This is a genomic window from Bradyrhizobium sp. WYCCWR 12699 (assembly GCF_032144035.1).
GTDB lineage: Bacteria > Pseudomonadota > Alphaproteobacteria > Rhizobiales > Xanthobacteraceae > Bradyrhizobium.
The window spans coordinates 319880-434538 of sequence record NZ_JAVTJN010000039.1 but is presented as its reverse complement, the minus strand read 5'-3'; the positions used below and the strand labels follow the sequence as shown (position 1 = coordinate 434538).

Sequence of the window (114659 nt, the reverse complement as noted above, 5' to 3'; positions counted from 1 at the left end):
ATTTCACGAGCAGCGCAAGATCGACGCGCGGCGCGCGTTGCAGCGCTATCACCATTTGCTGGCTAAGCCGGACCAACCATTGCTCTTGAACGACGTCATTTCGGTCAGCAGGAAAGAGGATATTTCAGGAAATGCCCACGGATCTGATGCGCGCGGGCGCCCCGCCGGCCAGCCGGCCCTCGAGCGCGCGTAATTTCAACATCGTCGCGGTCGTTCTGACCGCGGCGCTCGTCGCTCTTCAACTGATCGGTCTCGCAATCCTGGAGCGGTCCCACGCCCACGCGATGCAAACGCCGTTTCCGCACGAGACGGCCGTCTGCTCCGAGGGGCTGGATGCCGAGGCTTCGCAGATTCCAACCGACTGATCGGAGGACGGTCCGTGCCTGATGTCACGACTCTGATTCTGTTGAGCGTTGCCGTATTCGCGGGGGCCTTCGTTTCGGGACTCTCCGGCTTCGCGTTCTCGGCGGTCGCCGGCGCGATCCTGCTGCGGGTGTTTCAGCCGCTCGAAGCCGTGCCGCTGATGATGGCGTGCAGCATCGGCGTGCAGGCGACCAATCTGTGGGCGCTCCGGCGCAACATCCGCTGGGAGGGCAGCCTGATGCTGATCGTCGGCGGATTGATCGGCGTTCCCATAGCAGTGTCGCTGCTGCAGTCTACGGACACGCACCTGCTCAGGCGCGGATTCGGCATCATCGTCTCGCTCTATGCCGCCTACATGCTGCTGCGGCCGACGCTGGTGACGGCCGGTGAGGCCGTCGGCCGGCACTGGGTCGCGCTGATCGGCTTCGGGGGAGGGCTGGTCGGTGGCCTCACGGCGATGCCCGGTGCGATCCCGACGATATGGTGCGACATGCGCGGCATGCCCAAAAGCGAGCAACGCGGCCTGGTGCAGCCGTTCATTGCGGCGATGCAGGTCTTTGCCATCGCACTGCTGGTCGGGCACCAGGACCTGTCGTCAAAGGTCTTCGTCGATCTCGCCATCAGCCTGCCGGCATTGTTTGCCGGCTCGGCGCTCGGCGTGATCGCCTTCCATCGCGTCAACGAGACGGTCTTTCGCAAGACCGTGCTCGTTCTATTGCTGATATCAGGAGTTTCCCTGGTTTAGTGACCCGCCGTCTGAACCGGCGCGGCGCTGATGTCGCTGCCGTGATGCACCAGCGGCTTGTTGCCGGTGATGGTCCGCAGCAGCACATAGAACACCGGCGTCAGGAACAGGCCGAACACGGTGACGCCGATCATGCCGGAGAACACGGCAACGCCCATGGCCCGCCGCATCTCCGAGCCGGCGCCGGTCGAGAGCACCAAGGGCAGCACGCCCATGATGAAGGCCATCGACGTCATCAGGATCGGGCGAAGCCGCAAGCGGCTCGCCTCGATCGCGGCCCGGATCGGCGTCCGCCCGGCGAATTCGAGCTCGCGCGCGAATTCGACGATCAGGATCGCGTTCTTGGCCGAGAGGCCCACGAGCACGATCAAGCCGATCTGGGTGAAGACGTTGTTGTCGCCCTTGGAGATCCACACGCCGAACATGGCAGCCAGAAGCCCCATCGGCACGATCATGATGATCGAGAGCGGCAGCGTCAGGCTCTCATAGAGCGCGGCCAGCACCAGGAACACCAGGAGGATCGCCAGCGGGAACACCCAGAGGCCGGAATTGCCGGCGATGAACTCCTGATAGGTCAGGTCGGTCCATTCGAAGGCAAAGCCCTGCGGCAGCACTTCCGCCGCGATCCGCGTCGCGGCTTCCTGCGCCTGGCCCGAGGAGAAGCCGGGCGCAGCCGCCGCGTTGATGTCGGACGACAGGAATCCGTTGTAGCGGATTGCGCGCTCCGGCCCCGCGCTCTGGCGGATCTTGAGCAGGGCCGACAACGGCACCATGTCGCCCGAGGACGAGCGCACCTTCAACTGCCTGATGTCGTCGGCACGCGCGCGGAACGGCGCGTCGGCCTGCACGCGGACGGAATAGGTGCGTCCGAACTTGTTGAAGTCGTTGACGTAGTAAGAGCCGAGGTAGATCTGCAGCGTGTTGAAGACCTCCGTCACGGGCACGCCGAGCTGTAGTGCCTTGGTGCGGTCGATGTCGGCGAACAGCTGGGGCACGTTGACGTGGAAGCTCGAGAACACGCCGGCGATCTCCGGCGCCTTCTGCATCGCCGTCATGAACGCCTTGGTCGCTTCGTTCAGCGCGTCATAGCCGAGGCCGGCGCGGTCCTCGATCTGCAGCTTGAAGCCGCCGATGGTGCCGAGGCCGTTGACCGGCGGCGGCGGGAACATGGCGATGAAGGCTTCCTGGATACCGGCATATTTCTTGTTCAGCTCGGCCGCGATGGCATTGCCGCTCAGGGCCGCATCCTTGCGCTCGTCGAACGGTTTGAGCGTCGAGAACACGATGCCGGCGTTCGACGAGTTGGTGAAGCCGGAGATCGACAGGCCGGGAAAGGCCACCGAGCTCTCGACACCGGGCTGGGTCAGCGCGATGTCGCTCATCTTGCGGATCACCTCTTCGCTGCGGTCGAGGGTCGCGCCGTCGGGCAGGCGGGCGAAGCCGACGAGATATTGCTTGTCCTGGCCCGGCACGAAGCCGCTCGGCACTTGCTGGAACAACAGAGCTGTCAGTCCGACCAGCAGGACATAGAGGCCCATCACGGCGGCTTTGCCCGAGATCACTTTGGTGACGGTGCCGCTGTAATTCTCCGAGGAGCGTGTGAAGGCCTTGTTGAAGCCGCGGAAGAACCAGCCGAGGCCCTTCTCCATGATCAACGTCAGCCGGTCCTTCGGCTCGTTGTGGCCCTTGAGCAGCAGCGCCGACAGCGCTGGCGACAGCGTCAGCGAATTGACGGCGGAGATCACGGTCGAGATCGCGATCGTCAGCGCGAACTGCTTGTAGAACTGCCCGGTGAGGCCGGAGATGAAGGCGAGCGGCACGAACACTGCGATCAGCACCATGGCGATGGCGATGATCGGCCCCGAGACCTCGCGCATCGCCTGATAGGTGGCATCGCGCGGCGACAGCCCGGCCTCGATGTTGCGCTCGACATTCTCGACCACGACGATGGCGTCGTCGACGACGATGCCGATCGCGAGCACGAGGCCGAACAGGCTGAGCGCGTTGATGGAGAAGCCGAACACATGCATCACGGCAAATGTGCCGACGATCGACACCGGCACAGCCAGAAGCGGGATGATCGAGGCGCGCCAGGTCTGCAGGAACAGGATCACGACCAGCACCACCAGCGCGATCGCTTCCAGCAGCGTGTGGATCACCGCTTCGATCGACGAGCGCACGAACTGTGTGGGGTCGTAGACGATCTGGTAGGACACGCCCTCGGGCATGTTCTTCTTGATCTCGGCCATGGTGGCGCGGACATTGTCGGAGATCTGCAGCGCGTTGGAGCCAGGCGCCTGGAAGATCGGGATCGCCACTGCCTGCTTGTTGTCGAGCAGCGAGCGCAGGCCGTATTCGGAGGCCCCGAGCTCGATGCGCGCGACATCTCGCAGCCGTACGACTTCGCCGCGTGTGCCGGTCTTGACCACGATGTCCCCGAACTGGTCCTCGTTGGCGAGCCGGCCTTCCGCGTTGACGGAGAGCTGGAGATCGATGCCCTTCACGTTCGGGGAGGAGCCCACCACGCCGGCGGCGGCCTCGACGTTCTGCGCCTGGATCGCCCTCACGATATCGCTCGCGGTCAGCCCGTGCTCGGCGGCCTTTTGCGGATCGACCCAGACCCGCATCGAATAGTCGCCGGCGCCATAGAGCTGGACGTCGCCGACGCCGTCGATCCGCGCCAGCCGGTCTTTGACGTTGAGCACGGCGTAGTTGCGCAAATACGTCATGTCGTAGCGGCCGTTGGGCGACAAGAGATGCACGACCATGGTGAGGTCGGGCGAGGATTTCTTGGTGATGATGCCGAGCTGGCGCACCACGGCCGGCAGGCGCGGCTCGGCCTGCTGCACGCGGTTCTGCACCAGCTGCGTCGCCTTGTCGGGGTCGGTACCGAGGCGGAACGTCACCGTCAGCGTCATCGCGCCGTCGGTGGTCGCCTGGCTCGACATGTACAGCATGTTCTCGACGCCGTTGATCTGCTCCTCGATCGGCGTCGCCACCGTTTCCGCGATCACCTTGGGGTTGGCGCCGGGATAGGTCGCGCGCACCACGACGGAGGGCGGCACGACATCGGGATATTCCGAGATCGGCATCGCGAACAGCGAAATCAGGCCGGCAAGGAAGATCACGACCGACAGCACGCCGGCGAAGATCGGACGATCGATGAAGAATTTTGAGAGATTCATGGCCTTGCCCCTGGGCAATATCGTTCGGTTCTCCGGCAACTCCCCCGTCATTCCGGGGCGCGTAGCACGCGCGAACCCGGAATCCAGAGGTGAGGTGATCGGAGCTTTGTAATTTCTAGATTCTCAGGTGCGCAATTGCGCACCGTAGTTCGCGCTTGCGTGCGCCCGGAATGACGTCAGCGTTGCACCACGTCTTGGTTGCTGTGATTGGAAGCTTGCTGCCCCCGCGCACCCATTGCCGCCACCTCGGTCTTGAGCAGCGCACCAGGCCGCACGCGCTGCAGGCCGTTGACGACGATGCGATCACCGGGCTTCAGGCCCTCGGTGACGACGCGCAATCCGTCGACGGCGCCGCCGAGCGTGATCGGCCGGTACACCGCGCGGCTGTCGTCGCCGACCGCCATCACGAACTTCTTGTCCTGATCGGTGCCGATCGCGCGCTCGTCGATCATCACCAGCGTCTGCTGCTTCGGCTGGCCCATGCGCACGCGGGCGAACTGCCCGGGGATGAGACGCCCGTCATCGTTCTGGAACACCGCGCGGACACGGATCGTGCCGCTCTGGCCGTTGACCTGGTTGTCGATCAGCTGGATATGGCCTTTCGCCGCCAGACCGCCGGAGGTCGTCATCTCCACCGGAATCTGGTCGAGCTTGCCGCGCTGGCCGGAGCTGTCCGCAATGGAATTCAGCGCGTGCAGCACGATCTCTTCATCCGCATCGAACGAGGCGTAGATCGGATTGACCGAGACCAGCGAGGTCAGCACCGGGGAGGCGGTGCCCGCGGCGACGAGGTTGCCGACGGTGACCTCGATCTTGCCGACGCGGCCGTCTACGGGCGCGCGCACCTCGGTGTAGTCGAGATTGAGCTTTGCGGTCTGCAGCGTTGCCTCGGCCGCCTTCACGTTGGCGATCGCTTCGCGGTTGGCGTTCTCGCGCTGATCGAAATCGCGCCGCGTCACGACGGCGTTGCCGACGAGCTGCGCGCCACGCTCGACCTCGCTGGTGGTGAACACCACGCGCGCCTTGGCCGCCTCGAGCTGGGCGTTGGCCTTGTCGACCTCGGCCGCGTAGGGCGCCGGGTCGATCTTGAACAGGACGTCGCCGGCCTTCACCAGCGCACCCTCGGTGAAATTCGCCGACAAGATTGCTCCGGCGACCCGCGGGCGCAGCTCGACCCGCTGGATTGCCTCGAGCCGACCGGAAAAATCGTCCCACAGCGCGGTCTGCTTGGGTTCGATCAGTGCAACCGTGACGGGGACGGCTTGTTCGGCCGCGGCGGCCGTTGCCGTCGCTTGGGCGGCGTGGAAGTAGTGACCGGTCGCAATCGAGCCGGCGGCGGCGAGGGCGCCGACGATAGCGACACCGCCGAGAAGACGGCGAAAACGGCCGGCGGAAGATGTTTCTTGGGAGGGGGGCATTTGCGCGCTCCAGATATGTAGTGTTCACTACAGATGTGGAGCTGGATACCGCAGCGCAAGATACTTATGTATCAGTCGCTAAGAAAATTGTACGCCGATACCGCGACGATTGGAAGACACAAGAAAAAGAAAGTCAGAACAAATAGATAGGGACTGGCGTTAGGCTCACGAGGCCCGCCGATTCCGAGGAGACAAGCACATGCGCATGGGACGCCCCCGCGAATTCGACGCCGAAACGGCGTTGGACCAGGCGATGGAAGTGTTTTGGCGCCATGGCTATGAGGGCGCCACGATCGCCCAGCTCACCGAGGCCATGGGCATCAACCCACCGAGTCTCTATGCCTGCTTCGGCAACAAGGAAGGCCTGCTCAAGGCCGCCCTCGATCGCTACAGCAAATTGCGCGGCGCGTGGATGGACGAGGTGGTCGCGGCCCCCACCGCGCGCGCCGTCGCCGAGCGGATGCTGATGGGCATCGCCGACAAACAGACCGATCCCGCCAATCCGCCCGGCTGCCTGCTTGTGCAAGGCGGCATCGCCTGCGGCACCGGGTCCGAGAACGTCCCCTTCGAGCTCGCCGCCCGCCGCGCCCAGAACGAAGACCAGCTCCGCGCTCGCTTCGTCCGCGCCAAGGCCGAAGGTGATCTCAAGGACAGCGCCGATCCCGCGGCGCTCGCGCGCTATGTTTCGGCGGTGTCGGTCGGCATGGGCGTGATGGCGTCCTCCGGCGCCGATCGTGAAGCGCTGCGACAGGTCGCTGATGTCGCGGTGCAGGCGGTCGAGGCGCAGTCGGGGGAGAGATAGTCATGGTCGTGTCGCGACGAGAATACTCGCGGCAAGCGGCGCGTTTGGGCGAGCCTTCCTCTTAATCCTTGGCCCGCTTTGCGATTGCCGCAGCCGGCCTTGGCAAACCGATCAGTTCGTCGGCCATGGAAGCCCTGATCAATCAACCGGGACCGATCGCGGTCAGGACTGTCGCGAGTTCGGATTGGAAAGCCGATCTATCGGGACTGATCAATTTGAAAGATCCGAAAGCCGTTCAGGCGGGCCTCACAGATCACGAGGAGCCTATCCAGATCCATGCGCATCTCGTGCGGCACCCAACGCAGGGCTTCTTCATGATCGATACGGGTGTTTCAAAGCAGTTTGCCGAGGACCCCAAGAGCGTCGGTGTGCCATGGGTGCTGAAAAGTCTTGCGAAAATGGATAAGCTTCAAGTTCGGGAAGATGCATTGTCGGCCATCGGATCGGAGGGGGTTCCGCTCAAAGGCGTCCTCATGACCCATCTCCATTTCGATCATATCTCCGGAATGCCAGACGTTCCGAAAGACGTTCCGTTCTACACAGGCCCCGGTGAGGCTGAGGAGAAGAAGTTCGAAAACGTCGTCGTTCAGGGGATGGAGGATCGCTTCTCTGAAGGTAGACCCGCAATCCAGGAGTTTCAGTTCACGAAGGACCCCGATGGGAAACTGGAAGGCGTGATCAATGTCTTTGGCGATGGTTCACTGTTTGCGATCCTGACCCCCGGACATACGGCCGGCCATCTCTCCTATCTCGCCCGCACCCCAACGGGGCCGGTGCTGTTTACCGGCGATGCTTGCCATACCCGCTGGGGGTGGGAGCATGGTGTCGAGCCCGGAAGCTTCACCTTCGAGCGGGAAAGCGAACGAAAGAGCCTGCTCCAACTGAAAGCCTTGAGTGAACGTCACCCCAACATGATCGTGAGGTTAGGTCATCAGCCTTGAGTCCGGCGGAGCTGAATGTCCATGGCGCGTCGTGACATGTCGCGACCGCACGACTTGGTCGCCGCTGTCAACGCTGCCGGCCTCGATCATCGCGCAGATTACTTGCAGCCAGCCCCGGCGGCGCCACGAACCCGCCGAATTCGCGTTCGATCAGACCGGCGAGCGCGATCGTCGTGCGGTCCTCCAGATACGGCCCGATGATCTGGACGCCGATCGGCAGGCCCGACGGCGCGCGCTCGATCGGGATGGCGGTTGCAGGCAGTCCGCAGGTCGAAGCCGGGTCGGCCCAGATGAAGCAGGCATCGGCGTAGTTGTAGAGCTTGCCGTCGATGTCGAGCTGCCGCGCGTCGAACGGCTCGGACTGGTCTTGCGGAAAGGCCGGCACGGCCGCGGCCGGATAGATTACCGCGTCGAACTCGCGGAAGAACTGATACCACTTCTGTTGCAGCTGTAACCGCGCCGCGTCGGCCGCCAGCCAGTCGCGGTGGCTCATGCCCCAGCCGCGGGCGCGCTCGGCCTGCAGGCTGCGGTCGTCTGGCGAAAGTGTCGCGGCAGCTGCTTGCGCTTCGGCGAGCGCGGCCGCCGTCAGGCGCGGACTTCTCGCTCCGTTCAACAGCCTCATGTAGAGCCGCGCGGACTCGGCGAGATCGGGCAGGGCCGCGCTTGAACGAGCAACGCGCGCGCCGGTTCGTTCGAGCCGCTCGGCCAATCGCCCGATGGCAGAACGCACCGCATTGCTCGTCGGCATCAGTGGATGGGTATCGACCACGAGAATCCTGAAATCCTCGAGCTGATCGTGGCGCGCGGGAGGCAGTGCAAGCCGATAGCCGACCCCGTCGCGCGTCTCATCGGGACCGGCAATCACGTCGAGCGACAGCGCGAGGTCGGAGGCGGTGCGCGCCATCGGCCCGACGACGGCGAGATCGCCTTGACCGGGAACGGGCGGGGCCGGCGGCAGGCTGTAGCCGCGCAGCGGCACCAGGCCGAGGCTCGGCTTGTGTCCGAACACGCCGCAGAAATGCGCGGGCACCCGGATCGAGCCGCCGATATCCGACCCGATCGAGAGCGGACCGAAGCCCGCCGCGAGGGCGGCTCCGCATCCGCCTGAGGAGCCGCCGGGTGAGCGGCCGAGGTCCCACGGATTGTTGGTCGTCCCGTAAATCTCGTTGTAGCTCTGGAAATCCCTGAGGCCGATCGGGATGTTGGTCTTGCCGATGATGACGGCGCCCGCCGCCTTCAGGCGCGAGACGATGAGAGCATCTTCCGCCGGCTTGAAATCCCTGAAATGCGGAAAGCCCCATGTCGTCGGCCGGCCGGCGACGTTGAACGGCTCCTTCAAGGTCACGGGAATGCCGAGCAACGGCAGCCGCTCGCCGCGGCCAAGCGCAGCATCGGCGGCGCGCGCAGCCGATCTCGCGCGATCGAAATCGCGAACGATGATCGCGTTGATCTGTCCGTCCAGCGCCTCGATGCGCGTGATCGTATGTTCGAGCAGTTCCGACGCAGATATTTTGCTGGCGTGCAGGGCGCTCAGCAATGTGCTGATCGAGCCAAAGCTCAAGTCGCCGGCATCTGCGTTCAATTCCTTCTGCATCATGAACTCCGTTGTATCGCAGCTTGGGCTCCGTCATCCGAATCGAGCGCACTTCGACGCGGATGGGCCGCGAGTTGGTCGCCGTTGCTCATGCCTTCCGACAGGTTAATGGGTCGGTTCAATGGCGAGTTGATCCTGGGCTGATGATGTAACCGTGCGCCTGTTTTGCCCGACGTGTCAAATCTGCGCGCGCGCAGAGTGAGAGCTACCCGCGAGCGAGATTCTCCAACGATTTGTACTTTGCATGGGGTTGTTTTCGCATTTTTGTTTTGGAGGACGACGGCCAGGGCATCAGCCGGTACGTCCTAAGAATTTCTACACACAGTTCTGGCACGTTCCGCGCGTCAATGTCCGCAACCCGCATCGTCGCCTCTCATTGCGCGCACGAAAAGACGGGCCCGCGGGAATCGAGGGGGCGTAATTCATGACTGCACTCGCTTCGGACGCCGGTCGCGCCAGGAGCGGGATCGTGCCGATCCTGCTGTGCGTCGTGCCGTTCAGCCAGATCCCGCTCGATGCCTATACGCCCGGCCTGCCGCAGATGGTGGTGGATCTCGCCACCGACGCGGCCTCGATGCAGAACACCGTCACCGCCTACATGCTCGGCATGTCTCTCGCGCTGGTGCCGGTCGGCATCGCCTCCGACACGCTCGGTCGCCGCAAAGTTCTGCTCGCGGGTCTGTCGGTACTCGTCGCGATGAGCATCGCCTGCGCGCTCGCCACCAGCGCCTCGCTGCTGCTCGGCTTGCGCTTCCTGCAAGGCATCGGGGGCTGCACCTGCCTCGTCGTCGCCTATGCCGTCGCGGCCGACTGCTTTCGCGGCCGTGAGCTCATGGCGATCTCCGGTCTGCTTGGCGCGGCCTGGGGGCTTGCGCCTGTGCTGGCGCCAGCGGCCGGCGGCTTCATCGTCGAGCTGACCTCATGGCGCGGCGTCTTCGTCATCATCGCCATCGCCGCGGCGATCGTAGCCGGGATCGTCGCATTCCTTCTCCCAGAGACGCTGCCCGCTGACCGGCGGGCACCGTTCGATCCGCGCCGCACGGCCGGCATCCTGCGCAATGCGCTGCTGCGTCCGGGCTTCCTGGCTTTCGTCCTTGTTTTTGCCGCGGCGGCCAGCGCGCAGCTCGCCTTCGGCGTCGTCGCGCCGTTCTTCTATCAGACCGGTCTCGGCTACTCGGCGGCGATCTACGGCCTCGTCGCGCTCGGCCTCGGCGGCGTCAATCTCGCCGGCGAGCTCGGCTGCGCGCATTTCGCGCGCTTCATGCCGGCGCGCGTCCTCGGCTTCGGCGCCTTCGCGCTGTTTCTTGCCGGTTCGGCGGTGCTGACCGCGACAGGCATGACGGTCGGTCTCGACTTCGTGTCGATCACGATCGGCGGCGCGCTGGTGCTCGGCGGCTGCGGCGTGCTGTGCCCGATGATGTACGGCATGGCGCTCGGCCTGTTCGAACGCGACCACGGCCTGATCGGCGGCCTGATCAGCGCGCTCTGCTACCTCGCCGTCAGCGGCGCCATGGCGATCGCGGCGGTGTTGCCTGAAGCCACGCAGGCGCCGATCGGATGGCTCTATCTCGGCCTCTGCGCAATTGCGGGCGCGCTGCTTGCGATCTCGCTGCCGTCAGTGCGCCACGCCACACAGACCTAAGGGAGGAACCCATTCATGACCAGCGTCGGTATTCGCGGCACGTTCTTCGATTTCGTCGATGATCCCTGGAAGCACGTCGGCAACGAGCAGGCCGCCGCGCGCTTTCACCAGGACGGCCTCATGGTCGTCACGGATGGCGTCATCAAGGCGTTCGGTCCTTACGACATGATCTCTGCTGCGCATCCGGGCGTGCAGGTCACTCATATCAAGGACCGCATCATCGTCCCTGGCTTCATCGACGGTCATATCCATCTGCCGCAGACCCGCGTGCTCGGGGCCTATGGCGAGCAGCTGCTGCCGTGGCTGCAGAAATGGGTCTATCCGGAAGAGCTCAAATACCGCGATCGCAACTATGCGCGCGAGGGCGTGAAGCGTTTCCTCGACGCGCTGCTGGCGTCCGGCACCACCACCTGCCAGGCCTTCACGAGCTCCTCGCCGGTTTCGACCGAGGAATTGTTCGAGGAGGCCGCCCGCCGCAACATGCGCGTCATCGCGGGCCTCACCGGCATCGATCGCAACGCGCCGGCCGATTTCATCGATACGCCTGAGAATTTCTATCGCGACAGCAAGCGGCTCATCGCGGAATATCACAACAAGGGCCGCAACCTCTACGCCATCACACCGCGCTTCGCCTTCGGCGCCTCGCCGGAATTGCTCAAGGCGTGCCAGCGGCTCAAGCACGAGCATCCCGATTGCTGGGTCAACACCCACATCTCCGAGAATCCGGCCGAGTGCAGTGGCGTGCTGGTCGAGCACCCGGACTGCCAGGATTATCTCGGCGTCTACGAGAAGTTCGACCTGGTCGGGCCGAAATTCTCCGGCGGCCATGGCGTCTATCTCTCCAACAACGAATTCCGCCGCATGTCGAAGAAGGGCGCCGCGGTGGTGTTCTGCCCGTGCTCGAACCTGTTCCTCGGCAGCGGCCTGTTCCGCCTCGGCCGCGCCACGGATCCGGAGCACCGCGTGAAGATGTCGTTCGGCACCGACGTCGGCGGCGGCAACCGCTTCTCGATGATTTCCGTGCTCGACGACGCCTACAAGGTCGGCATGTGCAACAACACGCTGCTCGACGGCAGCATCGATCCAACGCGCAAGGATCTTGCCGAGGCCGAGCGCAACAAGCTCTCGCCTTATCGCGGCTTCTGGTCGATCACGCTCGGCGGCGCCGAAGGCCTCTACATCGACGACAAGCTCGGTAATTTCGAGCCCGGCAAGGAGGCCGATTTCGTCGCGCTCGATCCGAACGGCGGGCAGGCCGCGCAAACCTGGCACCAGTCGCTGATTGCCGACGGCGCCGGCCCGCGCACGATGGACGAGGCCGCGAGCATGCTGTTCGCCGTCATGATGGTCGGTGACGACCGCTGCGTCGACGAGACCTGGGTGATGGGCAAGCGCCTCTACAAGAAGAGCTGAGCGGCGGCAAGCCCATGAGCGCATCGTCAGACACCGCCGGTCAGCCGGTCGCCCTCGTCATCCAGCGCCGCATCGTCGATGACGGCTTCGCCGCGTTTGCGCGGTGGAACGGCGAGGTCGGCGAGGCGCTCAAGGCCTGGCCCGGATTCCTGGGGCAGGAGGTGGTGCCGCCGCGGCCGCCGGCCCACGTCGATTGGGTAACGATCCTGCGTTTTGCCAGTCCCGCCGCGGCGCGCGCCTGGCTTCAGAGCGAGGTGCGGGCGAAGCTGATTGCGGAGGTGCAGCGCTATTTCGTCGGCTCGGAGGACGTTCACATCCTGCCCGATACCGGCGTTCAGCGCGACAACGCGGTGTCCGCGGTGATCTCCTTCAGGGTCCCGGCCGAGCTGGAAGATTCGTTCCTCAAATGGCAGCAGCGCATCCAGGCCGCGGAGGCCGAGTTCAAGGGATTTTTGCGCCACAAGATCGAGCGGCCGATTCCGGGACTGCACGAGGAATGGATCGTCATCCTGTCGTTCGACTCTGATGCCAACCTCGATGCATGGCTCGGCTCGCCCGTGCGGAAGACGCTGCTGAAGGAAGGCGAGCGCTTCAACGCCGGCCTGAACGTCAAGCGTGCGAGCTACGGCTTCAATTTCTGGTTCCCGGCCGGCAAGGAGCGGGCGCCGGAGCAAGGGCCGGGCTTCATCTGGAAGAGCAACCTCATCGTCCTTCTCGTGCTCTACCCCGTGGTCTACCTCTGGGGCACGTTCATCAGCGCACCGCTGATCGACAGCCACGGCGTGCCGGTCTGGCTGTCGCTGTTCGTCGGAAATCTCGTCAGCACCCAGTTGCTCGGCTGGTGGCTGGTGCCCGCCGCCTTCAGGGCGCTCGACTGGTGGGTGGCGCCGAAGGCGGCTATCAGTCGCCAGATCGCAGGTTACACACTGCTTGCCGCGCTCTATGCGGCGTCGATGGGTCTGTACGCGCTGCTGCTCGCGTGGCATTGGGGGCGGTGAGACCGTCCACAGCTGGCACGCGACGACCATGTTTGCCCTGACATTCCTTGGCACTTCGGCGAGCGTTCCCTCGGCGGAACGCAACCATCCGGCCTTGCTGGTCGAGGCGGCCGGTCAGCGCATGCTGGTCGATTGCGGCGAGGGCACGCAGCGCCAGCTGCTGCGCAGTGGCGCCGGCTTCCGGCGGCTCGACCGCATCCTGCTCACGCACGCGCATCTGGATCACGTGCTCGGCATCCCCGGCCTGTTCTCGACGCTGCGCTTGCGGCAGAGCGCCGAGGTGATGACGGTTCATGGTGGCCCAGTCACGCTCGAGATCGTCATCCAGATGCTGGCAGGGATCTGGGGCGCGGGCAGGGCGCCGCTTCCAGTGGGGTTCGCAGCCTTGGCCGCGGGCCAATTTCTCGACGCCAGTGATTTCACCATCGCCTGCTTTCCGGTCCGTCACCGCGACACCGACAGTTTTGGTTTCGTGTTCCAGAGTCCATCGCGTCGCCACCTTCGGCCCGATCGCCTCGCGGCGCTTGGCGTCCCGGATGGTCCCATGCGCGGCGAACTGGCTGCAGGACGGCCGGTCGTGATCGACGGTCGAACGATTGATCCGGAAGAGGTTCTGGGCCCGCCCAGCGGCGGCAAGAAGCTCGTGGTGATCGGCGACACCGAGACCACCGACGGGCTGTCCGGCTACGTCGCTGACGCCGATCTGCTGGTGATCGAGGCGACTTTCCTCGATCGCGATGCCGCGACCGCGCGGGATTACGGCCATCTGACCGCGGCGGAAGCGGCCGCCTTTGCGGCCGCCAGCAACGTCCGCCGGCTCGTGCTGACCCACATGTCGGGACGGTACGAGGACGATGAGATCTTGGCCGAGGCGGCGAGGATCTTTCCCAATACCGGGATCGCCGCCGATTTCGATCATATCGAGATCTAGTTACCCCGCCCCGTGATCAGCTCGTCAGTCCCGACTTGATCGCGAGATCCTGCACCTGGGCCGTCAGTTGCATCAACTTCGGCAGCGCCTGGTCGCGGAAGGCTGCCATGTCCATGCGCATCGCATCGACCGTGACGCTCAATCCTCCGATCACCTGGTCCTGCGCGTCGAAGATCGGCGTTGCCAGCGTGCGCAAGCCGTAGGCGTTCTCGCCGTCGGAGACGGCGTGGCCCTTTTTCTTCACCTGGTCGAGCCGGGCGAGCAGGGCATCGAGATCGGTCAGCGTCCGCTCTGACAGCTTGACGCGTGGGCGCGCTTCCAGCCGCGCAATCTGTTCCTCGCGCGCCAGATGCGCCAGCATGACATGGCCGAGCGCGGCGCTGTAGGCGGGAATGCGCGTGCCGGGCCGGCGGTCCATCTTGTGGCGGTCGAGGCCGGCGCCGACGCGCGCGAGATAGACGACGTCGCCGCCGTCGAGGATGCCGAGGGAAGCCGCGTCGCCAACATCAGGCACGAGGCCGCGCAGCAGCGGCTCGACCATCGGCCGCAACGATCCATGCGAGAGCACGGTGTAGCCGAGGTCGAGACACGCAATCCCGAGGCGGAACCGCCGGCTCGGTGGAACAGCCTGGAGATAGCCGAGCTCGACCAAGGTCTGGATCAGGCGAAACGCCGTTCCGCGATCGAGATCGGCCCGTGCGGCAATCTCACTCAGGGTCAGCTCGAAAGCCTCGCTGCTGAAGCTCTGGAGCACGGCAAAGGCCTTGCCGACGGAAGCAACGTAGTTCTTTGGATTTTTCGGGAGCGATTCCGCTTTGCGCTTCGTGGCCTTTTTCTCGACCTTGGCCATGCCCGAATGCCTTGCCATGACGCACCGCCCTTGACGTGGCGGCCAGCTGATTTTACGACAGGTCACAATAACAAATGTTCGCATTCCGAACAATATCGATTTGACGATCGGAGGAAGTTTGTCGACATCATCGCTACACCCTCATGGCGTGTTCTCCGCCGCGCTGACGCCGCTCGACGCCGGACTTGCCCCCGATCATGCGCGCTTCGTCGCGCATTGCCGCTATTTGCTGGAGGAGGGCTGCGACGGCATCGCGCTGCTCGGCACCACAGGCGAGGCAAACTCCTTCTCCGCGGCCGAGCGCATGGCACTGCTCGAAGCGGCGGTGGCCGCGGGCATCGCGCCGCAGCGGCTTCTTCCGGGAACGGGCGTCGCCGCGCTCACCGAGACCATTGCGCTGACGCGTCATGCGCTCTCGGTCGGCGTCGAGACCGTGGTGATGCTGCCGCCGTTCTATTACAAGGGCGTCAGCGACGACGGCATCTTTGCCTCCTACAGCGAGGTCGTGCAGCGCATCGGCGATGCCAGGTTGAAGATCGTGCTCTATCACATTCCGCAGATGTCGGCGCAGCCGATCTCGCATGCGCTGATCGAGCGGCTGCGCAAGGCCTATCCGACGACCTTCACAGGCATCAAGGATTCCTCGGGCGACTTCGCCAACATGAGTGCCATGGTCGAGCGTTTCCCGGGCTTCTCAGTTCTGGTCGGGGCTGATCCCTTGCTCCTGCCGCTGCTGCGCAAGGGCGGCGCCGGCTGCATCACCGCGACCTCCAACCTCGTCGCGCGCGACCTGGCCTATGTCTACAAGCACTTTCGCGACAGCGACGACGACGCACCCCTCAAGGCGGCGCAGGCGCGCATCGTGAAGGCGCGCGAGCTGGTCTCGCGCTTTCCGCAGATGGCCTCGCTGAAGGCGCTGGTGGCCGAGCGCACCGGGCATACCGGATGGCAGCGCCTGCGGCCGCCGCTGGAATCCTTGCCGCCAGCTCAGGTGAAAGAGCTGCTCGCGAATGCGGCGGCGTTCGCCGCGGACGTCTAGCGCCATGTCCTGCTCATTCCAGGATGCGTTGACCGGGCTCGCCGCGATCGTCGGCGACAAGCACGTCATTGCGTCCGGGACCGACCAGGAGCCCTATGTGGTGGACTGGCGCGGGCGCTATCACGGTCGCGCCGTCGCAGTCGTGAAGCCCGGCTCGACGGCCGAGGTCGCCGCAATCGTGAAGTTCTGCGCGGCAAGGCGGCTCGCGATCGTGCCGCAGGGTGGCAACACCGGCATGTGCGGGGCGGCGACGCCCGACGATCACGCGGGCAATGTCGTGATCCGGCTCGACCGGATGCGGGCCGTGCGCGACGTCAGCCCGCTTGCCAACACCATCACGGTCGAGGCCGGTTGCATTCTCGCGGAGGTGCAGAACGCGGCGCGGGACGTCGATCGCTATTTTCCCTTGAGCCTCGGCGCCGAGGGCTCCTGCCAGATCGGCGGCAACATCTCGACCAATGCGGGCGGCACCGCCGTGCTGCGTTACGGTCCGACGCGCGATCTCGTGCTCGGCCTGGAGGTCGTGCTGCCTGACGGACGCGTCTTCAATGGCCTGCGCGCCTTGCGCAAGGACAACACCGGCTACGCCCTCAAGCAGCTCTTCATCGGGGCAGAGGGGACGCTCGGCATCGTCACCGCGGCGGTGCTGAAACTGTTCGCGCCGCCGCGCAGCTCAGCGCTGGCGCTGTTGAAGTTGCAGGGCGTCGAGCAGGCACTCGAGATCATGCAGCGCCTGCGCGGCACGGTCGGGGACCGGCTCGGCAGCCTCGAGATCATGTCGCGGTCGCAGATCGAGGCGATCGCCGCCACCGTGCCGCATGTCACCATTCCCTTCGAGCTGACGACGCTATGGTATCTGATTGTCGAGCTGACCGACACGCTTCCGGGCGTCGATCTCGACGAGCCGCTGGCCACGGTGCTAGCGGACGCGATGGAGGTCGGTCTGGCTGAAGACGTGATCCTCGCGTCCAATCTCGCGCAGGCCAAGGCGATCTGGGCCGTCAGGCACAGTGTGTCCGAAGGCAACAAGCGCAGCGGCTATGTGGTGTCGCATGACAGCGTGATTCCGCTGGAGCGTCAGGCGGCCTTCGTGACCAATGTCGAAGCCCGGATCAAGGCGGCCGTCTCGCATGCGAACGTGGTGATGCACGGCCATATCGGCGACGGCAACATCCACGTCGTGGCCCTGATCGACCGGCTGCATTGCCAGGACCCGGATGCTACTGCCAAGCTGGTCGCCAAGATCAACGAGATCGTCGATGACGAGACCGCTGCGCAGGGCGGAGCGATCAGCGCCGAGCATGGTATCGGCATCACCAATCGTGGCCGTCTCGCCCGCGTCGCCGATCCCTTCGACATCGAGCTGATGCGCGACATCAAACGGCTGCTCGACCCGAACGGCCTGATGAATCCGGGCAAGATTTTCGCCGCAGGAGGCGTGCAGCGATGACCAGCGTCCGCCTGCTCGCCGACGATCTCACCGGCGCGCTCGACACCGCGGCGGAGTTCGTCGGCCCATGCGGGCCGTTCGACGTCATCTGGTCGGAAACATTTGCGCCGCCGGGCTCCGGCAGCCTGGCAATCGACAGCGGCACCCGTGAGCGGTCGAAGGCGGAGAGCGTCGGGATCGTCGGCCGACTGGCGCCGTACCTTCAGGGTGGGACGATCGCCTACAAGAAGGTCGACAGCCTTCTTCGGGGCGCGTGGGCGGCCGAGCTTGGCGCCTGCCTGCGCACTGGCCATTGGGCCTCCTGCGTGGTCGCGCCCGCCTTCGAATATCAGGGGCGCCGCACCGTTGGCGGCCAGCACTTCGCGCGCACGGTGCATGGCGATTGGCATCGGGTCGGCGACAATCTGCTGGATCAATTGAGGCAAGACGGCATCGATGCACGGCCGGGCACACCCGACACGCTCTCGCAAGGCGGCGTTCAGGTGTTCGATGCCGAGAACGACCTCGACCTCGATCGTGTCGTCGACATGGCGCGGCGCATGCCGGGGCCCGTGCTGTGGTGTGGCAGCGGCGGCCTGGCCGGTGCGCTGGCCCGCAGCCATCGTGCCGACGCGCCGAGCCAATTGAAGCCGCCGGTGCTGGGGCTGTTCGGCTCCGACCAGGCTGCCACCGCAGCCCAACTCGCGGCATGCGGCGAAGCCACCATCGCGGTGACGGAGGGCGAGGGCGGCGCGGGCGTTCGACGCAAGCTGGCCGACGAGGGCGTGGCGCTGGTCAAGTTCTCGCTTGTCGACGGTCTGTCGCGCGTCGAGGCGGCGCAGCGGATCGCGCGCGAAATTGCAGCACTGACCGCGGCACTCGAACCGCCGGGCACGCTGATCGTTGCCGGTGGAGAAACACTGAAGGCCGCATGCGTCGCCCTCGGCGCGCATGCGCTCGAGGTGACAGGGCGCGTTGTTCCGGGACTGCCGCGCTCGATCCTGCAGGGCGGCCGCTGGGCCGGCGTCGAAATCATCTCGAAATCCGGTGCATTCGGTCCCAGCGAGCTGTGGCGAGATCTGCTGCGGGACAATCATCTACTCAGAATGGAGAGTCCGACATGACCTCTCGTCATCTTGCCATCACCATGGGCGACCCGGCCGGGATCGGCCCGGAGATCATCGTCAAGGCCTGCGTCGGGCTGAAGGACCGGATCGCGACCGGCGATCTGCGCTTGCTGATTATCGGCAGCGGCGCGGCGCTCGATGGCGCGAAGGCGGCTCTCGGAGCCAATGTTGCGATCCCCCAAGTCTCCGCGGAGGATCGTGAGTGGCCGAACCTCTGCTACCTGCAGGCGGATGCTGAGGGAGACCCGATCAAGCCCGGCGTGCTCAGCGCCGATGGCGGCCGCTTTGCCTACAAGGCGATCGAGCAGGGCGTGCGTTTGACGCAGGCGGGACGGACCGGGGCCATCGTCACCGCGCCGCTCAACAAGGAAGCGCTCAACAAGGCCGGCTATCATTTTCCCGGTCATACCGAGATGCTGGCGCATCTAACCGGCGTGCGCGGCTCGGTGATGCTGCTCGCCCACGGCAACATGCGTGTCAGCCACGTCTCGACCCATGTGGCGCTGGAGGACGTGCCGAAGCGTCTGACGCCGGAGCGCCTGCGCATGGTGATTGACCTCACCAATGATGCCTTGCTGCGGCTCGGCATCGCCAAGCCGAAGATCGCGATCGCCGCGCTCAATCCGCATGCCGGCGAGGGCGGCCTGTTCGGCCGGCAGGATATCGACGTCTCCGCGCCGACGATCGCGAAAGCGGTTGCGGATGGTCTCGACGTCGTCGGCCCTGTGCCCGGCGACACCATCTTCGTCAAGCTGCGCGCCGGCCAGTACGATGCGGCGGTCGCGATGTACCACGACCAGGGGCATATCCCGGTCAAGCTGCTCGGCTTCCAGGTCGATCCCGCGACCGGCCGCTGGCAGGAGCTCTCGGGCGTCAACATCACGTTGGGGCTGCCGATCATCCGCACCTCCGTCGATCACGGCACCGCCTTCGACATCGCCGGCAAGGGCATCGCCAATGAGCGCAGCCTGATCGAGGCCATCGACTATGCCGAACGGCTGTCCGCCGGCGCCTCCGCATCCAAATCATGAGATCGAACGCAAGATGACCAACGCCTTCACGCCTATCGAGATCCAGCGCCCCACCATCCTGGAGTTCGGCAACGGCACCATCATCGCCGCGGCGCGCTTCGCCGCGCGGATCGGCGCCAAGCGGCCGCTGGTGATCTCCGATCCGTTCAACGCACGCCGCGTCGACACGTTGGCGCTGCCGGGCGCCGTCAAGGTGTTCGGCGATGTCAAGCCCGAGCCGGACCTGCCCAATCTCGAGAAGGCGGTGGCAATGGCGAAGGACGTCAAGCCCGATCTCGTGGTCGGTTTCGGTGGCGGCAGCGCAATGGATCTCGCCAAGCTGGTCGCGGTGATGTGCACGTCCGACGTGCCCTTTGCCGACATCGTCGGGCCGGAGAAGGTGGCCGGCCGCAGCGTTGCGCTGATGCAGATCCCGACGACATCAGGCACCGGCAGCGAGGCTGGCACGCGCGCGCTCGTCACCGACCCCGTCAGCCAGAACAAGCAGGCGGTGCAAAGCCGCTTCATGCTGGCTGACATCGCCATCGTCGATCCGGACCTGACGATGACCGTGCCGAAGGAGGTCACCGCGGCGACCGGCGTCGATGCGCTGGCGCATTGCGTCGAGGCCTATACCAGTCGCAAGGCGCATCCGACGATCGATCTCTACGCGCTCGAGGGCGCGCGGCTGGTCGGACGCTATCTCAAGCGCGCGGTGGCCGATGGCGGTGATCGCGAGGCGCGCGCGGGTCTGTCGCTGGCCTCGCTCTATGGCGGCTATTGCCTCGGGCCGGTGAACACGACCGCCGGTCATGCGGTGGCCTATCCGCTCGGCACGCGTCACCACGTGGCGCATGGGCTGGCCTGTGCGGTGATCTTCCCGCACACGCTCGCCTTCAACATGCCGGCGGTGGAGGCGAAGACGGTCGCGGTGCTGGGCGCACTGGGCTTGCAGGAACGCAACGATCCGAAGCTCGCATTCGACGCGACCTATGGGTTCTGCAAGGAGCTCGGCATCGAGATGCGGCTCGCCGCTCTCGGCGTGCCCAGAAACGATCTCGGCGTGATGGCCGATGAGGCGCACGCCATTCGCCGCCTGCTCGACAACAATCCGCGCGACCTCGGCCGGGACTCGATCCTGAGCATGTACGAGACCGCGTTCTAGCTCTCTCCGCCGCTCCGCGCGGCGGCCAATCTACAACACGGACAACGGAGGAAAACTTTGATGAGATCGATGTGGGCTGCTCTTGCCTCAGTCATGCTGCTGGCGACGTCACCGGCGAAGGCGCAGGATGCCTATCCGTCCAAGCAGGTGACGGTGATCGTTCCCTTTGCCGCCGGCGGCACCGCGGACATTTTCGCGCGCATGGTCTCCAACCATCTGCAGGTGAAGTTCGGCAAGCCCTTCGTGGTCGAGAATGTCGGCGGCGCCGGCTCGATCCTCGGCGTGACGCGGCTCGCGAAATCCGCGCCTGACGGCATCACGCTCGGCGTTGCCAGCACGTCCGCGCTTGCGATCAACCCATCGCTCTACGGGCCGAAGCTCAGCTACCAGCCGGACAAGGACCTGATGCCGGTCGCCCAGATCAGCGTCGTGCCCAACGTGCTCGTCGTCAACCCCAACAAGATCAAGGCGCGCACCGTGCCCGAGCTGATCGCCTATCTGAAGGCGAATCCGGACAAGGTCTCGTTCGGCTCGGCCGGTGTCGGCACCTCGCAGCACCTTGCCGGCGAGCTGTTCCAGCAGATGACCGGCACCAAGATGGTGCACGTGCCCTACAAGGGCTCGAGCCAGATGCTGACGGATCTGCTGAGCGGGCAGATCGATCTCGCGTTCGATAACGTGCCGCTGCTGCTGCCGCAGGTGAAGACCGGCCAGCTCGCGCTGCTCGCGACCGCAACGCCCAAGCGCGCAGACTTCGATCCGCAGGCGCCGGCCGTCGCCGAGTTCCTGCCCGGCTTCGAGGCGGTGGCCTGGCACGGCTTCTTCGTTCCTGCCGGGACGCCGAAGCCGATCGTCGAAAAGCTCTCGGCCGAGATCCGTGCCTTCATGCAGCAGCCGGAGACGGTGCAGAAATTGGCTGAGCTCGGCGCCACCGCGGTCGCCGTGGATTCCGAACCGTTCGCGGCCTACATCGCCGCCGAGACGGCGCGCTGGAAGAAGGTGATCGAGGCCGCGAACATCAAGCTGGACTAAAGCGCGATGCGATGAGGATGGAATCGCCATCGCGCTCGAGGTTATTGTTTAAAGCGTGATCTTTTCGGAAAACCGCTGCGCACTTTTCCGGGTCATGCTTTAGGCGGCGATCCATCCACCGCGGCGCTTGCCAGCCCGGAAACGAGCGGGTAGAACCCTGCCACGCCCGAGCCGTGATTTGCGCCAAACGCGCTGCCGGTGACAGTCGAACGAATCAGCAAGTGTTTGAATTTGTTCGATTATTCCGTTGGGGAATGGTGTAACGGTAGCACAACAGACTCTGACTCTGTTTGTCTTGGTTCGAATCCAGGTTCCCCAGCCAGTTCCGGGCGTTCTCGACGATCCAGGTTTCGTTCGGATAGCCGCGCTGCTCGCGACGGTTTGCCTCAGCTGAAAATCGCATCTCGCCGTCGGATCGCCGCGCTCTGCATCGTCCTTGGGGCCATACAACCCTTGGGAGATCCGTTATGCCCTATGTCGATGGTTTCGTTCTGGCCGTGCCGAAGGACAAGATCGAGGCTTACAAGACGCTGACGGCGACTGCCTGCGCGCTCTGGATGGAGCACGGTGCGCTCGATTACGTCGAATGCATCGGTGACGACGTCCCCTATGGCGAGCTGACCTCGTTCCCGCGCGCCGTGATGGCGAAAGAAGACGAAGTCGTGGTGTTCTCCTGGATCGTCTACCGCGACCGGGAGACCCGCGATGCCGTCAACAAGAAGGTGATGGCGGACCCGCGGCTGAAGATGGAGGGCATGCCGTTCGACGGCAAGCGCATGATCTATGGCGGCTTCACGACGCTGATGCAGGCGAGCGACGTCGTCGGCTGACAGAGAAGACCTATCTCGGAGACGCGCGGCCGCATTCGGCCTGGAGCAGCAGCAACAGGCAGTCGGCGAGCCGCGTCTCCATCTCCTTCGACGAGAGCGACAGCGGTCCGGGATCGTTGAGGATCGCGTTCACCAGCGTGCCCAGCACGATCTGGAAGCCGAAGGCGATGGCGCGGGTCTTTGCCGCCTTGCGGCCCTTGCCCATGGCCGGCAACAGGAGAGGGGTCGCGCGCGTGGTGGTCGCCCGGGCGAGGGCCTTGAACGGCGTCCATTGGTCCGGGCGAGTGTCGTCGTGCTGAAGTGCGGCGCGCAGCACGCCCTCGTGGCTGCGCATCCAGACGATGATGCCGCTGACGACGACATGGCAGAGCTCGTCGAGGCCCATGCCGGGGGAGGGCGGGCGGATGTCGCCGAGCCGCTGCTCCGCGTCGCGTGTGGCCAGTGCCATCAGCGCGTTGAAATAGCTCTCCTTGCTTTCGAAACGACTGTAAAAGGCGCCGACGGTGGCTCCGACTTCGGTGCACAGCGCCTCGATCGAGAGCTCTCCAAGGCTGCGCGTCCTCAGCATCGCGGCGCCGGCGCGCAGCAGCGCCAGCGTCGTTTCCCGGCTGCGCTTCTGCCGCGACGGAGCCACCCCCGGCAGGTCGAAATCGGGAAGCTCAGGCTGGTCTGACCGTGGGCGCATCCGGGCTTGCATCCGCCAAAAATAATAATCATAATTCTGATTATAATTTAGGCCGATACGAGCCGCGGGTCAACCGCGGGCGCGCAAAGACAACGGGCTCAAGACAACGAAATACGGCCCAGCAGGGAGGATCAGATGAGCGCAGGCAGCGGTACGCCGTTCCGCGGCAGCGTCGGCAAGACGGTTGCGGAGTCAAAACCCTGGTGGCCGGACGCTGTGAAGCCGCCCGAGGGCGCGCCGAACATCCTCGTGGTGCTGTTCGACGACGTCGGCTTCTCCGATTTCGGCTGCTACGGTTCGGCGATCAGGACGCCGACCATCGACAGGCTCGCCGCGGAAGGCTTGCGCTACAGCGGTTTCCACACCACTGCGATGTGCTCGACGACGCGCGCCGCGCTGCTCACCGGGCGCAACCATCATTCGGTCGGGGTCGGGTGCCTCGCCAATTTCGATTCCGGCTATCCCGGCTATCGCGGCAAGATCGCGCGCGAGGCGGGGACGCTGGCCGAGATGCTGCGCGGGCACGGCTATCGCAACTACATGGTCGGCAAATGGCACGTCACGCCGCTGACCGAGAGCGGGGCCACCGGCCCGTTCGACGGCTGGCCGCTCGGGCGCGGCTTCGATCGCTTCTACGGCTTCCTCGATGCCGAGACTGACCAGTACGCGCCGGAGCTCGTCTCCGACAACACGCATGTCGATCCGCCGGGCAGCTACGCCGACGGCTATCATCTGACCGAAGACCTGATCGACCAGTCGATCCGCTTCATCGGCGATCACCTCGCCGATCGGCCCGAAATTCCCTGGCTGACCTGGGTCGCGCTCGGAGCCTGCCATGCGCCGCATCAGGCGCCGGCCGAGATCATCAAGAGCTATGACGCCACCTTCGCCCATGGCTGGGACGTCGAGCGCGAGCAGCGTCTCGCGCGCCAGAAGGCGATGGGCCTGGTGCCCGCGGCTACGAAGATGCCCGCGCGCAATGACGGCGTGAAGGCCTGGGAGGAGCATTCGGCCGACGAGCGGCGCGTCTTCACCAGACTGCAGGCGGCCTTCGCCGGCATGCTCGACCATTCCGACCGCCATCTGGCGCGGCTGGTCGCATTCCTCGACACGGCCGGCATCCGCGACAACACCGTGATCATCGTGATGTCCGACAATGGCGCGAGCCAGGAGGGCGGGCCGCTCGGATTCGTCAATGCGATGGGGCCGTTCAACTTCAAGCCGGAGCCGATCGCCGAAAAGCTCGCCCGCATCGACGATATCGGCGGGCCCGACACCCACAGCAACTTCCCGCATGGCTGGGCGATGGCATCCAACACGCCGCTGCGCCGTTACAAGCAGAACACCCATGGCGGCGGCATCCGCGATCCCTTCGTCATCAACTGGCCAAAGAGGATTGTGGCCAAAGGCGAGCTGCGTCACCAGTTCGTCCACGCCTGCGACCTCACGCCGACGCTGCTGGAGCTGATCGGTATCGACGCTCCCGCGGATATCGCAGGCTGCCGGCAGATGCCGCTCGAAGGCGAGAGCTTTGCGCGGTCGATCGCGAATGCATCCGCGCCGTCGAAGAGCTCGCCGCAATATTTCGAGATGTTCGGCCATCGCGGTCTCTGGCACGCCGGGTGGAAGGCGGTCGCCTTTCATCCGTCGGGCACGCCGTTCGAGAACGACAAATGGGAGCTGTTCCATCTGGATGCGGATTTCTCCGAGACCAACGACCTTGCGGCAACCGAGCCGGAGCGTCTCGGCCGGATGATCGCGATGTGGTGGGACGAGGCCGAGAAGCACAACGTGCTGCCGCTCGACGACCGCTTCGGGCCGCGCTTTGCGGAGAATGCCAAGCGTTTCCACGGTGCGCGCCACCACTTCGTCTTTCACGCCGGCATGGGCCACGTGCCGACCGACGTCGCGCCCGACGTGCGCAGCCGTAGCTACACGATCGAGGCACATGTCGAGACCGGCGAGCAGGGCGCTGACGGCGTGCTGATCTCGCACGGCGATGCGACGTCGGGCTACAGCCTCTATGTCAGCGACGGCTATCTCGTGCACGATCTCAACATCGGCGGCAGCCACCAGATCGTGCGGTCGGACCGCAAGGTACCGTCAGGCGCGCGGCGGCTCGGCGTGCATGTCGAGCGTCTGGTGCGCAAGGAGCCGCCGGCGAAGGGCGCGCGCACCGGCGTCAGCGCGTACACGCTGCTGATCGACGGCGAGCCGGCGGGGTCGCTGCAGACCCAGCTTGGCTTCCACACGCTGATATCGTGGTCAGGCCTCGACATCGGCCGCGACCGCGGCAGCCCGGTCTCGCATTACGCGGCGCCGTTCGCGTACGGGGGACGGCTGCTGCGCGTCACTGTCACCATGCATGACGACCAGAAGCTCGACGGCGAAGCCGTCGGCAACGCGCAGATGGCGCGGCAGTGACGGAGAAACCCCTTACTTGATCTTGTCGTAGGCGGCCGCGAAATCGCCCAGCGGCATCTGGATCGCGATTGTCTCCTTGGCCATGTTCTGGAACGAGACCTTCAATTGCTTGCCCGCCCGCAAGGCGGCGAGGAGGTCCGCCGCGACCGGCGTCGAGGCGTAGCAGCCGCGGTTTTCGCAGGTCTGGATCTGCAGGTCGAACGTCTTGCCTTCGTCGACCTGGAGCTTGGCGCCGACGGGGAGGTTGAGGCCGAGCGGCAATTGCAGCAGCGCCACCGGCGTGCGGGCGTCGGGCGCGATGCGGATGTTGATCAGGACGACGGTCTGGCCGGTCTTGGTCAGCACCGCGTTCTGCTCCATCGCGCATTCGAGCGGCGCATCGCGGCTGGCGCTGGTGCAGCGGACGATCCAGCCAGGCTGCCCGGGCGCACCGTCAGCCTGTGCTTGTGTCGGCGCGGGCGAGGGGTGTGCGGCCGGGGCAGGTGCTGCGTTCTTCTTCGCGCCCTGCTGGGCATGCGCGGCGCCCAAGGACCACAGGATAAATGCGGCGAGGGCGACAAGTCTGGATTGCATGAGCATGACGAAACCGCGTTGGCGTGAACCGAGGGCCTCGCTGTAGCGTCGCGGGAGGCGCGGCGCAAGCTTACTCGGCCGCTTGCTTGACGGTGCCGTGCGCGGTCGCCTCGTCGCCTTCGTCGTCGTCCGAACGGCCCCAGGTGGAGAACCAGTTGTTGAGCTTGTCGAGATAGAGATAGACGACGGGCGTCGTGAACAGCGTCAGCGCCTGGCTGACGATGAGGCCGCCGACCATGGCGTAGCCGAGCGGCTGGCGGATCTCGGCGCCGGTGCCGTGACCGAGCATCAGGGGCACGCCGCCGAGCAGCGCGGCCATCGTCGTCATCATGATCGGGCGGAAGCGCAGCAATGCGGCCTGGCGTATCGATTCCTCCGGCGTCTTGTGCTCGTCGCGCTCGGCCGCGATCGCAAAATCGACCATCATGATGCCGTTCTTCTTCACGATGCCGATCAAAAGGATGATGCCGATCAGCGCAATCAGGCTGAAATCGAAGCCGGCCGCCATCAGGATCGCGAGCGCGCCGACGCCGGCTGAGGGCAGCGTCGACAGAATCGTGATCGGATGGATGTAGCTCTCGTAGAGAATGCCGAGGATCAGGTAGACGACGACGAGCGCGGCGAGGATCAGCAGCGGCACGGTGCCGAGCGATTGCTGGAACGCCTGCGCGGTGCCCTGGAAGCTCGAGTTGAGCGTCGGCGGCGCGCCGAGATCGGCCATCGCCTTCTGGACGGCTTCGGTTGCCTGGCCGAGCGCGACGCCTTGCGCGAGGTTGAAGCTGATCGTGATCGCCGGGAACTGGCCCTGATGGCTGATCGAGAGCGGGCGGACCGGATCGGTGGTCCAGGTCGCGAATGTCGACAGCGGGACCTGATCGCCGGTCAGCGGCGATTTGAGATAGAGCTTGTTGAGGCTGTCGAGATTGCCCTGCATCTCCGGCAAGATCTCCAGGATCACCTTGTAGGTGTTGAGCTGGGTGAAATATTGCGTGACCTGCCGCTGTCCGAAGGCGTCATACAGCGTGTCGTCGATCAGCTGCGGCTGGATGCCGTAGCGTGAGGCGGTGTCGCGGTTGATCTTGAGCTGGACGGTGGTGCCCTGCGTCTGCTGGTCGGTCGCGACGTCGCGCAGCTCCGGCAGCGTCTGCATCTTGGCGAGGATCTTGGGCGCCCATTCGTTGAGCTCCTCCAGATTGGCGTCCTGCAGCGTGAATTCGAACTGCGTACGCGTCGGCCGGCCGCCGAGCCGGACGTCCTGGGACGCCTGCATGTAGAGGCGGGCGCCGGGCACCTTGTCGAGCTGGGGACGGAGGCGTGCGATGATCTCCTGCGCCGACGCGTCGCGCTGATTGCGCGGTTTCAACGTGATGAACAGGCCGCCGTTGTTGCCGGCTCTGCCGCTGCCGCCGATCGCCATGGCGACGCTGGCGACGCCTGGATCCGCCTGCACGACCTTGGCGAGCGCCTCTTGCCGCTCCTTCATGGCCGCGAAGGAAATGTCCTGCGAGGCTTCGGAGGTCGAGGTGATCAGGCCGTTGTCCTGCTGCGGGAAGAAGCCCTTGGGGATCAGCACGAAGAGATAGACCGACAAAGCGAGAGTCGCAAAGAAGATGGCGAGCGTGGTGCGCCTCCAGCTCAGGGCGATGTCGAGAACATGCTCATAGCCGCGCAGCATCGCGTCGAAGGCGCCTTCGCTCCACTGATAGAAGCGGCCGTGCTTGACTTCGCCATGGGCGCGCAGGAAGCGCGAGGCCATCATCGGGGTCAGCGTCAGGGAGACGACCATCGAGACGAAGATGGTCATCGCCAGCACGACGGCGAACTCGCGGAACAGGCGGCCGATGATGCCGCCCATCAGCAGCAGCGGGATCAGCACCGCGACCAGCGAAATGCTGATGGAAACGATGGTGAAACCGATTTCCTTCGCGCCCCTGTAGGCGGCGGCCATCGGCGCTTCGCCCTCCTCGACGTAGCGGGAGATGTTTTCGAGCATGACGATGGCGTCATCGACCACGAAGCCGACCGCGATCGTCAGCGCCATCAGGGAGAGGTTGTCCAGGGTGTAGCCGGCCACCCACATCAGCGAGCAGGCGCCAAGCAGCGCCAGAGGGACGGTAATCGTGGGAATGACCGTCGCCCAGAAGCTGCGCAGGAAGATGAAGATGACCATGACCACAAGGAAGATGGTCAGGAGCAGGGTGAACTGGACGTCTTCGACCGCGGCCCGGATCGTCTGGGTTCGGTCGCTCATCAGCTCGATCTTGATCGCCGGCGGGATCGCCGCAACGAGGCGTGGCAGGGCCGCCTTGATCTTGTCCACGGTCTCGATGACGTTGGCACCGGGCTGCTTGAACACGACGAGGAAAACGCCGCGTTTGCCGTTCGCCCAGGCCGCCTGCTTGGCATCTTCCGGACCGGTGACGGCCTGCCCGATGTCGCGGATGCGCAGCGGCCCGCCGTTGCGGTAGGCGATGATGACGTCGTTCCAGTCCTTGGAATGGGTGAGCTGATCGTTGGCGTAGATCGTGTAGGCGCGGTTGGGGCCGTCAATGTTGCCCTTGGGGCTGTCGACCGTCGTGATCGCGATCTGGCTGCGCACGTCCTCCAGCGACAGGCCCTTGGCGACGAGCTTGGCCGGATCGATCTGGATACGGATCGCCGGTTTCTGCTGGCCGCCGATGATGACTTGCGCGACGCCGGAGATCTGGCTGATCTGCTGCGCCAGCTGCGCATCGACGGAGTCGCTCACGGTGGTCAGCGGCAGGGTGTCCGACGTGGCGGACATGATGAGGATCGGCGAGTCCGCCGGATTGACCTTGCGGTAGGTCGGTGGCGACGGCAGATTCTTCGGCAACTGGCCGGAGGCCGCGTTGATGGCTGCCTGAACGTCGTTGGCAGCACCGTCGATGCTGCGATTGAGGTCGAACTGAATGGTGACCGACGCGGTGCCCAGATAACTCGTCGAGGTCATCTGCGCGATGCCGGGGATCTGGGCGAACTGGCGCTCCAGCGGCTGGGCCACGGACGAGGCCATCGTCTCGGGGCTGCCGCCCGGCAGGTTGGCAGTGATCTGGATGGTCGGGAAGTCGACCTGCGGCAGCGGTGCGACCGGAAGCAGGGGATAGGCGACGAGACCGATGAAGAGAATACCGGCCATCAGCAGCGAGGTGCCGATGGGATAACGGATGAAAGGTGCCGAAATCCCGCCCTCAGTCATTCCCGTCGTACCTTACTCTGGGCCGGATCCGAGCTCGCCACCGCCGTCGAGACGAGGCTCCCGGGCTGGACCTTGAACTGACCGCCGACAATCACCTGCTGACCGGGGCTCAAGCCTTCTTCGATGACCGAATGGCCGTCGATGGCATAGCTGACCTTGACCTTGTGCACCTCGGCCTTGTTGTCCTGATTGACCGTATAGGCATAGAGGCCGTTGGTGGAATGCTGGACCGCGTCATCCGGAACCACGGTCGCGTCCTTCAGCGTCCGCACCAGAAGCCGCGTCGAGACCGATTGGCCCGGCCACAGCGCGTGGTCCTTGTTGTCGAACACCGCCTTGAGCCGGATCGTCCCGCTGGTCGTGTCGACCTGGTTGTTGATGACCGCAAGCTTGCCCTCGGCCAGCGTCTTCTTGCCGTCGGTGCTGAAAGCGATGACCTTGAGCGCGCCGCTCTTCTGGCCCTCGCTGATATAGGGAAGCTGGTCTTCCGGCGCGGTGAAGATCACGGAAATCGGCTCGACCTGCGAGATCGTGACGATGCCCGTCTGCGTCGAGGCGTTGACGATGTTGCCGATGTCGACCTGGCGCAGGCCTGCGACGCCGGTGATCGGCGCCTTGACCTGGGTGTAGTCGAGCTGGGTCTGGGCGTTGGCGATCGCGGCTTCGTCGGCGGCGATCTGGGCAGTGAGCTGGGCGACGGTCGAGCGCTGGGTGTCGACCCGCTGCGCGGTCGCGAATTCGCCGAGCTTCATGGCGCGTTGAAGTTCGAGATTGGCGTTGGCGAGGCTGGCCTCGTCCTGCGCCTTCTTGGCCTTGGCCTGGTCGAGCGTGGCCTGATAGGGACGGGGGTCGATCGAGACCAGAAGCTCGCCCTCCTGGACGATCTGGCCTTCCCTAAAGGTGAGTTTGTCGATCTGGCCATCCACCCGGCTGCGGACCTGGACGGTGTTGAAGCCCTGAACCGTGCCGAGACCGGTCAAGTAGACCGGGAAGTCGACTTTCTGGACCGGAGCAACGCTCACAGGGACGGCGGGCGGGCGGGGTGGACCCTTCTGGGCGGTCTGGGTTTTTCCGGCTCCAGATCCGAATTTCTGCCAACCATAGTAACCCGCGGAGGCCACGGCCGCGATGATCAGAAGCCAGAGGATCGGCCGGGACTTTTTCATGTCGTCTCGTGTCGGCTCGTATGCCCTCAGCTAACGAATGACAGGGCAATCGCAGGGTTCCAGCGGGTTTGTATAATACACGCCAAGTTCCAGTGTAAACAGCACTATCGGTTGAGAATCCTAAACAATTGGAAAGCTTTGCACCGTCTGGGCAGTGCTCTGGCGCGGCGGTGTGCAGGGCTGCATTTGCTTGGTCGGCTCGAGCGGCGGGCAAGTCTTGTGCGGCACCCGCAGACAGTGTGCTCGATCCGAATGGCGCCGCGCCGGGTCGCCGCTCGGCGCTGCTCGCAAGAATGGTTCTAAATCGTGTGGCAGCCGTTTTGGTTGTCAGCAATTCGTGCATCGGTCATATCCGGCGCCGCCACCTATGGAGCGCAGAATGGATGAATTGAACGGCAAGCTGATCGCGTGTCAGATTCTGATCACGGGATTGATCGCGCGGGTGGCCAACGAGCAGCGCGATCCCTTGCGCTTCCTCACCGACTTCCGGGACGAGATCAAAGCCGTCGTGAACGGCGTCAACATCGCCGGCATGGACTCAACCGATCGCGTGCGCGCCGTCGCGCAGAAGACCGTCGACGAGTTGTTTTCGCTGATGAAGCCGCCGAGCAGCGATTGATGTCGTGCGGAAGATTGATGATGTGAAGGAGGCTGCGCTTATGCCGGCAAATGGCGCAGCTTTTTAGAATGAGTCCAGTCTTGGTTTAGAACGGTTTCAAACTGCAGTTTAGAATTGTTTTGATCTGGATCGATTCAAGGGTTCTTGCGAGCCGCTCGCATTGACCCGCTATTTTGCCGCCGATACCAACAACTCATCGTTCGTCGAAGTGAATGAGCGAACAGGAAGATGGGGCGTTTGGTAATGGGGCAGGTGGTCGCACCGAAATCGTTGCGTTCGGTCGCAGCATTCGATCTGTTGGATGAAAAATCCGCGGGCGTTTCTGGCAAGAAGGCCTCCGCGGTTGCGAGCTTGATCGCGGTGGCGTCGGTATCGAGCGGCGCGCAGGCGCAGCAGTCGAACCTGCCGCCGGTGACGGTCGACGCGCCCGTCGAGCGGCCGCGTCCGACGGCATCGAAGCCCTCGCCGGAGCAGGTCCGCGCCCGCAACGCGATTCGTCGCGCCGCGCAACGCGAGCAGGCGACGCAGCAGGCAGCCCCGACCACGCCGTCAGGCGCTGTCGACGGCAATCCCTATGCCGATCCCGCCGCGCCCTACAAGGTCGACCACGTCCAGGCCTCGGGCAAGTTTCCCGAGAAGATGCTGAATACGCCCAAGAGCATCACGGTGCTCAGCAAGGAAGTTCTCGAGGACAAGAACGCGACGACCCTGAAGGAGATCGGGCGCTCGACCGCGGGCGTGACGCTTGGCTCGGGTGAGGGCGGCAACGCGTTTGGCGACCGCTTCTTCATTCGCGGCTTCGATGCGCGCAACGACGTGTTCATCGACGGCATCCGCGATCCCGCCGTTTCCATCCGCGAGAACTTCTTCACCGAGCAGATCGAGATCCTGCGCGGCCCTGCATCGTCCTACGCCGGCCGCGGAACCGCGGGCGGTGCCATCAACATCGTCACCAAGCAAGCCGGTGACCGCAACTTCCAGCGCATGGACACCGAGTTCGGCACCGACCGGACCAAGCGCGTCACGCTCGACGTCAACCAGGTCATCGACCCGACCTTCTCGGTGCGCACCGGTGGCCTGTTCCAGGACGCCAACGTCGCCGGCCGCGACTACGTGACCGACAATCGCTGGGGCACCTTCATCTCGACCAAGTACACCCCGACCAGCGACCTCAAGATCACGACCAACTACGTCCACACCGACCTCAGCGGCTACCCCGATTTCGGCGTGCCCTATTACAAGCAGGGCAACGTGCCGGTGACCTCGGCCGGCATTCCGCGCGGCAACTGGTACGGCTTCCTCAACCGCGACTTCCAGACGGCGCGGCAGGATTTCGGCACCGGCACGGTCGAGTACAAGGTCAACGACGCCATCACGCTGACCAGCAAGGTGCGTGGCGAGCACTCGCTGCTCAACTACATCGGCACGCTGCCGCAGAACCCGATTACGACCAGCCCCAACCCGCTGCTCTGGACCACGACGGCGAGCGCGCAGAGCCGCTACCAGACCGTGGACGTGTGGGCCAACCAGAACGAGGCTACGTTCAAGCTCGACACCGGCGGGGTCAAGCACACCGCGGTGTTCGGCGTCGAATATGCGAACGAGAACATCTCGATCGACCGTTACTCCGGCCTTGCGGCTGAGCTGGCCGGCTCGCCGTTCACGAGCACCGGCGCCATCTCGGGTGTCAATCTCTATGCGCCCCAGTACACCTATCTCTCCGGCTTCGGCATTCCGTCACTCATCGGAAATCCGACACGCTACGGCGTCAACACCAGCAGCGTGTATGTGATGGACACCGCGAACTGGCAGGACACGATCATCGTGAACGGTGGCGTTCGCTACGACGGTTATAGCCAGAGCGCGTCGAACAATACCAATTATGTGAAGCAGAACTCCGATCTGGTGAACTACAACGTCGGTTTGGTCTACAAGCCGATGTCGATCGGCAGCGTCTATGCAGCCTACGCCACCTCGGCCAATCCGTTCGGTTCGGAGCTCGACGCGACCGGCACCGACTACGGCGGCGTTCCCGCCAACTCGACCATCTTGCTTGGGCCCGAGCGCAACAAGGCGATTGAGGTCGGCACCAAATGGGAGCTTGCGGATCGCCACCTGCTGGTGACCGGTGCGCTGTTCCAGACCACCAAGGACAACGCGCGCGAGACCGTCAACGGCCTGCTGACGTCGGGTGCTGCCTACAGGATCCAGGGCATCGACATCGAAGCCGAGGGCAAGATCACCGATCGCTGGAGCATCTTCGGCGGCCTGGTGCTGATGCAGTCCAAGGTCACGCAGAGCGGCGTCGCCTCCAATCTCGGCCTGCAGCTTGCCAACGTGGCCCATCAGTCGTTCAGCATGCTGACCAAGTACAAGTTCGACGACGGCTGGGAGCTCGGCGGGCAGGCGGTGTACCGCTCGAAGGTCTATGGCGGCACGTTTGCGGCCAACACCAACGAGCTGCCGAGCTATTGGCGCTTCGACGCGTTCGTCGAGAAGAAGATCGACAAGAACTGGACCATGAAGTTCTACGCGCAGAACCTGACCAACAAGCTCTATTACGACTCGTTCTATCGCAGCAACGTACCGTTCGTTGCGGTCGCGCCGGGGCGGGCGTTCTACCTCGTGACGACGGCGAAGTTCTGAACATGTTGACATGCCTGCCTGGCGTTCTCAGCAAGGATGATGTGGCGGATTTCCGCCGCATCATGGACGCCAGCACATGGGAAGACGGCCGTTCCACCGCCGGCGCGCAGTCGGCGATGGTCAAACGCAACGAGCAACTACCGCCTGACAGCGAGGTCGCGCGAAAACTCGGCAACCGCATCATCTCGGCTTTGACGTCGAATCCGCGCTTCATCGCGGCCGCGATCCCGCTGCAGATCTTCCCGCCGCTGTTCAACCGCTATGCGGCCGATAGCGGCCACCATTTCGGCCTGCATGTCGACAATGCGATCCGCGGCGACCGCCTGACCGGCCTTCGCATCCGCACAGACCTGTCGGTCACGCTGTTCCTCGCCGAGCCGGAAGAGTACGATGGTGGCCAACTTGTGATCGAGGACACCTACGGCTCGCACGAGGTCAAATTGCCGGCCGGCGACTGCGTGCTCTATCCTTCGACCAGCCTGCATCTGGTCACGCCGGTGACGAAGGGAACGCGGGTTGCGTCTTTCTTCTGGCTTCAGAGCATGATACGGGACGATCAAGCCCGGAGCATGATCTTTGACCTCGACACCGCGATTCAGGCGCTGGTGGAACGGCTCGGGCGTGACGATCCCGAAACGGTCAAATTGACGGGTATCTATCACAACCTCATTCGCTACTGGGCCGAAGTATGAAGATCATGTCCCTCCAAGCAAGCCTTGCCGCAGCCGTCATGCTGACGGCCGCCTGGCTCGCATCTCCCGTTTCCGCCCAGACACAAACCCCTCTCTCGGCGGCCGCGCAGCAGGCGGCTCCGCCGCCCGTGGCCAGCCCGGCTCCGGCGGCTGCGCCCTCGGCAACGGCACCTGCGGCTTCGACGGCTCCGGCAACCCCGTCCGTGGTCGCAGTTCCAGCGCCTGCCAAGTCCGAGCCCGCATCCGGTATTGCGCCGGCGATGAAGGAATTGTCGCCCTGGGTCATGTTCATGTCGGCCGACGTCATCGTGAAGGCGGTGATGATCGGGCTCGCCTTCGCATCGCTGGTGACCTGGACCGTCTTCATCGCCAAGTCGATCGAGCTGTCGGTCGCCTCCACCAAGCTTCGCTCGGCCTTGAAGAAGGTTGCCGAGACGCGCTCGCTTGCCGAGGCGCAGATGGCGCTCGGCGCCAAGGAGGGCATCCTGCCGTCCTTCCTGGCGGCGGCCCTGCGCGAGGCGCGGATGTCGGCCGGCCTGTCCAGCGATGCCGGCATCAAGGAGCGCGCGGCCTCCAGCTTCCAGGAGATCGTGCGCGCCGAGGCGCGGCGCATCCGGATCGGCATGGGCGTGCTTGCGACCATCGGCTCGACGTCGCCCTTCGTCGGCCTGTTCGGCACGGTCTGGGGCATCATGAACAGCTTCATCGGCATCTCGAAGTCGCAGACCACGAACCTCGCCGTCGTCGCGCCCGGTATCGCCGAGGCGCTGCTCGCCACCGCGATCGGCCTCGTCGCCGCGATCCCCGCGGTCATCATCTACAACCACTTCTCGCGCGTGACGAAGGGCTATCTCGAGCTCGTCAGCCGCGCCTCGGGCGCCGCAGGAAGGCTGCTTTCGCGCGATCTCGATCGCAGCCACGGCAGCGTGCATTCGCGCGCAGCGGAGTGAACCATGGCCGTTTCGCTCGCAGACAATGATGACGACGACGATTTCTCGGAAACGCATGACATCAACGTCACGCCGTTCATCGACGTCATCCTGGTTCTGCTGATCATCTTCATGGTCGCAGCTCCGCTCTCCACGGTCGATCTGCCGATCGACCTGCCGACCTCGAGCGCGACCCCGCAGAAGAAGCCGGACAAGCCGACCTATCTCAGCATCAAGCCTGACCTGACGCTTGCGATCGGAGAAAATCCGGTCCAGCGGGCCGAGTTGATCGGGACCCTCGACGGCCTGTCCGACATGAGCAAGGACAAATACGTGTTCCTGCGTGCCGACAAGTCGGTACCGTATGGGGAGTTGATGGGCGTCATGGAGCTCCTGCGCTCAGGCGGCTATACCCGGGTGAAGCTGGTGGCGCTGGAAGGCGCTGCGGGGGCGCCTGCGGCCGGCGCCGCTCAGCCTTAAGAAGACCTGTTATGTCAGACGAACTCAGACCATCCCGAAAACTCTGGATCCTGGCGGCGGTAGCGGCGCTGGTGCTCCATCTGGGTGGTGCTGCGCTCGCGCTGGCTCATTTGCGCGCCGATGATGACGGCGACGGTCTGGGGGCCGCCGGCGCGGAGTTCGCGGTCGAGATGGCCTCGCCCAAGGCGCCCGAAGCCGACCTGCCGCCCGGGCCCGACAGCGAAGCGATGCAGGAGCAGCAGGCGCTTCCCGAGCAAAAGGCCGAGACCAAGGAGACGGAGCTGCCAAAGGATCAGCCGCAGCAGGTCGAGGATCCCGATCGCGTCGTGACCGAGAACAACGCGAAGAAGCCGACGGAAGAGGATCCGAAGATTCAGGCGGTCGAAACGCCGGCCGCCGAAGCGTCGCCGAAATCGGTGGCGACGGCACGGCAGACGCTCGACGAGGATGCGCGCGAGGCCGAGAAGGCACTGGCGCCCGTCATCGGGCTCGGCAAGGACATCCTGAAGATCACGGCCGACTGGAACCGCAAGATCAGCGCGCACCTTGCGACTCACAAGGTCAATCCGGAGGGCAAGCAGCCGAGCAACCAGAAGGTCAAGGTGAGCTTCGCGATCAATCGCAAGGGCAACGTGCTGTCGGTGGATGTCGTGGAATCGTCCGGGGATGCAGCCTATGACGCGGCCGCGGTCTCGATTGTCCGCAAGTCTGATCCCATCCCGCAGCCGCCTGCCGGGCTGACCGAGGACCGGTTCGAGCGCACCGTCGATATCATCTTCACGCCGCCGGACGCGAAAAAGAAGAAGACCGCTCAGCGCCAGTAGAGCCGGATTCCGACATAGACCACGACCAGGCAGGCGAAGATCAGCGCCACCGGGAGCGGTCGCTTCTGAGGGCCGGCGAACGCCGCCGCCCCGAAGGACGCCGACTTCTTCGGCGCCGGAGCCGGACGGCGGAAGGCGGTAACATTGTCCGCAGCCGGCTCGGCCGCGCGTGGGCGGACGTCGGGCGGGGTTCCCGCGCCGCCCATCTCCGCATAATAGGCCTTGTAGATCGCGCCGATGGTGGCCTCGGTGGCCTCGCCCTCGTTCATCTGCGCCAGCAGGTTCTGGTAGCTTGCGAGGAACTCCTGGGCTTCCGGCGGCAGCGCGGACGATCCGTTGAGCTTGGCCATCATCTTCCAGGTGGCGAAATCGGCGCGGGCGCGGGTATCGGCGCGTCGCGCGATGAGCATATCGGCAGCTTTGACCAAGTCGGCCTCTGGCCCTTCGGCTTGTGTTCGAATGTCGCTGTTCAACTACGCATTGCCGGTCAGGAAGAGAACAGCCTGAATCACATAACCGGTCAACGTCCGCAGTATTGCTGAAATAACATCAAGATTTAGACCGAACTGCGAGCCCGCGAGCGGTAGCAGGATCAGGAGACCGATCAGGATCAGCATCCCGAACGGCTCGAGCCGGGCCAGCGGCAAGGCGAGCGGCCTCGGCAATAGCCCGACCGCCACGCGCCCGCCGTCGAGCGGCGGGATCGGCATCATGTTGAAGACGGCCAGGATCGCGTTGATGATGAGGGCATTCTTGAGGTTGTCGGCCACCCATTTCGCCGAGCTCGCCGGCACCAAGGGCAGGGCATGGAAGGCGAGGGCGGCGGCCAGCGCCAGCAGGATGTTGGTGACGGGCCCGGCCAGCGCCACCCAGACCATGTCGAGCCTGGGGTTGTTCAGCTTGCGGAAGTTGACCGGCACCGGCTTGGCATAGCCGAACAGGAACGGCGAATGCGCGAACAGCAGCATCGCCGGCAGGATCAGCGTGCCGAAGGGGTCGATGTGCCTGATCGGATTGAAGCTGACACGGCCGAGCTGCGCGGCCGTGTTGTCCCCGAGCCGGTCCGCGACGAAGGCATGCGCGGCCTCATGGAAGGTAATGGCGAGCACTAGCGGCAGCACCCAGACCGAGAAGTCATAAATGGAAATGTTCACGGCTCGTTGATCCCGGTTTGCTTGCGGCCTTGCAGCCGTCCCAGCCAACCGGCGGTGCAGCAACGCTTCGGCTCAAGATAGGGGCGCCGGTTCCGAAATGCCACGCTGCAGATGACCCGCGAATAATGCCGCGCACGGCCGACCGTTGCCTGACGTCACGCCGGGATCGTCGTCTGATATTGGGTCAGGCCGTCGTCGAGCTTCAGCCATGCGAGCTTTTCCGACACCCAGATGTGCTCCGTCGGCGCAAAGGCATTGCGGTCGTCGAATGTCGCAAGCGCGGCGCCCGCGAGCGTGCCGTTACGCCGCCAGGCGAACAGCCGCGTGCCGCAGCGCTTGCAGAACACGCGATCGATGTTCTCCGAGGACGCGTAGCGCTCGGTCTCGCCCTCGACGGTCAGCGCGCGCTGGTCGAACTGTGCGCGGGCGAAGAAGGGCGAGCCCATCGCCTTCTGGCAGGTGCGGCAATGGCAGACGCGAACGTTGAGCGGCTCGCCCTCCGCCTTGAACCGCACCGCGCCGCACAGGCATCCGCCCTCGTGGATCATGCTGTCCTCAATAGGTTGCGCGCCCGCCGGAGATGTCGAACACGGCGCCGGTCGAGAATGCGCAATCCTCGGATGCCAGCCAGCTCACCATCGCGGCCAGCTCCTCGACCAGCACGAAACGCGCCTTCGGGATCTTCGACAGCATGAAGTCGATATGCTGCTGCGTCATCTGGTCGAAGATCGCGGTCTTGGCGGCCGCCGGGGTCACCGCGTTGACGAGAATGTCGTGCGCCGCGAGCTCCTTGCCGAGCGACTTCGTCAGCGCGATCAGGCCGGCCTTGGACGCCGAATAGTGCGAGGCGTTCGGATTGCCTTCCTTGCCGGCGATGGAGGCGATGTTGACGATGCGTCCGTACTTCTGCTTGAGCATCGCGGGCACGATCGCCTTGCAGACGATGAAGGGACCGTCGAGGTTGATGCGCAGCACCTTGCGCCATTCCTCGAGATCGGTCTCCCAGACCGGCTTGTTGACACCGGCGATGCCGGCATTGTTGACGAGGATGTCGATCTTGCCGAAGGCGGCAAGCGTCGCGTCGCGCGCCTGCTCGACACCTACGGTGTCGGTGACGTCGACCTTGAACACGCGGACGCCATCGCCGATCTCTTTCGCGGTTTTCTCGGCCAGCGCCGCATCGAAATCCCAGATCGCGACCTTGGCACCGGAGGCGACGAAGCGCTCGGTGATGGCGCGGCCAAAGCCCTGCGCGCCGCCGGTGACGACAGCGATGCGGCCGTTGAGATCGATCTTGTTCATGAGACTGATCCCTGCGCCGTCAGAGCATGTAGCCGCCGTCGACGACGAGGTCGACGCCGGTGGTGAAGGCGCTTTCGTCGCTGCCGAGATAGACCGCCATGGAGGCGATCTCGTCGGCGGTGCCGAGCCGGCCCATCTTCTGGCGGGAGATGAACATCTCCTTGCCCTGCGGTCCCTGCGCGGCGGCGCGGTCCAGCATCGAGGGCGTCTCGACGGTGCCGGGGCAGATCGAGTTGCAGCGGATGCCCTTGGTGATGAAGTCGAGCGCGACGGCACGCGACAGCAGCGACACCGCTGCCTTCGACGAGGAGTAGACGTAGCGGTTCGCCGGCGGCCGCAGAGCCGCGCAGGACGAGATGTTGACGATGCTGCCGCCGCCGCCCGCGATCATGTCGGGCAGGAATGCCCTGATGGTCCGGTGCATCGACTTGACGTTGAGGTCGAACGAGAAATCGAAGTCTTCCTCCGAGCATTCCAGGATGGTGCCGTGATGCACGAAGCCGGCCGCGTTGAGAAGGATGTCGATCTTGCCGACGCGCTTGGCAAAGGCGTTGACGTCGGCGGTGTTGCGGACGTCGAGCTTTGCGACCTCGGCGATGCCTTCCTTGGTGAGGCCAGCGATGCCGGCCTCGTTGATGTCGGTGGCGATGACGGTTGCGCCTTCACGCGCGAATGCGATGGCGCAGGCGCGGCCGATGCCGGCCGCTGCAGCCGTGACGACGGCGCGTTTGCCCTTGAGGCGGTTTGCCATGTTGTTCTTCTCCTTGTGGGTTCGTCATTCCGGGGCGCGCCTCTCGGCGCAAGCCCGGAATCCATTGTGCAGCGTGTTGTGAGGTTCGATCGATTCCGGGCTCGCGACTGCGTCGCGCCCCGGAATGACAGACGTCGTCAGTGATTATCCCGCGCCACACCGAACGTGCCGGCGACGTTCTGGTAGCGCGTGGCGAGCTCCATGCAGGCGCCGGTCGATTGCTGGCCGACGGTGTTGCGATAGATCTCCTGCCACGGCGTCTGGTTCGCCGGATGCTTGAAGCCGCCATCGGCCATCAGCTCGGCGTGGCGCTTCTTCACCTCGTCGTCCGAGATCAGGATGTTGGCGCTGCCCTTGTTGAGGTCGATGCGCACCTTGTCGCCGGTCCTGAGGATCGCAAGGCCGCCATTGGCCGCGGCTTCCGGCGAGGCGTTCAGGATCGAGGGCGAGCCCGAGGTGCCGGACTGGCGGCCGTCGCCGATGCAGGGCAGGGACAGGATGCCGCGTTTGATCAGGGCCGCCGGCGGCTGCATGTTCACGACCTCGGCGCCGCCGGGATAGCCGATCGGGCCGGTGCCGCGGATGAACAGCACGCAGCGCTCGTCGATCTCGAGCGCGGGATCGTCGATCCGCTCGTGATAATCCTCAGGCCCCTCGAACACGACGGCGCGGCCTTCGAAGGCGTTGAGGTCCTTGGGGTTGCTGAGATAGCGGTCGCGGAACTCCTTGGAGATCACGGAGGTCTTCATGATCGCGGAATCGAACAGATTGCCCTTCAGCACCAGGAAGCCGGCGTCCTTCACCAGCGGCTTGTCATAGGTCCAGATCACGTCGTTGTCGGGTTTTGGCGCATCCTTGCAGTTCTCGCCGATGCCGCGGCCGTTGACGGTGACGGCGTCCTCATGGATGCGCTTGTGCTTCATCAATTCGCGCACCACGGCGGGCACGCCGCCGGCGCGGTGGAATTCCTCGCCGAGATAGAAGCCGGCCGGCTGCATGTTGACCAGCAGCGGCACGTCGTGGCCGACTTTCTGCCAGTCCTCGATCGTGAGCTCGACGCCGATGTGGCGGGCCAGCGCGTTGATGTGGATCGGCGCGTTGGTCGAGCCGCCGATCGCCGAATTGATCACGATGCAGTTCTCGAACGCCTTGCGTGTCAGGATGTCCGAGGGCTTGAGGTCTTCCCAGACCATCTCGACGATGCGTTTTCCCGTCTCGTAGGCGATCTGGCCGCGCTCGCGATAGGGGGCGGGGATCGCCGCGCAGCCCGGCAGCGAGAAGCCGAGCGCTTCGGCGAGGCCATTCATGGTCGACGCCGTGCCCATGGTGTTGCAATGGCCGACCGAGGGCGCGGAGGAGGCGACGATCTCCATGAACTCTTCATAGTCGATCTCGCCCGCGGCGAGCCGCTCGCGCGACTTCCAGACGATGGTGCCGGAGCCGGTGCGCTCGCCATTGTGCCAGCCGTTCAGCATCGGGCCGCCCGACAGCACGATCGCGGGCAGGTTCACGGTCGCAGCCGCCATCATGCAGGCGGGCGTGGTCTTGTCGCAGCCGGTGGTGAGCACGACGCCGTCCAGCGGATAGCCGTAGAGGATCTCGACCAGGCCGAGATAGGCGAGGTTGCGGTCGAGCGCCGCGGTCGGGCGTTTGCCGGTCTCCTGGATCGGATGGGTCGGGAATTCCATCGCAATGCCGCCGGCCTCGCGGATGCCTTCGCGGACGCGGTGGGCCAGCTCGAGATGGTGACGGTTGCAGGGAGAGAGGTCGTTGCCGGTCTGGGCAATGCCGATGATCGGCTTGCCGGACTGCAGCTCGGCGCGGGTGAGGCCGTAGTTGAGGTAGCGCTCCATATAAAGCGCGGTCATGCCCGGATTATGCGGGTTGTTGAACCATTCCTGCGAGCGAAGGTGGCGGCGAGAGCCGTTGCCGGCGGGGGCATGCCCATTGGTTGGCTTTTTTGTCATTGGTTTCTCCTGCAATGCAAACGCACTGGCTTCCGTCCTTGGGCTGTCGGCTTGTGCGATGCCCAACGGCGCGAATGATGGATCGCTGGCCCGCTGGCGGGTCGTTTCCTCACAATTCCGATACTAGTCATGGCTACTTGGTAACGCTACCATTTTGTTCGCCGCACCCGCGCCCGAGCCGGCTGGCCTGCTGTCCGAATGGCGCGACGCCGAGCTTTGCCGCTCGATCACCTTGAAGCCGAGATCGAGCACCGGCTGCTCCGGACGCCGTCCGTCGATCGCCTCGATCAGCATGGTGGCGGCCGTGTTGCCCATCTCGTAGCGGTTGGTGCGCACGCTGGTGAGGGTGGGCACCGCGGAGGCCATGAATTCGAGATCGTTGAAGCCGACGATCGCGATCTGGTCGGGGACCGTGATCTCGCGGCGGCGGCATTCGAACAGCACGCCGAGTGCGAGGTCGTCATTGGCGCAGAACACCGCGTCGAGGTCGGGCTCCCGCGCCAGCAGATCGGTGAACAGGGCGCCGCCGAGCGTCACCGAGGTCGGCGTCGCGGTGGTGACGACGAGTCGCTGCTCGAACAAGGCCGCGTCCTTCATGGCCGAGACGTATCCGTCCAGTCGTCGCTGCACCCGCGGATCCATGCGCGCACCGACGAAGCCGATCTTGCGGCGGCCCTGTTCGAACAGGTGCGCAACCGCTGCGCGGGCTGCATCATAGTGTGAAAAGCCGATCATCATGTCGACCGGATCGGGGCCGATCTCCATGATCTGCACGATCGGACAATCGGCGGCATCCAGCATCGCACGCGATTCCGCGGTCTGGTCGATGCCGGTGACGATCAGCCCGGCCGGCTTCTGCGCGAGAAACAGGCGCAGCAGTTTCTCTTCCTGGAGAATGCTGTAGCGCGTGTTGGACAATTGGATCGAGTAACGGCTGCCTTCTGATGCGTCGTAGATGCCGCGCAGCACGTCCGAGAACACGTTGTTGGTGAGAGAGGGAATCAAGACACCGATGACCTCGGTGCGTTGCGAGGCCAGCGCGCGCGCCGCCAGGTTCGGCACATAGCCGAGCTCCTTGGCCGCGCTCTCGACCCGCGTCCGCTTGGCGACCGACAGGGCCTCCGGATTACGAAAGAAACGGGACGCCGTAATCGGGCTGACGCCGGCAAGCTCGGCGACTTCCGCCAGCCGGATTTTGCCTGACTTGGTGCGTTTTCGACCCATTTGCTGCTCTTAACACAGTCAGTCCCGCAAACAAAGGAACGTTGACAGCGCTACCAGCAACGACTAACCAAAGACAAATTGCCAAAACCGCACAAACTGCCGACAATGTTGCCCGCTACGGTCGGGCTTCGTTTGGCGAAGTCTGAAAAAACAAGACGGTCGCGGCGCGAGAGGCGCCGTGGACTTTCGAGGAGGGAGCTAGATGTCGTCTGTGCAAATCCGCGACGTGCGGAAATCGTTCGGCAATTTTGAAGTCCTGCACGGCGTGACTGTACCGATTGAGGATGGCCAATTCGTCGTTCTGGTCGGCCCCTCCGGCTGCGGCAAGTCGACGCTCCTGCGCATGCTCGCCGGTCTCGAGAACATCACCTCCGGCACGATCTCGATCGGCGACCGCGTCGTCAACAATGTCCAGCCCAAGGAGCGGGACATTGCCATGGTCTTCCAGAACTACGCGCTCTATCCGCACATGACCGTTGCCGACAACATGGGCTTCTCGCTGAAGCTGCGGAATGCCGGCTCCGACGAGATCAACAAGCGCGTCAAGCGGGCTGCCGAAATTCTCGCACTGACGCCGCTGCTCGATCGCTATCCGCGCCAGCTCTCGGGCGGTCAGCGTCAGCGCGTCGCGATGGGCCGCGCCATCGTGCGCGACCCCCAGGTCTTCCTGTTCGACGAGCCCTTGTCCAACCTCGACGCCAAGCTGCGCGTCGCCATGCGCACCGAGATCAAGGAGCTGCACCAGCGGCTGAAGACGACGACCGTCTACGTCACCCACGATCAGATCGAAGCCATGACCATGGCCGACAAGATCGTCGTCATGCATGACGGCATTGTCGAGCAGATGGGCACGCCGCTCGAGCTGTACGACAGGCCCGACAACCAATTCGTCGCCGGCTTCATCGGTTCGCCCGCGATGAACTTCCTGAAGGGACATGTGCGCACCAACGGCGTTGCGACGTTCGAGGGGCCGAACGGCGTCAAGCTGCCGCTCAAGACCGCGCCCGCGGCGTCCGACGGCCGTCCTGCGGTCTACGGCGTGCGGCCCGAGCATTTCACCATCGCCGACGACGGCGCCGAAGCCGAGATCATCGTGGTCGAGCCGACCGGCTCGGAAACGCAGGTGTTCGCCAAGATCGGCGGCGAGCAGGTCGTCGCGGTGTTCCGCGAGCGTCACCAGTTCAATCCGGGTGACAAGATCCGGCTGAAGCCCGACCCGTCACTGGTGCACTTGTTTGACGAGGCGACGGGAAAACGCCTGAACGCGTAGCGTGAGTTTTACTTAAGACAATAAAAAAGCATCACAGGGAGGACGACATGCAAGACTTTACCCGCCGGACTCTGCTTCAGGGCGGAACGGCACTGGCTGCAACCGGCATGCTCACCGGGCCGGCACTCTTCGAGTTCGCAAAGGCCTGGGCGCAGAGCTCGCCCTGGAAGGCGGAGCCCGGTGCAAAGCTGACCGTGATGCGCTGGAAGCGCTTCGTACCGGCTGAGGACGATGCGTTCAACGCGATGGTGGCGGCCTTCAAGGCTGCGACCGGCACCGAGATGAACGTGTTCAGCGAGTCGTTCGAGGACGTGCAGCCGAAGGCCTCTGTTGCGGCCAATACCGGCTCGGGGCTCGATCTTGCCTGGGGCTTGCACACGCTGCCGCAGCTGTTCCCGACCAAAGTGCTGAAGATGAACGACGTCGCCGACTACCTCGGCAAGAAGTACGGCGGCTGGACCGATGCGGCGGCCAAGACCTGCAAGCAGGGCAACGACTGGCTCGGCATTCCCGTCGCAACCAACGGCGGTTACATGACGTACCGCAAGTCGGCGCTTGAGAAGGCGGGCTTCAAGGAATTCCCAAAGGACTTCCCCGGCTTCCTCGAGATGTGCAAGGCACTGAAGAAGAACAACACCCCGGCCGGCTTCGCTCTCGGCCATGCCTCGGGCGACGGCAATTCGTGGCTGCATTGGGTGCTGTGGGGTCACGGCGCCTACACGGTCGACCAGAACGACAAGATCATCATCAATTCGCCGGAGACGGCGAAGGCGCTGGAATATTGCAAGGCGCTGTACGACAGCTTCATTCCCGGCACGGCGTCCTGGAACGATTCCTCCAACAACAAGGCGTTCCTCGCCGGCGAGCTCTATTGCACGGCGAACGGCATCTCGATCTACGTCGCCGCCAAGACCGATGCGAGCAAGAAGGAGCTCGCCGAGGACACCTATCACGCGCTCTGGCCAGTCGGACCGGTCGGCAAGCCGACCGAGCTGCAGCTTGCGCTGCCGATCCTCGCGTTCAACTTCACCAAATATCCGAACGCGGCGAAGGCCTTCGTCGCCTTCATGCTGGAGAAGGAGAACTACGAGAAGTGGCTGGATGGCGCGCAGGGCTATCTGACGCAGACCCTGAACGGCTATGAATCGGCACCGATCTGGAAGGCCGATCCCAAGAACGAGGTGTTCTCGCAGGCGTCCAAGCGCACGCTGCCGGCGTCCGGCATCGGCACGGTCGGCGAAAAGGCGGCAACGGCAATCGCCGACTTCATCGTCGTCGACATGTTCGCCAATTACTGCACCGGCACCAAGGATGCGAAGGGCGCGATGGCGGAAGCCGAGCGCCAGCTGAAGCGCATCTATCGCTGAGGATCACGGAGCGGGCGGCAGTCGTGCCGCCCGCTCGTCAACATTTCGATCAGGGATATCGGGCATGGCTGATGTCGCAATTCCCCGGGCCAAGCCTCAGATGAGCGAGGACAGCGCCTGGACCCAGCTCAAACACAACCGCAACTGGCTCGGCTTCTGGTTCATGGTGCCGGCCATGGCCTTCCTGATCTTCTTCCTGGCCTATCCGCTGGGGCTTGGCATCTGGCTGTCCTTCACCGACACCCGCATCGGCAGGGTCGGTCACTTCGTCGCCACCGAAAACTATGAATGGCTGTGGGACGATTCCATCTTCTGGCTGTCGGTGTTCAACACGCTGCTCTACACCTTCGTCGCTAGCGCCCTGAAATTCGCGATCGGGCTCTATCTCGCGCTGCTGCTGAACGAAAACATGCCGTTCAAGGCGATGCTGCGCGCGATGGTGCTGATCCCCTTCATCGTGCCGACGGTGCTTTCGGCATTGGCGTTCTGGTGGATATTCGACTCGCAATTCTCGATCATCTCCTGGTCGCTGAGGCATCTTGGTCTGATCGATCAAAACATCAACTTCCTCGGCGACACGACCTGGGCGCGCATTTGCGTGATCTTCGCCAATATCTGGCGCGGCGTGCCGTTCGTGGCGATCACGCTGCTCGCAGGCCTGCAGACGGTATCGCCGTCGCTCTACGAGGCCGCAACGCTCGACGGCGCCACGCGCTGGCAGAATTTCCGGTTCATCACCTATCCGCTGCTGACCCCGATCATCGCCGTCGTGATGACCTTCTCGGTGCTGTTCACCTTCACCGACTTCCAGCTGATCTGGGCGATGACCCGCGGCGGCCCGGTCAACGCCACCCATCTGATGGCGACGTTGTCCTACCAGCGCGCGATCATCGCCGGACAGCTCGGCGAGGGCGCGGCGATCTCCAGCGCCATGATTCCGTTCCTGCTCGCTGCGATCATGGTGTCATGGTTCGGCCTGCAGCGTCGCAAGTGGCAGCAGGGGGAGAACAATGACTGATCTCCGCATTGTGCCCGTATTTTTTGCGCGAACGCGGCAAGCCCCGCGCGCGCTGCCGCAACTGGCAACAGGGAGAGAACAATGACTGATCTTCCTGCCTCGAAAGTGGATCTCAAGACCGTCCTGGCGACGTCGGCGCGCGTCGATAACAGCGAGGGCATGAGTTATCTGCAGTCGGTGCCGCGCCGCATGGTGACGCTGTACCTGCCGCTCACGATCATCGTCGTGGTGCTGTTGTTTCCGTTCTACTGGATGGCGCTGACCTCGGTGAAGCCCGACGATCAGCTGCTCGATCTCGACAGGTTCAACCCGTTCTGGACCTGGAATCCGACCTTCAAGCATTTCCACAAGCTGTTGTTCGAGAGCTACTATCCGCACTGGCTCTGGAACACGATGTACGTGGCGATCTGCGCCACGATTCTCTCGATCGTCGCATCGGTGCTCGCGGCCTACGCCATCGTCCGCCTGCGCTACAAGGGTGCCAATCTCGTCGGCGGGCTGATCTTCCTCGCCTATCTGGTGCCGCCGTCAATCCTGTTCATCCCGCTGGCCACCGTCGTATTCCAGTACGGCCTGTTCGACTCGCCGCTGGCGCTGATCCTGACCTATCCGACCATCCTGATCCCGTTCTCGACCTGGCTCTTGATGGGCTATTTCAAGACCATCCCGTTCGAGCTCGAGGAATGCGCGCTGATCGACGGGGCGAGCCGTTGGCAGATCCTGATCAAGATCGTGCTGCCGCTCGCAATCCCCGGCCTGATATCGGCCTTCATCTTCTGCTTCACGCTGTGCTGGAACGAGTTCATCTACGCGTTGACGTTCCTGCAGTCGACCAGCAACAAGACGGTGCCGGTCGCGATCGTCAACGAGTTCGTGGACGGTGACATCTACCGCTGGGGTTCGCTGATGGCGGGAGCCCTGGCCGGCTCGCTGCCGCTCGTCATCCTTTACGCCTTCTTCGTGGAGCATTATGTGTCCGCGATGACCGGCGCCGTGAAGGAATGATCGCGGGGCTGCCTTAAGAGCGCGCCAGGAGCGGTGCGCTCCGGGCCAATAAGAAGGAGTTGAGCTCTTGCACATTCTGGTTCTCGGCGCCGCCGGCATGGTCGGCCGCAAACTCTGTGAACGGCTGCTGCGCGACGGCCGGCTCGGCAAGAGCGACATCACGAAACTGACCATGCATGACGTGGTCGAGCCGAAGAAGCCGGAGAAGGCTGGTTTCCCGGTCGAGACGGTGTCGGGCGATTTCGCAGTCCCCGGCGCGGCCGAAAAGCTGATCGCCGGCCGCCCGGATGTGATCTTCCATCTCGCCGCCATCGTCTCCGGCGAAGCCGAGCTTGATTTTGACAAGGGCTACCGTATCAATCTCGACGGCACGCGGATGCTGCTCGATGCCATCAGGCTGGTCGGCGGCGGCTACAAGCCGCGCGTGGTCTTCACGTCCTCGATCGCGGTGTTCGGCGCGCCGTTCCCGGATGCGATCGGCGACGAGTTCTTCCACACCCCGCTGCTGAGCTACGGCACGCAGAAAGCGATCGGCGAATTGCTGCTGGCCGACTATTCGCGCCGCGGCTTCCTCGATGGCATCGGCATCCGCCTGCCGACCATCTGCATCCGGCCCGGCCTGCCCAACAAGGCGGCGTCGGGCTTCTTCTCCAACATCCTGCGCGAGCCGCTGGCCGGCAAGGAAGCGGTGCTCCCGGTGTCCGAGGACGTTCGTCACTGGCACGCCACGCCGCGCTCGGCCGTCGGCTTCCTGCTCCACGCCGGCACCATGGATCTCGCTGCCGTCGGCCCGCGCCGCAATTTGACCATGCCGGGCCTGTCGGCCACGGTCGGCGAGCAGATCGCGGCGTTGAAGCGGGTTGCGGGCGACAAGGTCGCCGCGCGCATCAAGCGCGAGCCCGATCCCTTCATCGTCGGCATCGTCGGCGGCTGGCCGCGCAATTTCAACGCCAAGCGGTCGCTCGAGCTCGGCTTCACCACGGCCGAGAAGAATTTCGACGACATCATCCGCATTCACATCGAAGACGAGCTCGGCGGCAATTTCGTCGCCTGATCTCCGACAGAGCGGGCCCTGGTGATGGCGAGCGTTGCTTGCATCGGCGAATGCATGGTGGAGCTCAGGCAGGCGCAAGGCGGCGCGTCTGCCGGGCAGGGGGGCGGCCTTTACTCACGCGGCTTCGGCGGCGATACCCTCAACACCGCCGTCTATCTGGCGCGGCTCGAGGTCAAGGTCGACTATCTCACCGCGCTCGGCGACGATGCCCTCAGCGATGAGATGATCGCCGCCTGGAACGCGGAGAATGTCGGCACCAGGCGCGTCGTGCGGATCCCGGGCAAGCTGCCCGGCCTCTACATGATCCAGACGGATGCGAAGGGCGAGCGTCAGTTCTTTCACTGGCGCGACAGCGCGGCGGCGCGGCAGCTGATGAGCCTGCCGGAGACCGACGAGCTGCTCAATTCGCTGATGAGCTACGACATCGTCTATCTCTCCGCGATCACGCTCTCGATCTACGACGCTTCGGGGCGCGATCGCCTGTTCGCGGCGATCAAGCGCGCGCGCCTGCTCGGCACCCGCTTCGTGTTCGACACCAATTTCCGCGCGCGGGGCTGGCCGGACCGCGACGTCGCGCGCGAGGTTTTTGGCGCGGCCTTCGCGGCCGCCGACATCGTGCTGACCTCGACCGAGGATCTGCTTGCGCTCTATCCCGGCGAGAGCAATGACCAACTGATGGCGCGCATCCCGACGCCCGAACTGGTGTTCCGCCTCGCCGAGCCGGTCAGCCTGCTGCGCTTTCCCGGGGCTACGCACGAGGTCCGCGCCGAGCCCATGACCAAGCCCGTCGTCGACACCACGGCGGCCGGCGATAGCTTTGCCGCCGCCTACATTGCCGCCAGGCTCGCGGGTTCCGATCCGGTCGAGGCCGCCCAGGCCGGGCATCGCCTCGCCAGCCTCGTGATCTGCTATCCCGGCGCCATTATTCCAGGCTATGCCATGCCGCCGAAGAAGCGGCACCGGCCGGCGGCCACGCGCCAAGCGACCAAGTAGAGCGAAAAGATCCACGAGATGCCCACTGCTGCCCAACAGAACCACCTCGTCGCGCTGTTCAAGGCGGCGACCGTCATTCCCGTTCTCACCATCGAGCGCATCCAGGACGCCGTGCCGCTGGCGCGTGCGCTGGTCGCCGGTGGCGTCCGCACGCTGGAGGTGACGCTGCGCACCCCCGTTGCGATCGAGGCGGCGCGGGCGATGATGGCCGAAGTGCCCGAGGCTGTCGTCGGCATCGGCACGGTCCTCAATCCGGCCGACTTCACCCGTGTCGAGAAGCTCGGCGTCGCGTTCGCCATCAGCCCGGGCCTGACCCCCGAACTCCTCAAGGCCGCCGCCCATAGCTCCTTGCCGTTCGCGCCGGGCATTGCCACGGCGTCCGAGCTGATGATGGCGCTGTCCCACGGCTTCGACGTCGCAAAATTCTTCCCGGCCGAGCAGGCCGGCGGCATCAAGGGCCTGCGCTCCCTCGGCGGTCCGTTCCCGAACGTGCGGTTCTGCCCGACCGGCGGGGTCGGTGAGGCCAATGCGGCGAGCTGGCTGGCCGAGCCGAACGTGGTCTGCGTCGGCGGTTCCTGGCTGTGCCCGGCGGCCGAGGTCAGGGCCGGGAACTGGGCCGGCATAACTGCCATCTGCCAGCGCACCCTCGGGGCGCTTAAACCTGCGTGAAGTCTTGCCATCCCTGCGCTAAGACTTAGGTCAGCAAGAGACCGCCAGGGAGAAAAGACCATGACCGCCAGCATCGTCGGATGGGCGCATACGCCGTTCGGCAAGTTCGACACCGAAACCGTCGAAAGCCTCGTCACCCGCGTCGCCAATGAGGCGATGGCCGATGCCGGCATTTCGGCCTCCGATGTCGACGAGATCGTGCTCGGCCATTTCAACGCCGGCTTCTCGGCGCAGGATTTTACCGCCTCGCTGGTGCTCCAGGCCGACCCGAAGCTGCGCTTCAAGCCGGCCACCCGCGTCGAGAACGCCTGCGCGACCGGCTCGGCCGCCGTGCATCAGGGCCTGCGCGCGATCGCGGCAGGGGCGGCCAAGATCGTGCTCGTCGTCGGCGTCGAGCAGATGACCCGCACCCCGGGGCCGGAGATCGGCAAGAACCTGCTGAAAGCGTCCTATCTGCCCGAGGACGGCGACACCGTCGGCGGCTTTGCCGGCGTGTTCGGCAAGATCGCCAGCTCCTACTTCCAGAAATACGGCGACCAGTCCGACGCGCTGGCGCTGATCGCGGCCAAGAACCACAAGAACGGCGTCGCCAATCCCTTCGCCCAGATGCGCAAGGATTTCGGCTTCGACTTCTGTCGCGCCGAGAGCGAGAAGAACCCTTACGTCGCAGGTCCCCTGAAGCGCACCGACTGCTCGCTGGTTTCCGACGGCGCCGCGGCGCTGGTTCTGGCCGACGCCGAGACCGCCAAGAGCATGAGCAAGTCGATCGGCTTCCGCGCCACCGCGCACGCCCAGGATTTCCTGCCGATGTCCAAGCGCGACATCCTCCAGTTCGAGGGCTGCACCGTCGCCTGGCAGCGCGCTCTGGAGAAGGCCGGCGTGACGCTGTCCGATCTCTCCTTTGTCGAGACCCATGACTGCTTCACGGTCGCCGAGCTGATCGAATACGAAGCGATGGGCCTGACGCCGAAGGGGCAGGGCGCCCGCGCCATCAAGGAAGGCTGGACGCTCAAGGGCGGCAAGCTGCCGGTCAACCCGTCCGGCGGCCTGAAGGCCAAGGGCCATCCGATCGGCGCCACCGGCGTCTCCATGCATGTGATGACCGCGATGCAGCTCGCAGGGCAAGCGCCCGAGGGCATGCAGCTCAACAACGCCAAGCTCGGCGGCATCTTCAACATGGGCGGGGCCGCGGTCGCCAACTACGTCTCCATCCTGGAGCCGCTGAAATAGGCTCTTGTAGGGTGGGTTAGCCTGCGGCTGCGCGAAGCGCAGGTGCTGGCGTAACCCACCTCTTTCGTCTCCGCGGAGACAGAGTTGGTGGATCACGCCTGCGGCTAATCCACCCTACGACCTTTGCGCTAGATCATGGTGGGCCGGCCAGCAGCCCTTAAAGCTCCTGATTGATTTGCAGGGAATGCATCATGAGCAATGACTACGAAGACTCTCTCTCCCTCGACGCACTCAACGATCGCATCGCGATCCTCGAGGACAATATCCGCCAGCTCATCGAGCAGGCCGCGGCCGCCTCGGGCGAGCAGAACGAGTCGCGTATCGCCGACCGGATCAGCCAGCAGAACGACGAGCTCGACCGGCTGCTCAAGATCCGCGAATCCCGCCAGAAGAAATAGCGTCCGGTAACGCCGCGCGGCGCATGCGGCCATACGCCGGCCGCCCTTGTGCGCGCGGCCTCGCTGCCTTTAGCTGGACCCAATCGCGGGGCCGCGCCTTGGCTCCCGCGCAATCGGGAGCGAACGATGGGGCCGCTGAAGGGCGTCAAGGTCGTCGACATGACCACCGTGCTGATGGGGCCCTATGCGACCCAGATGCTCGGCGACTATGGCGCCGAAATCATCAAGGTGGAATCGCTCGACGGCGACGTCACCCGGCTGATCGGCCCGATGCGCCATGCCGGCATGGGCCCGGTGTTTCTCAACACCAATCGCAGCAAGCGCTCGATCTGTCTCGACCTGAAGAAGCCCGCGGGACGCGAGGTCGTGCTGCGGCTGCTGAAGGACGCCGACGTCCTCGTCTACAACGTCCGCCCGCAGGCGATGGCGCGGTTGCAGCTGGGCTACGACGTCGTCTCCGCCATCAACCCGCGCCTGGTCTATGCCGGCGTGTTCGGCTTCGGCCAGGACGGGCCGTACGCGGCAAAACCCGCCTATGACGATCTGATCCAGGGTGCCACGGCTCTGCCGGCGCTGATGGCGCAGACCGGCGACGGCGTGCCGCGCTACGTGCCGAATGCGCTGGTCGACCGCATCGTCGGCCTCACCGCCGTCGGCGCGATCTGCGCCAGCCTCGTCCATCGCGACCGCACCGGGCGCGGCCAGCGTCTGGACATCCCGATGTTCGAGACCATGGCCGGCTTCGTCATGGGCGACCATATGGGCGGCCTCACTTACGAGCCGCCGCTCGACAAGGGCGGCTATGCCCGCCACCTCTCGCGCGACCGCCGCCCTTACAAGACCTCGGACGGCTATCTCAGCGTCATCGTCTACAACGACAAGCAGTGGGAGAATTTCTTCAAGGCGACGGGACGCGACGACCTGCGCGCCGATCCGAAATTCGCGACCTTCGCCGGCCGCGCCGCCAACATCGACGTCGTCTATGCCGAGCTTGCCCGCATCTTCGAGACGCGCCCCACGGCCGAATGGATCGACCTGCTGACCAAGGCCGACGTCCCCGTCATGCCGATGCACGACCTCGGCTCGATCCTGCACGATCCGCATCTGGAGGCGACGAATTTCTTCCCGGTCGTGACCCACCCGACGGAGGGGCCAATCCGCAGCATGAAGGTGACGGCAAGCTGGTCGGAGACCGAGGCCGAGCCGGTGCGGCTGGCACCGCGACTGAATGAGCACGGCGCGGAGATCCTTCGCGAGATCGGATACTCGGCCGATGAGATCGCCGCCATGGTGCGCGACGGCGTCACGCGCGCGGCGCCGGAGTAGGGAATGACGATAAATCTCTCATCCGTCATTCCGGGGCGCGCCCACTTCGGCGCGAGCCCGGAATCCATCTGTCCTCCGCACACGCGGCGCGATGGATTCCGGGTTCGGCCCTTCGGGCCGCCCCGGAATGACAGCGGAGGGAGAGCATGAGCTTCATCACCGGCGTAGGCCTCACGCCCTTCGGCAAACACGAAGGCGCATCCTCGCTCGACCTGATGAGCAAGGCCGCGCAAGCCGCGCTCGACGATGCCGGGCTGAAGCGCAGCGAGATCGACGGCATCCTCTGCGGCTATTCCACGGTCTCGCCGCACATCATGCTCGCCACCGTCTTCGCCGAGCATTTCGGCATCCGCCCGTCTTACGCCCACGCCGTGCAAGTCGGCGGCGCCACCGGGCTCGCGATGACGATGCTGGCGCATCACCTCGTGGAAGCCGGCGTTGCGCGCCACGTACTCGTCGTCGCCGGCGAGAACCGTCTCACCGGGCAGAGCCGCGACGCCTCGATCCAGGCGCTGGCGCAGGTCGGTCATCCCGACTACGAGGTGCCGCTCGGGCCGACCATTCCCGCCTATTACGGCCTCGTCGCAAACCGCTACATGCACGAATACGGCGTGACCGAAGAAGATCTCGCCGAATTCGCCGTGCTGATGCGCGCGCATGCCTGCACCCATCCCGGCGCGCAATTCCACGATCCCATCACGATTGCCGACGTCATGGCCTCCAAGCCGGTGGCGATGCCGCTCAAGCTGCTCGACTGCTGCCCGGTGTCCGACGGGGGCGCGGCCTTCGTCATCAGCCGCGAGCGGACCGGGGACGCGGGCGTGCGCATCCGCGGTTGCGCCCAGGCGCATACGCATCAGCATGTCACGGCCGCGCCGGCTCTGAGTGAACTCGGTGCCGAGATTTCGATCGCGCGCGCCAAGCAGGCCACAGGCCTAGCGATCTCCGATGTCCGCTACGCCGCGATCTACGACAGTTTCACCATCACGCTCGCGATGCTGCTGGAAGACCTCGGCCTTGCCGGTCGGGGCGAGGCGGCGGCTCAGGTGCGTGCGGGTCATTTCGGCCGCGACGGTGCGATGCCGTTGAACACCCATGGCGGGCTGCTCAGCTATGGCCATTGCGGTGTCGGCGGCGCGATGGCGCATCTGGTCGAGGCGCATTTGCAGATGACGGGGCGGGCGGCGAATCGCCAGGTGCGCGATGCCTCGATCGCCCTGTTGCATGGCGATGGCGGTGTGCTGTCGTCGCACGTCAGCATGTTCCTGGAGCGCGTGCGATGAGTGAGCCTGTGGCAGACTGGACCGAGGGCGAGGAGGCCATCACCTACCAGGCCTGCACCTCATGCGGGCATGTGCAATATTTTCACCGCGCCTTCTGCGCGGCGTGCGGCGAATCGAAGCCGCGCGAGCTGCGCGCCAGCGGCAAGGGCAGAGTTTACGCCACCTCGCTGGTCTGCCGCGCCGCTACGCCCGAGACGCGGGCGCACGTGCCCTACAACATCCTGCTGGTCGACTGTGCCGAGGGATTTCGCATGATGGCGCATGGCGAGAATGACCTCGCCATCGGCGATTCGGTCGTTGCGAGCTTCAAGCCGTTCGCCGGAAAGCTCGTGCCCTTCTTCGCCAAACAGAAATAGTGAGATTGGGATTGCCGTAGCCCGGATGGAGCGAAGCGTAATCCGGGGTTCTCACCTCGCTGTTGGACTTTCCCGGATTGCGCTTCGCTTCATCCGGGCTACGGAGCAACGATGGGATTCGTCATTCGGGGGCGGTCCTGAGAGACCGAGCCTGGAACGGGAATTCTGGGCCTGGCCTGTGCGAGAGCCACCCCGGAATGACGAAAACTCTCACACAACGCTGACTAACGCCCGTAGAACAAGATGCTGGCGATGACCAGCATCGCCGTCACCGCCAGCATATGCGCGAGCGCTCCCGAGGCCGCCCCCTTGGTGGCTTCCTTCATGCCGTTTTCTCCCTAGACTTGGGCGTGACTCATCGTTGTGCGGCAAGCGCACCCGACGGCCAATTGTTTTACTCGGAACACCCCACTTCTCGAGTACTCACCGCGATGTGTCCCCACACGGCGAATATCGACTGTCTCAAGGTCGATCAGCAATGCGGCGGCATTTTGACTCGATGATGTTGCTCCCGCGTCGGTGCAAGAATAGAGTTTCAGGGAACTCTCGCCGGTACCTACAAAAAGCATCAAAAACTCAGGGAAAACTTCAGGAAAATCATGGCCCGCATTCCGTACAGCGACCCGTCCAAGGCATCAGACCGCACCCGCGAGATCCTCGACAAGAACCGCAATGCCAACATCTTCCGCATGATGTCGCACTCGCCGAGCTATTTCGAGCAGTATTGCCGGCTCGGGGGCGCGATCCGCCACAAGGGCGAGCTCGATCCTGTCGTCCGCGAGCTCGCGATCACCCGCACCGGCATCTTGTGCGAGGCGCCGTACGAGATCGTCGCGCACAAGCGCATCGGCAAGAATGTCGGCGTCACCGACGAGCAGAACGAGGCGCTCGAGAATTGGCAGGCCGCGACCTGCTTCAACGAGGTGCAGCGCGCCGCGCTCGCCTTCACCGACGAGATCGTGAAGCTGAAGAGGCCGACCGATGCGACCTTCAAGGCGATCGCGTCGAAGCTGACGCCGGCCGCGCTGGTCGAGCTGCAGCTCTCGGTCGGCTTCTACATCATGACCTCGAAATTCCTGGAGACTTTCGAGATCGACCTCCAGCCTGTTACCGAAGTGGTGGGCTGAGCCGACAGAAACGGCGAGGGATGCCGATGACGATCGACGAATATGCGGCCTGGGCTGCGACCATCGCGAAGGTCGATGAGCATCCGTCCAACGAGCGGTTGTCCTATCTCGGTCTCGGCCTCGCCGGTGAATCCGGCGAGGTCGCCGACCACATCAAGAAGCTGCTGCGCGACGACTGGCTCGACAAGGCGGGTCTGGTCGATGAGCTCGGCGATGTCATCTACTACTGGGCCTGCCTGTGCGCGGTCACCGGCCAGCAGCCATCCGAGCTGCTGGAAGCCAGCGCAAGGAAGATCAAGCGGCGGCTGAGCGAGGCGGCGAGCCGCTGAGCAAACGTGTACGTTCGCGGGCGACAGTCCCTCCGCAGGGACATGCCCGGGACAGGCCCGGGCATGACGACCTCTGGCGAATGAGGCCGCTCACGTCGACGTCAGAATATCCACCTTCGCATTGGCGACGATCAGGCGGTCGGCAAGCAGCTGCGCGAGGTTGCGCATGACGCGCTCGCTGGCGTGCGGGTGCTGCTTGCGGAAACGCTCAAAATCCTTCAGCGGGACCTCGAACGCGGTCGCCGCCATGTCGGCGAAGACGTCGGCCGAGCGCGTCGTCTCCAGTAGCGCCATCTCGCCGAAGGCCATGCCGGCGGTCAGCGTCGCCAGCCGCACGCCGTCGGGCAGCGTGACATGCACCGCGCCGCTGCGCAGGAAGAACAGGGAGGAGGCAGGATCGCCCGTGGTGATGATCTTCGTGCCGGCCTGAAAGGTCCGGATCGTGCAGATCGAGGCGAGATCCGTCAGCTCTTCTTCGTTGAGGCCTTCGAGCAGCGGCTGCTCGGCAAGCTCGGTGGTCTCGTGGAAATCGATCGAGCCGCCATAGCGGTAGACAATCTGGTCTTCCGCCCATTCGATCGCGGTATCTAGCAGGTAGAAGTCGCGGACGTTCTTCAGTTCGGCGGTCCATTCGCGCAAAGAGTCCCATTCCCTGGACGCGCGCCTGACGCCGGACAGCACGACCGTGACATTCAGTGCGGCAAGCTCCTCGAACGCTTCGGCAACGAGCCGCGCGCCGGCGCGGGTGGTCGAGGTGACGCGATGCAGGTCGAACACGACGATCTGCGGCCGCGGTTGCCCCGCCAGCCTGCGTGTCACGTAGTCGACCGCGGACAAGGACAGCACGCCGACCAGCTCGATCACGCGTACTGCCTGGTCGTGCGCGGCCAGGATCTCGCGCTCCTGCGCCCGGCGCACGCGGCGCGACGGGCTCTTGCCGATATCGTAATCGGCGATGACGGCGTTGCGGGCGTCGTCGCTGCGGTTGAGCATGTGCAGGTCGTAATGCGCCGACAGCGCCTCGCAGACCTTGATGCCGCGTACGCTGTTGCCGTGCTTGTCGAGCTTTGGCGAATAGCTGCCGAGGCCGAGGCGGGCAGGGAGCGCCGCCAGGATGCCGCCGCCGACGCCGCTCTTGGCGGGAATGCCGATCCGGTAGATCCATTCGCCGGCATAGTCGTACATGCCCGACGAGGTCATCACCGAGAGCGTGCGCGAGATCGCGTATGGCGTCAGCACCTGCTCGCCCGTGACCGGATTGACGCCGCGATTGGCCAGCGTTGCCGCCATCACCGCGATGTCGCGTGCGGTCACCAGCACGGCGCATTGCCGGAAATAGACGTCGAGCACCGCGGCGACGTTGTCTGAGATCACCGCGTTGGTCTTGAGCAGATACGCGATCGCGCGGTTGCGGTCGCCGGTCTGGCTTTCGGAGGCGTAGACGGCTTCGTCCACATCCAGGTCGCGTCCGGCAAAGCGGCCGAGGGCGAGCCGGATCTGCTCGAAGGCCTCCGCGCCCTTGCTGTCGTAGATCAGCCCGGTGCAGGCGATCGCGCCGGCATTGACCATCGGGTTGAACGGATGGTTCTCCGCATTGAGCCGGATCGAGTTGAAGGGATCGCCGGAGGGCTCGACACCGATCGCGCTCTCGACCTTGCCGGCGCCGAGCAGGTCTAGCGCCAGCGCGAACACGAACGGCTTTGACATCGACTGGATGGTGAAGGGCACCCTGGAATCGCCGACCTCATAGACATGGCCGTCCAGCGTCGCCAGGCTGATGCCAAAATAGGCAGGGTCGGCTTTGCTCAGCTCGGGAATGTAATCGGCGACACTGCCCGAGGTTTCGGCAGAGAATTCGTTGAGGCAATTGTCCAGAAACCGCAGCAAAGGCGGCTTCGAGCGGGTCCAGGCGGCGGCGAGAGGCGAGAGCGGTGTCATCGCCTCACTTGTGCAACGCAATCAAGGAGCGCGCAACCCGTGCGGCACCATGGTCTGCCGCCGGACCAGCAGCAGGGCGAGCAAAGCCGTCGGCGCCAGGATCGCAAGCCCCAGCAGCGTCACCTGCAGCTGCGACAGCGGCATGATCCCGCCGCCAGGCGTTGCCACCACGAAGCCGCCGATCACCAGCAGAACGCGGATCGGCCATTCCAGGCTGCCTGTCCCGCGCAAGTCACCGACGAAGGGCTGGTAGCCCTGAATGCCACCGCAGATGAACAGCGTCCCGAATGCCGCGAGCCCCATCAGGCCGAACCCGGCCAGATACGGGCTCGGCCCCTCCAGCACCAGCGCCGGATTGAGCACGAAGAAGAACGGCAGGAAATAGATGATGCTGCCGACCCACATCGATTCCCAGCCTGTCTTCATCGCCGGGGAGCCGGCGATGCCTGCGGCGGCGAAGGACGCGATCGCGACCGGCGGGGTGATCGACGACAGCATGCCCCAATAGAAGATGAACATGTGCACCGCCATCCTGTTCAGCCCGAGCTTCTCCAGCGCCGGCGCGACCAGGATGGCGAGGAAGATGTAGCAGGCCGTCGTCGTCAGCCCGAGGCCGAGGATCAGGCTGGTGAGGGCGCACATCGCCAGCAGCAGGAAGGGATTGTCGCCTGCAATATGCAAGAGGTCGTTGGCAAGGCTCGACACCACGCCGGTCATCGAGAACGCGCCGATCAGGAGGCCGCAGCCGGCGAGGATGCCGACCAGCTCGACGAAGGTGCGGCCGTTGACCTCGAGGAATTTGCCGATGGTCGCAAACGTCCAGCGGGTATCCTTCGAGAAGAACTGGTTGAGCACCAGCAGCAGCGCGGTGGCATAGAACGGCGCGTGGCTCTCACGCTTGAAGTAGAGCAGCATCACGATCAACAGCGCGATGACGAAGACGTAGTACCAGCCGTCCTTGATCGTATCCATGATGCGCGGCAGCTCAGCGCGCGGAATGCCCTTCAGCTTGTGGCGTGCGGCGTAGGCGTCAACCTGCATGAACAGGCCGACGTAATAAAGCACCGCCGGAATGATCGCGGCGAGCGCGACGTCGGCGTAGCTGACATTGAGGAACTGCGCGATCACGAAGGCGGTGGCGCCCATCACCGGGGGCGCCAGCACCGCGCCGGTCGAGGCGCAGGCCTCGATCGCGCCGGCATAGGAGGCGCGAAAGCCGCTCTTCTTCATCACGGGGATGGTCATGGTGCCGGCGGTCAGCACGTTGGAGATGATCGAGCCGGACATCATGCCGAGCAGGCCGCTGGCGAAGATGCAGACTTTTGCCGCGCCGCCGCGGAAGGTGCCGCACAGCGCGAAGGCGAGGTTGATGAAGAACTTTCCGGCGCCGGTCATCATCAGCGCGGTGCCGAACACGAGGAAGCCGATCACGGTGTCGGCAAAGGCCTGGATGGGAATTCCGAGCAGGCTCTCGCCCGAGAGCACGTGATAGGCGGTCGCCTGTTCGATCGTCGATTGCGTGCCGCGGAACGGTCCGAGCCAGCCGGACTCCGCAAACAACGGGTAGATCGTGAAGGGGAGAACGCTCAAGAGCAGGCTCCAGCCGCCGGTGCGGCGCAGCGCCTCCATCAGCATCACCCACATCACGAGCCCGGCAGCGATCACATTGTTCGGCGCACCGCCGAATTCCCAGCCGGCTTCCGCCGCCTTGCGCACGTTCGACATCAACAGCAGCGCCGCGGCGAAGGTCACGACGAACAGGACGAGGTCATACCAGGGAATGCGGTCGAGCGGCGCGCGCTCGGTACCGGGGAAGATCAGGAACGTGAACGGCAGCATCAGCGCGATCAGGAGATAGAAATACTCCGTGTTGAGCTGGGTATAGCCGACGAAGAATCGCAGCGAGAATTGCTGGTTGATGCAGAGCAGGATGGTCGCCGCGGTCGCGGCCACCAGCATCCAGCGCCAGGCGCCGCGAAGCGCGCGCACGCGCGTGACCTCCGCTTCCTGCATGTTGGCGGCGGCACCGTGCGGATCGTCGAACACAATCCGCTTGGGCGCGTCTTGCGGGGCGGTGGAGGTGGAAGCAGAAGGCATCATCGATCCCGCGCGTGGGCAGTTGAATGCAGATTAAGCGAACGGCCGTTGTTTGAATCGGTCGGGCCGCGGGCTCCTTAACCTTTCCCGCTTGCGGGAGAGGTCGGCGCGCAGCGCCGGGTGAGGGCTCTTGCCCCTTGGGGAATCGCAATGCGGAGAAACCCTCTCCCGCAGGCGGGAGAGGGAGCGCACTTCTCGCGGAGCCGCGATCGGGCGCAACACCATCGCGTTCTATTCCTCGAACCCGTTCGTCATGCCGGCCTTCGAGAGCGCCGCCGCGCGGGCCTTCATCCAGCTCTCGAGAAACGCCTTGTCGTCCGACGGCGGATTGGACTTGCCGTAATCAGCCCACGCCGCGCCGAGTACCTCCTGCCGCTTGATGAGCTTGTTGTTGTGCGCCTCCTGCGCATCGCTCCATTGCCCGGCTTCCTTCAGCGCCTTCACCGAGCCAGGATGCACCGGTACCACCCAGTTCTTGGTCTGGCGATCGGCGGCGAGGCCGCCGGCGCCCGGTGCGGAATCCTTGTAGGAATCGTAGTTCACGATCATGGCCTTGGTCATCGCATAGACCTGATCGGCCGGCTGCGACGCGTAGGTTACGAAGATCGGGTAGGGGTAGTTGCCGAGCTCGACGGGCTTCTCCGGCGAGATGCCGGCGCCGCAGGTCGCGACCTGCGGGAAGAAGAACGAGCCGACCTTCTGCATCCGCGCCCAACCCTCCTTGTCCTTGGCGGGCAGCGGCGGCCAGATCAGGCCGCGCGGCGAGGTCTCAGCCTCCTTGGCGGGGCCGGTGATGGTGGTGCCGAAGGCGGCATCGACGTCGTTGTTGATCAGGCCTTTCCACATCGCGCCGTAGCTTGCGAACTCGACAGCCTTGACGTCCTTCTGCGTCAGGCCTGCGAAGGCGAGCACGGCAAGCGAGTTCTGGTTCAACGCCGGCGAGCCGACCACGAAGCCGACACGCTTGCCTTTGAGGTCTTTCAGCTCCTTCACGCCGGTGTCGGCGGCGACACCGAGCGAGCCGCAATTGCAGTCGACCGTCGAGAGCAGGATCTGCAGCGGCTGCGGGCCCCATTCCTTCGCGCCGAACTCGAATACGCCCTCTTGCGCGAAGTACGTGCCCGATCCCATCGCCGCGGACGCCGCGCGCTTGGCGCGCAGCGGCGCAAGGCGCGCGACGTCGTTGCCTGCGGGGAGCACGCGCACGTCGGTGCCGTATTTGTCCTTCATCATCTTGCCGACGCCGACCGCGATGTTGAAGCCGGCTGTTCCGGTGTCGTAGGCGGTGAAGGTCAATGTCGCCGGCAGCTTGACGTCTTCGGCGAACGCGTAGCGTGTAGACGCAAAAGAAATGCCTGCCACCAAGGCAGGCGCGAGTATGAGCAGCCCACGAAGCATGTTTCCCTCCAATGATCCTCGCTTTGTTGCGAAGATTTTCTTTCTTTGTTTGAAACAACGTTTTGTTTGCAACAGATCATGTCACCGCCATCAAACGATGGCAACGCCGTACCGCGCATGCGGGGATGAAGCTGACAGATTGTCGCGCAATTGACAGAGAGAATGCTCAGCACGCGACGATCGCGATCGCCTGTCCCTCGGCAACGATGTCGTCGAGTTTCACCAGAAGTGACGTGATCGTGCCGTTCGCGGGCGAGGGCACCGGTATCTCCATCTTCATCGCTTCGACCACTACAATTTCATCGCCATCCGCAACGGTTCCTCCAACTTGCACGGGAGTTGCGCAGACACGTCCCGCGACCTCGGTGACGATCTTAATTTCTGGCATGCCATCGCCTTTTTGTTGTCGTCGCAAAATGCCTGAGGTAGCGTCGTCTGCAAGTGGAATTTAATTCCGCAGAGCGGAACAGACGGTAGGGAACATGGGACGACGATCCGAGCGGTTGAGTAGGCAAGGCGTGCTCGCTGGCGATGCCGGTGAGGGAGATGTCATCCAGGTGGTCTCGCGCGCGTTCGACGTGTTGCGATGCTTCGAGGGCCACGAGGCGAGACTCGGCAATCTCGAGATTTCAAATCGCTGCGGCCTGCCGCGCTCGACGGTGTCGCGGCTCACGCACACGCTGACGCGAATGGGGCAACTGGTTTACCTGCCGCGCGATCAGAAATATCGCATCGGCCCAAGCGCGGTCGCGATGAGCGCGACGATGATGAAGGGCGCGCAGCTGCGCAGCATGATCCGGCAGCGGCTGCAGGACGTCGCCGAGCAATTGCCGGGAACGGTCGGCTTCGTCGTTCCGGATCGCTTCCATCTCGTCTATCTCCTGTTCGCGCGCTCGGCGACCGCACTCGGTCTGCACGAGGGCACCGGCAGTCGCATCTCGATGGCCTCGACCGCCGCGGGCGCGGCCTACACCGCGGCCTTGTCGCCGGAAGTCGGCGATGCCTTCATCGCGGAGATGGAGCGCGAAGCGCCCGAGGCTGCGAAGATCCTCAAGCCCCGCATCGAGGCGAACAGGCAGTCGCTACGTGAGCGCGGCTATGTCACGGCCTGCGGCCTGTGGAGCCCGCACATCAACGGACTCGCGGTGCCGATCTGGTCGCCGCAGTACCAGACCTTCGTGGTCATCACGATCGGTCTTCTCTCGTCGATGTATGACGAGGAGCGGCTGCATGCCGAAGTCGCGCCATTGATGCTCGAACTCGGTCGCTCGCTCGGCAGTCTGGTGGAAGGCGCGGAAGGCGACGTCTTCAACAACCGCATCCCGCGTAAACCGGTCGCAATGGCCGTGCACAACAATAACAAGCCGATCCATTCGGAGGGAGTGAATGAACTGGAAGCCGGAACTCGACGAGCTCGCCCGGCGCGAAGCCTTCGCGCGGGAGATGGGCGGCGTTGACAAGGTCAAGCGACAGCATGACCAGGGCCGGCTGACTGTTCGGGAGCGTATCGACAAGCTGATCGACAAAGGCAGCTTTCACGAGATCGGTGCCGTCTCCGGCATCGGCGAATACGATAGCAGCGGCGAGTTGCAGAAATTGACGCCGGCGAACTGCGTGTTCGGCCGGGCGCGCGTCGACGGGCGCACCGTGGTGGTCGTCGGCGACGATTTCACCGTCCGCGGTGGTTCGGCTGATGCGTCGATCTCGGCAAAGCCGTTGATGGCGGAGGAGATGGCGCACGACTTCCGCCTGCCCATCGTCCGCATCATCGAAGGCTCCGGCGGCGGCGGCTCAGTCAAGACCATCGAGACCAAAGGCGCAGCCAATTTGCCTGGAGGCATCGGCGGCACGCGCTGGTACCGCTTCACGACGGAGAACCTGTCGCGTGTGCCGGTGGTCGCACTTGGCCTCGGCTCGGTGGCGGGCCTGGGGGCGGCGCGCCTTGCCGCCAGCCATTATTCGATCATGACCCGGAAGTCCGCGATGTTCGTCGCGGGTCCGCCTGTCGTGAAGGCGCTGGGGCAGGACCTCTCAAAGGAGGAGCTCGGCGGCGCCGACATCCAGACCCGCGCAGGCGCGGTCGATCATGCCGTCGATACCGAGGAAGAAGCGTTCGCCTGCGCGCGGCGTTTCCTCTCTTACTTGCCGTCGTCGGTCTACGAGCTCCCGCCGACCTTGCCCTGCGCTGACGATCCCGAACGCAGCGAAGACGCGCTGATGAACGCGGTGCCGCGCAACCGCAAGCAGGTCTACAAGATCCGGCCGATCGTCGAGGCTGTCGTGGACAAGGGCTCGTTCTTCGAGGTCGCGAAGAATTTCGGCAAGCCCATCATCGTCGGCCTGGCGCGGCTCGAGGGCAGGGCGGTGATGGTGCTGGCCAGCGACAGTTTTCACTATGGCGGCTCCTGGACGGCGGATGCCTGCCAGAAGGTGGTGCGCTGGGTCGATTTCGCCGAGACCTTCCACCTGCCGATTGTCTATCTCATGGACTGCCCCGGCTTCATGATCGGCCTCGATGCCGAGAAGGCGGCGACCATCCGCCACGGCGTGCGCGCCATGGCCGCGGTGAACCAGACCACCGTGCCCTGGTGCACCGTGATCCTGCGCAACGCGTTCGGTGTTGCCGGCGTCGTGCACCAGCCGGCCGACCGCTTCTCGATCCGCTACGCCTGGCCCTCGGCCTATTGGGGCTCGCTGCCGCTCGAGGGCGGCATCGAGGCCGCCTATCGCGCCGACATCGATGCGGCCGAGGACAAGGCGGGCAAGCTGGAGGAAATCCAGGAGCGCCTCAACAAGCTGCGCTCGCCGTTCCGCTCGGCCGAGAAATTCTGGGTCGAGGAGATCATCGATCCCCGCAAGACCCGCTCGCTGCTGTGCGAGTTCGCGCGGCTGGCGGAGCCGCTGCGAAAAGCGGGGCCGCCGGAGAACATGACGATCAGGCCGTGAGGTTCGGCTGCTGGTGCGGCTGCGCGGCATCTTGCCGGGCAGCTTGCATCGTGACCTCCAAATAAGAACGCGCTACGTTCCCCGGGCAAGAACAAGAGGAAGCGCCAATCGTGTATGACTTCATTATCGTGGGCGGCGGCTCGGCGGGGTCCGTGCTGGCCCACAGGCTCTCGGCGAAGAGTGCCAACAAGGTCCTGCTGTGCGAAGCCGGACAGGATACGCCGCCCGGCAACGAGCCGGCTGAAATTCGAGACAGCTATCCCGGCACAGCCTATTTCGATCCGCGCTTCCACTGGACCGAGCTGAAGGTCACGACCCAGGTCGTCAGCCACAACAATCCGAACGAGGCGCGTCCGCCGCTGCGCAAATACGAGCAGGCCCGCGTGCTCGGCGGTGGCTCCTCGATCAACGGCCAGATGGCCAACCGCGGCGCGCCGACCGATTACGACGAATGGGACGCGCGCGGCGCGGAGGGGTGGACGTGGAATGCCGTGCTGCCCTTCTTCAAGAAGGTCGAGCGCGACCTCGATTTCGACGGTCCCTATCACGGCAAGGACGGCAAGATTCCGGTCCGCCGGATTCCGAGGGAGCACTGGACGAAGCACTCGCAGGCCTTTGCCGAGGCGTTCCAGCAGGCCGGCCACCGATTCCTGCCCGACCAGAACGGCGAGTTCGTCGACGGCTTCTTCCCGGTGACGCACTCCAACCAGGCCGAGCAGCGCGTCTCGGCCGCCATGGGTTATCTCGACCGCGACACCCGCAAACGCGCCAATCTCACCATCTCCACCAATACGCAGGTGAAGGAGCTGCTGTTCGAAGGCACGCGATGCGTGGGCGTGAAGGCCGTTGTCGGCGGACGCGAGCAGGAATTCCGGGGACGCGAGATCATCCTCTCCAGCGGCGCCATCCATTCGCCCGCGCATCTGCTCCGCGCCGGCATCGGGCCGGTCGGCCACCTCAAGGATCTCGGCATTCCCGTGCTGATGGGTCTGCCGGGCGTCGGCCAGCGCCTGATGGACCATCCCTCGATCTCGCTGTCGTCCTTTGTCCGCCGCGGCGCGCGCATGAACGAGCACACCAGGCGCCACATGCAGCTGGGGCTGCGCTACTCGTCGGGGCTGCCTGATGTGCCGAAGGGCGACATGTTCGTCGTGCTGCTCTCCAAGTCGGCCTGGCATGCGGTCGGCGAGCAGATCGGCTCGCTGCTGACCTTCGTCAACAAGACCTATTCCGAGACCGGGCAGGTCAAGCTTGCCTCGCGCGATCCGTCCGCGGAGCCGATCGTCGAGTTCAATTTGTTGTCCGACCGGCGCGATCTCGATCGGCTGATGAGCGGCTTCCGCAAGATGGCTGCGGTCCAGATGAGCGACATCGTCAGGACAGTGACTGACAAGCCGTTCCCGGCCGCCTATACCGACAAGGTCCGCAAGATCGGGGTGGTCAATACCAAGAACAAGATCCTGACCAAGATCGCCGCGGCCTTGATGGACGGGCCGGCCGCGCTGCGCCATTACATGATCGACAATTTCGTGGTCGAGGGTTTTACCTTCGATCAGGTCATGAACGACGACGATGCGCTGGAGGCCTTCGTGCGCAAGGCCACCATCGGCGTGTGGCACGCCTCCTGTTCATGCCGGATGGGCCGCGCTGACGATCCGATGGCGGTGGTCGACAACCAGGGCCGCGTCAAGGGCATCCAGGGCCTGCGCGTCGTCGATGCCTCGATCTTCCCGGTGGTGCCGTGCGCCAACACCAATTTTCCGGTGCTGATGTCGGCGGAGAAGATCGCGGCCGCGATCATGCAATAAAACCCCTACACCCGCAGCACTTTGCCGGGATTCATGATGTTCTGCGGATCGAGCGCGCGCTTGATGGTGCGCATGATGTCCAGCTCGGTCTTGGAACGGTAGTGGCTGAGCTCGTCGAGCTTGTCGATGCCGATGCCGTGCTCGGCCGAGATCGAGCCGTCCATGGATGTGACGAGATCGTTCACCGCCCGCGTGATGGCGGCCTTGTATTGCGTCAGCGTCTGCTGATCCATGCCGGCGGGCGCCATGAACGAAAAGTGCAGATTGCCGTCGCCGATATGCCCCAGCGGATAGGGCCGGATGGTCGGGAGAATCTCGAGCGCCGCCTTGAGCCCGAGGTCGATGAAATCGGGAATCCTGGAGATGGCCACCGAGATGTCGTAGCTGAGCCCCGGCCCCTCGGCGCGCGAGGCCTCCGCGACGCTTTCCCGGATCCGCCACATGTTGCGCGACTGGTTTCCGGTCTGGGCGATCACCGCGTCGAGCACGCGTCCGGCCTCGAGCTGCTGGCTAAGAAATTGCTCCAGCTTCTCGGACATGCCCTCGGCGCCATCCCGGCGTGCGCGCGCCGACGACCATTCCATCAGGAGATACCATGGCGTCTCCGCCCTCAGCGGATCCTGCACGCCGGGTATGTGACGGAGCACCATGTCGATCGCGCTGCGGCTCATCAGCTCGCAGGAGCCGACATTGTCCTCGGATGCGCTATGGGCTTCCGACAGAATCTCCAGCGCCGCGCGCGGATCGCGGATCGCCAGCCACGCTGTGCAGACGTCCTTCGGCGCGGGCCAGAGCTTGAGCACAGCCTTTGTGATGATGCCGAGCGTTCCCTCCGCGCCCATGAAGAGGTGCTTGAGGTCGTAGCCGGTATTGTCCTTCTTCAGCGCACGCAATCCGTTCCAGACCTCGCCATTGGCCAAGACGACTTCGAGTCCCAGGACGAGATTGCGGGCATTGCCGTAGCGGAGCACCTGCACGCCGCCGGCATTGGTCGACAGATTGCCGCCGATCATGCATGAGCCCTGGGCGCCGAGGCTGAGGGGCAGGAACCTGTCGTGCCGGCTTGCTGCCTCCTGCAGGGTCTGCAGCACGCAGCCGGCCTCGACCGTCATGGTGTAGCCGGTGGCATCGACCTCCAGCACGCGGTTCATGCGGCCGAGCGACAACACGATGCCGGTGTGCGCGGGCCAGGGCGTTGCGCCGCCCATCAGGCCGGTGTTGCCACCCTGCGGCACGATCGCGATCCCATGCTCATGGCAGAGCCTGACCACCTGCGCGACTTCCTCGGTGCTGCCGGGGCGGACGACGGCGCCGGCACCTCCCACCAGCAATCCGCGCCAATCCGTCACGAAGGGCTGCTTGCCGTGCTCGTCCTCGATGAGGTCCTTCTCGCCCACGATCGCGCGCAGTGAATCGCGGATCTGGGCGGTGAGCGGAATGGTTGGAATGGTGGGTTCGGACGACGGTCCGGCAGCCGGCATTTGTTTCCCTTCTTGTTTCCCCTGGCGCATCTTGATGTGCACTGCGCACGCTGGCGTGCGTCAGGGCATTGTCCACGTTTGCGCCGTGGAGTCTAACGGCAATGTGTCTCTTCCCCGGAGCGCCAGGCGGGCAGGCGCGGCTCGCGCTGACGATCGTGTGTGGGGATGTTTCGGGTTTTCCGCTTGAGAGGCCGGGCGCCTGAGGCGCGTTCTGTCGGCAGGCGCATGGGTCATCCGGAGTTTTACGGTGTTCCCTAGGGTTTAGCGCCAATCGCTGCGATCGCATTTAAGCGACATTAATGATGCCTTCTCGATATGAGACATCTGCCTCCCGTGAGGTTCCGGTTTGCGGAGTGCCCGTAAGTGTTGATTAAGAGACCGATCGCCATATTCCGCCCGTGATGGGCGAGTGCCGGGATCGAACCCGACAGTCTCTTCCGTCGATTTCAAAGGGAAAGGACCGTTGCCGCAACGACGGCAGCCAGGATGAACCTCATGCTCCGCCGCGCAATGCTCTGCTTCGCGACAGACCGGAAGGCCAACGTCGCCATCATCTTCGCGCTGACGATGGTTCCTATCATCTTTCTCCTGGGGATGACGCTCGACTACACGCTGGCCCTGCGCAAGCGCGAGCAATTGAACGCAGCCGCCGACGCGGCCGCGATCGCGGCCGTGCGGCCCGCGATGCTGACGCAGACCACCAAGTCCGTCATCGAGAACACGGCGGCTGCCGTCTTTGCCGCGAAGGCGAACCTTCCCGGGCTGGCGGCCGTGCCGACGCCGACGATCACCGTCACCGATTCCGGTCTCTCGCGGACCATCACGGTCTCCTACACCGCAGAGTCCGTCAACAATTTCCCCGGCGTCCTCGGCAAGTCGACCTGGCAGGTGGCCGGTTCGGCAACGGCGAAGGCGTCCAGCGCCCCCAACATGAATTTCTATTTGCTGCTGGATGATTCCCCGTCGATGGCGTTGGCGGCGACCCAGAGCGACATCGACGCGATGGTTCTCGCCACGAAGAACCAGCCCAACTACGCGAAGAACTGTGCCTTCGCCTGCCACGAGGCGCATCCCAACAACGCAGCCCCGAGCTCGACGAACAAGGACAATCTCACGGTCGCGCGTGCGAACAACATCACGCTGCGGATCGATCTCGTGACGAATGCCGTCAAGCAATTGATGGTCGGACCCTGGTCGTGCCCGCAGTCGGGCACGTCGGGCGGGGTCATGCAGTGCATGTCGGCGCTCAACAACACGACCTACAAGGCCGCCATCTACACCTTCGACTACGCCCTGAATACGATCCAGACGCTGACCACCCCGACCACGGCCGGCACGCAGATCGGCAACATTCAGCTCCTGACGGTCGACCACCAGAACTGCCCGGTTCTCGACAGCAAGGGCGCCTGCACCTACACCACCGACTACGGCACCGACATCTCGAAGGGGCTGACCGACCTCAACGCCATCATGCCCAATCCCGGCGACGGTACCGCGGCCGGTACGCCGCAGGAGGTGGTCTTCCTCGTCACTGACGGCGTCGAGGACAAGTTGATCTCGAAGACGGGCAGCTGCGATCCCAATGCCACCTATGCGCTGCCGGCGGCCAACTCGACGACTTTGCGATGCCAGCAACCGCTTAACACGGCGATCTGCGATACCATCAAGACTCGGAACATCCGGATCGCGATTCTCTACACCGAGTATCTGCAACTGCCGAGCGACAGCTGGTACACCAGCCGTATCTCGCAATTCAACAACCCGTCCTCGTCGACCGGCACGATCGCGCAACGGTTGAAATCCTGCGCGTCGCCGGGCCTGTACGCAAACGTTCAGAATGGCGGCGACATCAACCAGGCATTGACGGATCTGTTCATCAAGGTCGCGTCCAGCACGGCCAGCCTCGTGCAGTAGGGAAAAGAGGCCATGCTTGGATCAGCTTCGACAATGAAGAGACGCCGCAACCGTTGCGCCGCTTTTGCCGCGAATGACAGCGGAGCCACGGCCGTCGAGTTCGCGCTCGTCGCCGCGCCGTTTCTCGCGCTTGTCATCGCACTGATCCAGACCTTTCTGGTTTTCTTTGCCCAGCAGACGCTCGAATCTATCGTCCGCCAGTCGGCGCGTCTCGTGATGACCGGACAGGTTCAGTCTGCGAACATGTCGCAGGCCGTCTTCAAGCAGAAGGTCTGCGATCAGATCGTGATCCTCTTCAACTGCAGTGGCCTGATGGTCGACATGCAGGTGGCGACCACGTGGACAGCAGCGAACACGGCGATGCCGACCCTGACCTATGACGGCACGGGCAAGGTCTCCAATGTCTGGCAGTACGATCCGGGCCAGGCTGGCGATATCGTCGTGCTCCGCATCATGTACGAGTGGCCGGTCGTCCTCGGTCCGCTCGGTTTCAACCTGTCGAACCTCAGCAACGGCAACAGGCTGATCATGTCGTCCGCCGCGTTCCAGAACGAGCCAGGAGCTACCTGATGATCTCGGCCCTGTCATCTCGCGTCCGGCACCTGGTATCCGATGTCCGCGCCGTGGCAGCGACGGAGTTCGCGATCGTGACGCCGTTCATGCTGCTACTCTATATCGGCGGCGTCGAGCTCGGCACCGCGCTCTCCATGAACGTCAAGGTCAGTGCGACCGCGCATGCTGTCGCCGACATGATCACGCAGAACACGTCCGTTAGCCCGAGCCAAATGGACGGTATCCTCGCGGCTGCGACCGCCATCATGGCTCCATATCCCATCAAGAATGGTAGCAACTCCTTGATGACGATCACGGTCTCGGAAGTCTCGACCGACAGCAGCGGCAACGCAACGGTGCAATGGAGCAAGTCGACCAGCGGGTCGGGGGCGAGAACGCCGGGGACCGCCATGACTTTGTCGTCCTTTACCGCGCCGGGCGGGACCACCAACGCCAAAATCTCGCTCATCCTGAGCGAGGTCTCCTACGATTACACGCCCAACCTCGGCTTCACCATCGCAGGCACGGTCAAGCTGTCCGACAGCTACTATCTGTTCCCGCGCTGCTCGACCAACGCCTCGAGCTTTCCATATTACGACGTGAAGTATAAAACGACTTCTCCGACGTCGACCACCTGCACCTGCGTCCAGCATTTGCAGCAGAAGACCTGTTAGCCTCGCGGGAGCGAGGTTGATCGATCGGGGATGGTGCCGGGCGGCACGTCGGTCTCTTCGAGCAGTTCATCACGCTAGAGCAGGGGCTTGCAGGCGGGGGCGTCTGCGTACAAGCGCGCCTGCGATCGCCCCGGCGCGCTCGGCGCGGGGGGCTGGGCTACGGTAGCCCGCATTGCTTTACGACGTCGAAGCAGGCATTGATGGCGATAGCCGCGCTGGGAGGGGGGCGCTACGGGCGACCGCGGAACCTCCCCCTGACGCGCTCGACACAACCGCCCGAGGATGTCCTGCAATCACCCCGGCCAAGAACATGAGGAACGCGATGGGTAGAAATTCCCATCGACCAGCCCCGAGGATATCCAAGCCATGACCCAGGCATCTGCCATCAGTCGCTTCCCCGTCCCTGATCTCGCCGACATGCCGGACGACATCCGGACCCGCATCCTGGCCGTCCAGGAGAAGTCCGGCTTTATTCCGAATGTGTTTCTTGTGCTCGCGCACCGGCCGGACGAGTTTCGCGCATTCTTTGCCTACCACGATGCGCTGATGGACAAGCCCGGCAATCTCACCAAGGCCGAGCGGGAAATGATCGTGGTTGCCACCAGCAACCTCAATCAATGTCAGTATTGCGTCATCGCGCATGGCGCGATCCTGCGCATCCGCGCCAAGGATCCGCTGATCGCGGACCAGGTCGCGGTCAACTACCGCAAGGCCGACATCACGGACCGCCAGAAGGCGATGCTCGATTTCGCCGTCCGCGTCTCGACCGAGGCCTACGAGGTTTCCGAGTCCGATTTCGCCGCGCTGAAATCGCACGGCTTCACGGAGGAGGACGTCTGGGACATTGCCGCGATCACGGCCTTTTTCGGCCTCTCCAACCGGCTTGCCAACGTCACCAGCATGCGTCCGAACGCGGAGTTCTACAGCATGGGACGCGGCTGACGGAGTTCGCTCATTCACGATCGGGCGGCTCGTGCGGCTTTGGTGCTGCGACGAATCCGGAAGTTGATCTTGCTCGATCGGCGTCTTGATTGGGAGAGGTGAAGAGATGACAGACTTCGTAACGCCGCAAGAGATGGCGGAGATGATACCCTCGGGGTGCAAGCTCGGTCTGGCGCCTGACGATTACGCTGCATCCCCCGGAATGATTCGGCTGCTGATCGATCGCGGCGTTCGCGGTCTGCATGTGGTGTGTGCGCCGATCGGCGGCATGCAGGTCGACATGCTGATCGGCGCCGGCGCCGTGACGACGCTGGAGACCAGTGCCGTCAGTCTCGGCGAAGCCGGCGGCGCGCCCTGTTTCAGCCGGGCCGTCCGCGACGGATCCATTCGCCTGCGCGATGCGACCTGTCCCGCGGTGTTCGCAGGGCTGACGGCCGCCGAGAAGGGCGTGCCGTTCATGCCGATCCGCGGCATCATCGGCAGTGACGTCCTGGAGAAGCGGGACGACTGGAAGGTGACGTCGAATCCGTTCGATGACGGCGAGAAGATCGTCGTGGTCTCGGCGATCCAGCCCGACATCGCCTTGTTTCATGCGCCCGAAGCGGACCGGTTCGGCAACGTTCGGCTGGGGCGCCGGCGCGAAACCATGCTGCTGGCGCACGCCTCGAAGAACGCGTTCGTGACCGTCGAGCGGATCTCCGAGACGTCACTGCTCGAGGACGAGAAAATGGCCGCGGGCGTCCTGCCTGCAATCTATGTGAGTGCGGTCGCGCAGTTGAAGAACGGCGGGTGGCCCACGGGGCTTTACGCCGAGTATCCCAGGGATGGGCAGGAAGTCGAGAAATACGCGCGCGCGGCGCGCTCGCCGGAGGGTTTCCAGGCCTATATCCGGGGTTCGAGGAGCGCGGCATGACCGAGGCGTGCACCAGCCGCGAGCTGATGATCTATACGATCTCGCGGCTGCTGAATGGCGTGCGGCATGTTGCGGTCGGTCAATCCTCGCCGATGCCGGCGGCCGGTGCGATGCTGTTGCGTGCGCTCAACGAGCGTGACGGAGCGGAGCGCGTGCAGGTCTCGATCCTCGGATCGGTCAAGCACAATTCCTTCACTGGAGGAGCCGAGGAGCTGTTCGATTGCGCCGCGCAGGGGCGCCTGGATGCCTTCTTTCTCGGCGGTGGCCAGATCGACGGCCGGGGCAATGTCAATCTCGTCGGCACCGGCGACTACCCGAACAATCCGGTTAGGTGGCCCGGCTCGTTCGGCTCCGCCTATCTGTACTTCCTCGTTCCGCGGGTCATCCTGTTCCGCGAGGAGCACAGCCTGCGGTCCCTGGTAGAGCGCGTGGACTTCGTGTCTGCGCCTGGGGTCACCGACGAGACGGTCTATCGGCGCGGCGGCCCGCATGCGCTGCTGACCAACGCGGCGCTATTCTCCTTCGACCGGGAGGCGGGGCGCTTTCGCCTCGAGAGCACGCATCCCGGCTATGGTTGGCGCGACATTCGCGGCACGACGGGCTTTGCCTACGACAACGAGCAATGCGAGGTCACGACGCCGTCGCCGGACGACGCGACGCTGGCCTTGATCCGGGGACGGATCCGCGAGGAGCTGCGCGAATGCTATCCGCAGTTCGCGGGCAACATGCCGGGTCCGGGGTAGGGGATCGCGTCTGCACTCTGCGGTCGGGTTAGGGCGCGTACTCTTGAACATCCGTCGATATCTGCCTCGCGTCGATACTGCCGTCCTCATGCAATTGCGGCAGATGTCGCGAAGGGCCACACCTGATTTGGACCGAGAGGGAAACGCCGCCCCCGGGTGGTTGCCAATTCGCCCGATGGCCAGTTGACAGTCCTTTGCAAATAAAACTAGGTTGCCGGCGACGGTTCTCTTTCGGGAGATCAATAGGGAATACGGTGCGGGTGTCCCCAACGCCGTGGCTGCCCCCGCAACTGTAAGCGGCGAGCCTTCGTCAAAAGCCACTGGGCCTGCGGGCCTGGGAAGGCGGCGACAGGCAACGACCCGCGAGCCAGGAGACCTGCCGTCAGTCGTGGTCACACGCGAGCACATTGGGCGGGGTGTCCTGATGAGTGTTGAGCTGCCTTCCTCTTGAGGCAGCGGCCAAGCTGCGTTCGCGGTGACGTGCCACGTTATCGCGAGACTATTGATGACCTCCCGTAAGATCTTCGCGCCACGCTGCGCGTTGCTCCGTTCAGTTGCATTTTCCTGCCTCGTGGTGTCGAGCAATGGCTGGGCACAATCCGCAAGACCAGCGCAGACGCTCGATCCTGTCGTAGTGGAGCCGTCGGCGAAGCCACCGAATGCCCGGAGCGCCCGACGCAGCGATTCCACGCGCCTCGCGCGCCCACACCAGCAGCGAAACGCAGCTACCGCCGAAACGCGGGCTCCGACGACCAACCCAGCGGGTCCCGTATTCGCCGCACCGACGCTCAACCTCACCGGCGCTAGCACGGCCGGCAGCCGACTAAGCTTGACGCGACTGCAGACGCCGGCCAGCGTGGAGGTGATCTCGGCCGAGACCATTTCTGAACGCGGCCAGCAGAACATCCTCGACGCGGTGACGCAGAACGCCACCGGCTTCACTGCAAGCCCGGCACCAGGCAACGGCGGCGTCTCGTTCAACACCCGCGGCTTCACGGGCCTTGGGTCTGTCATGACGCTCTATGATGGCACCCAGCTTTATATCGGCGCCGGCACCGTGACCTTTCCGTTCGACACATGGTCGACCGAGCGCATCGAGGTGCTGCGCGGCCCTGCTTCGGTGATGTACGGCGCGGGTGCGGTCGGCGGTGCCATCAACGTCGTCTCGAAACTGCCATCGTGGGTCCCTCGCAACCAGGCCGAGATGTCGCTGGACAGCAACATGACGCGGCGAATTGCCGTGGATAGCGGAGGTCCAGTAAGCAGGGACGTCGCCTATCGCATCACCGCCACCGGCAACATGTCGGACGGCTGGGTTGATCGTGACAGGACTTCGAATGTCGCGCTCCATGCCGTGGTCCAGATCAGGCAGAACGAAGACGTCACCTGGACACTGTCCACGGACTATGGCGACCGCAATCCCTCACGCTACTTCGGCACGCCGCTGATCAACGGCATGCTCAATGAATCTCTTCGGTTCAAGAATTACAACGTCAGCGACAGCCACATCCGATACCACGATAGCTGGAGCCAGGCGAAGACGGAATGGCAGGTCGCTGATGGCATCTCGATCCAGAACACGCTCTACTACCTGAACTCCAAGAGGCACTGGAAGGACGTCGAAAGCTACGCTTACAATCCCGGCACCGGCCTGATCAATCGAAGCAGCTATATCGAGATTTTTCACGACCAGCAGCAGGTCGGCAATCGCATGGATGCGAAGTTTCGTGGGCATGTCTTCGGCATGGCCAACGAGTTCCTGGCAGGCTTTGACGTCAACAGCATCAACTTTACCCATACCAACAACTCGCCCTATGGCGGCTCGTCGTCCGTCAACCCGTACAGCTTCGTTCCTGGCGTGTTCAACAGTCCGAACGCCACGGTCCCCAGTTTCGGCAGCGTAACCAACCAATACGCGCTGTTCGCCGAGAACCGGCTGTCGGTCACCGAGCAATTGTCCCTGATTGCCGGCATCCGCCACGATGAGCCGACGGTCACGCGCACCGACTATGTCACGCCCGCCAACAGCTTCGAAAAGTCGTTCTCCTCGACGACCTGGCGCGCCGGCGCGGTCTATACGCCCGTCAAGGACCTCGCTTTCTATGGCCAATATTCCACCGCGGTCGATCCGGTCGGGGGGATCATCTCGCTGTCGTCCGCCAACAAGAATTTCGATCTGGCCACCGGCAGACAGATCGAGATCGGCGTCAAGCAATCGTTCTGGGGCGGCCGGGGTGAATGGACACTGGCCGGCTACGAAATCGTGAAGAACAACCTGCTGGCACGCGATCCCAACGTTCCTTCGCTCACCGTCCAGGTCGGCCAGCAATCATCGCGTGGGATCGAAGCATCAGTCGGGTTCCTGCTCGACTATGGCTGGCGAATAGATGCAAACACAGCCTTCCTGCGCGCGAAGTACGACGACTTCGTGCAATCGGTTGGTGGCGCAGCCGTGAACTATGCCGGCAACGTGCCGGTCAACGTACCGCAGACCGTCTCCAACATCTGGGCGACCTGGGCCTTTGCACCCAACTGGTCGGCCAATGCAGGCGTGCAGATCGTCGGCAAGACCTACGCGGACAATGCCAACACGATGACGCGCCCGGCCTACAACATCGTCAATGCCGGCGTGCAGTGGAAGCCCGATCTCAACACCACCGTGTCGTTCCGCGTCTACAATCTCTTCGATGAGATTTACACGACGTCCGGCGGCACCACGCAGTGGCTGCTCGGAATGCCTCGCACGGCCCAACTCGCCGTCAACGTGAAGTTCTGAGCGTGTCACGCATCCTGAAACGTACGCTCCGGCGGTGGCTGTATATCGGCCACCGCTGGCTCGGCATCGTCACCTGCCTGTTCTTCGCCATGTGGTTCATGTCAGGCGTGGTGATGATGTATGTCGCGTTTCCCGGTCTTGCCGACAAGGAAAGGCTGGCAGCGCTTCCCGACATTCAATGGGAAAAGGTGAAGCTATCGCCGGACGATGCGATGAGGGTCGCAGGCGCGACGCGCTACCCGCGCGATCTCCGGCTCGCCATGCTGGCCGACGAGCCGGTGTATCGGATGATTGGCTGGGACGGTCAGCGGCAGGCGATCTCCGCGGCCGATGGCCGCGTCGTGACCGGGGTCTCCGAACGGGAGGCTCTTGCGGTCGCGCAACATCATCCCGCGAGCAAATCGCCGCAACTGGAAGACATCGTCGATCGCGACCAATGGAGCGTCACCGCCCGTTACGATCCGTTGCGACCGCTCTACCTCATCGGGCTCGGCGATAACGCCGGCACCAAGCTCTATGTTTCCTCGCGCTCCGGCGAGATCGTGCTCGATACCAACCACACCGAGCGCGTCTGGAACTGGCTCGGCTCCATTCCGCATTGGATCTATCCGACCGTTTTGCGCAAGGATGGGCCGTTGTGGCGGCTGGTGGTGCTCTGGATCTCCGGCATCTGCCTCATCGTCGGCGTCACCGGCATCTGGATCGGCATCCTGCGCGTGCGGCTGAAGCGGCGGTACGCGAGCGGCGGGATCTCCCCGTACCGCAGCTGGATGGCTTGGCACCACGTCACTGGACTGATCGCGGGCGCCTTCGTGCTGACCTGGATGTTCTCCGGTTGGCTGTCACTCAATCCCGGCGAATTTTTTGCAGGCCGTAACACCACGCGGGAGACGCTGCAACGCTACGCCGGCCATGATGCGCCGACCATTGCGACCAAGCTGCCGACGCCGCAATCCGCCGCGGTCGAAGCGCGCTTCGTCTGGCTCGATGGCGGCCCGATGATGATCGCCGCATCGCGTGACTGCACGCAGAGGGCGCTGGATATCACGTCGGGTCGAATCGCGACACTCCCGCAGGATCGGCTTTGGACGGCCGCAGCGAAATTGCTGCCGCAAGCGCGCCTCGCGGAACGGCTCGTCCTCGACGACTACGATTCCCATTGGTATGCGCATCATCACCAGCGCGAACTGCCGGTGCTGCGCGCTGTCTTCGATGACGACGCCAGAACATGGTTTCACATCAGCCCCGTTACCGGCGAGATCATCGGCCGCGCGGACGGCAGCCGGCGCACCTATCGCTGGCTGTTCAACGCGCTGCACAGTTTCGATTTCCGGTTGCTGCTGATGTATCGCCCGGCCTGGGATCTCGTGGTTTGGCTGCTATCGATCCTTGGCACCATCGTCTCGGTGAGCGGTGTCGCCGTCGGATGGCGCTATCTGCGCCATTGAAGTGAATTGCGCCGTTGGCAATGTCCGCCCCGGGTCATTTTCGACGGACGCATCGGGGACTGTCGGCTGGTCGATGTCCGCTTCTGCCACAAGCGCCGAACCGGGGCCGAGTCAGGAGCGGTGCGGTCGGTTGCCCCCATGATTCAAGCTCCGTTGGCGACGAGCCGCTCCGCGATCGCTAACACTTCCGCACGCACCTGCGCATCCTTGATGCGCAGAAAGGCAGTGATGAGCCTCAATGCATCTTCAGTTGCGGTTCGGTAGTCGACATCTGCTAGCGGATCAGTAGGAACGTCGACATTCGTCGCGTCAGACATTGCTTGCTCTCCGATCTACCTGCGCAACGCTATCGAAGCCAAGCTCGATGTCTCGCCGACCTTCCAAGCACGGCGATGTTGCAGGCCTCTAGGAGCGTGACAGAGAACCCGCTGAACGGTCGCGGTTCGCCTCGCGATGCCGCCAACTGGGTGGCCTTAAACGACTTCATCTTCCCAAACGTGCTTGCGGCAACTGTCGCACTGAAATAGCTGCACAGTCCGATTCGAGTGCGGGTCAAACAATTTAAGGACCCGGTAAGTGAGTACCCGGAGACATGAAGGGCACTTCGGAACGTCAGCCCAGGAGGCGTTCGTATCGTCTTTATCGGACATAGCCCGACCTCGCCGCTCGCATTAGGCGGGAGCGCAAAGGGCTCTCAGTCACCGATGTAAGCCCAGGTCGGGTCGGTGATAATCTGCTTATATCAGCAATGTCCGATTTCGAACATAAGGATTTTCATTCTAAATCCCGCGTTTTCAATCGGCGCTGTTGCTTAGGAGGAATCGCCTTCATCAAAGGTCGGGCGGATGCGTTCCACATCGATCTCTCCGCGAGCCATGTCTCCTGCCTACGGGTTTATTGAGACTATCAAGCAGCGTAGTCGCCTCGGAACCAACGAGGTCGGCCGAACAGCGCAGGCATCGCCAAGGAAGCGCTTTTCACCGCCGCTATTTGGCTCGCCCACTTTGCGACCACGTGCGGTATCCGGTGCAACCCTACCGATTGGTCGGATGACCCATCGACTTACCATGCCGGGGCTATTGCCGTTGACGCTTTGGTGCCAACCTCATGATTCGGCATGTCGTAAGAATTGACGCCCGCCACTTGGCGCTCTCTGGATTTGTACTGGCTTTCCCTTGTCAGGAGGTGCACACTCAGGTCACCACCGCACGGCCCCCGGCACTTATCGGTGATGAGGACGCGATCACGCGCTCCCGCCTCCTTCCTCTGGACAGGAGCTAGCGCCATGCATCTGCGACGAGGCACCAAACAAACCGCACCCCTTGAACATCGTCTCGCAGAAGAGGCCACTCGCCTCCGCGCAAAAGCTAAATCGCTTTCGCCAGGCATTCAGAGGGGACGCGCGATCCGCCAAGCCCGACAAGCTGATACCGCCATCCATACCGAGTGGCTGCGGTCACCGGGCGTGCGAATGCTGACATGATGGAACGTGCGCGCATTATCGTACGGAGGATGGGCGATTACTGAAGAAATGGACAAGAGCAGGCTCAACCCAAGCGCGATCGCACTATCAAAGAACAAAGTTAGGCGCCGCGACTCAGTCGAGGCGAGAGGCCGTTAACCGAGGCGGCTCCCTTGTTTCTCCGATCATTAGCATTTGGCCACTCTGAAAGCATAAGCCGATGCAGATACAATACAGAATTTTGACCCAACGTTGCGAAACCTCGTGCACGTTATGAGGTCCTTGCCGCGAGGAGCGTGCTCTCGGAACGTAGACGTAATCCCCTCGCGGAAGTCGGCCCGACCAATCGGGCAGGATGCTGTCATGTTTCAATCTGGGTTCGCTCATCCCAACGAGCTGCTGTCCTCTTTGCCAACCGACCAACTCGCTCTGCTCATGCCCCACATGACGCCGGAATCCATCTCACGGGGTACGGTGCTGATCGAGGCGGGCGACGAAGTCGACTTTGTTTACTTCCCCCACAGCGGCATGGTCTCTTTACTCGATGTTCTCGCGGATGGCCGCGCCATTGAAACCGAAACTGTAGGACGGGAGGGCGCATTGGGCGTCATGGCGGGCTTGGGTTCGCCTATTTCGCTGGTGCGAGTAGTCGTCCAGATGCGTATTGAGACCGGCAAAATACCTGCCAGGCGCTTTCGGCAACTTGCGGGTAACAGCGAAGCTATTCAGGCGCTCTGTATCCATCAAAACGATGTTCTCTTGTCTAAAGCTAGGGTTACTGCCGCCTGTAACGCAGTGCACGAAGTCGAGGCGCGCTTCTGCCGTTGGATATTGCAAACCGTTGATCACGCTCGCGGCGATGTCGCGGAGCTGACGCATGAGTTTCTTGCCGAGATGCTCGGTGTACGTCGAACGTCGGTAACGGAAGTTGCCGGGAAGGTACAACGATCGGGAGCAATCGTTTATTCGCGAGGAACGATAAAAATACGGGATCGACAGGCACTCGAAGCGATGTCTTGCGATTGCTATACGCGGCAGAAAGAGCACGGTTTGATATTGGCGCGGTCTTACATCGCACGGCAAACGGCGCGCGTGGCGACCGGTGCGCGACCCTAACTTGCTCGCTGACCAATACTCGACAGCAACTGGCTCAACGTAACTTTTTGCTTAGTCATGGTCGGGCAGCTCGGCACCTTCAAAGCCGGACCGACCTGCGGGAGTGCGGGCCGCTTAATCGGGAAATCTCCGACGAGATAGTGATCACTTGATCGCACTTGTTGCATTCAAACGAACGAACGTTGAGCCCTTTCGGACCGGTTGTAATTCCAACCAGGCTGGCCAAATCTTGGCACTTCGGTCAGCGTGGATGATCGATGCGATTGGGATGCAGATCGGGGCTTTTAGGCATGTGCCAGTCCTGCGGTCAGGCGGGAGCACAACACTCTCTGTCACCGAAAGGGGCCTAGTGAGGGGCGGTGATGCGGTCACTATAACTCAATGTCCGATTTCGAACATAAGAATTGTCTCGCCGTAATCGCTTTTTAAGCACCTCACTCCGCTGACAAACAGGTCGATCACCAAGCCTTGCCAGCTTGCCGGCTCCTCGGGGCCGCTTCTGGCCGTATGACGGCTACCGGACCGACAAGCGCGATGAATTTTTCAATAATGATTCCTCCCGCCGGAACGTGCCCTCGGAGCGTGACCACCCCCCAGCGGTAGGCGGCCTGTCCGATCAGGCGGGATGCCACCGTGCAGAAGAACAATGTCGGCCGATCGTTGGCCCCGACCAACGCGATACTATCCTCGTTCCCGCATGATCAATTCGAGCTGCTCTCGCCTTACATGACACGGGAGACATTCGAGCAAGGCGTCGTTCTGGTCGAGGCTGGCGATGAGATCGATTTTGTCTACTTTCCTTATAAAGGCGTGGTGTCCCTGCTGTCGGTTTTGAAGGACGGTCGTGCCGTTGAAATCGCGACAGTCGGACAAGACGGCGTCATCGGCGCGATGACAGGCCTCGGCTTTCTCACATCGTTTGTCCGTGTAGTCGTACAGCTCCCGCTTGAGGCAACCAAGATACCGGCGAATCGCTTTCGAAGGGCGACCACGCGCTCCGATGCCATGCGAGGTCTTTGTCTTCGCTACAACGAAGTTCTTTTCTCTCAAGCGCGGATTTCGGCCGCCTGTAACGCAGTGCATCTCATTGAAGCTCGATTTTGCCGTTGGCTTCTGCAAACGGCGAACCGCGCAGGCACGAAGACGGTCAATTTGACGCAAGAGCTCGTGGCTGAATTGATGGGAGTGCGCCGTACCTCCATCACCGAGGTCGCCACCAAGTTGCAAGCGGCCGGGGTCGTTCACTATTCTCGCGGGGTGATCAATATTCTGGACGCAACCGCATTGGAGAAATTGTCTTGCGAATGCTATTCCTTACAACGGGATCAGGCTGAAGCGTTGCGGTGAGCGCATGCCGCTGAACGATGCGTTTGCAAATCCATGCGCGCCGGCCGACTTCACGCCAAAGCGAGTGCTCAAATCGGCGAAATGATGATCGGAAAGTCTGCGTGCCGCTGCACTCGTCCGTCCTGGCGCCCCTGCGGACAGCCTAATCTCAATAACCGCTGCTGGCCCTTCAGTGACGTCGGCAGACGTCCGCTTTCCCGCCGTTGTTAGGGGTTGAGCGGTCGTAAGGCGGCCGGCTGCTTGAGAAGTACACCGCCTAAGTCATTGATCGTTCGTGTGTCGGCTACTGTGCATGGGGTTGTTTTTTGCTTTTGTTTGACCAGTCCAGCGCGCGCACCATCTCCCCCGGCCTGCCACGGCCATGAATTCGTTTTGAAAGAATTCGGATATACCGTATGTGTCGCGCATCCCGCTCTCCATCCGCAAGGCGATGGGGCAATAGTGCGCAACGCTCCCCGGGGGAGAGCGCGACATAAGCCGTCAAACCATCCGCGCAGGGAAGGCCGGTCGTTCCGGCGTCACTTGAAAAGAGTCACGAGAATCGACGCAACTTGACGAGGAGGGAAGAGTTGCGTCCTCCGTCCGCTTACGCCGCTTGCGCCATCGCGGCTTGAGGTTTCGATTGCCGCGACAGCGCCAGCACGATCAACGCGGCGAACACGCAGAGCGCGCCGGCGATGAAGAACGCGGGCAGGTAGCTCTGATAGACCGTCCGCGAGAAGCCTGCCCCGAAAGCCGCCGCGCCGGCGCCGAGCTGGTGGCCGGCGAAAATCCAGCCAAACACCAGATTGGCGCGCTCGGGCCCGAATTTCTGCGCGGTGAGACGCACCGTGGGCGGCACGGTCGCGATCCAGTCGAGACCGTAGAACATCGCGAAGATCGAGAGGCCATAGAACGAGAAATCGCTGAAGGGCAGGAAGATCAGCGAGAGCCCGCGTAGCCCGTAGTACCAGAACAGCAGATAGCGGTTGTCGTAGCGGTCCGACAGCCAGCCCGACATGATGGTGCCGAAGAAATCGAAGATGCCCATCGCTGCGAGCAGGCTCGCGGCCTGCACCTGCGGGATGCCGAAATCGAGGCACATCGGGATCAGGTGCACCTGGACGAGGCCGTTGGTCGAGGCGCCACAGACGAAGAAGGTCGCGAACAGGATCCAGAACGCGGTCGACTTCGAGGCGTCGCGCAGCGTGCCGAGCGCCACGCCTGTGATCGAGCCGTGGCTGACGGGCGGTGCGGGCAGGGGTGTCGTGCCCTCGTCGCCGAACGGACGCTGGCCGACATCGCTCGGCCGATCGCGCATCGCGAGCAGCACTGCCAGCGCGGAGACGCCCAGCATGATGCAGACGAAGCCGAGCGCGAGCCGCCAGCCGTAGCGTTCGGTGAGGCTTGCCAACAGCGGCAGGAACACGAGCTGGCCGGTGGCGACGCTCGCAGTCATGATGCCGACGACGAGGCCGCGCCTTGCTGCGAACCAGCGCGTGGCGATGGTCGCACCCAGCACCAGGGCGGTCATGCCGGTGCCGATGCCAATCACCACGCCCCAGAGCGCGATGAGCTGCCAGACCTCGGTCATGCCGAGCGAGAGCACGAGTGCCGAGACGACGATCAGCTGTGCGGTCAGCGTGACGTTGCGCAGGCCATAGCGGTTGAGCAGGGCGGCCGCGAATGGCGCCATCAGCCCGAACAGGATGAAGCGGATCGACAGCGCGGAGGAAATCTCCGCCGTGCTCCAGCCGAACTCCTTTTGCAGAGGAACGATGAAGACGCCGGGCGCGCCGACCGTGCCGGCGCTGATCAGCGCGGCGAGGAAGGTCACGCCGACCATCACCCAGCCGTAATGGATGTTGCGGCGGGACAATGCTGCCGCGAGCCAGTTCGAGATCATTGGGCCTCAATCTTTTTGGCGGGCCCCTGGAGACCCGCATCACGGTTGCAATCTGGCACAAGGTAGGGGAGTCTAAAATGACAGACTTCCCTCAAATTCGGACATCAGTGATCAGCGGGCCGACCGCTCGACGGCGATGGCCGTGGCTTCACCGCCGCCGATGCACAGCGCCGCGATGCCGCGCTTGAGGTTCTGCGCCTCGAGCGCATGCAGCAGCGTCACGATCAGCCGTGCGCCGGTGGCGCCGATCGGGTGGCCGAGCGCACAAGCACCGCCATTGACGTTGAGCTTCTCGCGGGGAATGCCGAGATCGCGCTGCGCCGCCATCGCCACCACGGCGAAGGCCTCGTTGATCTCGAACAGGTCGACGTCGGACGGAGCCCAGCCGACCTTGTCGAGCAGCTTGCGGATCGCCGGGATCGGCGCCGTGGTGAACCATTGCGGCTCCTGGCTGTGCGTGGCGTGGCCCTTGATCTCGGCGAGAACGGGAAGGCCGCTCCGATCGGCGAGCGAGCGCTTCGTCAGCACCAGCGCCGCCGCGCCGTCGGCATTGGCGGAAGAGGCTGCCGGCGTGATCGTGCCGTTGGCGCGGAACGCCGGCTTCAGGCCCGGGATCTTGGCCGGATCGACCTTCAGTGGATGCTCGTCATTGGCAACGATGCGGGGACCTGCCTTTTCGGCGAGCGTGATCGGCGCAATCTCGGCCTGGAACGCGCCGCCCTCGACCGCCTTGCGGGCGCGGCTGAGAGTCTCCATGGCGTAAGCGTCCTGGTCCTTGCGCGTGAACTGATAGGCCTCCGCCGTTGCTTCGCCGAAATCGCCCATGGAACGGCCGGACTCGTAGGCGTCCTCCAGCCCGTCCATCATCATGTGGTCGATGATGCGGTCATGGCCGACGCGATAGCCGCCGCGGGCCTTGGCCAGCAGGTACGGCGCATTGCTCATGCTCTCCATGCCGCCGGAGACGACGATCTGGGCCGAGCCGGCGCGGATGATGTCGTGCGCCAGCATGGTCGCCTTCATGCCGGAGCCGCACACCTTGTTGACGGTGGTGGCGCCGGTGGCATCGGGAAGACCCGCGGCACGTGCAGCCTGGCGTGCCGGCGCCTGGCCTTGGCCGGCCGGCAGCACGCAGCCCATGAAGACCTCGTCGATCTTGTCGGGCGAGAGTTTTGCGCGCTCCAGCGCTGCGCCGATCACGTGCGAGCCGAGCTTGTGCGCGGGGAGCGGCGACAATTCGCCCATGAAGCGGCCGAGCGGGCTGCGGGCGGCGGAGACGATGACGACGGGATCGGCAGCTTCGGCCATGATGGAACTCCTTGGCGATGGCAGGTAAGATTATGGTCATCATATGATGCAGTGCAAAAAATGCAACCGCGGCGAGGATGAGAAATTGTCGTGGTGAGATGAGATTTATTGCGGCGGCTGCTGCTTCGTCCGTGTCCCGGACGCGGCGCGACGTGCAACGTCGCGGCGCCGAGCCGGGACATAGATTCGCGCCGACCTCATTGGTGCATGGGCCCCGGCTCAGCAGCGCACCGCAAAGGGGCCCTGCGCTGCGTCCGGGGCAGGGAAGCCTGCATCCTACCGCTTCCGGTTCACAAACGCGCCCATCAGCCGCGTCGGCTCGTCCGTCAGGAACGACTCGCCGAACACCTTCACGCTCAAATTCACGGACTCGGTGAGCGGCAGCTCCTCCCATTGCCGCAGCAGGGCCTTCTGCGAGCGCAGCGCCTCGGGGCCGCATTCCAGCAAAGCCTTCACCAGGTGCTCGATCTCCGCATCCAGCCCGCCCTCCGGCGCAACCTTGTCAACCAGTCCCCAGGCGAGCGCGGTCGGCGCATCGATGTTCTCCGCCGTCATCACCAGCCAGCGCGCGCGGGCCCAGCCGATCAGGCGCGGCAGCAGCGCCGCATGGATCACCGACGGAATGCCGACACGCACCTCGGGCATGCCGAAATGGGCATCATGCGCCGCGATGCGGAAATCGCAGGCCGCGGCGACCTCGAGGCCGCCGCCGAGGCACCAGCCGGGCATCCGTGCGATCACGGGCGCCGGGAATTGGCGCACGGCCTCGCAGAGGTCGCGCAGGCGGCTGATGAAGGCTTCGGCCGATGCCTGGTCGAGCTTGGCCATCTCCTTGATGTCGGCACCGCCGATCATGCTCTTCTCGCTCTGGCCGCGCAGCACCACGACGCGAATGCTGCGGTCGGGCGCGAGCTGCTGCAAGCCTTCGCGCACGGCATTGGTCACCGCTGAGCCGAGAATGTTGAGCGGGCCGGCGTTGCAGATCGCGACATGGACGACGCCGCGCGCATCGCGCGTCACGCCGCAATGGTGGTTGAGCATTTCCATCGTGGGATCTCGATTGGCTTTCGTGGGCGCGCGAGGCGCGCTGGTCGGAGATTACTTCCGGGCCGAAACGTCCTGCTTGTCAAGCGGGCAGGCGAGGTGGAGTTGCCAGCGCGAAGTCCGCGACATAGTATGACGTATATCATTCAAAGAGGCGGCCATGACCGACATCGAACAACTCGACCTGTTTTCGCCGGCACAGCGGCGTGAGCGCGTGGTGGACTGGCAGATGCCCGCCCCGGTCGCGAGAGCGGCCATGGGGTTGTCCGGCATGGATGCCATGCTGGGGATTCGCGACGGTCGGCTGCCTCCGCCGCCTTTCGCGAAACTGATCGGCTTCACCATGGCGGTGGTCGAGCCGGGCCGGATCGTCATGGAACTGGAGCCGCGCGAGGATCTCGAAAACACCATCGGCCTTCTCCACGGCGCGACCGCCGCGGCGCTGCTCGATACTGCGATGGGCTGTGCCATTTCGACCCGGCTCGCGGCCGGGCAGGGTTCGGTGACCTTGGAGTTGAAGCTGGCCTTCCTGCGTCCGCTCTCGGTCCGTTCCGGGCTGATTTCGGCCGAAGGTAAAGTGATCAAGCTGGGGCGGCAGACCAGCTACACCGAAGGCTTCGTCCGGGACGGCAAGGGCGCCCTTGCGGTGCACGCAACTGCAACGTTTTCGATGATCGGCGGCAACTTAACATGAATTAATGCACCTAATTCGTCATTTGCGTGTTATGAGATGACCTTCGACATCCAATGAGACCAGCATGCGCTATTCCCCGGAACACAAGCAGGAAACCCACGACCGCATCGTGAGGAAGGCCTCCACGCGGTTGCGCGAAAAGGGCGCCCACGGCATTGGCGTCGCCGACCTCATGAAGGAGGCCGGCCTGACCCATGGCGGCTTCTACGCGCATTTCGATTCCCGCGAGGCGCTGGTGATCGAGGCGTTCGGTTATGCGATGGACCGCTCGATGGAGCACTGGCGCCAGATCACCGACGAGGTCTCGCCGGACAAGCGGCTGGCGCTGGTCGCAGAGGCCTACCTCTCCACGCTGCATCGCGACAATCCCGGCCATGGCTGCTCGATTCCCGCTTTGGGCGCCGAGATTGCCCGCGAGAGCCCCAAGGCGCGCAAGGCATTTGCCGGCAAGCTCGACGAGATGATCGAGCAACTGACGGACTACATCCCGAACATGCCGCGCAAGGCCGCGCGCAAGCAGGCGATCGCAACGCTGGCGACGATGGCCGGCACCATGCTGCTGGCCCGCATCGCGGGGTCAAGCGAGCTGTCGGACGAGGTGTTGAAAGCGGGCAGGGACAGTACGCTCGAGGGCGCGAAGCGCGAGCCGAAAGTAGCGGCGAAGAAGGCAAAGAACTAGGCGCGTTGCGCATCCTGCGAGACCGGTGCTACCGCCCCGCAAACAGCGCCCGCTGGCGCTCCACGATCTCACTGACGTAATCCGCCACCGCACGGATGCGCGCCAGATCCTTGCTGTCGGCGTGCATCAGCATCCAGAACGTCCGCGTGATCGCGATCTCATCGGGCAGCACTGGGACGAGTTGCGGGTAGTCGCTCGCCATGAAGTGGGGCAGCACGGCGATACCGAAACCTGAGAGCGTAGCATTGAGCTGGGCGATCAGATTGGCACTGCGAAAGCGCGCGGAGATCCGCGGCGACACCTGCGGCAGATAATCGAGCTCCGGCGTGAACAGCAGCTCCTCGATGTAGCCGACGAAGCGATGCTGCGGCAGTACCTCGCGCGAGGTGATTTTCGGGAAGCGGTCGAGATAGGCGGGGGCCGCATAGAGGCCGAGGCGGTAGTCGAGCAGCTTGCGGCCGACGATGCGGCCTTCCTTCGGCATGGTCAGACTGATGGCGATATCGGCCTCGCGCTTGGAGAGACTGAACAGCCGCGCGGTGGCCACAAGTTGCAGGTCGAGATCGGGATACCGGTCGGCGAAGGGCGCCAGCCGCGGCGCCAGGAACGCGGTGCCGAAGCCATCGGGCGCGCCGATCCGGACCGTGCCGGTCAGCCGTGCGACCGAGCCGCCGACCTGCTCCTGGTTGGCGACGATGGTCGATTCCATGGCTTCCGCGCTGTCGGCGACGCGCTGGCCGGCCTCGGTGAGGAGATAGCCGGTCTTGCGCCGATCAAACAATTTCGCCGAAAGATGCTTTTCCAGCCGGTCGACACGACGGATCACCGTGGCATGGTCGACGCCGAGCTGTTTTGCCGCAGCCGAGACCGAGCCGCCCCGCACGATGGCCAGCACGAAGCGAAAGTCGTCCCAATCGATAGCGCCTTGATCCAGCATTTTCGCACATCTATGGTGCATTATCTCAGACTTGAATCCTATAAAATGCAGGTCAATAGGATTTGTCAAAGCGTTCAAGCTCGGACCTCAGGAGATCATTCCATGCGCTCAATCGGACATTTCATCGGTGGCAAGGAGGTCAAGGGCACCTCAAACCGCACCGCCGACGTCTTCGAGCCGATGACCGGCGACGTTCAGGCCAAGGTGGCGCTGGCGTCCAAGGCCGAGGTCCGCGCCGCCGTCGAGAACGCGCGCGCGGCGCAGCCCGAATGGGCCGCGACCAACCCGCAGCGCCGTGCCCGCGTCATGTCGAAATTCGTCGAGCTGGTGCAGCGCGACTACGACAAGCTCGCCGAGCTGCTGGCGCGCGAGCACGGCAAGACCGTGCCCGACGCCAAGGGCGACATCCAGCGTGGCCTCGAAGTCGCCGAGTTCGCCTGCGGCATCCCGCATCTGATGAAGGGCGAGTACACCGAAGGCGCAGGCCCTGGCATCGACATCTATTCGATGCGCCAGCCGCTCGGTGTCGTCGCCGGCATCACGCCGTTCAACTTCCCGGCGATGATTCCGATGTGGAAGTTCGCGCCCGCGATCGCCTGCGGCAACGCCTTCATCCTCAAGCCTTCGGAGCGCGATCCCGGCGTGCCGATGCTGCTCGCTGAACTCATGATCGAGGCGGGCCTGCCGGCCGGCATCCTCAATGTCGTCAACGGCGACAAGGAGGCGGTCGACGCCATCCTCGACGATCCCGATATCAAGGCCGTCGGCTTCGTCGGCTCGACGCCGATCGCGCAGTACATCTATGAGCGCGCGGCGCAAACCGGCAAGCGCTGCCAGTGCTTCGGCGGCGCCAAGAACCACGCCATCATCATGCCCGACGCCGACATGGACCAGGCGGTCGACGCGCTGATCGGCGCCGGCTACGGCTCGGCCGGCGAGCGCTGTATGGCCGTCTCGGTTGCCGTGCCCGTCGGCAAGTCCACTGCCGACCGGCTGATGGAAAAGCTGATCCCGCGCGTCGAAAGCCTCAAGATCGGCACCTCGATCGATCCGTCGGCCGATTACGGCCCGCTGGTCACGCGCGAGGCGGTCGAGAAGGTCAAAGGCTATATCGACATCGGCATCAAGGAAGGCGCGACGCTCGCCGTCGACGGCCGCGGCTTCAAGATGCAGGGCTACGAGAAGGGCTTCTATCTCGGCGGTTCGCTGTTCGACAACGTCACCAAGGACATGCGGATCTACAAGGAAGAGATCTTTGGCCCGGTGCTCTCGGTCGTGCGCGCGCACGACTACAAGGAAGCGCTGGCGCTGCCGTCGGACCATGACTACGGCAACGGAGTTGCCATCTTCACCCGCGACGGCGATGCTGCGCGCGACTTCGCGGCCAAGGTCAATGTCGGCATGGTCGGCATCAACGTGCCGATCCCGGTGCCGATCGCCTATTACACCTTCGGCGGCTGGAAGAAGTCGGGCTTCGGCGATCTCAACCAGCACGGCCCGGACTCCATTCGCTTCTACACCAAGACCAAGACGGTAACGTCGCGCTGGCCGTCCGGCGTCAAGGAAGGCGCGGAGTTCTCGATCCCGCTGATGAAGTAATCCTTTCAGGAGCGAGGCCGGGGATGCAGTTCGCTCTGAACGAGGATCAGATCGCAATTCGCGACATGGCGCTGGCGTTTGCGGCGGAGAAGATCGCGCCGCACGCGCTGCGCTGGGACGAGGAAAAGCATTTCCCCGTCGAGGTCATGCGCGAGGCGGCAACGCTCGGCATGGGCGGCATCTACATTCGCGACGATGTCGGGGGATCCGCGATGACGCGGTTCGATGCGGCGCTGATCTTCGAGGCGCTGGCGACGGGCTGCCCGACCACGTCCGCCTTTATCTCCATCCACAACATGGCGTCCTGGATGATCGATGCCTATGGTAGCGACACCCAGCGCCATCAATGGCTGCCGAAGCTCTGCACTATGGAGCTGATCGCGAGCTACTGCCTGACTGAGCCGGGCGCCGGCTCCGACGCGGCGGCTCTGCGCACCCGCGCCGTGCGCGACGGCGATCATTACGTCCTCAACGGCCAGAAGCAGTTCATCTCCGGCGCCGGCGGTACCGATCTGCTGGTTGCGATGGTGCGCACCGGCGGGGAAGGTCCCGGCGGCATCTCGACCCTCGTGATCGACGGCAAGACGCCGGGCGTCTCCTTCGGCGCCAATGAGCGCAAGATGGGCTGGAACGCGCAGCCGACCCGGGCCGTGATGTTCGAGAACGCCCGCGTGCCCGTCGCCAACCGGCTGAGCGAGGAGGGCATCGGTTTCAAGATCGCGATGGCCGGCCTCGACGGCGGCCGCCTCAACATCACGGCGTGCTCCCTCGGCGGCGCGCAGACCGCGCTCGACAAGGCGCGCGCCTACATGAAGGAGCGCAAGGCGTTCGGAAAGCGCCTCGACGAATTTCAGGCGCTGCAATTCCGCCTAGCCGACATGGCGATCGAGCTCGAGGCCGCGCGTACGTTCCTGTGGCGCGCCGCCGCAGCGCTCGATCGCAAGGACCCCGATGCAACCATGCTGTGCGCGATGGCAAAGCGCTTCGGCACCGACGTCGGCTTCGAGGTCGCCAACCACGCGCTGCAGCTTCACGGCGGCTATGGTTACCTCAGCGAGTACGGCATCGAGAAGATCGTGCGCGATCTTCGTGTGCACCAGATCCTCGAAGGCACCAACGAAATCATGCGGCTGATCGTGGCGCGCAAGCTGATCGAGGGCGCGCGATGAGCGGAGCGGAAGAGAGCGATCTCATCGCCCGCGTCGAGGGTGCTGCCGGCATCATCAGGCTGAACCGTCCGAAGGCCATCAATGCCGTGACGCTGGAGATGTTTCGCGACGTCGACAAGGCGCTCGACCGTTTCGAGGCTGATCCTGCCGTTGCCGTGATCGTGCTGGAAGGTGCCGGCGAGCGCGGCCTCTGCGCGGGCGGCGACATCCGCACGCTCTGGGAGAGCTCCAAGGTCAACGGCGACCTCGGCAAGATCCTGTGGCGCGAGGAGTACATCCTCAACGCCCGGATCAAGAAGTTTCCGAAGCCGTATGTCGCCTTCATGGACGGCATCGTGATGGGCGGCGGCGTCGGCCTGTCGGCCCATGCCAGCCATCGCGTTGTCACGGATCGCACCAAGCTGGCGATGCCCGAAGTCGGCCTCGGCTTCTTCCCCGATGTCGGCGGCACTTATCTCTTGTCGCATTCGCCGGGCGAGATCGGCACCTATTTCGGACTGACCGGCCAGACCATGAACGGGCCGGACGCGATCCATGCGAAGTTCGCCGATTGGGTCGTGCCGGCTTCGAGATTGCCGGAGCTGCGCGAGGCGCTGACGAAAGTCCGCTCCGGTGCGACCGCTGCGGACGTCAGCAAGCTCATCGACGGCTTTGCGACCGGCGAGAGCACGGGGCCGGTGGCCGCAAAGGAGCCTGTTATCGATGCCTTGTTCGGCTTCGACCGCATGGAGGACATCTTTGCGGCGCTGAAGCGCGACGGCTCCGACTTTGCGCTGGCCACGCTGAAGACGCTGAGCGAGAAATCGCCGCGCGGCATGGTGGTGACGCTGAAGCTGTTGCGGCTCGCGCGCGCTTCATCGAGCCTGGAGGAGTGTCTGGTGCGCGAATACCGCGCTGCCCTGGAAGTCTTCCGCAGCGATGATTTTCGCGAGGGCGTGCGTGCGGCGGTGATCGACAAGGATCGCAATCCGACGTGGTCGCCGCGAGCAATCGAGGATGTGACGCCGCAGATGCTGGCGCCGTATCTCGCCGAGATCGGCGCGGATGAGCTGAAGTTTACCTAACAACGCGACAGCGGAGGAAACGACAATGGCCACGATCGCATTCATTGGTCTGGGCAACATGGGCGGCCCGATGGCGGCTAACCTCGTGAAGGCCGGCCACAAGGTGGTGGCGTTCGATCTCGTCGAGGCCTCGCGTGCGCAAGCCAAGGCCGATGGTGCGGGCATCGCCGACAGCGCGCCCGCCGCGGTGCAGGGCGCCGATGTCGTCGTCACCATGCTCCCCGCCGGCAAGCACGTGCTCGGCGTCTGGAACGAGGTCGTGCCCGCGATGGCCAAGGGCGCGCTGATCATCGACAGCTCCACCATCGACGTCGAGAGCGCGCGGGCCGCGCATGTGCTCGCTGCCAGGCACGGCGTGCTGTCGGTCGATGCGCCGGTCTCCGGCGGCACCGGCGGCGCCAAGGGCGCGACGCTCACCTTCATGTGCGGAGGCGAGGACAAGGCATTCGCCGCGGCCAAGCCGGTGCTGGAAAACATGGGCAAGAAGATCGTGCATTGCGGCGGGGCCGGCGCAGGGCAGGCGGCCAAAATCTGCAACAACATGATCCTCGGCATTTCCATGATCGCGGTCAGCGAGGCCTTTGCGTTAGCTGAGAAGCTAGGGCTCTCGCATCAGGCGCTGTTCGACGTCGCCTCGACTTCCTCAGGCCAGTGCTGGTCGCTGACGACCTATTGCCCGGTGCCCGGCCCGGTGCCGACCTCGCCGGCGAATAACGACTACAAGCCGGGCTTTGCCTCGGCGCTGATGGTGAAGGATCTGACGCTGGCGCAGGACGCCGCCAAGGCCGCGGGTGCCGCCACGCCGCTCGGCAAGCACGCGCAGGAGATCTATCAGTCTTTCGACGCAGCCGGCCAGGGTGGGGTGGATTTTTCCGGAATTATCAAGCACGTTCGCAGCCTCGCTGGAAAATAGCGAAGCTTCGTAGCCTGGATGGAGCGAAGCGAAATCCGGGACAATTCCCTCGACTGGCGCGACCGGCCCCGGATTGCGCTTCGCTCCATCCGGGCTACGCTCGAACGCTCATTCGACGGGCCCGGATCATGACGACATTTTTGGACGCACGCGCGTTTCTGCTGGACCACCGCACGGATTACGAGGCCGCGGTCAAAGGCTTCCGCTGGCCGGATCCGGTTCCCTTCAACTGGGCGCTCGACTGGTTCGACGCCGAGCTGGCGGCGAATGCGGAGAGCAGGGACCGCCCCGCGCTCTGGATCGTCGATGCCGCGCAGGACAAGCAGACCAAGCTGTCGTTCGCGGCGCTTTCCAAGCGCTCGAACCAGGTCGCGAACTTCCTCCGTGCGCAGGGCCTGAAACGTGGCGATCATCTCCTGTTGCTGCTCGGCAATGTGGTTCCGCTGTGGGAGACGATGCTGGCGGCGATGAAGCTCGGCGTCGTCGTGATTCCCGCAACGACGCTGCTCACCGCGGACGAGCTGCGCGATCGTCTCGATCGCGGCAAGGCGAAGGCCGTGGTGGCCGCCGAGGATCAGGTCGCGAAATTCGCAGGCCTTGGCGCGGAGAACATCGTTCGCATCATGGTCGGCGGCGCCTCCGACGGATGGCTCGCTTACGACGAAGCCGCGAAGGCCTCCGAAAGTTTTGCGGCGGACGGCCCGACCAACGCCGACGACCCGATGCTGCTCTATTTCACCTCGGGCACGACGGCAAAACCAAAGCTCGTCCGGCACAGCCAGCGCAGCTATCCCGTCGGGCATCTGTCGACCATGTACTGGATCGGGCTGAAGCCCGGTGACGTCCATCTCAACATTTCCTCGCCCGGCTGGGCCAAGCATGCCTGGAGCTGCTTCTTTGCGCCATGGAACGCGGGCGCCACCGTGTTCGTGGTCAACCAGCCGCGCTTCGACGCGAAAGGCCTGCTCGCCACCATCGGCCGCTGCGGCGTCACCACGCTATGCGCGCCGCCGACGGTGTGGCGCTTGTTCATCCAGGAGAACCTTGCCTCGTTCAAGGTCGCGCTTCGCGAGGTCTGCGGCGCCGGCGAGCCGCTTAACCCGGAAGTGATCGACCAGGTGCGGGCGGCCTGGGGTCTCACCATCCGCGACGGATATGGGCAGACCGAAACCACTGCGCTGGCCGGCAACTCGCCGGGGCAAAAGATCAAGGTCGGCTCGATGGGCCGGCCGCTGCCGGGTTATCGCGTGCAGATCAGCGATGCCGACGGCCAGCCTGCCAGAGAAGGCGAGGTCGCGCTGGTGCTCGGCGCTGACCGTCCCGCCGGCCTGATGCAGGGTTACCAGGGCGACGATGGCCAACTGTCGGGCGCCGAGGGTGAGCTCTACCGCAGCGGCGACGTCGTGTTCGAGGACGACGAGGGCTATCTCACCTTCGTCGGCCGTTCCGACGACGTCTTCAAATCGTCGGACTATCGCATCAGCCCGTTCGAGCTCGAGAGCGTGCTGCTGGAGCACGAGCTCGTTGCGGAAGCCGCTGTCGTGCCGAGCCCGGATCCGATCCGCCTTGCCGTCCCCAAGGCGTTCGTGCTGCTGACCTCCGGCGCAGACCGGACGCCGGAGACGGCGCTCTCGATCTTCCGGCATCTGCACACGCGGCTTGCCCCGTTCAAACGCATTCGCCGCCTCGAAATCGTCACCGAGCTGCCAAAGACGATCTCTGGCAAAATCCGCCGCGTGCAGCTACGACGGCTCGAACGCGACGACGATCGCAAGGATCCCCTGCGTGGCCGGGAATTCCGCGAGGAGGATTTTCCGGAGTTGTCGAAAACACGGAGTGAGAGCTAAGTGAACCAAATCTGGAAGTCGCCGCCGATCACGCTCGAGGCCTATCAGGCCCTGGTCGGCAAGGAGATCGGCGTGTCGTCGTGGCATCTGATCGACCAGCCCCGCATCGACACTTATGCCGACGTGACCGAGGATCACCAGTTTATCCACGTTGATCCCGAGCGCGCCAAGAAGGAAACGGCGTTCGGCACCACCATCGCGCACGGCTTCCTGACGATGTCGATGTTGTCGGTGATGTCCTATGAAGTGATGCCGGCGATTGCGGGCACCACGATGGGTGTCAATTACGGTTTCGACAAGCTGCGCTTCATCTCGCCGGTGCGCTCGGGCAATCGCATCCGCGGCCGCTTCGTGCTGGCGGAAGCCAAGCTGCGCAAGCCGAACGAGCTGCAGTCCCGCACCAATGTCACGGTCGAGATCGAAGGCGAGGACAAGCCGGCGCTGGTCGCGGACTGGCTGGGTTTGATCTATTCCGCGTAGGGCGGCACGTCGTTGCCGGGCTTGACCCGGCAACCCATCGCTGCTCAAAAGCTGACCAAATCAGCGCTCGGAGCACCCTCTCCCCTTGTGGGAGAGGGTGGCGAAATCGAGCGGAGCGAGATGAAGCCGGGTGAGGGGTATCTCTCCACACGCTCATCTGCCGAGAAAGACCCCTCATCCGGCGCGCCTTGCGCGCCACCTTCTCCCACAAGGGGAGAAGGAAGAAAGGAAGCACAATGGCAATCAGGTTCGACGGACGCGTCGCCATCGTCACCGGCGCGGGCAATGGTCTCGGCAAGGCGCATGCGCTTGGGCTGGCCAGCCGCGGCGCCAAGGTCGTGGTCAACGATTTCGGCGGCGCGCGCGATGGCACTGGCGGCTCGCTGTCACCGGCGGAGGCCGTGGTCGAGGAGATCCGCAAGGCCGGCGGCACCGCGATGGCCGACGGCGCCGACGTCTCGAATTTCGAGCAGGTCACCGCCATGGTCGAGCGCGCCACCAAGGAATGGGGCAGCGTCGACCTCTTGTGCGCCAATGCCGGCATCTTGCGCGACAAGTCGTTCGGCAAGATGGAAGCGGCCGATTTCCAGAAAGTGCTGGACGTGCATCTCGTCGGCACCTTCTATTGCTGCAAGGCGGTCTGGGCCGGCATGCGCGACCGCAACTACGGCCGCATCGTGCTGACGACCTCGTCCTCCGGACTCTACGGCAATTTCGGCCAGGCCAATTACGGCGCGGCGAAATCCGGCATGGTCGGCCTGATGAACGTGCTCGCCGAGGAAGGCCGCAAGAACGACATCCGCGTCAACATCATCTCGCCGACGGCGGCAACCCGCATGACCGAAGAGCTGCTGCCGCCGCAGGCGCTGCAGCTGATGAAGCCGAACGCGATCACGCCGGCGGTCGAGTACATGCTCAGCGAGGACGCGCCGACCCGCACCATCATGGGCGCTGGCGCCGGCTCGTTCGCCGTGATCAAGATCATGGAGAGCGAAGGCATCAACCTGCCGGAATCCGATTGGACCCCGGATGCGGTCGCCGCGCATTTCGCGGAGATCAGCGACATGTCGAAGGCCAAGGCGCTCACGGGCGCATTCGAGCAGACGCAGAAATATGTGGCGCAGGCCGCGGCACGGGCGGGGATCAAGCTCTGAGTTGTCATTCCGGGTTCGCGCCAAGTGGCGCGCCCCGGAATGACGAGCTAGGCGCGAGAATTTGCCTTAAACTCCAGCCATGACCTCAACCGACTCCCGCATCGCAATCATCGGCGCCGGCCCTGCCGGCTTGATGGCGGCGGAAGTGCTGGCGCAGGGCGGCGCCCGCGTCACCGTGTACGACGCGATGCCGTCGGCGGGCCGGAAATTCCTGATGGCGGGCCGGGGCGGGCTCAATCTCACCCACAGCGAGCCACTGCCGCAGTTCATGGCGCGCTATCGCGAGGCAGCGCCGAAGCTGCAAGCCGCGATCGAGGCGTTTTCGCCCGAGGCGTTGCGGGCGTGGAGCGAAGCCTTGGGCGAGCCGACCTTTGTCGGCACCAGCGGCCGGGTGTTTCCAAAAGCGTTCAAGGCCTCGCCCCTGCTGCGCGCCTGGCTGCGGAGACTTGCAGCGAGCGGCATATCGTTTGCGTTCCGTCATCGCTGGACGGGCTGGGACGGCGAGGGGCGTCTGCTGTTTCGAACGCCGGATGGTGAGGCGGCTGTCATTGCCGACGCCACGGTCCTCGCGCTCGGCGGCGCGAGCTGGCCGCGGCTCGGCTCGGATGGCGGCTGGGTCGAGCTCCTTGGTGCCAAGGGCATCGCCATCTCAAAGCTGCGGCCCGCCAATTCCGGCTTCACGGTGGCCTGGTCAAATGTGTTCCGCGATCGTTTCGAGGGACAGCCGCTCAAGGGCGTGGCGTTGACAGTCGGTGCGCATACGGTGCGCGGAGAAGCCACGATCACGCGCAGCGGTATCGAGGGCGGCGCCATCTATGCGCTGTCGGCGGAGCTGCGCGAGGCGGTGCTTGAGCTGGGGCAGGCAACGCTGATGATCGCGTTGCGGCCCGACCTCGACACGGCTGCGCTGACGACGCGACTCTCAGGCGTGCGCGGCAAGCAATCGCTGGCGAACTTCCTGCGCAAGGCGGCGCAAGTGCCGCCTGTCGGCATCGGCCTGATGCAGGAGGCCGCCATCGCCTCGGGGCGGCCGCTGGCCGCGTTCTCGCCGGCCGAGCTCGCAAAGCTGATCAACGCCATTCGAGTTCAGCTCACCGGCGTCGCACCGATCGAGCGCGCGATCTCGACCGCGGGCGGGATCACGTTCGAAGAGCTCGACGACCACTTCATGCTGCGCAAATTACCGGGCGTGTTCACCGCCGGCGAGATGCTGGACTGGGAGGCGCCAACCGGTGGCTATCTGCTGCAGGCCTCGTTTGCGACCGGGGCTGCGGCGGGCAGGGGTGTATTGGGTTGGCTCAGCCAATTATCGCCGTGACCTTCCCGGTTATGACGTGCCGGTTCGGGTGATGAGGCTGGTGAGGAATGCCAGCACGCCGAAGCTTGCCGCCACCGCGCAGACCATCGTCCACCCGCCGTAGCTCCGACCCAGCGATGCCGCCGCCCCGCCGATACCACCGCCAATGAAAAACAGCGCGACGAACAGGCCGTTCATGCGGCCGCGGGCTTCCGGACGCAAAAGGTTGATGGCGCGGCGGCCCAGCGTCTGGTCTGTGGTGATGCCGACGTCAAGCAGGATGGTGCCGAGGCTCAGCACGAGCAGGCCGGCGATGCGGGATTCCAGCATGCCCGCCCATGCGCAAAGTGCGAGCGAGCCGATGATGAGCAGATGTGCCGCGAAGAACATCGGACGTGCCCGGCCCTTGTCGCCCCATCGGCCGGCCATCGGTGTCGCCGCGGCGCCCGCGACGCCGATCAGCGCGAACGCCGCAATTCCCCGGGCGTCGAGGTTGAACGGTGCCTCCGGCAGCCGCAGCGCGACCGCCGACCAGAAGGCCGTGAAGGAGGCCATGACGAGGGAGGCCGTCCAGGCGCGTACGCGCAGCACGGGCTCTTCGCGCAGCAGCCGTGGAAAGGAAAGGAGCAATTCGGCGTAGCTCGCGCGTGCCGAGGGTTGAAGAGTGGGAAGGTAACGGGCGAGCGCGCCGGCAAGCAGCGCCATCAGAGCGGCCGAGACGACGTAATAAGCCCGCCAGCTCCAGAGATCAGCGATCAGGCTCGCCGCAGGCCGTGACAACAGAATACCGATCATCAATCCGCCCATGACCTCGCCAATGGCCCCGCCACGACGATCCGGCGCCACCATGGATGCGACCAACGGAACCATCATCTGGATTGCAGCGCAGGAGGCGCCGAGGATGAAAGTCGCGAGCAGTAGGAGTATCGGCGTTGGCGCGAATGCCGTCGCAAGCGCTGCAAGGATGGCGCAGCCCAGCGTCCGCAGGATGACAAGCCGGTTCTCGACAAGATCGACCAATGGCACGAGCAGCAGCAGGCCGAGGGCATAGCCGAACAGGGTCAGCGTGCTGATCAGGCCCGCCTGCCAGGCAGGCATCAACAAGGACTGGCCGATCAGGCCGAGCAGGATCTGCGGCGCGAACAGATTGGTGACAACGACGCCAGCGGTGATCGCGCCGAGCCAGATCAGGGGCCGCTCGGCAAGCTGGTTTCGAGACTCAGGCGTTGTCGTTTCGGAAGCGGTCATGGGCCCTCGCGGTCGTGGTGCGGAGACCCTTTAAGCGGCACTATCAATATGCTACAATTCAAATAAGTCTATAAAGATTATGCGAGTTTCTTATGAACACCCATGACCTCGTGGCCTTCGTCGCCGTGGTCGAGACCGGATCGATCGTCGCGGCTTCGGCGCGTCTCAATCTCACGCAGCCCGGCGTGACCCGACGTATCCAGAATCTCGAGGAGATGCTGGGGGCGCAGCTGTTGGACCGGCTCTCGAAGCCTCTGAAGCCAACGGCGGCGGGCCATGAGGCCTATGAGCAGGGCCGGCGCCTGCTCAGGATGCTGGACGATCTCAAGTCGGGCGTGGCTAACGACGGCATCGTGCGCGGCGAGTTCAGGCTCGGTCTGACGCCGTTTCTCTCGGAGGCAGGATTGACCGGACCGCTCGATGCGGTGAGCGCCGAATTTCCGGGGCTGGCCGTGCGGGTGGTCTCCGGTTGGTCGCCGAACCAGCTCGAGCGTGTTTGCCGTAACGAGCTGGACGTGGCTGCGATTTGTCTGCCTGACGGCGCAGTGCCGCCTGCCGATCTTGTCGCCGACGATCTCGGCGCGCAGCCCGTCGTCTTCGTCGTCGCGCGCGACATGAAGATCCCGCGCACTGTCGACCTTGAACAGCTGTCGCAGCTATCGTGGGTAATCAATCCGGACGGTTGCGGGTTTCGCGACACGCTGAAGCGAAAGTTCGATGCCGAGCATCTGCCGTTCAGTATCGCCGTCGAGGCGCTGGACAGTGAGCTCCGGCTGTCGCTGGTGTCGCGCGGCCTCGGCGTCGGGCTGGTCACCCCGATTGCGCTGAAGCACAGCGCGTTTCGCGAGAAGCTCAAGCCCATTGCCGCGCGCGACTTCAAGCCTGCCGTGCGCGCATGGGTGGTACATCGTGCCCCAGCCGGTCGGCTGGAGCGGCCGATCAGACTCTTCCGTGAGGGTCTGGTCCGGGAACTCCGGGCGCTGATTGAGGGCTAGCTACCGCAGCTTGCCGCGTGCTGCGACCGGCAGCGTGCCGATGATCTCATCGCCGCGCACCATCACCACCTCGTCCATCATGTTGACGACGACGCAGACGTGGTTCGGCACGATGCGGACGACGTCGCCGACATTGGGGCGGGTGTTGCTGCGGGAGAGGTCGAGGAAGCCGTGCTCCTCGGCGAACTTCGCGATCTTGGCCTCGGGATGCTCCAGGATCAGGCCATGGCCGTCGAGGCCGCCGGTGTCGGTCGTCAGCGTCTTCGAGCCGGCATCGAGGATGCCGCGCTCGGGCGCGGCGCGGCTCACCACGGTCGAATAGATGTGCAGCGCGCAGTCGTCCCAGGTCGCCGAGCCCGCCGCGACCTGCATGCGGTCGTTGTAGATGTAGGTGCCGAAGCGGTGCTCGGTGCCGCCCTTGAGCTTGCCGATGTTGACGAGGTTCGGCGTGCCTCCGGTGGAAACGATCTTCGCGTCCAGCCCGTGCGCGCGCACGCCGGCCAGCGCCTCGTCGTAGAATTTCTGCGCGTCGGCCCAGCCGGTCTCGGTCGGATAGAGCATGAAGCCCGCGAACTCGAGACCCTTCGATCCCGCGATCTCTCGCGCCAGCGCAATCGCCTCCGCCGGCGTCTCGACGCCTGCGCGCTTGCGACCGGTATCGCACTCGACCACGACAGAGAGCGGGCGGCCCGACGCCGCGGCGGCCTTGGGCAGGCCGGCGACGACGGTCGAATTGTCGGCGGCGACCGTCATGTTGGTCTTGGCGTTCAGCGCGCCGAGACGCGCCATCTTTTCCTCGCCGAGAAGATTGTAACTGATCAGGATATCGTCGATGCCGGCATTGGCCATGATCTCGGCCTCGCCGATCTTCTGGCAGGTGATGCCCTTGGCGCCGGCCGCGACCTGCATCTTCGCAATGGTCGGGTTCTTGTGCGTCTTGATGTGCGGCCGGTTGGCGATTCCAGCCTCGTCGCAGGCCTTTTGAATGCGCGCGATGTTGCGCTCGACCCTGTCCATGTCGATGACGGCACAGGGCGTGCCGTATTCGCGGGCGATTTTTGCGGCGAGGGGAGTTGTCATGGGAGTCTCTTGGTTGGCGTGCATTCTGATCGCAAAACCGGTGCCCACTTTTGCGGAATGCGCGCTATGCCTGTTCAATCTCTTCGCGGAGCATTTCAAGTTCGAGCCAGCGCTCCTCGGCGGCGGATAATTCTTCATGTGCCTTGGCGATCGCAGCTGATGTGTCGTCGAATTTCTTGCGATCCTTGGCGTAGAGGTTGGGATCGTCAAGCACGCGCTGCAATTTTGCAATACCGGCTTGCAGCGCCTCCATCTTCTTCGGCAGCGTCTCCAGCGCATGCTTGTCGTTGAAGCTCAGCTTGCGCTTCGGCGCGGAGGCGGGGGCAGCAGAGCGCCCCTCTTTCTTCTCGGCAGCCGAAGTTGCTTTGGCCGTCTCGCGCTTCAGATCCGCGCCGCGCTGGGTCAGCATGTCGCTGTAGCCGCCGGCATATTCGGTCCACTTGCCATTACCCTCCGGCGCGATCACGGAGGTGACGACGCGGTCGAGGAAGTCGCGGTCGTGGCTGATCAGGATCACCGTGCCGTCGTAGTCGCCGAGCATCTCCTCGAGCACGTCGAGCGTTTCGAGATCGAGATCGTTGGTCGGCTCGTCCAGCACCAGGAGGTTCGAGGGTTTTGCGAGGGCGCGCGCCAGCATCAGCCGGCCGCGCTCACCACCGGAGAGCACCTCCACCGGCGTGCCGCGCTGCTCCTGCGCAAACAGGAAGTCCTTCATGTAGCCGACGACGTGCTTCGGCTTGCCGCCGACCATGATCTGGTCGCCGCGGCCGCCGGTCAGGGCCTCCGCGAGCGTCGACTTGGGATCGAGGCTTTCGCGGTGCTGGTCGAGCGTGGCCGTCTCCAGATTGGCGCCAAGCCGCACGGTGCCGGAATCAGGCTCCATGCCGCCGGTCAGAAGGTTGACCAGGGTGGTCTTGCCGGCGCCGTTCGGGCCGATGATGCCGAGGCGGTCGCCGCGCTGGATGCGGGTCGAAAAATTATCGACGATCTTGCGCTCGCCGTAGGCCTTGGTGACGCTCTTGGCCTCGATCACCAGCTTGCCCGACTGCTCGGCTTCGGAAGCCGCGAGGCTGGCGGTGCCGGCCGTGCCGCGATAGTTGCGGCGCTGGTCGCGCAACGTGTGCAGATTGGCGAGGCGCTTGACGTTGCGCTTGCGCCGGCCGGAGACACCGTGGCGCAGCCAGTGCTCTTCGTCGACGATCTTGCGGTCGAGCTTGTGCTGGTCGCGCTCTTCTTCCGCGAGCACCTCGTCGCGCCAGGCCTCGAAGGAGGCAAAGCCGCGGTCGATCTGCTTAATCCTGCCGCGATCGAGCCAGGCGGTCGAGCGCGACAGATTGGTGAGGAAGCGGCGGTCGTGGCTGATGATGACGAGCGCGCTGCGCCTGGAGTCGAGCTCCTGTTCCAGCCATTCGATGGTGGCGAGATCGAGATGGTTGGTCGGCTCGTCCAGCAGCAAAATGTCGGGCGAGGGCGCCAGCACATAGGCCAGCGCCGCGCGGCGCGCCTCGCCGCCGGAGAGATTGTGCGGATTCTCATCGCCGGTGAGCCCGAGCTGCTCGAGGAGATAGCGGGCCTGATGCTGGTCGTCGCCGGGCGCGAGGCCAGACTCGACATAGGCAAGCGTGGTCTTGTGCTCGCCGAAATCAGGCTCCTGCGGCAGATAGCGCACGGTGGCGCCGGGCTGCAAGAAGCGTGTACCGCCGTCGGGCTCGACGATGCCGGCCGCGATCTTCAGCAGCGTGGACTTGCCGGAGCCGTTGCGGCCGATCAGACAGACGCGTTCAGATGGTGCGACATTGAGCTCGACGCCTGACAGCAGCGGCGTGCCGCCAAAGGTCAGCTTGATGTCTTTGAGTTGGATCAGCGGGGGCGCCATGGTCAGCTCTGGCTGGTTGCGGCTGTATCCGCGCGGCGGCGCTGAATGCGGCGCAGCGTCTGGTCGAGCGCCGAGAGGAAGGTGGAGCGGTCGCGCGGCGCGAACGATCTGGGGCCGCCGGTGACCTCGCCGGCCGAGCGCAGATCCGTCATCAGATTGCGCACCGCCAGCGTCATGCCGATCGATTCCTCGGTGAACGGTTTTCCGTTCGGCGCGATCACATCGGCGCCCGCCTTCACGCAGCGGCTGGCCAGCGGGATGTCGGAGGTCACGACGACATCGCCGGGCTTGGCACGCTCGGCGATCCAATCATCGGCCGCGTCCATGCCGCTGCCCGCGGCGATGCGCTCGATCAGCGGGTCCTGTGGCACGCGGATGAAATTGCCGGCGACGACGCTGACGGGCACGCCGTGCCGGAGCGCCACGCGGTAGATCTCGTCCTTCACCGGACAGGCGTCGGCGTCGACATAGATGCGGGTGGGGGTGTCGGTCATTCGCCGCGTGGTACCGCATTCAGGGCCCAAAGGCGAGGGGATTGACCGCTGTTCCCGGGGGCCTACGATCGGCCCGAAACAACAAGAATATCGGGAACGCCAGCCATGCCGAACCGGCTCGAAACCTACCGCGTCGAGGCCTACAACACCGCCAAACAATCCGAAAACAAGATGCACGACGACAATGTGGCGCGCCGCTTCGGCTTTGAAGGCGGGCTGGTCCCTGGCGTCGACGTCTTCGCCTACATGATGCACGTGCCGGTCGCGCGCTGGGGGCGTGATTTCCTCAGCCGCGGCCTGGTCGAGGCCCGCTTCATCAAGCCGGTCTATGACGGCGAGACCGCCGATGTCGATGCGACCGAGCACAACGGCCTGCTCACGATCGAGGTGTTCAGCCGCACCACACTGTGCGCCACGGGCACGGCCTCGTTGCCGGCGGCCGCGCCGGCGGTGTCCCTCAGCGACTATCTCGCGGTGCCCGTGGCGGGCGAGCGCGAGCCGGTCAGTCCCGCGACGTTCGAGGCGGGCAAATGGCTGGGCACGGCGCCGCGCCGCTGGGCCGGGCAGGATGCGGCGGACTATCTCACTGACGTCAGGGAGAAGGATCTGATCTTTGCGCGCGAGGGCCTCGGCCATCCCGGCCTGATCCAGCGCGTGATGAACCGCGTGCTGGTGGACAACACGATCCTGGGTCCGTGGATCCATGTCGGCAGCCGCATGCAATTGCTGTCCGCCGCGCGCGCCGGCGACGAGATCACCGCGCGGGCAAAGGTTACCGCGAATTACGAGAAGAAGGGCCATCGCTTCGTCGAGCTCGACGCGCTGGTCGTCGGCAACGGCACGACGCCATTGGCGCATTGCCAGCACACCGCGATCTACCAGCCGCGCGAGCAGGCGGCGGCGTAATATTCTAGAACGTCATTCCGGGGCGGTCCGCAGGACCGACCCCGGAATCTCGAGGTTCTGGGTTCGATGCTTCGCATCGCCCCGGAACGACAAACAGCCCTACGCCGCCTTGCTCTTCGCGTCCTGGATCGCGCGCCAGACACGCTCCGGCGTCAGCGGCATGTCAATGTGCTTGACGCCGTAATCCGAGAGCGCGTCGAGCACGGCGTTGACCACCGTCGACAGGCTGCCCGCGCAGCCGGCTTCGCCGCAGCCCTTGCTGCCGAGCGGATTGGTGGTGGCGGGCACCGGGTGGTCGCCGACCGTCATGTTGGGGACGTCCTCGGCGCGCGGCAAAGCGTAGTCCATCAGCGAGCCCGTGATCGGCTGGCCGCTCTCGTCGTAGCGGATGTGCTCCATCAGCGCCTGGCCGATGCCCTGGACCACGCCGCCATGGAGCTGGCCTGCGACCAGCAGCGGGTTGATCACGGTGCCGAAATCGTTGACGGCGCTGTAGCGCACGATCTGCACCACGCCCGTTTCCGGATCGATCTCGACCTCGGCGACGTGACAGCCGTTGGGGAAGGCCGAGGCGATGGGTTCACTGGTGTGATCGACGTCGAGCGTATCAGGCACGCCCTCCGGCACCTTGCCGTCATGCAAGCGCTTGGCGAGTTCCATGATGTCGATGCTGCGATCGGTGCCCGCGATCGTGAAGCTGCCGCCTTCGAATTCGATGTCGGCTTCGGAGGCTTCGAGCATGTGAGCGGCTGCGCGCTTGCCTTTCTCGATGACGAGCTTGGCTGCCCCCACGATGGCCTGGCCGCTCGCCGTGATCGAGCGCGAGCCGCCGGTGCCGTTGCCGGTGTGGACGATGTCGCTGTCGCCCTGCACCAGCTTGATGCTCTCGAACGGCACACCGAGCTGCGCGCTCAGCACCTGCGCGAACGGCGTGGCATGGCCTTGGCCGTAGTCGAGCGTGCCGGTGATCAGCTGCACGCTGCCGTCAGGCTCGAACACGATCTTTCCGAGCTCGGGGCTCGGCGGCGCGGTGACCTCGAGATAGGAGCCGACGGCGATGCCGCGCAGCTTGCCGGCTTTCTTGCTCTCCTTCTTGCGCTTGGCGAAATTCTCGTGGTCGGAGATTTCCAGCGCCTTGTTGAAGACGGCCTGGAAGTCGCCGCTGTCATAGGTGACGCCGGAGGAGGCCGCGAACGGGATCTGGTTCGGCTTGATGAAGTTGCGCTTGCGCAGCGTCAGCCGGTTGATGCCCATCTCGTCGGCGGCGCGGTCGATCAGCCGCTCCATGTAATAGTTCGCCTCCGGCCGGCCGGCGCCGCGATAGGCGCCCATCAGCGTGGTGTTGGTCAGCACCACCTTGATGTCGACGGCCATCAGCGGCGTGCGGTAGACGCTGGAAAAATTCTTGCCGGTGTTGAGCGAGAGCGGCCCCGGCGCGACACCCGTGATGTAGGCGCCGAGATTGCCGTAACCGGACAGCCTGGCTGCGAGGAAATGCCCTTCGGCGTCGAGCGCGAGCTCGGCATGGATCTTCTGCGCGCGGCCGTGGCTGTCCGAGAGGAAGGCGGTCGAGCGTTCGTCGAGCCATTTCACCGGGCGGCCGAGCACCTTCGCCGCGTACAGGATGCACATGTATTCGGGGTAGTTGATGTTCTTCATGCCGAAGGAGCCGCCGACATTGGCGGTGAGGATGCGCACCTTCTCGTTCGGCACTTTCAGGTTCTTGGCGAGATTGGCCCGGTTGCCCGCGACGCCCTGCGTCGGCACCTGCAGCGTGTAGCGCTCGGTCTTCTTGTCGTAGGAGGCTAGCCCAACGCGCGGCTCCATCGAGACCACGGCGACACGGGTGTTCTCGATGTCGATCCTGGTGACATGGGCGGCGCTGGCGAAGGCAGCGTTGACCTTGTCCACGTCGCCATAGTGATAGTCGAGCGCGACATTGTTCGGGATGTGCTCATAGAGCTGCGGCGCGCCGGGCTTGGCAGCTTCCTCGGGGTCCGTCACGGCCGGCAGCGGCGCGACGTCGAGCTCGACGGCCTCGGCGGCATCGCGGGCCTGCGCCAGCGTCTCCGCCACCACGAAGGCGACGGGATCGCCGACGAAGCGGACCTTGTCGGTCGCCAGCGGCTGGCGGTTGGTCTGGAGCAAGGGCGAGCCGTCGCGGCTCTTCAGCGGCAGGCCGCAGGTGAAGGGGCCGTATCCGGCGGCATCGAGGTCCTTGCCGGTCCACACGCCGAGCACGCCCGGCATCGCCTTGGCGGCATCAATGCCGATGCCACGGATGGTGCCATGGGCATGGGTGGAACGGACGACTACGGCATGGGCCTGGCCGGGCAGGTTGAAATCGTCGGTGTAGCGGCCCTTGCCGCGCACCAGCGTGTCGTCCTCCTTGCGGCGGACGGGTTGCCCGACGCCATATTTTTGCAGTGCAATAGCGTTTTCGAGCGTGGACGATTTGGTGTGTTCTTGCATGGAATTGACCTGAAAAGCCGGCAATTGCGCGTTTGGGAGGGCGCCTGGGGGACCGGACCCTTTAAAATTAGCCCACGGCTCCGTTCACGACAACGCACGAATGGGCATGGTCCCATGTGATGCGATGTTGCGCAGGCCTGCCGCGCTGCTAATGTTTCAGGCGAAAAAGCAATTCCTGACCGGCCTGACCGGCCTCGGAAAGACAGTTTGTATGAATGACCACACGCGGCTCCGCGACGGCCATGTCAGCCAACATGGGCCGCACGGTGAGCTGGAGGGGTCGATGGCGGCGGTGGCGTTGGCCACCGAACCGGCCGTCGGCGCGCAGGCTCCGGGAACCGGCGTCTATGCGGCGCTGGACCTCGGCACCAACAATTGCAGGCTGCTGATCGCCTGTCCGACCCAGGACGGCTTTCGTGTCGTCGATTCCTTCTCGCGCATCATCCGGCTCGGGGAGGGCGTCTCGGCGACCGGTTGCATCAGCGATGCCGCGATCGAGCGCGCCATCGCCGCGCTCAGCATCTGCCGCGACAAGATCAATTTGCGGAGGGCGCGCCGGTTGCGGCTGATCGCAACCGAGGCCTGCCGCGCGGCCTCGAACGCGGAGGGGTTCCGCAGCCGGGTCGCGGCCGAGACCGGCATCGAGCTGGAGGTGATCGACCGCGAGACCGAGGCTTCGCTCGCGGTGCTCGGCTGCTCGCCGCTGGTCGACCCGAGGGGGCGCGGCGCAATCCTGTTCGACATCGGCGGCGGCTCGACCGAGCTGGTGCGGATCGAACGCGACGCGGACAATCCGGAGCCGCGCATCAAGGCCTGGATGTCGATCCCTTATGGCGTCGTCACGCTCGCCGAGCAGTTCGGCGGACGCGATGTGACGCCGGAGATCTACGCCGCGATGGAGCAGGAGGTCGCGAACCACGTCACCCCGTTCGCAGAGGAGCATGGCGGCGATCTCGCCGACATGCACCTGCTCGGCACGTCGGGCACCGTGACGACGCTCGCCGGCATCCATCTTAACCTCGCGCGCTACGACCGCCGCCGCATCGACAGCATCTGGATGAATGATTCCGACATCACCGCGACCATCAACAAGCTGCTCGGCATGAGCTACGAGGAACGCGCGGCCAACAACTGCATCAGCGTCGAGCGCGCCGATCTGGTGCTGGCGGGCTGCGCCATCCTCGACGCCATCCGCCGCGCCTTTCCGCTGCCGCGCCTGCGCGTCGCCGACCGCGGCTTGCGCGAGGGCATGCTGGTCGAGATGATGCGCGAGGACGGCGCGCTCAGGAGCTGGTGAGATGGCCAAGGACACCACCGGCCGCTTGCACGTCCAAGTCAAGACCAAGGTCAAGACCGGCGGCAAGCGCAAATTGTCGTCGAAACTCTGGCTGGAGCGGCAGCTCAACGATCCCTATGTCGTCAAAGCCAAGGCGGCCGGATATCGCTCCCGCGCGGCGTTCAAGCTGCTCGAGATCGACGACAAGTTCCGGTTTCTGAAGCCCGGCATGGCCGTGGTCGACCTCGGTGCCGCGCCCGGCGGCTGGAGCCAGATCGCCGCCAAGCGCGTCGGATCGACGGAGGGTAAGGGCAAGGTCGTCGCGATCGATCTGCTGGAGATGCCCGAGATTCCCGGCGTCGACTTCGCGCAGCTGGATTTCATGGACAACGATGCGCCCGAGAAGCTCACCGCGATGCTGGGCGGTGGCGCCGATGTCGTGATGTCCGACATGGCCGCCAACACCACCGGCCACCGCAAAACCGACCAGCTTCGCATCGTCGGCCTGGTCGAGACCGCGGCCGCCTTTGCCTGCGACGTGCTCAAGCCCGGCGGCACCTTCCTGGCCAAGACCTTCCAGAGCGGCGCCGACGCCGACCTGCTCGCCCAGCTCAAGCGCGACTTCGCCGCCGTGCGCCACGTCAAGCCGGCGGCGAGCCGACAGGATTCTTCGGAACGTTACGTGCTGGCGACAGGGTTTCGCGGCGAGGGAACAGAGTAGCCGCAAACTCCGTCATTCCGGTTTCGATGCTTCGCATCGCCCCGGAATGACCGAGGAGGTCGTCATCCCAGCCGCTGATCCCGCACGTCCTGCGTATCCTCGCTCGCCGCCTTGACCGCCGCCTTTTCTATGCCTTTGCCGGCGCCCTTGCGGCTCGCGATCTCCACGGCCTTGCGGCCCGAGATCTCGTGGCCGGCATCAGCCGGCATCTGCCAGAAGAACCAGCTCGAAGCCGCCGAGGTCAGCGCGATCACGACGAAGGCCGGCGCGAACACGGTGGCATCGATCTCGCGGACATGGTTGAACCACATGGTGGTCTCGACGCACGCCGCGCCGATGGCGACGCCGGCCGAGACGGCCAGTTGCTGGTTGACGCTGACGAGCGTGGTGGCGCGGCTCATCTGCGCGGTCTCGACGTCGGCATAGGCGACCGTGTTGATCGCGGTGAACTCCAGCGAGCGGAAGAAGCCGCCGACCACCAGGATCACCATGATGATGAGCAGCGGCGTCGTCACCGTGAACAGCGCGCACACCGCGAGAAAGAATGCGCTGACGATCGCGTTCACCGTCATCAGATTGCGGAAGCCGAAGGTGCGGATCAGGCGCGCCGCCAGGGTCTTCATGCCCATGGCGCCGAGCGAGGAGGCGAAGGTGACGAGACCCGAATGGAACGGTGACAGCCCGAAACCGATCTGCATCAGGAGCGGCAGCAGGAACGGCAGCGCGCCAATGCCGAGCCGGAACAGGAAGCCGCCGAGCACGGCCGCGCGCAGCGTCGGCAGCTTCAGCAGCGAGAAATCGAGCACCGGCGAGCCCGTGCGCCGGGCGTGCAGGACGTAAAGCGTCATCGAGATCGCACCGCCCACGACCAGCGCGGCCACCGTGCTCCATGGCAGCAGGTTCAGTCCGGCAACCGAGAGCCCGAACGCGATGCCGGCAAGCCCGATGCCGGCGAGCACCATGCCGTAGAGATCGAACGGCTCCCGGGTCTCGCTCTTGATGGGATCGATGAAGCGCAGCGCCATGAAGATGCCGAGCAGCCCGATCGGGATGTTGATCAGGAAGATCCAGTGCCAGGACGCATAGGTCGTGATGAAGCCGCCGAGCGGCGGTCCGATCACGGGGCCGATCAGGGCCGGCACCGTCACCCATGCCATGGCGTTGACCAATGCGCTCTTGTCGACCGAGCGCAGCAGCACGAGGCGCCCGACCGGCGTCATCATCGCCCCGCCCATGCCTTGCAGGATGCGGGCGAACACGAAATCGGTGACCGAGGAGGAGAGCGCGCAGCCGACCGAGCCCACCATGAACACGCCGACCGCAATTGCGAACACCATCCGTGCGCCAAACCGGTCGGCGGTCCAGCCGCTCGCGGGGATGAACACCGCGAGAGACAGCAGATAGGAGGTGATCGCGAGCTTCAGCGTCAGCGGACTGGTACCGATGTCGGCCGCAATCGCCGGCAGCGAGGTGGCGATCACCGTCGAGTCCATGTTCTCCATGAAGAGAGCAGTGGCCACGATCAGCGGAATGATGCGTTGCTTGTCGACCATGACGGATTGGTAAGGGAAATCGGAAGGAAGGTGTGCTTGCGGCTTATCACCGCCGCCCGCCTGCGACCATTGCGGATCGACGCATGGCACCTAAATCCTGCGTGACGACGGGATGACTCTCCGTGTCCGTCATTCCGGGGCGCGCCACTTGGCGCGAGGCCGGAATCCATTGGGCCGCGGGACCGCTGTGGGATGGATAGTTCGCGACTTTGTCGCGTCCCGGAATGACAGCGGGTGGGCGGGGCATGGACTATCCCCGCCGAATTTGCGTAAAAAGCCTGTGCATGGCTGGTCGGCGGTCTGATTTGCTTTGATTCGTCATGCGGCCGTGCTATCGACCCGCGTCAACCCCACCGATGGGCTCCGATTCTCCCGGCCAACCGCAAGGTACGCCGAGGGCGGCGCTCATCCATTAGCATTTGCGGCACGGCCGCAGGAAGGAGTTGGCAAATGGCCACGGTGCAACTTCAGGGCATCCGCGAAGCCTTTACGTTCGACGACGTGCTGCTGAAGCCGGGCCTGTCGGACGTCATGCCGGGCGAGGTCGACATCCGCTCCCGCGTCACCCGCGCCATTCCGCTCAACATCCCGATCATGGCCTCGGCCATGGACACCGTCACCGAGGCGCGCATGGCGATCGCGATGGCGCAGGCCGGCGGGCTCGGCGTCATTCACCGCAATTTCGATCCCGAGGGGCAGGCCGCGCAGGTGCGGCAGGTCAAGCGCTTCGAGTCGGGCATGGTGGTGAACCCGCTCACCATCAGCCCCGAGGCCTCGCTCGACGACGCGCTCAAGCTGATGAGCGATCACGGCATCTCCGGCATTCCCGTCGTCACCGGCGCGGGCAAGAACACGCCGGGCAAGCTGGTCGGCATCCTCACCAATCGCGACGTCCGCTTTGCCACCGACCGCCGGCAAAAAGTCTCCGAGCTGATGACGCATGAAGGCCTCGTCACGGTGCGTGAGAATGTCAGCCAGGACGAAGCGCGGCGGATGCTGCACCAGCATCGCATCGAGAAGCTGCTGGTGGTCGACGAGCAATATCGCTGCGTCGGCCTGATCACCGTGAAGGACATGGAGAAGGCGGTCGCCCATCCGCTCGCCTGCAAGGACGCGCAGGGGCGCCTGCGCGTCGCCGCCGCCACCACCGTCGGCGACACCGGCTTCGAGCGCACCGAGCGGCTGATCGATGCCGGCGTCGATCTCGTCGTCGTCGACACCGCGCACGGCCATTCCCGCCACGTGCTGCATGCGGTGAACCGCATCAAGCGTCTCTCCAATTCGGTGCAGGTCGTCGCCGGCAACGTCGCCACCACGGAAGGCACGCAGGCCCTGATCGATGCGGGCGCGGATTGCATCAAGGTCGGCATTGGGCCGGGCTCGATCTGCACCACGCGCATCGTCGCCGGCGTCGGCGTTCCCCAGCTCACCGCGATCATGGACGCGGTGGAAGCTGCGAAGAAGGCCGACATCCCCGTCATCGCCGACGGCGGCATCAAGTTCTCCGGCGACCTCGCCAAGGCGCTCGCCGCCGGCGCCGACATTGCCATGGTCGGCTCGCTGCTCGCCGGCACTGACGAGACCCCCGGCGAAGTCTTCCTGTGGCAGGGCCGGTCCTACAAGGCCTATCGCGGCATGGGCTCGGTTGGCGCGATGGCGCGCGGCTCGGCTGATCGCTACTTCCAGCAGGACATCAAGGACACGCTCAAGCTCGTGCCCGAGGGCATCGAGGGCCAGGTGCCCTACAAGGGTCCGGTCGGCAATGTCATGCACCAGCTCGCCGGCGGCTTGCGCGCCGCGATGGGCTATGTCGGTGCACGCGACATGAAGGAGCTGCACGACAAGGCGCAGTTCGTCCGCATCACCGGCGCGGGCCTGCGCGAGAGCCACGTCCACGACGTCACCATCACGCGCGAGAGCCCGAACTATCCGGGCGCGGGTTAGTTACTTCGCTCTCGTGCCCCGGGTCTGCGCAGCAACGTTGCGCGTTGCAGCGCGTCCGGGACACGAGAGATGTGCGCGCCTCTGCGTCGTATCGCTCCACTCCTTTTGTATTGACGCAGCTAACTCCCTCCGCTTCCGTCCACGTCGAAAGACAATCAGGAGGAAGCCATGTCCCAAGCCAAACGCATCGTTCTCGCCGCACGTCCCGTCGGCGAGCCCAAGCCGTCTGATTTCCGCTTGGAGGAATTCGCGGTGCCGACGCCGGGCGCAGGCGAAGTTCTGCTGCGCACGATCTGGCTGTCGCTCGATCCCTATATGCGCGGGCGCATGAGCGAGGGGCCGTCCTATGCCGCGCCGGTGCCGGTCGGCGGCGTGATGGAAGGCGAGGCGGTGAGCGAGGTTGCGGCCTCCAACAATCCTGATTTCGCGGTTGGCGATATCGTGCGCATCCGCTCCGGCTGGCAGACCCATGCGATCTCGAACGGCAAGGGCCTGATCAAGGTCGATCCCAAGCTCGGGCCGATCTCGACGTCGATCGGCGTGCTCGGCATGCCCGGCATGACCGCGTATACGGGGCTGCTCGATATCGGCAAGCCGCAAGCTGGCGAGACCGTCGTCGTTGCCGGCGCCTCCGGTGCGGTCGGCTCGGCGGTCGGCCAGATCGCCAAGATCAAGGGCGCACGCGCGGTCGGCATCGCCGGCGGCAAGGACAAGTGCGACTACGTCGTCAAGGAGCTCGGCTTCGATGCCTGCATCGATCACCGCGACCCTGATCTCGCCGCGAAGCTGAAGGACGCCTGCCCGAAAGGCATCGACGTCTATTTCGAGAATGTCGGCGGCGCCGTGTTCGAGGCGGTGTTCCCTCTGCTCAACCCGTTTGCCCGCGTGCCGGTCTGCGGCCTGATCGCGCACTACAACGACACCGAGGCAAAGCCGCCGAAATGGGCCGCCAGCATGATGCGCGCGACGCTGACCAAGCGGCTGACCTTCCGCGGCTTCATCGTCTCCGACTTCGCCGCACGGCACGGCGATTTCCTGCGCGACATGTCCGCCTGGGTTCGCGACGGCAAGGTCAAGTACAAGGAGTTCGTCACCGAGGGCCTGGAAAGCGCACCCGGCGCCTTCATGGGCCTCCTGAAGGGCGCCAATTTCGGCAAGCAGCTGGTCCGGGTCGGGCCGGACAAGGCCTGACCTGCCGCATCCCGCCTCCGAGGGCGGCGGCGAACATGGTTAACAAAGAGTGACCGATCGGCCACACCTGTTCCGCAAAAGCCGCAGGTGTGACCGCCGGTTCATTGACCCCACGACGAAGACGTTGAATCATCGCGCATATTTTGGGTGTTGCGATGTTAGAGATCAGTGTTTTCTGCGTTATCCTGCTGGCGGCCGGCTACTGGACGACCATGTTCGTCATGGGCCGCCGCGACGACGTCATCCATGGCAAGTTCGTCCATGTCGACGAGGAGGGCGATTTGACCCGTCCCGCGATGCCGGCGCCGCCGCCATTCCCGAAGCGCCCGGTCAAGGCCACCCAGCCTGCCAGGTCGCCATCCGCCAATGATCTCGCGGCCAAGCCGGTGAACAGCGAAGCGCTGCAATCGCTGCTCGCCGCGATCCAGCAGGATCTCAAGAGCGTCGCCTGAGCCGATGGCAGGCCTTAATGCTCGCCGCCCATCTGGGCGAGCAACTCCTCGATGTCGACATCGACCTGGCCTGCGGCCCTGACGTGGCGGACCTCGAAACTGTCGGGTCGGAAGCGATACTCGACCAGGCCGACTTCCTTGAGTGCGATCCGGTCCTGCCGCGCATCGTTGATGACGAAGCCGGCCGACGGCGCCCAGACATGGCGGGTGTGGTGCCAAGTGAAATCGCGCCGC

Annotated in this window: 97 protein-coding genes, 1 tRNA gene, 1 pseudogene and 1 riboswitch (2 of these 100 running past the window's edge); of the genes and pseudogenes, 67 read left to right on the top strand and 32 right to left on the bottom strand. The window is 64.5% G+C overall.

What is annotated here, in order from left to right; all coding sequences use genetic code 11:
- Positions 1-193 carry the 3' portion of a hypothetical protein gene (locus tag RPS27_RS32900; RefSeq protein WP_249132544.1) on the top strand. 44 nt of this gene lie to the left of the window's left edge, so only the last 193 of its 237 coding nucleotides appear in the window; its start codon lies beyond the left edge, outside the window; the stop codon is at positions 191-193.
- A gap of 186 nt (positions 194-379) precedes the next feature.
- Positions 380-1108, top strand: a complete 729-nt coding sequence (locus RPS27_RS32895; RefSeq protein WP_212069478.1) for a sulfite exporter TauE/SafE family protein — start codon at positions 380-382, stop codon at positions 1106-1108.
- Here the strand turns inward: RPS27_RS32895 and RPS27_RS32890 are convergent.
- Together RPS27_RS32890 and RPS27_RS32885 are read right to left on the bottom strand one after the other, a co-directional pair.
- Positions 1105-4293, bottom strand: coding sequence for a multidrug efflux RND transporter permease subunit (locus RPS27_RS32890; RefSeq protein ID WP_313754949.1), 3189 nt, complete (start codon positions 4291-4293; stop codon positions 1105-1107). The genes RPS27_RS32895 and RPS27_RS32890 overlap by 4 nt on opposite strands.
- A gap of 176 nt (positions 4294-4469) precedes the next feature.
- On the bottom strand, positions 4470-5711 hold the full coding sequence (locus tag RPS27_RS32885; protein ID WP_212069476.1) for an efflux RND transporter periplasmic adaptor subunit: 1242 nt from the start codon (positions 5709-5711) through the stop codon (positions 4470-4472).
- Positions 5712-5910: 199 nt separating this feature from the next.
- Here RPS27_RS32885 and RPS27_RS32880 point away from each other — a divergent pair, with 199 nt between their 5' ends.
- A complete protein-coding gene (locus RPS27_RS32880) occupies positions 5911-6513 on the top strand; it encodes a TetR/AcrR family transcriptional regulator (protein ID WP_212069474.1) in 603 nt (200 codons plus the stop codon).
- 68 nt (positions 6514-6581) lie between these two features.
- Positions 6582-7454, top strand: coding sequence for an MBL fold metallo-hydrolase (locus RPS27_RS32875; RefSeq protein ID WP_249132543.1), 873 nt, complete (start codon positions 6582-6584; stop codon positions 7452-7454).
- Between the two features lie 67 nt (positions 7455-7521).
- Here the strand turns inward: RPS27_RS32875 and RPS27_RS32870 are convergent, their stop codons facing one another.
- The gene (locus RPS27_RS32870) at positions 7522-9048 is read right to left on the bottom strand and encodes an amidase (RefSeq protein ID WP_212069472.1); all 1527 of its coding nucleotides are present in this window, start codon (positions 9046-9048) and stop codon (positions 7522-7524) included.
- Positions 9049-9472: 424 nt separating this feature from the next.
- Here RPS27_RS32870 and RPS27_RS32865 point away from each other — a divergent pair, with 424 nt between their 5' ends.
- The 4 genes from RPS27_RS32865 to rnz are packed head-to-tail and all read left to right on the top strand — an operon-like array spanning position 9473 to position 14032.
- Positions 9473-10690, top strand: a complete 1218-nt coding sequence (locus RPS27_RS32865; protein WP_212069469.1) for a multidrug effflux MFS transporter — start codon at positions 9473-9475, stop codon at positions 10688-10690.
- 15 nt (positions 10691-10705) lie between these two features.
- Positions 10706-12103 carry a guanine deaminase gene (guaD, locus tag RPS27_RS32860; RefSeq protein WP_212069467.1) on the top strand — a complete coding sequence of 466 codons (1398 nt, stop codon included), beginning with the start codon at positions 10706-10708 and terminating at the stop codon, positions 12101-12103.
- Positions 12104-12117: 14 nt separating this feature from the next.
- A complete protein-coding gene (locus tag RPS27_RS32855) occupies positions 12118-13101 on the top strand; it encodes an antibiotic biosynthesis monooxygenase (protein ID WP_313754947.1) in 984 nt (327 codons plus the stop codon).
- Between the two features lie 28 nt (positions 13102-13129).
- Positions 13130-14032, top strand: coding sequence for a ribonuclease Z (gene rnz, locus RPS27_RS32850; protein WP_313754946.1), 903 nt, complete (start codon positions 13130-13132; stop codon positions 14030-14032).
- Between the two features lie 16 nt (positions 14033-14048).
- On the opposite strand, the gene RPS27_RS32845 is transcribed toward rnz, so the two are convergent.
- Positions 14049-14900, bottom strand: a complete 852-nt coding sequence (locus tag RPS27_RS32845; protein ID WP_249132540.1) for an IclR family transcriptional regulator — start codon at positions 14898-14900, stop codon at positions 14049-14051.
- A gap of 100 nt (positions 14901-15000) precedes the next feature.
- On the opposite strand from RPS27_RS32845, the gene RPS27_RS32840 reads away from it, so the two are divergent.
- From RPS27_RS32840 to RPS27_RS32805, 8 genes are all read left to right on the top strand, one after another.
- Positions 15001-15921, top strand: a complete 921-nt coding sequence (locus RPS27_RS32840) for a dihydrodipicolinate synthase family protein (RefSeq protein WP_212069461.1) — start codon at positions 15001-15003, stop codon at positions 15919-15921.
- 4 nt (positions 15922-15925) lie between these two features.
- Positions 15926-17371 (top strand): FAD-binding oxidoreductase, encoded by a 1446-nt coding sequence (locus tag RPS27_RS32835; RefSeq protein ID WP_313754945.1) that lies wholly within the window; start codon positions 15926-15928, stop codon positions 17369-17371.
- Complete coding sequence (locus RPS27_RS32830) at positions 17368-18474, top strand: four-carbon acid sugar kinase family protein (RefSeq protein WP_212069457.1); 1107 nt, start codon at positions 17368-17370, stop codon at positions 18472-18474. Before RPS27_RS32835 ends, RPS27_RS32830 begins: the two co-directional genes overlap by 4 nt.
- Positions 18471-19508 carry a 4-hydroxythreonine-4-phosphate dehydrogenase PdxA gene (pdxA, locus tag RPS27_RS32825; RefSeq protein WP_212069455.1) on the top strand — a complete coding sequence of 346 codons (1038 nt, stop codon included), beginning with the start codon at positions 18471-18473 and terminating at the stop codon, positions 19506-19508. The genes RPS27_RS32830 and pdxA overlap by 4 nt, the downstream gene beginning before the upstream one ends.
- A gap of 13 nt (positions 19509-19521) precedes the next feature.
- A complete protein-coding gene (locus tag RPS27_RS32820) occupies positions 19522-20652 on the top strand; it encodes an iron-containing alcohol dehydrogenase (protein ID WP_249132538.1) in 1131 nt (376 codons plus the stop codon).
- 60 nt (positions 20653-20712) lie between these two features.
- A complete protein-coding gene (locus RPS27_RS32815) occupies positions 20713-21684 on the top strand; it encodes a tripartite tricarboxylate transporter substrate binding protein (RefSeq protein ID WP_211418116.1) in 972 nt (323 codons plus the stop codon).
- A 248-nt stretch (positions 21685-21932) separates the two neighbouring features.
- Positions 21933-22006: transfer RNA gene (locus tag RPS27_RS32810), tRNA-Gln, on the top strand.
- A gap of 145 nt (positions 22007-22151) precedes the next feature.
- Positions 22152-22514 (top strand): DUF1428 domain-containing protein, encoded by a 363-nt coding sequence (locus RPS27_RS32805; RefSeq protein ID WP_211418115.1) that lies wholly within the window; start codon positions 22152-22154, stop codon positions 22512-22514.
- A gap of 10 nt (positions 22515-22524) precedes the next feature.
- Here the strand turns inward: RPS27_RS32805 and RPS27_RS32800 are convergent, their stop codons facing one another.
- Positions 22525-23199: a TetR/AcrR family transcriptional regulator gene (locus tag RPS27_RS32800; RefSeq protein ID WP_212068430.1), complete on the bottom strand. Its 675-nt coding sequence runs from the start codon at positions 23197-23199 to the stop codon at positions 22525-22527.
- 135 nt (positions 23200-23334) lie between these two features.
- Here RPS27_RS32800 and RPS27_RS32795 point away from each other — a divergent pair, with 135 nt between their 5' ends.
- The gene (locus RPS27_RS32795) at positions 23335-25623 is read left to right on the top strand and encodes an arylsulfatase (RefSeq protein ID WP_212068429.1); all 2289 of its coding nucleotides are present in this window, start codon (positions 23335-23337) and stop codon (positions 25621-25623) included.
- A gap of 12 nt (positions 25624-25635) precedes the next feature.
- On the opposite strand, the gene RPS27_RS32790 is transcribed toward RPS27_RS32795, so the two are convergent.
- The 3 genes from RPS27_RS32790 to RPS27_RS32780 all read right to left on the bottom strand — a co-directional run bounded on the left by RPS27_RS32790 (position 25636) and on the right by RPS27_RS32780 (position 30579).
- Positions 25636-26202: an invasion associated locus B family protein gene (locus tag RPS27_RS32790; RefSeq protein WP_212068428.1), complete on the bottom strand. Its 567-nt coding sequence runs from the start codon at positions 26200-26202 to the stop codon at positions 25636-25638.
- A 64-nt stretch (positions 26203-26266) separates the two neighbouring features.
- Positions 26267-29413, bottom strand: a complete 3147-nt coding sequence (locus tag RPS27_RS32785) for a multidrug efflux RND transporter permease subunit (RefSeq protein ID WP_212068427.1) — start codon at positions 29411-29413, stop codon at positions 26267-26269.
- Positions 29410-30579, bottom strand: coding sequence for an efflux RND transporter periplasmic adaptor subunit (locus RPS27_RS32780; protein ID WP_194407551.1), 1170 nt, complete (start codon positions 30577-30579; stop codon positions 29410-29412). Before RPS27_RS32780 ends, RPS27_RS32785 begins: the two co-directional genes overlap by 4 nt.
- Positions 30580-30958: 379 nt before the next feature.
- Between RPS27_RS32780 and RPS27_RS32775 the strand changes: the two genes are divergently transcribed.
- The 6 genes from RPS27_RS32775 (at position 30959) to RPS27_RS32750 (ending at position 36769) form a co-directional block, all read left to right on the top strand.
- Complete coding sequence (locus RPS27_RS32775) at positions 30959-31198, top strand: hypothetical protein (RefSeq protein WP_027571757.1); 240 nt, start codon at positions 30959-30961, stop codon at positions 31196-31198.
- A 243-nt stretch (positions 31199-31441) separates the two neighbouring features.
- A complete protein-coding gene (locus RPS27_RS32770) occupies positions 31442-33844 on the top strand; it encodes a TonB-dependent siderophore receptor (RefSeq protein WP_212068440.1) in 2403 nt (800 codons plus the stop codon).
- A gap of 2 nt (positions 33845-33846) precedes the next feature.
- Complete coding sequence (locus RPS27_RS32765; protein ID WP_212068426.1) at positions 33847-34536, top strand: Fe2+-dependent dioxygenase; 690 nt, start codon at positions 33847-33849, stop codon at positions 34534-34536.
- Positions 34533-35486: a tonB-system energizer ExbB gene (gene exbB / locus RPS27_RS32760; protein ID WP_212068425.1), complete on the top strand. Its 954-nt coding sequence runs from the start codon at positions 34533-34535 to the stop codon at positions 35484-35486. The genes RPS27_RS32765 and exbB overlap by 4 nt, the downstream gene beginning before the upstream one ends.
- 3 nt (positions 35487-35489) lie before the next feature.
- Complete coding sequence (exbD, locus tag RPS27_RS32755) at positions 35490-35945, top strand: TonB system transport protein ExbD (protein ID WP_212068424.1); 456 nt, start codon at positions 35490-35492, stop codon at positions 35943-35945.
- A gap of 11 nt (positions 35946-35956) precedes the next feature.
- Positions 35957-36769 (top strand): energy transducer TonB, encoded by an 813-nt coding sequence (locus RPS27_RS32750; protein ID WP_194407555.1) that lies wholly within the window; start codon positions 35957-35959, stop codon positions 36767-36769.
- On the opposite strand, the gene RPS27_RS32745 is transcribed toward RPS27_RS32750, so the two are convergent.
- The 7 genes from RPS27_RS32745 to RPS27_RS32715 all read right to left on the bottom strand — a co-directional run bounded on the left by RPS27_RS32745 (position 36757) and on the right by RPS27_RS32715 (position 43167).
- A complete protein-coding gene (locus RPS27_RS32745) occupies positions 36757-37179 on the bottom strand; it encodes a hypothetical protein (RefSeq protein WP_212068439.1) in 423 nt (140 codons plus the stop codon). The two genes, RPS27_RS32750 and RPS27_RS32745, sit on opposite strands and share 13 nt — an antisense overlap.
- 63 nt (positions 37180-37242) lie before the next feature.
- The gene (locus RPS27_RS32740; RefSeq protein WP_194408262.1) at positions 37243-37923 is read right to left on the bottom strand and encodes a site-2 protease family protein; all 681 of its coding nucleotides are present in this window, start codon (positions 37921-37923) and stop codon (positions 37243-37245) included.
- 155 nt (positions 37924-38078) lie between these two features.
- Entirely contained in the window at positions 38079-38471 is a 393-nt protein-coding gene (locus RPS27_RS32735) for a GFA family protein (RefSeq protein ID WP_194407556.1), read from the bottom strand.
- A gap of 7 nt (positions 38472-38478) precedes the next feature.
- Positions 38479-39225, bottom strand: coding sequence for an SDR family NAD(P)-dependent oxidoreductase (locus RPS27_RS32730; RefSeq protein ID WP_212068423.1), 747 nt, complete (start codon positions 39223-39225; stop codon positions 38479-38481).
- Positions 39226-39244: 19 nt separating this feature from the next.
- Positions 39245-39976: an SDR family oxidoreductase gene (locus tag RPS27_RS32725; RefSeq protein WP_211418104.1), complete on the bottom strand. Its 732-nt coding sequence runs from the start codon at positions 39974-39976 to the stop codon at positions 39245-39247.
- A gap of 137 nt (positions 39977-40113) precedes the next feature.
- Complete coding sequence (locus RPS27_RS32720) at positions 40114-41943, bottom strand: IlvD/Edd family dehydratase (RefSeq protein WP_211418103.1); 1830 nt, start codon at positions 41941-41943, stop codon at positions 40114-40116.
- Between the two features lie 123 nt (positions 41944-42066).
- A complete protein-coding gene (locus RPS27_RS32715; protein ID WP_212068421.1) occupies positions 42067-43167 on the bottom strand; it encodes a LacI family DNA-binding transcriptional regulator in 1101 nt (366 codons plus the stop codon).
- Between the two features lie 202 nt (positions 43168-43369).
- Between RPS27_RS32715 and RPS27_RS32710 the strand changes: the two genes are divergently transcribed.
- The 14 genes from RPS27_RS32710 (at position 43370) to RPS27_RS32645 (ending at position 56592) form a co-directional block, all read left to right on the top strand.
- Entirely contained in the window at positions 43370-44437 is a 1068-nt protein-coding gene (locus tag RPS27_RS32710; RefSeq protein ID WP_194407561.1) for an ABC transporter ATP-binding protein, read from the top strand.
- A gap of 47 nt (positions 44438-44484) precedes the next feature.
- The gene (locus tag RPS27_RS32705; RefSeq protein ID WP_194407562.1) at positions 44485-45804 is read left to right on the top strand and encodes an ABC transporter substrate-binding protein; all 1320 of its coding nucleotides are present in this window, start codon (positions 44485-44487) and stop codon (positions 45802-45804) included.
- Positions 45805-45904: 100 nt separating this feature from the next.
- Entirely contained in the window at positions 45905-46822 is a 918-nt protein-coding gene (locus tag RPS27_RS32700) for a carbohydrate ABC transporter permease (RefSeq protein ID WP_018319834.1), read from the top strand.
- An 81-nt stretch (positions 46823-46903) separates the two neighbouring features.
- On the top strand, positions 46904-47827 hold the full coding sequence (locus RPS27_RS32695; RefSeq protein ID WP_212068420.1) for a carbohydrate ABC transporter permease: 924 nt from the start codon (positions 46904-46906) through the stop codon (positions 47825-47827).
- A 67-nt stretch (positions 47828-47894) separates the two neighbouring features.
- Positions 47895-48881, top strand: a complete 987-nt coding sequence (gene denD, locus RPS27_RS32690; RefSeq protein WP_212068419.1) for a D-erythronate dehydrogenase — start codon at positions 47895-47897, stop codon at positions 48879-48881.
- A gap of 24 nt (positions 48882-48905) precedes the next feature.
- Positions 48906-49874, top strand: coding sequence for a sugar kinase (locus RPS27_RS32685; protein ID WP_212068418.1), 969 nt, complete (start codon positions 48906-48908; stop codon positions 49872-49874).
- Between the two features lie 18 nt (positions 49875-49892).
- On the top strand, positions 49893-50543 hold the full coding sequence (eda, locus tag RPS27_RS32680; protein WP_212068417.1) for a bifunctional 4-hydroxy-2-oxoglutarate aldolase/2-dehydro-3-deoxy-phosphogluconate aldolase: 651 nt from the start codon (positions 49893-49895) through the stop codon (positions 50541-50543).
- A 60-nt stretch (positions 50544-50603) separates the two neighbouring features.
- Positions 50604-51773 carry an acetyl-CoA acetyltransferase gene (locus RPS27_RS32675; RefSeq protein WP_212068416.1) on the top strand — a complete coding sequence of 390 codons (1170 nt, stop codon included), beginning with the start codon at positions 50604-50606 and terminating at the stop codon, positions 51771-51773.
- A gap of 191 nt (positions 51774-51964) precedes the next feature.
- Positions 51965-52171, top strand: coding sequence for a hypothetical protein (locus RPS27_RS32670; protein ID WP_194407569.1), 207 nt, complete (start codon positions 51965-51967; stop codon positions 52169-52171).
- A gap of 126 nt (positions 52172-52297) precedes the next feature.
- On the top strand, positions 52298-53497 hold the full coding sequence (locus RPS27_RS32665) for a CoA transferase (RefSeq protein WP_313754944.1): 1200 nt from the start codon (positions 52298-52300) through the stop codon (positions 53495-53497).
- Between the two features lie 146 nt (positions 53498-53643).
- Positions 53644-54780 carry a thiolase family protein gene (locus tag RPS27_RS32660; protein ID WP_212068414.1) on the top strand — a complete coding sequence of 379 codons (1137 nt, stop codon included), beginning with the start codon at positions 53644-53646 and terminating at the stop codon, positions 54778-54780.
- The gene (locus tag RPS27_RS32655) at positions 54777-55136 is read left to right on the top strand and encodes a Zn-ribbon domain-containing OB-fold protein (protein ID WP_212068413.1); all 360 of its coding nucleotides are present in this window, start codon (positions 54777-54779) and stop codon (positions 55134-55136) included. Before RPS27_RS32660 ends, RPS27_RS32655 begins: the two co-directional genes overlap by 4 nt.
- A 599-nt stretch (positions 55137-55735) precedes the next feature.
- A complete protein-coding gene (locus RPS27_RS32650) occupies positions 55736-56263 on the top strand; it encodes a carboxymuconolactone decarboxylase family protein (protein WP_212068412.1) in 528 nt (175 codons plus the stop codon).
- A 26-nt stretch (positions 56264-56289) separates the two neighbouring features.
- On the top strand, positions 56290-56592 hold the full coding sequence (locus RPS27_RS32645) for a nucleoside triphosphate pyrophosphohydrolase family protein (protein ID WP_313754943.1): 303 nt from the start codon (positions 56290-56292) through the stop codon (positions 56590-56592).
- Between the two features lie 90 nt (positions 56593-56682).
- Here the strand turns inward: RPS27_RS32645 and glsA are convergent, their stop codons facing one another.
- The 4 genes from glsA to RPS27_RS32625 all read right to left on the bottom strand — a co-directional run bounded on the left by glsA (position 56683) and on the right by RPS27_RS32625 (position 62413).
- On the bottom strand, positions 56683-58530 hold the full coding sequence (gene glsA, locus RPS27_RS32640) for a glutaminase A (protein ID WP_212068411.1): 1848 nt from the start codon (positions 58528-58530) through the stop codon (positions 56683-56685).
- Positions 58531-58551: 21 nt separating this feature from the next.
- Entirely contained in the window at positions 58552-60627 is a 2076-nt protein-coding gene (locus RPS27_RS32635; RefSeq protein WP_212068410.1) for a TRAP transporter permease, read from the bottom strand.
- A 231-nt stretch (positions 60628-60858) separates the two neighbouring features.
- On the bottom strand, positions 60859-62025 hold the full coding sequence (locus RPS27_RS32630; RefSeq protein WP_212068409.1) for a TAXI family TRAP transporter solute-binding subunit: 1167 nt from the start codon (positions 62023-62025) through the stop codon (positions 60859-60861).
- A gap of 166 nt (positions 62026-62191) precedes the next feature.
- Complete coding sequence (locus RPS27_RS32625; protein WP_211418090.1) at positions 62192-62413, bottom strand: acetyl-CoA carboxylase biotin carboxyl carrier protein subunit; 222 nt, start codon at positions 62411-62413, stop codon at positions 62192-62194.
- 94 nt (positions 62414-62507) lie between these two features.
- On the opposite strand from RPS27_RS32625, the gene RPS27_RS32620 reads away from it, so the two are divergent.
- The 3 genes from RPS27_RS32620 (at position 62508) to RPS27_RS32610 (ending at position 66779) form a co-directional block, all read left to right on the top strand.
- A complete protein-coding gene (locus RPS27_RS32620; RefSeq protein ID WP_194407579.1) occupies positions 62508-63482 on the top strand; it encodes an IclR family transcriptional regulator in 975 nt (324 codons plus the stop codon).
- Positions 63412-64971 carry a carboxyl transferase domain-containing protein gene (locus tag RPS27_RS32615; protein ID WP_313754942.1) on the top strand — a complete coding sequence of 520 codons (1560 nt, stop codon included), beginning with the start codon at positions 63412-63414 and terminating at the stop codon, positions 64969-64971. The genes RPS27_RS32620 and RPS27_RS32615 overlap by 71 nt, the downstream gene beginning before the upstream one ends.
- Positions 64972-65081: 110 nt before the next feature.
- On the top strand, positions 65082-66779 hold the full coding sequence (locus RPS27_RS32610) for a GMC family oxidoreductase (RefSeq protein ID WP_212068408.1): 1698 nt from the start codon (positions 65082-65084) through the stop codon (positions 66777-66779).
- Positions 66780-66784: 5 nt separating this feature from the next.
- Here the strand turns inward: RPS27_RS32610 and RPS27_RS32605 are convergent, their stop codons facing one another.
- A complete protein-coding gene (locus RPS27_RS32605; RefSeq protein WP_212068407.1) occupies positions 66785-68260 on the bottom strand; it encodes an FAD-binding oxidoreductase in 1476 nt (491 codons plus the stop codon).
- Between the two features lie 495 nt (positions 68261-68755).
- Here RPS27_RS32605 and RPS27_RS32600 point away from each other — a divergent pair, with 495 nt between their 5' ends.
- The 8 genes from RPS27_RS32600 to RPS27_RS32565 all read left to right on the top strand — a co-directional run bounded on the left by RPS27_RS32600 (position 68756) and on the right by RPS27_RS32565 (position 78222).
- Positions 68756-70174 carry a TadE/TadG family type IV pilus assembly protein gene (locus tag RPS27_RS32600; RefSeq protein ID WP_212068406.1) on the top strand — a complete coding sequence of 473 codons (1419 nt, stop codon included), beginning with the start codon at positions 68756-68758 and terminating at the stop codon, positions 70172-70174.
- 33 nt (positions 70175-70207) lie between these two features.
- Complete coding sequence (locus tag RPS27_RS32595; protein ID WP_249132198.1) at positions 70208-70744, top strand: TadE/TadG family type IV pilus assembly protein; 537 nt, start codon at positions 70208-70210, stop codon at positions 70742-70744.
- Complete coding sequence (locus RPS27_RS32590) at positions 70744-71400, top strand: TadE/TadG family type IV pilus assembly protein (protein WP_211418084.1); 657 nt, start codon at positions 70744-70746, stop codon at positions 71398-71400. Before RPS27_RS32595 ends, RPS27_RS32590 begins: the two co-directional genes overlap by 1 nt.
- A gap of 366 nt (positions 71401-71766) precedes the next feature.
- Positions 71767-72342, top strand: coding sequence for a peroxidase-related enzyme (locus tag RPS27_RS32585; protein ID WP_212068405.1), 576 nt, complete (start codon positions 71767-71769; stop codon positions 72340-72342).
- 106 nt (positions 72343-72448) lie between these two features.
- A complete protein-coding gene (locus RPS27_RS32580) occupies positions 72449-73255 on the top strand; it encodes a CoA transferase subunit A (protein ID WP_212068404.1) in 807 nt (268 codons plus the stop codon).
- Positions 73252-73998: a CoA-transferase gene (locus RPS27_RS32575; protein ID WP_212068403.1), complete on the top strand. Its 747-nt coding sequence runs from the start codon at positions 73252-73254 to the stop codon at positions 73996-73998. The genes RPS27_RS32580 and RPS27_RS32575 overlap by 4 nt, the downstream gene beginning before the upstream one ends.
- Before the next feature lie 204 nt (positions 73999-74202).
- Positions 74203-74397: riboswitch (cobalamin riboswitch) on the top strand.
- A 430-nt stretch (positions 74398-74827) separates the two neighbouring features.
- On the top strand, positions 74828-76774 hold the full coding sequence (locus tag RPS27_RS32570) for a TonB-dependent receptor (protein ID WP_313754941.1): 1947 nt from the start codon (positions 74828-74830) through the stop codon (positions 76772-76774).
- A gap of 2 nt (positions 76775-76776) precedes the next feature.
- A complete protein-coding gene (locus RPS27_RS32565; protein WP_212068401.1) occupies positions 76777-78222 on the top strand; it encodes a PepSY domain-containing protein in 1446 nt (481 codons plus the stop codon).
- 143 nt (positions 78223-78365) lie between these two features.
- Here RPS27_RS32565 and RPS27_RS32560 read toward each other — a convergent pair whose 3' ends face one another.
- Positions 78366-78539 carry a hypothetical protein gene (locus tag RPS27_RS32560; protein WP_212068400.1) on the bottom strand — a complete coding sequence of 58 codons (174 nt, stop codon included), beginning with the start codon at positions 78537-78539 and terminating at the stop codon, positions 78366-78368.
- A 1508-nt stretch (positions 78540-80047) separates the two neighbouring features.
- On the opposite strand from RPS27_RS32560, the gene RPS27_RS32555 reads away from it, so the two are divergent.
- A complete protein-coding gene (locus tag RPS27_RS32555) occupies positions 80048-80800 on the top strand; it encodes a Crp/Fnr family transcriptional regulator (RefSeq protein WP_313754940.1) in 753 nt (250 codons plus the stop codon).
- A 633-nt stretch (positions 80801-81433) separates the two neighbouring features.
- Positions 81434-82147 carry a Crp/Fnr family transcriptional regulator gene (locus RPS27_RS32550; RefSeq protein WP_211418077.1) on the top strand — a complete coding sequence of 238 codons (714 nt, stop codon included), beginning with the start codon at positions 81434-81436 and terminating at the stop codon, positions 82145-82147.
- Between the two features lie 586 nt (positions 82148-82733).
- On the opposite strand, the gene RPS27_RS32545 is transcribed toward RPS27_RS32550, so the two are convergent.
- From RPS27_RS32545 to RPS27_RS32535, 3 genes are all read right to left on the bottom strand, one after another.
- Positions 82734-84032: an MFS transporter gene (locus RPS27_RS32545; protein ID WP_212068398.1), complete on the bottom strand. Its 1299-nt coding sequence runs from the start codon at positions 84030-84032 to the stop codon at positions 82734-82736.
- A 111-nt stretch (positions 84033-84143) separates the two neighbouring features.
- Positions 84144-85340, bottom strand: coding sequence for an acetyl-CoA C-acyltransferase (locus tag RPS27_RS32540; protein ID WP_212068397.1), 1197 nt, complete (start codon positions 85338-85340; stop codon positions 84144-84146).
- 276 nt (positions 85341-85616) lie between these two features.
- The gene (locus tag RPS27_RS32535) at positions 85617-86387 is read right to left on the bottom strand and encodes an enoyl-CoA hydratase (RefSeq protein ID WP_194407589.1); all 771 of its coding nucleotides are present in this window, start codon (positions 86385-86387) and stop codon (positions 85617-85619) included.
- A gap of 157 nt (positions 86388-86544) precedes the next feature.
- On the opposite strand from RPS27_RS32535, the gene RPS27_RS32530 reads away from it, so the two are divergent.
- The gene (locus tag RPS27_RS32530; RefSeq protein ID WP_211418073.1) at positions 86545-87078 is read left to right on the top strand and encodes a PaaI family thioesterase; all 534 of its coding nucleotides are present in this window, start codon (positions 86545-86547) and stop codon (positions 87076-87078) included.
- 64 nt (positions 87079-87142) lie between these two features.
- A complete protein-coding gene (locus tag RPS27_RS32525; protein ID WP_194407591.1) occupies positions 87143-87757 on the top strand; it encodes a TetR/AcrR family transcriptional regulator in 615 nt (204 codons plus the stop codon).
- Between the two features lie 28 nt (positions 87758-87785).
- On the opposite strand, the gene RPS27_RS32520 is transcribed toward RPS27_RS32525, so the two are convergent.
- Positions 87786-88694 (bottom strand): LysR family transcriptional regulator, encoded by a 909-nt coding sequence (locus RPS27_RS32520; RefSeq protein WP_212068396.1) that lies wholly within the window; start codon positions 88692-88694, stop codon positions 87786-87788.
- A 102-nt stretch (positions 88695-88796) separates the two neighbouring features.
- On the opposite strand from RPS27_RS32520, the gene RPS27_RS32515 reads away from it, so the two are divergent.
- The 8 genes and pseudogenes from RPS27_RS32515 to RPS27_RS32480 all read left to right on the top strand — a co-directional run bounded on the left by RPS27_RS32515 (position 88797) and on the right by RPS27_RS32480 (position 98238).
- On the top strand, positions 88797-90293 hold the full coding sequence (locus RPS27_RS32515) for a CoA-acylating methylmalonate-semialdehyde dehydrogenase (protein WP_194407593.1): 1497 nt from the start codon (positions 88797-88799) through the stop codon (positions 90291-90293).
- Positions 90294-90316: 23 nt separating this feature from the next.
- Positions 90317-91462, top strand: coding sequence for an isobutyryl-CoA dehydrogenase (locus RPS27_RS32510; protein WP_212068395.1), 1146 nt, complete (start codon positions 90317-90319; stop codon positions 91460-91462).
- A complete protein-coding gene (locus RPS27_RS32505) occupies positions 91459-92526 on the top strand; it encodes an enoyl-CoA hydratase/isomerase family protein (protein WP_212068394.1) in 1068 nt (355 codons plus the stop codon). Before RPS27_RS32510 ends, RPS27_RS32505 begins: the two co-directional genes overlap by 4 nt.
- Positions 92527-92545: 19 nt before the next feature.
- Positions 92546-93439, top strand: a pseudogene (mmsB, locus tag RPS27_RS32500) (3-hydroxyisobutyrate dehydrogenase); the annotation flags it as partial.
- Positions 93440-93567: 128 nt separating this feature from the next.
- On the top strand, positions 93568-95286 hold the full coding sequence (locus RPS27_RS32495) for an AMP-binding protein (protein ID WP_212068392.1): 1719 nt from the start codon (positions 93568-93570) through the stop codon (positions 95284-95286).
- Positions 95287-95766, top strand: coding sequence for a MaoC family dehydratase (locus RPS27_RS32490; protein ID WP_313754939.1), 480 nt, complete (start codon positions 95287-95289; stop codon positions 95764-95766). It abuts the gene before it with no gap.
- A gap of 236 nt (positions 95767-96002) precedes the next feature.
- Positions 96003-96920, top strand: a complete 918-nt coding sequence (locus RPS27_RS32485; protein ID WP_212068390.1) for an SDR family NAD(P)-dependent oxidoreductase — start codon at positions 96003-96005, stop codon at positions 96918-96920.
- 133 nt (positions 96921-97053) lie between these two features.
- Positions 97054-98238, top strand: coding sequence for a TIGR03862 family flavoprotein (locus tag RPS27_RS32480; RefSeq protein ID WP_409517585.1), 1185 nt, complete (start codon positions 97054-97056; stop codon positions 98236-98238).
- A 9-nt stretch (positions 98239-98247) separates the two neighbouring features.
- Here the strand turns inward: RPS27_RS32480 and RPS27_RS32475 are convergent, their stop codons facing one another.
- Complete coding sequence (locus tag RPS27_RS32475) at positions 98248-99465, bottom strand: MFS transporter (protein WP_212068388.1); 1218 nt, start codon at positions 99463-99465, stop codon at positions 98248-98250.
- A gap of 92 nt (positions 99466-99557) precedes the next feature.
- Here RPS27_RS32475 and RPS27_RS32470 point away from each other — a divergent pair, with 92 nt between their 5' ends.
- The gene (locus RPS27_RS32470) at positions 99558-100460 is read left to right on the top strand and encodes a LysR family transcriptional regulator (RefSeq protein ID WP_212068387.1); all 903 of its coding nucleotides are present in this window, start codon (positions 99558-99560) and stop codon (positions 100458-100460) included.
- Here RPS27_RS32470 and RPS27_RS32465 read toward each other — a convergent pair whose 3' ends face one another.
- From RPS27_RS32465 to RPS27_RS32455, 3 genes are all read right to left on the bottom strand, one after another.
- Positions 100461-101540, bottom strand: coding sequence for a D-TA family PLP-dependent enzyme (locus RPS27_RS32465; RefSeq protein WP_194407602.1), 1080 nt, complete (start codon positions 101538-101540; stop codon positions 100461-100463).
- Positions 101541-101604: 64 nt separating this feature from the next.
- A complete protein-coding gene (locus tag RPS27_RS32460) occupies positions 101605-103416 on the bottom strand; it encodes an ABC-F family ATP-binding cassette domain-containing protein (protein WP_212068386.1) in 1812 nt (603 codons plus the stop codon).
- Positions 103417-103418: 2 nt separating this feature from the next.
- Positions 103419-103910: a YaiI/YqxD family protein gene (locus tag RPS27_RS32455; RefSeq protein ID WP_212068385.1), complete on the bottom strand. Its 492-nt coding sequence runs from the start codon at positions 103908-103910 to the stop codon at positions 103419-103421.
- Between the two features lie 105 nt (positions 103911-104015).
- On the opposite strand from RPS27_RS32455, the gene RPS27_RS32450 reads away from it, so the two are divergent.
- Positions 104016-104816, top strand: a complete 801-nt coding sequence (locus RPS27_RS32450) for a hypothetical protein (protein WP_212068384.1) — start codon at positions 104016-104018, stop codon at positions 104814-104816.
- Between the two features lie 99 nt (positions 104817-104915).
- Here RPS27_RS32450 and RPS27_RS32445 read toward each other — a convergent pair whose 3' ends face one another.
- Complete coding sequence (locus RPS27_RS32445; protein WP_212068383.1) at positions 104916-107288, bottom strand: xanthine dehydrogenase family protein molybdopterin-binding subunit; 2373 nt, start codon at positions 107286-107288, stop codon at positions 104916-104918.
- A gap of 211 nt (positions 107289-107499) precedes the next feature.
- Between RPS27_RS32445 and RPS27_RS32440 the strand changes: the two genes are divergently transcribed.
- Positions 107500-108585: a Ppx/GppA phosphatase family protein gene (locus RPS27_RS32440; RefSeq protein WP_212068382.1), complete on the top strand. Its 1086-nt coding sequence runs from the start codon at positions 107500-107502 to the stop codon at positions 108583-108585.
- A gap of 1 nt (position 108586) precedes the next feature.
- Positions 108587-109285 (top strand): RlmE family RNA methyltransferase, encoded by a 699-nt coding sequence (locus tag RPS27_RS32435; protein WP_212068381.1) that lies wholly within the window; start codon positions 108587-108589, stop codon positions 109283-109285.
- 62 nt (positions 109286-109347) lie between these two features.
- Here the strand turns inward: RPS27_RS32435 and RPS27_RS32430 are convergent, their stop codons facing one another.
- Entirely contained in the window at positions 109348-110838 is a 1491-nt protein-coding gene (locus RPS27_RS32430) for a DHA2 family efflux MFS transporter permease subunit (RefSeq protein WP_313754937.1), read from the bottom strand.
- Between the two features lie 450 nt (positions 110839-111288).
- On the opposite strand from RPS27_RS32430, the gene guaB reads away from it, so the two are divergent.
- The 3 genes from guaB (at position 111289) to RPS27_RS32415 (ending at position 114425) form a co-directional block, all read left to right on the top strand.
- Positions 111289-112782 (top strand): IMP dehydrogenase, encoded by a 1494-nt coding sequence (gene guaB, locus RPS27_RS32425; RefSeq protein ID WP_194407610.1) that lies wholly within the window; start codon positions 111289-111291, stop codon positions 112780-112782.
- A gap of 168 nt (positions 112783-112950) precedes the next feature.
- Positions 112951-113973 carry an NADP-dependent oxidoreductase gene (locus RPS27_RS32420; RefSeq protein WP_212068379.1) on the top strand — a complete coding sequence of 341 codons (1023 nt, stop codon included), beginning with the start codon at positions 112951-112953 and terminating at the stop codon, positions 113971-113973.
- 155 nt (positions 113974-114128) lie between these two features.
- Positions 114129-114425 (top strand): hypothetical protein, encoded by a 297-nt coding sequence (locus RPS27_RS32415; RefSeq protein WP_259206085.1) that lies wholly within the window; start codon positions 114129-114131, stop codon positions 114423-114425.
- A 14-nt stretch (positions 114426-114439) separates the two neighbouring features.
- Here RPS27_RS32415 and RPS27_RS32410 read toward each other — a convergent pair whose 3' ends face one another.
- Positions 114440-114659, bottom strand: partial view of a metallophosphoesterase gene (locus tag RPS27_RS32410; RefSeq protein ID WP_212068377.1) — the 3' end only. 623 nt of this gene lie beyond the right edge of the window; only the last 220 of its 843 coding nucleotides appear in the window; its start codon lies beyond the right edge, outside the window; it ends in the stop codon at positions 114440-114442.

What these genes read in the sequence shown, in the direction of transcription:
- eda (WP_212068417.1), top strand. Translation starts at nt 49,893, where the DNA reads ATGCCCACTGCTGCCCAACAGAACCACCTCGTCGCGCTGTTCAAGGCG.
- RPS27_RS32630 (WP_212068409.1), bottom strand. Translation starts at nt 62,025, where the DNA reads ATGCTTCGTGGGCTGCTCATACTCGCGCCTGCCTTGGTGGCAGGCATT.
- RPS27_RS32855 (WP_313754947.1), top strand. Translation starts at nt 12,118, where the DNA reads ATGAGCGCATCGTCAGACACCGCCGGTCAGCCGGTCGCCCTCGTCATC.
- RPS27_RS32635 (WP_212068410.1), bottom strand. Translation starts at nt 60,627, where the DNA reads ATGCCTTCTGCTTCCACCTCCACCGCCCCGCAAGACGCGCCCAAGCGG.
- guaB (WP_194407610.1), top strand. Translation starts at nt 111,289, where the DNA reads ATGGCCACGGTGCAACTTCAGGGCATCCGCGAAGCCTTTACGTTCGAC.
- RPS27_RS32415 (WP_259206085.1), top strand. Translation starts at nt 114,129, where the DNA reads ATGTTAGAGATCAGTGTTTTCTGCGTTATCCTGCTGGCGGCCGGCTAC.
- RPS27_RS32530 (WP_211418073.1), top strand. Translation starts at nt 86,545, where the DNA reads ATGACCGACATCGAACAACTCGACCTGTTTTCGCCGGCACAGCGGCGT.
- RPS27_RS32540 (WP_212068397.1), bottom strand. Translation starts at nt 85,340, where the DNA reads ATGGCCGAAGCTGCCGATCCCGTCGTCATCGTCTCCGCCGCCCGCAGC.
- RPS27_RS32560 (WP_212068400.1), bottom strand. Translation starts at nt 78,539, where the DNA reads ATGTCTGACGCGACGAATGTCGACGTTCCTACTGATCCGCTAGCAGAT.
- RPS27_RS32710 (WP_194407561.1), top strand. Translation starts at nt 43,370, where the DNA reads ATGTCGTCTGTGCAAATCCGCGACGTGCGGAAATCGTTCGGCAATTTT.
- guaD (WP_212069467.1), top strand. Translation starts at nt 10,706, where the DNA reads ATGACCAGCGTCGGTATTCGCGGCACGTTCTTCGATTTCGTCGATGAT.
- RPS27_RS32545 (WP_212068398.1), bottom strand. Translation starts at nt 84,032, where the DNA reads ATGATCTCGAACTGGCTCGCGGCAGCATTGTCCCGCCGCAACATCCAT.
- RPS27_RS32520 (WP_212068396.1), bottom strand. Translation starts at nt 88,694, where the DNA reads ATGCTGGATCAAGGCGCTATCGATTGGGACGACTTTCGCTTCGTGCTG.
- RPS27_RS32480 (WP_409517585.1), top strand. Translation starts at nt 97,054, where the DNA reads ATGGCGGCGGAAGTGCTGGCGCAGGGCGGCGCCCGCGTCACCGTGTAC.
- RPS27_RS32780 (WP_194407551.1), bottom strand. Translation starts at nt 30,579, where the DNA reads ATGAAAAAGTCCCGGCCGATCCTCTGGCTTCTGATCATCGCGGCCGTG.
- RPS27_RS32505 (WP_212068394.1), top strand. Translation starts at nt 91,459, where the DNA reads ATGAGCGGAGCGGAAGAGAGCGATCTCATCGCCCGCGTCGAGGGTGCT.
- RPS27_RS32420 (WP_212068379.1), top strand. Translation starts at nt 112,951, where the DNA reads ATGTCCCAAGCCAAACGCATCGTTCTCGCCGCACGTCCCGTCGGCGAG.
- RPS27_RS32555 (WP_313754940.1), top strand. Translation starts at nt 80,048, where the DNA reads ATGTTTCAATCTGGGTTCGCTCATCCCAACGAGCTGCTGTCCTCTTTG.
- RPS27_RS32475 (WP_212068388.1), bottom strand. Translation starts at nt 99,465, where the DNA reads ATGACCGCTTCCGAAACGACAACGCCTGAGTCTCGAAACCAGCTTGCC.
- RPS27_RS32655 (WP_212068413.1), top strand. Translation starts at nt 54,777, where the DNA reads ATGAGTGAGCCTGTGGCAGACTGGACCGAGGGCGAGGAGGCCATCACC.
- RPS27_RS32820 (WP_249132538.1), top strand. Translation starts at nt 19,522, where the DNA reads ATGACCAACGCCTTCACGCCTATCGAGATCCAGCGCCCCACCATCCTG.
- RPS27_RS32775 (WP_027571757.1), top strand. Translation starts at nt 30,959, where the DNA reads ATGGATGAATTGAACGGCAAGCTGATCGCGTGTCAGATTCTGATCACG.
- RPS27_RS32600 (WP_212068406.1), top strand. Translation starts at nt 68,756, where the DNA reads ATGCTCCGCCGCGCAATGCTCTGCTTCGCGACAGACCGGAAGGCCAAC.
- RPS27_RS32725 (WP_211418104.1), bottom strand. Translation starts at nt 39,976, where the DNA reads ATGGCAAACCGCCTCAAGGGCAAACGCGCCGTCGTCACGGCTGCAGCG.
- RPS27_RS32880 (WP_212069474.1), top strand. Translation starts at nt 5,911, where the DNA reads ATGCGCATGGGACGCCCCCGCGAATTCGACGCCGAAACGGCGTTGGAC.
- rnz (WP_313754946.1), top strand. Translation starts at nt 13,130, where the DNA reads ATGTTTGCCCTGACATTCCTTGGCACTTCGGCGAGCGTTCCCTCGGCG.
- RPS27_RS32470 (WP_212068387.1), top strand. Translation starts at nt 99,558, where the DNA reads ATGAACACCCATGACCTCGTGGCCTTCGTCGCCGTGGTCGAGACCGGA.
- RPS27_RS32885 (WP_212069476.1), bottom strand. Translation starts at nt 5,711, where the DNA reads ATGCCCCCCTCCCAAGAAACATCTTCCGCCGGCCGTTTTCGCCGTCTT.
- RPS27_RS32745 (WP_212068439.1), bottom strand. Translation starts at nt 37,179, where the DNA reads ATGCTCATCGCGCGACGCGCCGATACCCGCGCCCGCGCCGATTTCGCC.
- RPS27_RS32890 (WP_313754949.1), bottom strand. Translation starts at nt 4,293, where the DNA reads ATGAATCTCTCAAAATTCTTCATCGATCGTCCGATCTTCGCCGGCGTG.
- RPS27_RS32535 (WP_194407589.1), bottom strand. Translation starts at nt 86,387, where the DNA reads ATGGAAATGCTCAACCACCATTGCGGCGTGACGCGCGATGCGCGCGGC.
- RPS27_RS32435 (WP_212068381.1), top strand. Translation starts at nt 108,587, where the DNA reads ATGGCCAAGGACACCACCGGCCGCTTGCACGTCCAAGTCAAGACCAAG.
- RPS27_RS32495 (WP_212068392.1), top strand. Translation starts at nt 93,568, where the DNA reads ATGACGACATTTTTGGACGCACGCGCGTTTCTGCTGGACCACCGCACG.
- RPS27_RS32765 (WP_212068426.1), top strand. Translation starts at nt 33,847, where the DNA reads ATGTTGACATGCCTGCCTGGCGTTCTCAGCAAGGATGATGTGGCGGAT.
- glsA (WP_212068411.1), bottom strand. Translation starts at nt 58,530, where the DNA reads ATGACACCGCTCTCGCCTCTCGCCGCCGCCTGGACCCGCTCGAAGCCG.
- RPS27_RS32485 (WP_212068390.1), top strand. Translation starts at nt 96,003, where the DNA reads ATGGCAATCAGGTTCGACGGACGCGTCGCCATCGTCACCGGCGCGGGC.
- RPS27_RS32440 (WP_212068382.1), top strand. Translation starts at nt 107,500, where the DNA reads ATGAATGACCACACGCGGCTCCGCGACGGCCATGTCAGCCAACATGGG.
- RPS27_RS32590 (WP_211418084.1), top strand. Translation starts at nt 70,744, where the DNA reads ATGATCTCGGCCCTGTCATCTCGCGTCCGGCACCTGGTATCCGATGTC.
- RPS27_RS32465 (WP_194407602.1), bottom strand. Translation starts at nt 101,540, where the DNA reads ATGACAACTCCCCTCGCCGCAAAAATCGCCCGCGAATACGGCACGCCC.
- RPS27_RS32705 (WP_194407562.1), top strand. Translation starts at nt 44,485, where the DNA reads ATGCAAGACTTTACCCGCCGGACTCTGCTTCAGGGCGGAACGGCACTG.
- RPS27_RS32615 (WP_313754942.1), top strand. Translation starts at nt 63,412, where the DNA reads ATGAACTGGAAGCCGGAACTCGACGAGCTCGCCCGGCGCGAAGCCTTC.
- RPS27_RS32620 (WP_194407579.1), top strand. Translation starts at nt 62,508, where the DNA reads ATGGGACGACGATCCGAGCGGTTGAGTAGGCAAGGCGTGCTCGCTGGC.
- RPS27_RS32845 (WP_249132540.1), bottom strand. Translation starts at nt 14,900, where the DNA reads ATGGCAAGGCATTCGGGCATGGCCAAGGTCGAGAAAAAGGCCACGAAG.
- RPS27_RS32770 (WP_212068440.1), top strand. Translation starts at nt 31,442, where the DNA reads ATGGGGCAGGTGGTCGCACCGAAATCGTTGCGTTCGGTCGCAGCATTC.
- RPS27_RS32660 (WP_212068414.1), top strand. Translation starts at nt 53,644, where the DNA reads ATGAGCTTCATCACCGGCGTAGGCCTCACGCCCTTCGGCAAACACGAA.
- RPS27_RS32735 (WP_194407556.1), bottom strand. Translation starts at nt 38,471, where the DNA reads ATGATCCACGAGGGCGGATGCCTGTGCGGCGCGGTGCGGTTCAAGGCG.
- RPS27_RS32695 (WP_212068420.1), top strand. Translation starts at nt 46,904, where the DNA reads ATGACTGATCTTCCTGCCTCGAAAGTGGATCTCAAGACCGTCCTGGCG.
- exbD (WP_212068424.1), top strand. Translation starts at nt 35,490, where the DNA reads ATGGCCGTTTCGCTCGCAGACAATGATGACGACGACGATTTCTCGGAA.
- RPS27_RS32750 (WP_194407555.1), top strand. Translation starts at nt 35,957, where the DNA reads ATGTCAGACGAACTCAGACCATCCCGAAAACTCTGGATCCTGGCGGCG.
- RPS27_RS32785 (WP_212068427.1), bottom strand. Translation starts at nt 29,413, where the DNA reads ATGACTGAGGGCGGGATTTCGGCACCTTTCATCCGTTATCCCATCGGC.
- RPS27_RS32865 (WP_212069469.1), top strand. Translation starts at nt 9,473, where the DNA reads ATGACTGCACTCGCTTCGGACGCCGGTCGCGCCAGGAGCGGGATCGTG.
- RPS27_RS32580 (WP_212068404.1), top strand. Translation starts at nt 72,449, where the DNA reads ATGACAGACTTCGTAACGCCGCAAGAGATGGCGGAGATGATACCCTCG.
- RPS27_RS32715 (WP_212068421.1), bottom strand. Translation starts at nt 43,167, where the DNA reads ATGGGTCGAAAACGCACCAAGTCAGGCAAAATCCGGCTGGCGGAAGTC.
- RPS27_RS32790 (WP_212068428.1), bottom strand. Translation starts at nt 26,202, where the DNA reads ATGCTCATGCAATCCAGACTTGTCGCCCTCGCCGCATTTATCCTGTGG.
- RPS27_RS32450 (WP_212068384.1), top strand. Translation starts at nt 104,016, where the DNA reads ATGCCGAACCGGCTCGAAACCTACCGCGTCGAGGCCTACAACACCGCC.
- RPS27_RS32510 (WP_212068395.1), top strand. Translation starts at nt 90,317, where the DNA reads ATGCAGTTCGCTCTGAACGAGGATCAGATCGCAATTCGCGACATGGCG.
- RPS27_RS32730 (WP_212068423.1), bottom strand. Translation starts at nt 39,225, where the DNA reads ATGAACAAGATCGATCTCAACGGCCGCATCGCTGTCGTCACCGGCGGC.
- RPS27_RS32575 (WP_212068403.1), top strand. Translation starts at nt 73,252, where the DNA reads ATGACCGAGGCGTGCACCAGCCGCGAGCTGATGATCTATACGATCTCG.
- RPS27_RS32685 (WP_212068418.1), top strand. Translation starts at nt 48,906, where the DNA reads ATGGCGAGCGTTGCTTGCATCGGCGAATGCATGGTGGAGCTCAGGCAG.
- RPS27_RS32430 (WP_313754937.1), bottom strand. Translation starts at nt 110,838, where the DNA reads ATGGTCGACAAGCAACGCATCATTCCGCTGATCGTGGCCACTGCTCTC.
- RPS27_RS32515 (WP_194407593.1), top strand. Translation starts at nt 88,797, where the DNA reads ATGCGCTCAATCGGACATTTCATCGGTGGCAAGGAGGTCAAGGGCACC.
- RPS27_RS32800 (WP_212068430.1), bottom strand. Translation starts at nt 23,199, where the DNA reads ATGCGCCCACGGTCAGACCAGCCTGAGCTTCCCGATTTCGACCTGCCG.
- RPS27_RS32835 (WP_313754945.1), top strand. Translation starts at nt 15,926, where the DNA reads ATGTCCTGCTCATTCCAGGATGCGTTGACCGGGCTCGCCGCGATCGTC.
- RPS27_RS32795 (WP_212068429.1), top strand. Translation starts at nt 23,335, where the DNA reads ATGAGCGCAGGCAGCGGTACGCCGTTCCGCGGCAGCGTCGGCAAGACG.
- RPS27_RS32700 (WP_018319834.1), top strand. Translation starts at nt 45,905, where the DNA reads ATGAGCGAGGACAGCGCCTGGACCCAGCTCAAACACAACCGCAACTGG.
- RPS27_RS32460 (WP_212068386.1), bottom strand. Translation starts at nt 103,416, where the DNA reads ATGGCGCCCCCGCTGATCCAACTCAAAGACATCAAGCTGACCTTTGGC.
- RPS27_RS32585 (WP_212068405.1), top strand. Translation starts at nt 71,767, where the DNA reads ATGACCCAGGCATCTGCCATCAGTCGCTTCCCCGTCCCTGATCTCGCC.
- RPS27_RS32805 (WP_211418115.1), top strand. Translation starts at nt 22,152, where the DNA reads ATGCCCTATGTCGATGGTTTCGTTCTGGCCGTGCCGAAGGACAAGATC.
- RPS27_RS32445 (WP_212068383.1), bottom strand. Translation starts at nt 107,288, where the DNA reads ATGCAAGAACACACCAAATCGTCCACGCTCGAAAACGCTATTGCACTG.
- RPS27_RS32595 (WP_249132198.1), top strand. Translation starts at nt 70,208, where the DNA reads ATGAAGAGACGCCGCAACCGTTGCGCCGCTTTTGCCGCGAATGACAGC.
- RPS27_RS32670 (WP_194407569.1), top strand. Translation starts at nt 51,965, where the DNA reads ATGAGCAATGACTACGAAGACTCTCTCTCCCTCGACGCACTCAACGAT.
- RPS27_RS32525 (WP_194407591.1), top strand. Translation starts at nt 87,143, where the DNA reads ATGCGCTATTCCCCGGAACACAAGCAGGAAACCCACGACCGCATCGTG.
- pdxA (WP_212069455.1), top strand. Translation starts at nt 18,471, where the DNA reads ATGACCTCTCGTCATCTTGCCATCACCATGGGCGACCCGGCCGGGATC.
- RPS27_RS32665 (WP_313754944.1), top strand. Translation starts at nt 52,298, where the DNA reads ATGGGGCCGCTGAAGGGCGTCAAGGTCGTCGACATGACCACCGTGCTG.
- RPS27_RS32625 (WP_211418090.1), bottom strand. Translation starts at nt 62,413, where the DNA reads ATGCCAGAAATTAAGATCGTCACCGAGGTCGCGGGACGTGTCTGCGCA.
- RPS27_RS32645 (WP_313754943.1), top strand. Translation starts at nt 56,290, where the DNA reads ATGACGATCGACGAATATGCGGCCTGGGCTGCGACCATCGCGAAGGTC.
- RPS27_RS32720 (WP_211418103.1), bottom strand. Translation starts at nt 41,943, where the DNA reads ATGACAAAAAAGCCAACCAATGGGCATGCCCCCGCCGGCAACGGCTCT.
- RPS27_RS32815 (WP_211418116.1), top strand. Translation starts at nt 20,713, where the DNA reads ATGAGATCGATGTGGGCTGCTCTTGCCTCAGTCATGCTGCTGGCGACG.
- exbB (WP_212068425.1), top strand. Translation starts at nt 34,533, where the DNA reads ATGAAGATCATGTCCCTCCAAGCAAGCCTTGCCGCAGCCGTCATGCTG.
- RPS27_RS32605 (WP_212068407.1), bottom strand. Translation starts at nt 68,260, where the DNA reads ATGCCGGCTGCCGGACCGTCGTCCGAACCCACCATTCCAACCATTCCG.
- RPS27_RS32650 (WP_212068412.1), top strand. Translation starts at nt 55,736, where the DNA reads ATGGCCCGCATTCCGTACAGCGACCCGTCCAAGGCATCAGACCGCACC.
- RPS27_RS32675 (WP_212068416.1), top strand. Translation starts at nt 50,604, where the DNA reads ATGACCGCCAGCATCGTCGGATGGGCGCATACGCCGTTCGGCAAGTTC.
- RPS27_RS32870 (WP_212069472.1), bottom strand. Translation starts at nt 9,048, where the DNA reads ATGCAGAAGGAATTGAACGCAGATGCCGGCGACTTGAGCTTTGGCTCG.
- RPS27_RS32830 (WP_212069457.1), top strand. Translation starts at nt 17,368, where the DNA reads ATGACCAGCGTCCGCCTGCTCGCCGACGATCTCACCGGCGCGCTCGAC.
- RPS27_RS32455 (WP_212068385.1), bottom strand. Translation starts at nt 103,910, where the DNA reads ATGACCGACACCCCCACCCGCATCTATGTCGACGCCGACGCCTGTCCG.